At 68.7% G+C, this 114,085-nt stretch carries 105 protein-coding genes and 5 tRNA genes (2 of these 110 running past the window's edge); 71 read left to right on the top strand and 39 right to left on the bottom strand.

All coding sequences use genetic code 11. The features are described from left to right. The 3 genes in view from ACSQ18_RS07785 to ACSQ18_RS07775 are tightly spaced (at most 48 nt apart) and all read left to right on the top strand, a layout consistent with a single transcriptional unit that may run on beyond the window. Window positions 1–348: the 3' portion of a YifB family Mg chelatase-like AAA ATPase gene (locus ACSQ18_RS07785; RefSeq protein WP_436036597.1), read on the top strand. The gene continues 1,194 nt to the left of window position 1, outside the view; only the last 348 of its 1,542 coding nucleotides appear in the window; the start codon falls outside the window, past its left edge; its stop codon occupies window positions 346–348. Between the two features lie 44 nt (window positions 349–392). Next, a complete protein-coding gene (dprA, locus tag ACSQ18_RS07780) occupies window positions 393–1,538 on the top strand; it encodes a DNA-processing protein DprA (RefSeq protein ID WP_436036595.1) in 1,146 nt (381 codons plus the stop codon). A gap of 48 nt (window positions 1,539–1,586) precedes the next feature. After that, window positions 1,587–2,495, top strand: coding sequence for a tyrosine recombinase XerC (locus ACSQ18_RS07775; RefSeq protein ID WP_436036594.1), 909 nt, complete (start codon window positions 1,587–1,589; stop codon window positions 2,493–2,495). An 18-nt stretch (window positions 2,496–2,513) separates the two neighbouring features. Here the strand turns inward: ACSQ18_RS07775 and ACSQ18_RS07770 are convergent, their stop codons facing one another. Continuing rightward, window positions 2,514–3,053 (bottom strand): murein hydrolase activator EnvC family protein, encoded by a 540-nt coding sequence (locus tag ACSQ18_RS07770; RefSeq protein ID WP_436036593.1) that lies wholly within the window; start codon window positions 3,051–3,053, stop codon window positions 2,514–2,516. 267 nt (window positions 3,054–3,320) lie between these two features. Between ACSQ18_RS07770 and rpsB the strand changes: the two genes are divergently transcribed. The 9 genes from rpsB to ACSQ18_RS07725 all read left to right on the top strand — a co-directional run bounded on the left by rpsB (window position 3,321) and on the right by ACSQ18_RS07725 (window position 9,960). Further along, entirely contained in the window at window positions 3,321–4,229 is a 909-nt protein-coding gene (rpsB, locus tag ACSQ18_RS07765) for a 30S ribosomal protein S2 (RefSeq protein ID WP_436036592.1), read from the top strand. Window positions 4,230–4,326: 97 nt separating this feature from the next. Beyond that, the gene (tsf, locus tag ACSQ18_RS07760) at window positions 4,327–5,154 is read left to right on the top strand and encodes a translation elongation factor Ts (RefSeq protein WP_436036591.1); all 828 of its coding nucleotides are present in this window, start codon (window positions 4,327–4,329) and stop codon (window positions 5,152–5,154) included. An 86-nt stretch (window positions 5,155–5,240) separates the two neighbouring features. Continuing rightward, window positions 5,241–5,960, top strand: a complete 720-nt coding sequence (pyrH, locus tag ACSQ18_RS07755) for a UMP kinase (RefSeq protein WP_144807989.1) — start codon at window positions 5,241–5,243, stop codon at window positions 5,958–5,960. A gap of 55 nt (window positions 5,961–6,015) precedes the next feature. Beyond that, the gene (gene frr / locus ACSQ18_RS07750; RefSeq protein WP_144807988.1) at window positions 6,016–6,570 is read left to right on the top strand and encodes a ribosome recycling factor; all 555 of its coding nucleotides are present in this window, start codon (window positions 6,016–6,018) and stop codon (window positions 6,568–6,570) included. Window positions 6,571–6,577: 7 nt separating this feature from the next. Continuing rightward, complete coding sequence (locus ACSQ18_RS07745) at window positions 6,578–7,606, top strand: phosphatidate cytidylyltransferase (RefSeq protein ID WP_436036590.1); 1,029 nt, start codon at window positions 6,578–6,580, stop codon at window positions 7,604–7,606. Continuing rightward, complete coding sequence (locus tag ACSQ18_RS07740; RefSeq protein WP_436036589.1) at window positions 7,603–8,163, top strand: DivIVA domain-containing protein; 561 nt, start codon at window positions 7,603–7,605, stop codon at window positions 8,161–8,163. Before ACSQ18_RS07745 ends, ACSQ18_RS07740 begins: the two co-directional genes overlap by 4 nt. A 178-nt stretch (window positions 8,164–8,341) precedes the next feature. Next, window positions 8,342–8,950 carry a transglycosylase SLT domain-containing protein gene (locus tag ACSQ18_RS07735; protein WP_436036588.1) on the top strand — a complete coding sequence of 203 codons (609 nt, stop codon included), beginning with the start codon at window positions 8,342–8,344 and terminating at the stop codon, window positions 8,948–8,950. Window positions 8,951–8,954: 4 nt separating this feature from the next. Continuing rightward, window positions 8,955–9,245 (top strand): hypothetical protein, encoded by a 291-nt coding sequence (locus ACSQ18_RS07730; protein ID WP_436036587.1) that lies wholly within the window; start codon window positions 8,955–8,957, stop codon window positions 9,243–9,245. A gap of 1 nt (window position 9,246) precedes the next feature. After that, a complete protein-coding gene (locus tag ACSQ18_RS07725) occupies window positions 9,247–9,960 on the top strand; it encodes an alpha/beta hydrolase (RefSeq protein ID WP_436036586.1) in 714 nt (237 codons plus the stop codon). A 16-nt stretch (window positions 9,961–9,976) separates the two neighbouring features. Here ACSQ18_RS07725 and ACSQ18_RS07720 read toward each other — a convergent pair whose 3' ends face one another. Next, window positions 9,977–11,056, bottom strand: coding sequence for an AI-2E family transporter (locus ACSQ18_RS07720; RefSeq protein ID WP_144807983.1), 1,080 nt, complete (start codon window positions 11,054–11,056; stop codon window positions 9,977–9,979). Window positions 11,057–11,227: 171 nt separating this feature from the next. Between ACSQ18_RS07720 and ACSQ18_RS07715 the strand changes: the two genes are divergently transcribed. Together ACSQ18_RS07715 and ACSQ18_RS07710 are read left to right on the top strand one after the other, a co-directional pair. After that, window positions 11,228–13,024 carry a glycosyl transferase gene (locus ACSQ18_RS07715; protein ID WP_436036584.1) on the top strand — a complete coding sequence of 599 codons (1,797 nt, stop codon included), beginning with the start codon at window positions 11,228–11,230 and terminating at the stop codon, window positions 13,022–13,024. Further along, window positions 13,021–13,962 carry a tetratricopeptide repeat protein gene (locus ACSQ18_RS07710; RefSeq protein ID WP_436036583.1) on the top strand — a complete coding sequence of 314 codons (942 nt, stop codon included), beginning with the start codon at window positions 13,021–13,023 and terminating at the stop codon, window positions 13,960–13,962. The genes ACSQ18_RS07715 and ACSQ18_RS07710 overlap by 4 nt, the downstream gene beginning before the upstream one ends. Before the next feature lie 26 nt (window positions 13,963–13,988). Here the strand turns inward: ACSQ18_RS07710 and glgB are convergent, their stop codons facing one another. From glgB to glgX, 3 genes are read right to left on the bottom strand one after another with little or no spacing between them, the layout of a single operon-like run. Beyond that, a complete protein-coding gene (gene glgB / locus ACSQ18_RS07705; protein WP_436036582.1) occupies window positions 13,989–16,124 on the bottom strand; it encodes a 1,4-alpha-glucan branching protein GlgB in 2,136 nt (711 codons plus the stop codon). After that, entirely contained in the window at window positions 16,121–18,211 is a 2,091-nt protein-coding gene (locus ACSQ18_RS07700; RefSeq protein ID WP_436036581.1) for a maltotransferase domain-containing protein, read from the bottom strand. The genes glgB and ACSQ18_RS07700 overlap by 4 nt, the downstream gene beginning before the upstream one ends. Window positions 18,212–18,268: 57 nt before the next feature. After that, complete coding sequence (gene glgX / locus ACSQ18_RS07695; RefSeq protein ID WP_436036580.1) at window positions 18,269–20,344, bottom strand: glycogen debranching protein GlgX; 2,076 nt, start codon at window positions 20,342–20,344, stop codon at window positions 18,269–18,271. Between the two features lie 66 nt (window positions 20,345–20,410). Here glgX and ACSQ18_RS07690 point away from each other — a divergent pair, with 66 nt between their 5' ends. From ACSQ18_RS07690 to ligA, 3 genes are read left to right on the top strand one after another with little or no spacing between them, the layout of a single operon-like run. Beyond that, window positions 20,411–21,580, top strand: a complete 1,170-nt coding sequence (locus tag ACSQ18_RS07690) for a cysteine desulfurase family protein (protein WP_436036579.1) — start codon at window positions 20,411–20,413, stop codon at window positions 21,578–21,580. Window positions 21,581–21,635: 55 nt separating this feature from the next. Then, window positions 21,636–22,733: a tRNA 2-thiouridine(34) synthase MnmA gene (gene mnmA / locus ACSQ18_RS07685; RefSeq protein WP_436036578.1), complete on the top strand. Its 1,098-nt coding sequence runs from the start codon at window positions 21,636–21,638 to the stop codon at window positions 22,731–22,733. A 56-nt stretch (window positions 22,734–22,789) separates the two neighbouring features. Further along, the gene (gene ligA, locus ACSQ18_RS07680) at window positions 22,790–25,144 is read left to right on the top strand and encodes an NAD-dependent DNA ligase LigA (RefSeq protein WP_436036577.1); all 2,355 of its coding nucleotides are present in this window, start codon (window positions 22,790–22,792) and stop codon (window positions 25,142–25,144) included. Window positions 25,145–25,150: 6 nt separating this feature from the next. Here ligA and ACSQ18_RS07675 read toward each other — a convergent pair whose 3' ends face one another. Continuing rightward, the gene (locus tag ACSQ18_RS07675; RefSeq protein ID WP_436036576.1) at window positions 25,151–26,863 is read right to left on the bottom strand and encodes a long-chain-fatty-acid--CoA ligase; all 1,713 of its coding nucleotides are present in this window, start codon (window positions 26,861–26,863) and stop codon (window positions 25,151–25,153) included. 105 nt (window positions 26,864–26,968) lie between these two features. Here ACSQ18_RS07675 and gatC point away from each other — a divergent pair, with 105 nt between their 5' ends. From gatC to ACSQ18_RS07645, 6 genes are all read left to right on the top strand, one after another. Then, the gene (gatC, locus tag ACSQ18_RS07670; protein WP_436036575.1) at window positions 26,969–27,268 is read left to right on the top strand and encodes an Asp-tRNA(Asn)/Glu-tRNA(Gln) amidotransferase subunit GatC; all 300 of its coding nucleotides are present in this window, start codon (window positions 26,969–26,971) and stop codon (window positions 27,266–27,268) included. Further along, complete coding sequence (gene gatA / locus ACSQ18_RS07665; protein WP_436036574.1) at window positions 27,265–28,788, top strand: Asp-tRNA(Asn)/Glu-tRNA(Gln) amidotransferase subunit GatA; 1,524 nt, start codon at window positions 27,265–27,267, stop codon at window positions 28,786–28,788. The genes gatC and gatA overlap by 4 nt, the downstream gene beginning before the upstream one ends. Then, the gene (gene gatB / locus ACSQ18_RS07660) at window positions 28,788–30,317 is read left to right on the top strand and encodes an Asp-tRNA(Asn)/Glu-tRNA(Gln) amidotransferase subunit GatB (RefSeq protein ID WP_436036573.1); all 1,530 of its coding nucleotides are present in this window, start codon (window positions 28,788–28,790) and stop codon (window positions 30,315–30,317) included. The genes gatA and gatB overlap by 1 nt, the downstream gene beginning before the upstream one ends. Window positions 30,318–30,368: 51 nt before the next feature. Beyond that, the gene (gene dinB / locus ACSQ18_RS07655; RefSeq protein ID WP_436036572.1) at window positions 30,369–31,646 is read left to right on the top strand and encodes a DNA polymerase IV; all 1,278 of its coding nucleotides are present in this window, start codon (window positions 30,369–30,371) and stop codon (window positions 31,644–31,646) included. Window positions 31,647–31,709: 63 nt separating this feature from the next. After that, window positions 31,710–32,030: a hypothetical protein gene (locus ACSQ18_RS07650; protein ID WP_144807969.1), complete on the top strand. Its 321-nt coding sequence runs from the start codon at window positions 31,710–31,712 to the stop codon at window positions 32,028–32,030. After that, the gene (locus ACSQ18_RS07645; RefSeq protein WP_436036571.1) at window positions 32,014–32,655 is read left to right on the top strand and encodes a hypothetical protein; all 642 of its coding nucleotides are present in this window, start codon (window positions 32,014–32,016) and stop codon (window positions 32,653–32,655) included. Before ACSQ18_RS07650 ends, ACSQ18_RS07645 begins: the two co-directional genes overlap by 17 nt. Here the strand turns inward: ACSQ18_RS07645 and ACSQ18_RS07640 are convergent. The 6 genes from ACSQ18_RS07640 to ACSQ18_RS07615 form a co-directional block, all read right to left on the bottom strand. Then, entirely contained in the window at window positions 32,616–33,104 is a 489-nt protein-coding gene (locus ACSQ18_RS07640; protein ID WP_436036570.1) for a DUF2017 family protein, read from the bottom strand. The two genes, ACSQ18_RS07645 and ACSQ18_RS07640, sit on opposite strands and share 40 nt — an antisense overlap. Beyond that, window positions 33,101–33,385 carry an ATP-dependent Clp protease adapter ClpS gene (gene clpS, locus ACSQ18_RS07635; protein WP_436036569.1) on the bottom strand — a complete coding sequence of 95 codons (285 nt, stop codon included), beginning with the start codon at window positions 33,383–33,385 and terminating at the stop codon, window positions 33,101–33,103. The genes ACSQ18_RS07640 and clpS overlap by 4 nt, the downstream gene beginning before the upstream one ends. Next, window positions 33,382–33,732: a metallopeptidase family protein gene (locus ACSQ18_RS07630; protein WP_436036568.1), complete on the bottom strand. Its 351-nt coding sequence runs from the start codon at window positions 33,730–33,732 to the stop codon at window positions 33,382–33,384. The genes clpS and ACSQ18_RS07630 overlap by 4 nt, the downstream gene beginning before the upstream one ends. A gap of 25 nt (window positions 33,733–33,757) precedes the next feature. After that, window positions 33,758–33,833, bottom strand: a tRNA-His gene (locus ACSQ18_RS07625). 34 nt (window positions 33,834–33,867) lie between these two features. Continuing rightward, the gene (gene orn, locus ACSQ18_RS07620) at window positions 33,868–34,491 is read right to left on the bottom strand and encodes an oligoribonuclease (protein WP_436036566.1); all 624 of its coding nucleotides are present in this window, start codon (window positions 34,489–34,491) and stop codon (window positions 33,868–33,870) included. Between the two features lie 54 nt (window positions 34,492–34,545). Next, window positions 34,546–34,618: transfer RNA gene (locus tag ACSQ18_RS07615), tRNA-Arg, on the bottom strand. A gap of 103 nt (window positions 34,619–34,721) precedes the next feature. Here ACSQ18_RS07615 and ACSQ18_RS07610 point away from each other — a divergent pair. Then, on the top strand, window positions 34,722–34,934 hold the full coding sequence (locus ACSQ18_RS07610) for a methyltransferase (RefSeq protein WP_144807964.1): 213 nt from the start codon (window positions 34,722–34,724) through the stop codon (window positions 34,932–34,934). Between the two features lie 35 nt (window positions 34,935–34,969). Here the strand turns inward: ACSQ18_RS07610 and ACSQ18_RS07605 are convergent, their stop codons facing one another. Next, window positions 34,970–35,587, bottom strand: a complete 618-nt coding sequence (locus tag ACSQ18_RS07605) for a YczE/YyaS/YitT family protein (RefSeq protein WP_436036565.1) — start codon at window positions 35,585–35,587, stop codon at window positions 34,970–34,972. A gap of 61 nt (window positions 35,588–35,648) precedes the next feature. On the opposite strand from ACSQ18_RS07605, the gene ACSQ18_RS07600 reads away from it, so the two are divergent. After that, complete coding sequence (locus tag ACSQ18_RS07600; RefSeq protein WP_436036564.1) at window positions 35,649–37,067, top strand: PLP-dependent aminotransferase family protein; 1,419 nt, start codon at window positions 35,649–35,651, stop codon at window positions 37,065–37,067. Between the two features lie 7 nt (window positions 37,068–37,074). On the opposite strand, the gene ACSQ18_RS07595 is transcribed toward ACSQ18_RS07600, so the two are convergent. Further along, window positions 37,075–37,332 carry a hypothetical protein gene (locus tag ACSQ18_RS07595; protein WP_436036563.1) on the bottom strand — a complete coding sequence of 86 codons (258 nt, stop codon included), beginning with the start codon at window positions 37,330–37,332 and terminating at the stop codon, window positions 37,075–37,077. 186 nt (window positions 37,333–37,518) lie between these two features. Here ACSQ18_RS07595 and ACSQ18_RS07590 point away from each other — a divergent pair, with 186 nt between their 5' ends. The 4 genes from ACSQ18_RS07590 to ACSQ18_RS07575 all read left to right on the top strand — a co-directional run bounded on the left by ACSQ18_RS07590 (window position 37,519) and on the right by ACSQ18_RS07575 (window position 40,763). Beyond that, the gene (locus ACSQ18_RS07590; RefSeq protein WP_436036561.1) at window positions 37,519–37,995 is read left to right on the top strand and encodes a single-stranded DNA-binding protein; all 477 of its coding nucleotides are present in this window, start codon (window positions 37,519–37,521) and stop codon (window positions 37,993–37,995) included. A 193-nt stretch (window positions 37,996–38,188) separates the two neighbouring features. Further along, a complete protein-coding gene (locus ACSQ18_RS07585; RefSeq protein ID WP_436036560.1) occupies window positions 38,189–38,548 on the top strand; it encodes a DUF6993 domain-containing protein in 360 nt (119 codons plus the stop codon). Between the two features lie 24 nt (window positions 38,549–38,572). Continuing rightward, window positions 38,573–40,252, top strand: coding sequence for an energy-dependent translational throttle protein EttA (ettA, locus tag ACSQ18_RS07580; protein ID WP_436036559.1), 1,680 nt, complete (start codon window positions 38,573–38,575; stop codon window positions 40,250–40,252). A 1-nt stretch (window position 40,253) separates the two neighbouring features. Then, window positions 40,254–40,763 (top strand): acyl-CoA thioesterase, encoded by a 510-nt coding sequence (locus tag ACSQ18_RS07575; RefSeq protein ID WP_436038402.1) that lies wholly within the window; start codon window positions 40,254–40,256, stop codon window positions 40,761–40,763. A gap of 12 nt (window positions 40,764–40,775) precedes the next feature. Here the strand turns inward: ACSQ18_RS07575 and ACSQ18_RS07570 are convergent, their stop codons facing one another. Beyond that, entirely contained in the window at window positions 40,776–41,642 is an 867-nt protein-coding gene (locus ACSQ18_RS07570; protein WP_436038401.1) for an acyl-CoA thioesterase, read from the bottom strand. Window positions 41,643–41,692: 50 nt separating this feature from the next. Here ACSQ18_RS07570 and ACSQ18_RS07565 point away from each other — a divergent pair, with 50 nt between their 5' ends. After that, entirely contained in the window at window positions 41,693–42,367 is a 675-nt protein-coding gene (locus ACSQ18_RS07565) for a hypothetical protein (RefSeq protein ID WP_436036558.1), read from the top strand. A gap of 5 nt (window positions 42,368–42,372) precedes the next feature. Here ACSQ18_RS07565 and ACSQ18_RS07560 read toward each other — a convergent pair whose 3' ends face one another. The 10 genes from ACSQ18_RS07560 to ACSQ18_RS07515 form a co-directional block, all read right to left on the bottom strand. Beyond that, the gene (locus tag ACSQ18_RS07560) at window positions 42,373–44,046 is read right to left on the bottom strand and encodes an FAD-binding dehydrogenase (RefSeq protein WP_436036557.1); all 1,674 of its coding nucleotides are present in this window, start codon (window positions 44,044–44,046) and stop codon (window positions 42,373–42,375) included. Beyond that, window positions 44,043–44,513, bottom strand: coding sequence for a globin (locus tag ACSQ18_RS07555; protein ID WP_436036556.1), 471 nt, complete (start codon window positions 44,511–44,513; stop codon window positions 44,043–44,045). Before ACSQ18_RS07555 ends, ACSQ18_RS07560 begins: the two co-directional genes overlap by 4 nt. Then, entirely contained in the window at window positions 44,510–45,592 is a 1,083-nt protein-coding gene (locus ACSQ18_RS07550; RefSeq protein WP_436036554.1) for a mechanosensitive ion channel family protein, read from the bottom strand. Before ACSQ18_RS07550 ends, ACSQ18_RS07555 begins: the two co-directional genes overlap by 4 nt. Window positions 45,593–45,634: 42 nt before the next feature. Then, on the bottom strand, window positions 45,635–46,306 hold the full coding sequence (locus ACSQ18_RS07545; RefSeq protein ID WP_436036553.1) for a response regulator: 672 nt from the start codon (window positions 46,304–46,306) through the stop codon (window positions 45,635–45,637). Next, window positions 46,303–47,580, bottom strand: coding sequence for a sensor histidine kinase (locus tag ACSQ18_RS07540; protein ID WP_436036552.1), 1,278 nt, complete (start codon window positions 47,578–47,580; stop codon window positions 46,303–46,305). The genes ACSQ18_RS07545 and ACSQ18_RS07540 overlap by 4 nt, the downstream gene beginning before the upstream one ends. A gap of 10 nt (window positions 47,581–47,590) precedes the next feature. Continuing rightward, window positions 47,591–48,394 (bottom strand): ABC transporter permease, encoded by an 804-nt coding sequence (locus ACSQ18_RS07535; protein WP_436036551.1) that lies wholly within the window; start codon window positions 48,392–48,394, stop codon window positions 47,591–47,593. After that, window positions 48,391–49,320 (bottom strand): ABC transporter ATP-binding protein, encoded by a 930-nt coding sequence (locus ACSQ18_RS07530; protein WP_436036550.1) that lies wholly within the window; start codon window positions 49,318–49,320, stop codon window positions 48,391–48,393. Before ACSQ18_RS07530 ends, ACSQ18_RS07535 begins: the two co-directional genes overlap by 4 nt. A 106-nt stretch (window positions 49,321–49,426) precedes the next feature. Next, window positions 49,427–51,967 (bottom strand): aminopeptidase N, encoded by a 2,541-nt coding sequence (gene pepN / locus ACSQ18_RS07525; protein ID WP_436036549.1) that lies wholly within the window; start codon window positions 51,965–51,967, stop codon window positions 49,427–49,429. Between the two features lie 72 nt (window positions 51,968–52,039). Beyond that, a complete protein-coding gene (locus tag ACSQ18_RS07520; RefSeq protein ID WP_436036548.1) occupies window positions 52,040–53,704 on the bottom strand; it encodes a SulP family inorganic anion transporter in 1,665 nt (554 codons plus the stop codon). A 14-nt stretch (window positions 53,705–53,718) separates the two neighbouring features. Then, window positions 53,719–54,090: an ArsR/SmtB family transcription factor gene (locus ACSQ18_RS07515; RefSeq protein WP_144807949.1), complete on the bottom strand. Its 372-nt coding sequence runs from the start codon at window positions 54,088–54,090 to the stop codon at window positions 53,719–53,721. Between the two features lie 56 nt (window positions 54,091–54,146). Between ACSQ18_RS07515 and ACSQ18_RS07510 the strand changes: the two genes are divergently transcribed. Genes ACSQ18_RS07510 through ACSQ18_RS07495 form a run of 4 tightly spaced genes read left to right on the top strand, consistent with a single transcriptional unit; the run spans window position 54,147 to window position 57,822 of the window. Continuing rightward, complete coding sequence (locus ACSQ18_RS07510) at window positions 54,147–54,632, top strand: ribose-5-phosphate isomerase (RefSeq protein WP_144807948.1); 486 nt, start codon at window positions 54,147–54,149, stop codon at window positions 54,630–54,632. Continuing rightward, a complete protein-coding gene (locus tag ACSQ18_RS07505; RefSeq protein WP_436036547.1) occupies window positions 54,632–55,627 on the top strand; it encodes an Fpg/Nei family DNA glycosylase in 996 nt (331 codons plus the stop codon). The genes ACSQ18_RS07510 and ACSQ18_RS07505 overlap by 1 nt, the downstream gene beginning before the upstream one ends. A gap of 18 nt (window positions 55,628–55,645) precedes the next feature. Then, a complete protein-coding gene (locus ACSQ18_RS07500) occupies window positions 55,646–56,320 on the top strand; it encodes an FMN-binding negative transcriptional regulator (protein ID WP_436036546.1) in 675 nt (224 codons plus the stop codon). After that, window positions 56,317–57,822, top strand: a complete 1,506-nt coding sequence (locus ACSQ18_RS07495) for an amidohydrolase (RefSeq protein ID WP_436036544.1) — start codon at window positions 56,317–56,319, stop codon at window positions 57,820–57,822. Before ACSQ18_RS07500 ends, ACSQ18_RS07495 begins: the two co-directional genes overlap by 4 nt. A gap of 56 nt (window positions 57,823–57,878) precedes the next feature. On the opposite strand, the gene ACSQ18_RS07490 is transcribed toward ACSQ18_RS07495, so the two are convergent. After that, window positions 57,879–58,361, bottom strand: coding sequence for a Dps family protein (locus tag ACSQ18_RS07490; protein ID WP_436036543.1), 483 nt, complete (start codon window positions 58,359–58,361; stop codon window positions 57,879–57,881). Window positions 58,362–58,491: 130 nt separating this feature from the next. On the opposite strand from ACSQ18_RS07490, the gene ACSQ18_RS07485 reads away from it, so the two are divergent. After that, complete coding sequence (locus ACSQ18_RS07485) at window positions 58,492–59,037, top strand: gamma carbonic anhydrase family protein (protein WP_436036541.1); 546 nt, start codon at window positions 58,492–58,494, stop codon at window positions 59,035–59,037. Window positions 59,038–59,039: 2 nt separating this feature from the next. Here ACSQ18_RS07485 and ACSQ18_RS07480 read toward each other — a convergent pair. Continuing rightward, window positions 59,040–59,113: transfer RNA gene (locus tag ACSQ18_RS07480), tRNA-Gly, on the bottom strand. A 93-nt stretch (window positions 59,114–59,206) separates the two neighbouring features. Between ACSQ18_RS07480 and ACSQ18_RS07475 the strand changes: the two genes are divergently transcribed. From ACSQ18_RS07475 to ACSQ18_RS07450, 6 genes are all read left to right on the top strand, one after another. After that, window positions 59,207–59,283, top strand: a tRNA-Pro gene (locus ACSQ18_RS07475). Between the two features lie 75 nt (window positions 59,284–59,358). Then, window positions 59,359–60,849, top strand: a complete 1,491-nt coding sequence (tig, locus tag ACSQ18_RS07470) for a trigger factor (RefSeq protein WP_436036539.1) — start codon at window positions 59,359–59,361, stop codon at window positions 60,847–60,849. 157 nt (window positions 60,850–61,006) lie between these two features. Continuing rightward, on the top strand, window positions 61,007–61,591 hold the full coding sequence (locus tag ACSQ18_RS07465; RefSeq protein WP_436036538.1) for an ATP-dependent Clp protease proteolytic subunit: 585 nt from the start codon (window positions 61,007–61,009) through the stop codon (window positions 61,589–61,591). 18 nt (window positions 61,592–61,609) lie between these two features. Then, window positions 61,610–62,287 (top strand): ATP-dependent Clp protease proteolytic subunit, encoded by a 678-nt coding sequence (locus ACSQ18_RS07460; protein ID WP_436036536.1) that lies wholly within the window; start codon window positions 61,610–61,612, stop codon window positions 62,285–62,287. Window positions 62,288–62,443: 156 nt separating this feature from the next. Further along, the gene (gene clpX / locus ACSQ18_RS07455; protein ID WP_301040100.1) at window positions 62,444–63,712 is read left to right on the top strand and encodes an ATP-dependent Clp protease ATP-binding subunit ClpX; all 1,269 of its coding nucleotides are present in this window, start codon (window positions 62,444–62,446) and stop codon (window positions 63,710–63,712) included. 54 nt (window positions 63,713–63,766) lie between these two features. After that, window positions 63,767–64,333 carry a dihydrofolate reductase family protein gene (locus tag ACSQ18_RS07450; RefSeq protein ID WP_436036535.1) on the top strand — a complete coding sequence of 189 codons (567 nt, stop codon included), beginning with the start codon at window positions 63,767–63,769 and terminating at the stop codon, window positions 64,331–64,333. Here ACSQ18_RS07450 and ACSQ18_RS07445 read toward each other — a convergent pair. Then, window positions 64,322–66,376: a M3 family metallopeptidase gene (locus ACSQ18_RS07445; protein WP_436036534.1), complete on the bottom strand. Its 2,055-nt coding sequence runs from the start codon at window positions 66,374–66,376 to the stop codon at window positions 64,322–64,324. The genes ACSQ18_RS07450 and ACSQ18_RS07445 overlap by 12 nt on opposite strands. Window positions 66,377–66,467: 91 nt before the next feature. Between ACSQ18_RS07445 and ACSQ18_RS07440 the strand changes: the two genes are divergently transcribed. From ACSQ18_RS07440 to ACSQ18_RS07430, 3 genes are read left to right on the top strand one after another with little or no spacing between them, the layout of a single operon-like run. Then, on the top strand, window positions 66,468–67,085 hold the full coding sequence (locus ACSQ18_RS07440; RefSeq protein ID WP_436036533.1) for an ArsR/SmtB family transcription factor: 618 nt from the start codon (window positions 66,468–66,470) through the stop codon (window positions 67,083–67,085). Between the two features lie 2 nt (window positions 67,086–67,087). Then, complete coding sequence (locus ACSQ18_RS07435) at window positions 67,088–67,306, top strand: hypothetical protein (protein WP_436036532.1); 219 nt, start codon at window positions 67,088–67,090, stop codon at window positions 67,304–67,306. Next, window positions 67,303–68,622: an MFS transporter gene (locus tag ACSQ18_RS07430; RefSeq protein WP_436036531.1), complete on the top strand. Its 1,320-nt coding sequence runs from the start codon at window positions 67,303–67,305 to the stop codon at window positions 68,620–68,622. The genes ACSQ18_RS07435 and ACSQ18_RS07430 overlap by 4 nt, the downstream gene beginning before the upstream one ends. A gap of 45 nt (window positions 68,623–68,667) precedes the next feature. Here ACSQ18_RS07430 and ACSQ18_RS07425 read toward each other — a convergent pair whose 3' ends face one another. The 3 genes from ACSQ18_RS07425 to ACSQ18_RS07415 form a co-directional block, all read right to left on the bottom strand. Further along, a complete protein-coding gene (locus tag ACSQ18_RS07425) occupies window positions 68,668–68,916 on the bottom strand; it encodes a hypothetical protein (RefSeq protein ID WP_436036529.1) in 249 nt (82 codons plus the stop codon). Beyond that, a complete protein-coding gene (gene valS / locus ACSQ18_RS07420; RefSeq protein ID WP_436036528.1) occupies window positions 68,916–71,489 on the bottom strand; it encodes a valine--tRNA ligase in 2,574 nt (857 codons plus the stop codon). Before valS ends, ACSQ18_RS07425 begins: the two co-directional genes overlap by 1 nt. A gap of 94 nt (window positions 71,490–71,583) precedes the next feature. After that, window positions 71,584–72,240 carry a pentapeptide repeat-containing protein gene (locus ACSQ18_RS07415; RefSeq protein WP_436036527.1) on the bottom strand — a complete coding sequence of 219 codons (657 nt, stop codon included), beginning with the start codon at window positions 72,238–72,240 and terminating at the stop codon, window positions 71,584–71,586. Window positions 72,241–72,488: 248 nt separating this feature from the next. On the opposite strand from ACSQ18_RS07415, the gene ileS reads away from it, so the two are divergent. Genes ileS through ndk form a run of 4 tightly spaced genes read left to right on the top strand, consistent with a single transcriptional unit; the run spans window position 72,489 to window position 78,034 of the window. After that, window positions 72,489–75,887, top strand: a complete 3,399-nt coding sequence (ileS, locus tag ACSQ18_RS07410; protein WP_436036526.1) for an isoleucine--tRNA ligase — start codon at window positions 72,489–72,491, stop codon at window positions 75,885–75,887. Further along, complete coding sequence (locus tag ACSQ18_RS07405) at window positions 75,884–77,236, top strand: bifunctional folylpolyglutamate synthase/dihydrofolate synthase (RefSeq protein ID WP_436036525.1); 1,353 nt, start codon at window positions 75,884–75,886, stop codon at window positions 77,234–77,236. Before ileS ends, ACSQ18_RS07405 begins: the two co-directional genes overlap by 4 nt. Then, window positions 77,224–77,619 (top strand): DUF4233 domain-containing protein, encoded by a 396-nt coding sequence (locus ACSQ18_RS07400; RefSeq protein WP_436036524.1) that lies wholly within the window; start codon window positions 77,224–77,226, stop codon window positions 77,617–77,619. Before ACSQ18_RS07405 ends, ACSQ18_RS07400 begins: the two co-directional genes overlap by 13 nt. Before the next feature lies 1 nt (window position 77,620). Further along, entirely contained in the window at window positions 77,621–78,034 is a 414-nt protein-coding gene (gene ndk, locus ACSQ18_RS07395) for a nucleoside-diphosphate kinase (protein WP_436036523.1), read from the top strand. A 51-nt stretch (window positions 78,035–78,085) separates the two neighbouring features. Here the strand turns inward: ndk and ACSQ18_RS07390 are convergent, their stop codons facing one another. Continuing rightward, window positions 78,086–78,685 (bottom strand): vitamin K epoxide reductase family protein, encoded by a 600-nt coding sequence (locus ACSQ18_RS07390; protein ID WP_436036522.1) that lies wholly within the window; start codon window positions 78,683–78,685, stop codon window positions 78,086–78,088. Between the two features lie 292 nt (window positions 78,686–78,977). On the opposite strand from ACSQ18_RS07390, the gene ACSQ18_RS07385 reads away from it, so the two are divergent. Then, window positions 78,978–81,347 (top strand): Rne/Rng family ribonuclease, encoded by a 2,370-nt coding sequence (locus ACSQ18_RS07385; protein ID WP_436036521.1) that lies wholly within the window; start codon window positions 78,978–78,980, stop codon window positions 81,345–81,347. Window positions 81,348–81,359: 12 nt separating this feature from the next. On the opposite strand, the gene ACSQ18_RS07380 is transcribed toward ACSQ18_RS07385, so the two are convergent. Then, window positions 81,360–81,635, bottom strand: coding sequence for a DUF4031 domain-containing protein (locus ACSQ18_RS07380; protein ID WP_436036520.1), 276 nt, complete (start codon window positions 81,633–81,635; stop codon window positions 81,360–81,362). A gap of 210 nt (window positions 81,636–81,845) precedes the next feature. Here ACSQ18_RS07380 and rplU point away from each other — a divergent pair, with 210 nt between their 5' ends. The 12 genes from rplU (at window position 81,846) to ACSQ18_RS07320 (ending at window position 90,736) form a co-directional block, all read left to right on the top strand. After that, window positions 81,846–82,154, top strand: coding sequence for a 50S ribosomal protein L21 (gene rplU, locus ACSQ18_RS07375; protein WP_174236301.1), 309 nt, complete (start codon window positions 81,846–81,848; stop codon window positions 82,152–82,154). A gap of 18 nt (window positions 82,155–82,172) precedes the next feature. Continuing rightward, entirely contained in the window at window positions 82,173–82,430 is a 258-nt protein-coding gene (rpmA, locus tag ACSQ18_RS07370; RefSeq protein ID WP_144807925.1) for a 50S ribosomal protein L27, read from the top strand. A gap of 102 nt (window positions 82,431–82,532) precedes the next feature. Next, window positions 82,533–84,038, top strand: a complete 1,506-nt coding sequence (obgE, locus tag ACSQ18_RS07365) for a GTPase ObgE (RefSeq protein WP_436036519.1) — start codon at window positions 82,533–82,535, stop codon at window positions 84,036–84,038. Then, window positions 84,035–84,859, top strand: a complete 825-nt coding sequence (gene proB / locus ACSQ18_RS07360) for a glutamate 5-kinase (protein ID WP_436036518.1) — start codon at window positions 84,035–84,037, stop codon at window positions 84,857–84,859. The genes obgE and proB overlap by 4 nt, the downstream gene beginning before the upstream one ends. A 28-nt stretch (window positions 84,860–84,887) precedes the next feature. Further along, a complete protein-coding gene (locus tag ACSQ18_RS07355; RefSeq protein ID WP_436036517.1) occupies window positions 84,888–86,147 on the top strand; it encodes a glutamate-5-semialdehyde dehydrogenase in 1,260 nt (419 codons plus the stop codon). A gap of 43 nt (window positions 86,148–86,190) precedes the next feature. Continuing rightward, complete coding sequence (locus ACSQ18_RS07350; RefSeq protein ID WP_301040081.1) at window positions 86,191–86,418, top strand: hypothetical protein; 228 nt, start codon at window positions 86,191–86,193, stop codon at window positions 86,416–86,418. A gap of 9 nt (window positions 86,419–86,427) precedes the next feature. After that, complete coding sequence (gene nadD, locus ACSQ18_RS07345; protein WP_436036516.1) at window positions 86,428–87,024, top strand: nicotinate-nucleotide adenylyltransferase; 597 nt, start codon at window positions 86,428–86,430, stop codon at window positions 87,022–87,024. Continuing rightward, window positions 87,021–88,121, top strand: a complete 1,101-nt coding sequence (locus tag ACSQ18_RS07340; protein WP_436036515.1) for a hypothetical protein — start codon at window positions 87,021–87,023, stop codon at window positions 88,119–88,121. The genes nadD and ACSQ18_RS07340 overlap by 4 nt, the downstream gene beginning before the upstream one ends. Next, entirely contained in the window at window positions 88,118–88,495 is a 378-nt protein-coding gene (gene rsfS / locus ACSQ18_RS07335) for a ribosome silencing factor (protein WP_144807918.1), read from the top strand. The genes ACSQ18_RS07340 and rsfS overlap by 4 nt, the downstream gene beginning before the upstream one ends. Before the next feature lie 63 nt (window positions 88,496–88,558). Next, a tRNA-Ala gene (locus tag ACSQ18_RS07330) sits at window positions 88,559–88,634 on the top strand. A gap of 135 nt (window positions 88,635–88,769) precedes the next feature. Then, a complete protein-coding gene (locus ACSQ18_RS07325; RefSeq protein ID WP_436036513.1) occupies window positions 88,770–89,891 on the top strand; it encodes a DNA adenine methylase in 1,122 nt (373 codons plus the stop codon). Further along, complete coding sequence (locus tag ACSQ18_RS07320) at window positions 89,891–90,736, top strand: hypothetical protein (protein WP_436036511.1); 846 nt, start codon at window positions 89,891–89,893, stop codon at window positions 90,734–90,736. The genes ACSQ18_RS07325 and ACSQ18_RS07320 overlap by 1 nt, the downstream gene beginning before the upstream one ends. A gap of 34 nt (window positions 90,737–90,770) precedes the next feature. On the opposite strand, the gene ACSQ18_RS07315 is transcribed toward ACSQ18_RS07320, so the two are convergent. Genes ACSQ18_RS07315 through ACSQ18_RS07305 form a run of 3 tightly spaced genes read right to left on the bottom strand, consistent with a single transcriptional unit; the run spans window position 90,771 to window position 93,256 of the window. Beyond that, window positions 90,771–91,484, bottom strand: a complete 714-nt coding sequence (locus tag ACSQ18_RS07315) for an SOS response-associated peptidase (protein ID WP_436036509.1) — start codon at window positions 91,482–91,484, stop codon at window positions 90,771–90,773. A gap of 49 nt (window positions 91,485–91,533) precedes the next feature. Continuing rightward, window positions 91,534–92,568 carry an App1 family protein gene (locus ACSQ18_RS07310; protein WP_436036507.1) on the bottom strand — a complete coding sequence of 345 codons (1,035 nt, stop codon included), beginning with the start codon at window positions 92,566–92,568 and terminating at the stop codon, window positions 91,534–91,536. Between the two features lie 4 nt (window positions 92,569–92,572). Further along, window positions 92,573–93,256, bottom strand: coding sequence for a DedA family protein (locus ACSQ18_RS07305; protein ID WP_436036505.1), 684 nt, complete (start codon window positions 93,254–93,256; stop codon window positions 92,573–92,575). A 40-nt stretch (window positions 93,257–93,296) separates the two neighbouring features. Here ACSQ18_RS07305 and pabB point away from each other — a divergent pair, with 40 nt between their 5' ends. The 5 genes from pabB to holA all read left to right on the top strand — a co-directional run bounded on the left by pabB (window position 93,297) and on the right by holA (window position 101,346). Next, window positions 93,297–94,616 (top strand): aminodeoxychorismate synthase component I, encoded by a 1,320-nt coding sequence (gene pabB, locus ACSQ18_RS07300; protein ID WP_436036503.1) that lies wholly within the window; start codon window positions 93,297–93,299, stop codon window positions 94,614–94,616. 67 nt (window positions 94,617–94,683) lie between these two features. Continuing rightward, window positions 94,684–97,269 carry a leucine--tRNA ligase gene (leuS, locus tag ACSQ18_RS07295; RefSeq protein WP_436036501.1) on the top strand — a complete coding sequence of 862 codons (2,586 nt, stop codon included), beginning with the start codon at window positions 94,684–94,686 and terminating at the stop codon, window positions 97,267–97,269. 88 nt (window positions 97,270–97,357) lie between these two features. Next, window positions 97,358–97,990: a helix-hairpin-helix domain-containing protein gene (locus tag ACSQ18_RS07290; RefSeq protein WP_436036499.1), complete on the top strand. Its 633-nt coding sequence runs from the start codon at window positions 97,358–97,360 to the stop codon at window positions 97,988–97,990. A 2-nt stretch (window positions 97,991–97,992) separates the two neighbouring features. Then, complete coding sequence (locus ACSQ18_RS07285) at window positions 97,993–100,308, top strand: ComEC/Rec2 family competence protein (protein WP_436036497.1); 2,316 nt, start codon at window positions 97,993–97,995, stop codon at window positions 100,306–100,308. 9 nt (window positions 100,309–100,317) lie between these two features. Beyond that, a complete protein-coding gene (gene holA / locus ACSQ18_RS07280; RefSeq protein WP_436036495.1) occupies window positions 100,318–101,346 on the top strand; it encodes a DNA polymerase III subunit delta in 1,029 nt (342 codons plus the stop codon). Window positions 101,347–101,451: 105 nt separating this feature from the next. Here holA and rpsT read toward each other — a convergent pair whose 3' ends face one another. Continuing rightward, a complete protein-coding gene (gene rpsT, locus ACSQ18_RS07275; protein ID WP_144807907.1) occupies window positions 101,452–101,712 on the bottom strand; it encodes a 30S ribosomal protein S20 in 261 nt (86 codons plus the stop codon). 244 nt (window positions 101,713–101,956) lie between these two features. On the opposite strand from rpsT, the gene ACSQ18_RS07270 reads away from it, so the two are divergent. Together ACSQ18_RS07270 and ACSQ18_RS07265 are read left to right on the top strand one after the other, a co-directional pair. Further along, on the top strand, window positions 101,957–103,333 hold the full coding sequence (locus ACSQ18_RS07270; protein ID WP_436036493.1) for a GH1 family beta-glucosidase: 1,377 nt from the start codon (window positions 101,957–101,959) through the stop codon (window positions 103,331–103,333). Then, on the top strand, window positions 103,330–104,580 hold the full coding sequence (locus tag ACSQ18_RS07265; RefSeq protein WP_436036491.1) for an MFS transporter: 1,251 nt from the start codon (window positions 103,330–103,332) through the stop codon (window positions 104,578–104,580). Before ACSQ18_RS07270 ends, ACSQ18_RS07265 begins: the two co-directional genes overlap by 4 nt. Here the strand turns inward: ACSQ18_RS07265 and ACSQ18_RS07260 are convergent. Continuing rightward, window positions 104,569–105,306: an alpha/beta fold hydrolase gene (locus tag ACSQ18_RS07260; RefSeq protein WP_436036490.1), complete on the bottom strand. Its 738-nt coding sequence runs from the start codon at window positions 105,304–105,306 to the stop codon at window positions 104,569–104,571. The genes ACSQ18_RS07265 and ACSQ18_RS07260 overlap by 12 nt on opposite strands. A 94-nt stretch (window positions 105,307–105,400) precedes the next feature. Further along, a complete protein-coding gene (locus tag ACSQ18_RS07255) occupies window positions 105,401–110,134 on the bottom strand; it encodes an ExeM/NucH family extracellular endonuclease (RefSeq protein ID WP_436036489.1) in 4,734 nt (1,577 codons plus the stop codon). 235 nt (window positions 110,135–110,369) lie between these two features. Between ACSQ18_RS07255 and lepA the strand changes: the two genes are divergently transcribed. The 3 genes in view from lepA to hemW are tightly spaced (at most 29 nt apart) and all read left to right on the top strand, a layout consistent with a single transcriptional unit that may run on beyond the window. Continuing rightward, on the top strand, window positions 110,370–112,220 hold the full coding sequence (lepA, locus tag ACSQ18_RS07250; protein WP_144807903.1) for a translation elongation factor 4: 1,851 nt from the start codon (window positions 110,370–110,372) through the stop codon (window positions 112,218–112,220). A gap of 29 nt (window positions 112,221–112,249) precedes the next feature. Then, a complete protein-coding gene (locus ACSQ18_RS07245) occupies window positions 112,250–112,900 on the top strand; it encodes a DUF1990 family protein (RefSeq protein ID WP_436036487.1) in 651 nt (216 codons plus the stop codon). Next, window positions 112,900–114,085 carry the 5' portion of a radical SAM family heme chaperone HemW gene (gene hemW, locus ACSQ18_RS07240; RefSeq protein WP_436036485.1) on the top strand. The gene runs 32 nt beyond the window's last position, so the window shows 1,186 of its 1,218 coding nt (coding positions 1–1,186); it begins with the start codon at window positions 112,900–112,902; its stop codon lies off the right edge, out of view. Before ACSQ18_RS07245 ends, hemW begins: the two co-directional genes overlap by 1 nt.

The following is a 114,085-nucleotide window of genomic DNA, read 5'->3' as shown; positions in this document are numbered from 1 at the left end:
GTCGCTCACGCGCAGCTCTTCGCGGATGCCGCGACGGTCAGCACGGCCGCGGCGCGCGATCGCGTCCTCACCGCACGCGCACGGTCGACCCGCCGCCTGGCCGGCACACCGTGGCGCACGAACGCCCAGGTGAGTGGAGCATGGCTGCGCTCCGGTCCGGCCGCTCCGCACCCGGACGTGCGAAGACCCCTCGATGCGGCACTTCAGCGGGGCGCGCTCACCCTGCGTGGCTATGACCGGGTGCTCAGGGTCGCCTGGACGCTCGCGGACCTCGATGATCGCGACGTCCTCGGAGTGGAGGACATCGGGCGCGCATTGTTCTTGAAGAAGGGGGTGACGCAGGGGTGATCGATCTTTCCGATCGCGCGGTCGTTGAGAGAACGCGGGGGCTGGTGCGGGACGAGACGGCGGCGCACGAGCGCGCCGACGTCGATGCACGGATGATCTGGTCGGCTCTCACCGAGCCGGGCGACGCCGTTGCGGGCGCCCTCATCGCGTCGACAGGGCCTCGCCGAGCTCTGGAGGTGTTGGGATCGAGCGACGCCGCGCCGCAGGTCCGCGCGCACGCGGATGTCGACTCGCAGACAGCCGCGGCGAGTCTCGAGCGATGGCTGGCTCGTCAAGGCGACGCCGCCGCGGCCTCCGGGGCAGCTCGTCGAGCCCAGGTCCGGGTGCTCACGCCTGAGCAGGACTCCTGGCCGGAAGGGCTTCGCGATCTCGGTCCTCACTCTCCCCATTGCCTGTGGCTGCGCGGAGACTCCCGCGTCCTCCGCTCTGGTCGAGTCTCGGTCGCGTTGGTCGGCGCACGGGCCGCGACCGCGTACGGGCAGGACGTGGTGTCGCAGCTCGCGGCTGAACTGGCCGCTGACGGGGCCATCATCGTCTCAGGAGGCGCATACGGGATCGACGGCATGGCCCACAGGGCGGCTCTCGCGGTGGGTGGGGCGACCGTGGCGTGGTTGGCGGGCGGTGTGGATCGGCCCTATCCCGCCGGCAATCGTCAGCTGCTCGAGAGCATCGCGCAGCGAGGCGGTGCGGTCGTGGCCGAGGCGCCATGTGGATCGGCTCCGACGAAGTGGCGATTCCTTGCGCGCAACCGCCTTATCGCCGCATCCTCGGCGGCCACGGTCGTCGTGGAGGCAGGGTGGCGCAGCGGCTCCATCAACACGGCAGGACACGCCGCTGCGCTCGGGCGGCCGCTCGGCGCCGTGCCCGGACCGGTGACCAGCGCAGCGTCTGCCGGGTGTCATCGGCTCCTGCGCGAATATGCCGCGGAATGCGTGACGTCGGCGAGCGACGTTCGGGGGCTGTGGGGCGACGTCGGCCACCGCGACGAGGAGACATCCTCGTCGGAGGGGCGCACCGATGATACGACCCGCGTCCTCGATGCGCTCAGCAGTCGCGTCGAGCGCGATATCGGCGAGGTGGTTCGCCGATGCGGGATGAGTGCAGACCAGTGCGCCGCGGTGCTGGGACTGCTGGCGCTGGAGGGGCGTGCCGAGCGCGGCACACAGGGATGGCGCGCGGTCCGCCGCTGAGCCGGTGCGCCTGCGTGTGGGCGACCCAGCGCGCGGCATGCTGGGGGAATGGACTTCGCCGTGGCTGCTACTGCGTACACGCGGTACCTCGCCGACGTTCGACGACTGTCTCCGGCGACGGTGAAGGCCTATGAGTCCGACCTCCGTGACCTCCGCAAGGCATGCGATGTCCAGGAGTTGGCGGAGATCGACGTGGAACACCTGCGTGACTGGTTGTGGACCTCGGTGCAGCGTGGCGACGCGCGAGCGACGATCGCGCGGCGAACCGCCGCAGTCCGTGGGTTCTTCGCTTGGGCCGTCGAGTCCGAGCACCTGGACAGCGACCCGAGCCTGCGACTGAGTGCGCCCAAACGAGGCCGGTCGTTGCCGAAGGTCGCCACCGCGGCCACGATGGCCGATGTGCTCCAGCGCCTCCGCGACGCAGCCGAAGAGGGCGACCCGATCATCCTCCGCGACAGCGCGATTCTCGAACTCCTCTACGCGTCGGCGCTCCGCGTTTCCGAGCTCTGTGGCATCGATATCGACGATCTCGACATGCACCGACAGACGGTCCGCGTCCTCGGCAAGGGGAACAAGGAGCGCATCTCACCGTACGGCGCACCCGCACAGGCCGCGCTCGACGCCTACCTGGTCAGGGGCCGGCCCGCGCTGGCATCCCGAGCCGAAGACGCGGCGTCGGCCAGTGCCGTCTTCCTCGGCGCGCGCGGAGGTCGCATAGGCCCCCGGGCGGTTTACGACGTGGTCAGCCGCCGCATCGGGCCGGCGCTTGGCACTCTCACCGTCGGACCGCATGCGCTGCGGCACTCGGCGGCCACGCATCTCCTCGACGGCGGAGCCGACCTCCGAGCTGTTCAGGAGATTCTCGGCCATGCGAGCCTTGGGACCACCCAGATCTACACACACGTCTCCGCTGAGAAGCTCACAGCGAGCTACCGACTCGCGCACCCCCGCGCCTAACGAGCACGCAGCGGCGGGTCAACCCATGAGAGGAGGACGGGCCGCGCAGCAGGGGAGCAGCACTGCCCTTGGCAGGGCGCCCAGCAGGAGCGACGGATCCACGTACGCTCCGTTCAGGCGGATGCCGATGTGCACCTCACCATCGCGCGCGTGGCCCCCGTGCGCCACGATGGCGAAGGGCTCACCCACGGTGACCCGAGTGCCGGGCGTCAGCTCATCGATCGACACCGGTTCGAGCGAGACCAGGTAGCCGTCGCCACGATCGATGGTCACGACCCCCCGACCGGCGACGACACCGGCGAACACGATCACACCGGAGGTCGGCGCGTCGACGACGGCTCCGGAAGCCGCGGCGAGGTCGATCCCGCGATGTCCTGCACCATAAGGGCTTTCCGGCGGATCGAACGGGCGCGCCACCCGCACGGGCACGATGGGCCACGTCCACCCCGACTCGCTATCGACCCGCGCACCATCGACCGTCGCGGCGGCGTGGTCCGGCGACGGCAGAGGTGGGAGCACGAGGATCGCGAGGGCGAGGGACGCGAAGAAGCGATGCATGGACACACCCTCGTCGAGAGAGACGACGATGCGGCGCATCCGGACGTCGGCCGGGGACGAATCCCGCGCATAGCAGCGAGGGGAGGAGGCGCTGTGACTGATACACTTGCCCTGCACTCCGCATGTCGGAGTGACTACGCGTGCCCGCACATCGGCCCGCACACCCCAGGTCTCCACCGTTTCGACGGTCGAGCGGGTGTGCTCCGGGGCACCAGGCTCCGCGACCGTCCGGTCCGCGGGAACAACCGAAAGAACAGGAGTACGGCCATGGCCGTCGTCACCATCCGCCAGCTGCTCGACAGCGGCGTCCACTTCGGACACCAGACTCGTCGCTGGAACCCGAAAGTCAAGCGCTTCATCCTCACGGAGCGCTCCGGCATCCACATCATCGACCTGCAGCAGTCGCTGTCGTACATCGACAAGGCCTACGAGTTCGCGAAGGAGACGGTCGCGCACGGTGGCACCATCCTCTTCGTCGGCACCAAGAAGCAGGCGCAGGAAGTCATCGCCGAGCAGGCGACGCGTGTCGGCCAGCCCTACGTGAACCAGCGGTGGCTCGGTGGCCTCCTCACGAACTTCTCGACGGTCAGCAAGCGGCTCGCACGTATGAAGGAGCTCGAAGAGCTCGACTTCGAGAACCCCGCGGAGAGCGGATTCACGAAGAAGGAGCTCCTCCTCAAGAAGCGCGAGCTGGACAAGCTCCACAAGTCGCTCGGCGGTATCCGCAACCTCCAGAAGACGCCTTCGGCGATCTGGGTCGTCGACGCCAAGCGCGAGCACCTCGCGATCGACGAGGCCAAGAAGCTCGGCATCCCGGTGATCGGCATCCTCGACACCAACGCCGACCCCGACGAGTTCCAGTTCCCCATCCCGGGCAACGACGACGCGATCCGTTCGGTGGGTCTGCTCACCCGCATCATCGCCGACGCAGCCGCTGAGGGCCTCATTCAGCGTCACCAGCCCACCGAGGAGTCGGCCGACGCCGAGCCCCTCGCGGACTGGGAGCGCGAACTTCTCGAGCAGGGTGGCTCCACCGAGGCCCCCGCGGCTGAGGCCGCCGTCACCGAGGCGCCCACCGCCGAGGCCGCAGAGGCGCCCGCCGCCGAGGCAACCGACGCGCCTGCCGCCGACGCCCCAGAGGCGCCGGCCGAGGCGTCCGCCGAGACCGCCGAGTAATCCGCTTCCGATCGGTCCGGTGCCGGGTCCCGCGCCTGACACCGGGCCGATCAGCCTCAGATTTCGCACGACGACACACCACTAGGAGCCACCACACATGGCAAACTTCACCATCGCCGACATCAAGACGCTGCGCGAGCAGCTCGGCACGGGCATGGTCGACACGAAGAAGGCGCTCGAGGAAGCCGACGGCGACCTCGAGAAGGCTGTCGAGATCCTCCGTCTGAAGGGCGCGAAGGGCAACGCCAAGCGCGCCGACCGCTCGACCAGCGAGGGCCTCGTGGCCGCCGTCCAGCAGGGCGACACCGTCACGATCATCGAGCTCAACACCGAGACCGACTTCGTCGCGAAGAACGACCGCTTCCTCGCGCTGGCGGACAAGGTGCTCGCCGCTGCTGCCGCCGTCGGCGCCGACTCCGCTGAGGCGGCGCTGGCTGCCGATGCGGGCGGTCAGAGCGTTGCAGAGCTCATCTCCGACGAGGCCGCCATCATCGGCGAGAAGGTCGAGCTGCGCCGCGTTCGCACGCTGAGCGGCGACGCCTTCGAGATCTACCTGCACAAGACCAGCAAGGACCTGCCGCCGCAGATCGGCGTGGTCGTGGCTTACAGCGGAGACGACGCCGAGACCGCGCGCAGCATCGCGCAGCACATCTCGTTCGCCAACCCGACCTACCTCGCTCGCGAGGACGTCCCCGAGGACGAGGTCGAGAAGGAGCGTCAGATCGTCACCGAGATCTCGCGCAACGAGGGCAAGCCCGAAGCCGCGCTCCCGAAGATCGTCGAGGGTCGCGTCGGCGCGTTCTTCAAGCAGGTCGCCCTGCTCGACCAGGACTACGCGAAGGACAACAAGCAGTCCGTCGCCCAGGTCGCGAAGGCCGCCGGCATCACCATCACCGACTTCGCCCGCTTCAAGGTCGGCGCGTAAGTTCGAACAGGGGCCTGCATCACCACGATGCGGGCCCCTTTTCGATGCCCGCCGAACGATATCCTGCAACCGTCGAGAGGAACCCCGTGACCGATGAGACCACAGGACGCCGACGCGTCCTCCTGAAGCTGTCGGGGGAGGCCTTCGGTGGAGGCCAGCTCGGTGTCAATCCCGATGTCGTGAGTCAGATCGCCCGCGAGATCGCCGCGGCGGTCGACCGCGTCGAGATCTCGATCGTCGTCGGCGGCGGGAACTTCTTCCGCGGCGCGGAACTCAGCCAGCGCGGCATGGATCGCGGGCGCGCCGACTACATGGGCATGCTGGGCACGGTGATGAACGCGCTCGCACTCCAGGACTTCCTCGAGCAGGCGGGTGCCGCCACGCGCGTGCAGTCGGCGATCTCGATGACGCAGGTCGCCGAGCCCTACATCCCGCGCCGCGCCGAACGACACATGGAGAAGGGGCGCGTCGTCATCTTCGGCGCCGGCGCCGGGCTCCCGTACTTCTCCACCGACACGGTCGCCGCTCAGCGCGCTCTGGAGATCGGCGCCGACGAGGTGCTCGTTGCGAAGAACGGCGTGGACGGCGTCTACACGGCCGATCCGAAGACGTCCGCCGACGCTGTGAAGCTCGACCGCCTGACCTACAACGACGCACTGCAGCGCGGCCTGAAGGTCGTGGACTCGACCGCCTTCAGCCTGTGCATGGACAACGGCATCGACATGCGCGTGTTCGGGATGGAGCCCTCGGGGAACGTGACCCGGGCGCTGCTCGGAGAGCCGATCGGAACCCTCGTCACCGTCTGAGTCGCGCATTCCGTCCGCACTAGACTTGATCGACGCAACAACGAATGGAGTGACAGTGATCGCCGAAACACTGGCCGACACGTCCGCACGCATGGACCGGGCCGTCGAGGCGGCGAAGGACGACTTCGCCACCGTCCGCACCGGGCGTGCCAACCCCCAGCTGTTCCAGAAGATTCTCGTGGACTACTACGGTACGCCGACTCCGCTGGCCCAGCTCGCCTCACTGAACAACGTGGAGGCTCGCACGCTCGTCGTGACGCCCTACGACAAGTCTGCTCTCAAGGCGATCGAGCAGGCGATTCGCGACACCCCGAACCTCGGCGCCAACCCCACCAACGACGGCAACCTCGTGCGCGTCACGATGCCCGAGCTCACGGCCGAGCGCCGCAAGGAGTATGTCAAGCTCGTGCGTTCGAAGGGCGAGGATGCCAAGGTGCACCTGCGTGGCATCCGTCGCAAGTCCAAGGACGAGCTCGATGCGCTCAAGAGCGAGGTGGGTGAGGACGACCTCGCTCGCGCCGAGAAGGAGCTCGACGCGATCACGCGCGCGCACGTCGACGAGATCGACGAGGCGCTGAAGCGCAAAGAGGCCGAACTTCTCGAAGTCTGACAGACGGATGACCGACGAGCCGGCGGACGAACTCGGGGCGGATGACGCCTCACCGCTGACGCGCGCCGAAGCGAGGCGTGCGGCGCAGGACGAGAGTTCGGCCCTCCACTCCCATGTGCGCGCCGCGCGCTCCGAATTCGAACACCAGATCGTGAAGGCTCGTGCCGACTTCGAGCAGGTGAACGACCGGATCAACGCGCGCACCGGGCGCAATCTTCTTCTCGCGACCCTGATCGGCCTGGCGATCGGGGCAGCGGTTCTCGGATCGCTGCTCTGGGTCAAATGGCTGTTCCTCCTCTTCGCGATCCCGGTGTGCCTTCTCGGCGTCTTCGAGTTCTCGCGCGCGCTCCAGACCGCCGGGCGCCGTGTCGACCTGTGGCCCCAAGTCGCCATGGGCGCCGTCATCATGGTGGCGGGCTTCGCAGAGGGCCACTGGACCCACTGGGTGACGACCTTCGCGGCGGTCGCGTTCCTGATCGTGTGGCGGATGCTCGCGCAGATGTCGGCGCGAGACGGGCGCCGCTACGGAGACGTCGTCTCGGATGTCCTGGTCGCCGGGTTCATCCCGCTCTATGTGCCGTTCCTCGCCAGTCTCACCCTCGTCCTCCTGCGCCAAGACGGCGGGGAGTTCTGGCTGCTCGCGATGATCGTGGTGGTCGTCGTGGCAGACACCGGTGCGTATGCATCGGGGCTGGCCTTCGGCCGGCATCCGATGGCTCCGCGGATCAGTCCTAAGAAGACGTGGGAAGGATTCGCGGGAGCGGCCGTCGTCGCGATCGGGTCGGGTGTCGCGCTGGCGCTCCTTCTTCTGCACGTTCCGTGGTGGGCCGGAGTGCTGTTCGGCGTCGTCATTCTCGCGTCCGCCACGGTGGGCGATCTCGGCGAATCGATGATCAAGAGAGACCTGGGGATCAAAGATATGAGTTCATGGCTGCCGGGTCACGGCGGAGTCCTCGACCGACTCGATTCGATCCTGCCGTCGGCAGCGGCGGCGCTGGCGATGTCCTTCCTCCTCGCGCCCCTGGCGACCTCATGACCGCCGAGACTCCGGTGCTCCCCTTTCCTGTCGTGGCCGGCAAGGCGGAGGGATACGACATCGACCAGGTCGACGAGTTCCTCGCGGCTGCTCGGCGCGCGTTCGAGACCGACGACCCCACGGAGCTCAGTTCGGTGGACGTGCGTCGCACGGCGTTCCGCCTCGTCAAGCGCGGCTACCAGATCGCTGCCGTCGACGCGGCGATGGGGCGCATCGAGGATGCGTTTGCCGCTCGCGAGCGGGAGAACGCGCTTGCGCGAGAGGGGGCACGGGCGTGGGTCGGTTCGTCGCGGAAGCTCGCTCAAGAAGTCCTCGACCGGCTGAGTCGCCCCGCCCGCGAGCGGTTCCGGCGCGTCGGTGCGCTCCGCTGGGGGTACCGCATCGATGAAGTCGACGCCGTCGCGGATCGCATCGCGCGCTATCTCGAGTCGGGGGAGAGCCTCACGGTGGAGCAGGTGCGCACCGTTGCGTTCCGGATGCAGCGAGGCGGGTACGACGAGGTCCAGGTGGATGCCGTTCTCGATGCCGTGATCGAGGTCATGCTCGCCGTGGGCTGACGCTCGATGGCTCTTCGCATGGCGTGCGCCGAGTCCTCCGGGTAGAATCGACGGCACTGTGACTTCTGATGGCGAGCTGATCCCCGCGACACGGCGGTCTCTTGCGCACCGGTCCACGACCGTCGCGAGACCGAACCGCAGTTCGTCCGAGCCGCCGCAGTGGTCTCGTCGTCGACAAATGGTGTCGGTGTTCGCAGTGTTCGCGGCGACGGCGTTCGCGGCAGGCTACGTGCTTCCGCTCACCGCGGGATCGCCGCGCGCAGAGGCAGCGGAACTGGACCCCGTGTCGCTGTACGCGAGTTCCATCGCCGACGCTCAGGACTATGTCGCCGCATCGGGTGCCGAGGGCGACCTCGGGCGTGACGACCTGCGCTTCAGCGTCTATGTCAAGCCGACTCCGACACCTACTCCCACTCCGATCTCGAGCGGCTCGACATCGTCGTCGCGCTCGTCCGGTTGGGCACCGCCCTTCGTAACGCCGGATCCTGGCAGCGCACAGGCCATCGCGTACGAGATGGTGACCACGCGCGGATGGGGCGACGACGAGTTCGCCTGTCTCGTCGCGCTCTGGAAGAAGGAGTCGGGCTGGCGCGTCAACGCCTACAACAAGTCCAGCGGCGCCTACGGCATCCCGCAGGCCCTTCCGGGCACGAAGATGGCCAGTGCAGGCGCGGACTGGGAGACCAATCCGGCGACGCAGATCAGTTGGGGTCTCGGTTACATCAAGGGACGCTACGGGTCGCCGTGCGGCGCGTGGGATCACTCACAGCGCAAGGGCTGGTACTGACCGAATGCCACGGTCGAACCGCCGGCGCCGCGACGATGCCGGTTCTTCCGACGACGCGCTCGCGCGGCTGATGAGCGGATGGAAGCGCACGGAGTCACGGCGGGGCGTCGACTGGACCGTGCAGCCGGTGTCGGCAGCGCAGGCGCAGAAGACGTATGTCTGTCCCGGCTGCGGGCGGGACGTGACAGCGGGCACGGCCCACGTCGTGGTCTGGCGTGCCGACGGTATTTTGGGCGACGCGGCCGACCTGGCGGCGCGCAGACACTGGCACAGCGCCTGTTGGAGGGTCGGCTGACATGGAGATCAGAGGTCCGGTGCAGCTGCCCGCGCGCCGCGAGGACATCGAACTGCACACGCTGGACGGACTCACGCTCGTCGGTGAGCTCGCACTTCCCGAGTCGGTCCCGCCCGTCGCGACGCTCGTGACCCTGCATCCATTGCCTACTGCCGGCGGCTTCATGGACTCGCACGTGCTTCGCAAGGCCGCCGGGAGGCTGCCCGCGCTGGCGGACCTCGCCGTCCTGCGCTTCAACACGCGGGGCACGACATCACCTCGGGGTACGAGCGAGGGAGTTTTCGACGGCGGCGCGTCGGAGGCGTTCGACGTGGCGGCCGCGGTGGCGTTCGCGCGAGAGCGGAACCTGCCTCGTCCCTGGTTGGTCGGCTGGTCCTTCGGTACGGAGCTGGCACTGAAGTACGGGCGTGATCACGACGTCGAGGGCGTGATTCTCCTGTCGCCGCCGCTGCACCGAGCGACCGCCGACGACGTCGCCGCGTGGGCGGGCGACCACCGCCGCATGGTCATCCTCGTTCCCGAGTTCGATGACTACCTGCGGCCAGGGGAGGCGGCGGAGCGCTTCGCGTCGGTCCCGCACGCGACGGTGATCCCTGTCGAGGGAGGGAAGCACCTCTGGGTCGGGGAGAATCAGACCCGCCGGGTGCTGACGGAGATCGTCGCCGCAGTGAATCCGGACGCGCTCCCGCTGCCGATCGAGTGGCCCGACGCCTGACGCCGTCCGGCGCGCCTCACAGCTCGTTCTGACGCGGGATGACGACCTGTCGGTAGATGATCAGGATGCTCGCCGCCACCGGGATGGCGACGAGGGCTCCGAGCAGCTGACCCAGTGAGGCGCCGGCGAGAGCCGCGATCACGACGACGGCGCCGGGCACCGAGACCGCGCGGTTCATGATGCGAGGCGAGATGAAGTAGGCCTCTACCTGCATGTAGAAGACGTACCAGATCAGCGCCACGAGCGCCGTCAGCGGCGATCCCAGCCCGGGGATGAGACAGGTCAGCACGATGATGACCGAGCCGGTCAGCGTGCCGACGAGGGGGATCAGCGAGAAGAAGAACGCCACGACGGCCAGCACCGCAGCGAACGGGGCCTGGATGATCGTGAGGAAGATGGCGCTCAGCACGCCGTTGATCACCCCGAGGCTGACCTGCCCCATGACGTAGTAGCCGACGGACGCCGTGATCTGCTCCGACAGGTCGATGAATCGTGCGCGCTTTGACGCGGGCACCAACTGGTACACCGCGGCTTTCAGAGAAGGCGTGGATGCGGTGAAGTAGATCGTCAGGATGAGCACGATGATCGCCCCCGTGAAGCCGGCGATGATCGCGGCTCCGAAGGACACGAGGCTGGCGCCGACGGCGGATCCGACGTCGCCCAGATCGAGCGACTGGTACCAATCGGACAGGTAGTCGAAGACCTGATCGACGTTGAGAGCAGGGAAGACGCCGTGCAGCCATTCCTTCGAGGCGGTGATCGGATCCCACTCCTGGGCCACGGCGCTCGCAATGAGCTTCTGGATTTCGGTGATGAGCTGGCTGATCTGTCCCACGATGATCGGCACGACCATCAGGATGATGCCCGCGAACACGGCGAGCACGCCTGCGAACGTGATCAGCAGCGCGGCCCAGCGGGGGAGACCTCGACGCTCGAGCCACGAGACGAGCGGGTCGAGACCGAGCGCGAGGAAGAGCGCGGTGCCGACGTAAAGGAGCACTGTCGACAGTGTTTGCACGCTCGTGATGAGCAGGATGCCGACACCGACGCCGAGCGTCGCGATCAAGGCCGTCCGGAACGGGTGCTGGATCTTCACTGACTGGTCTCCGCCTCTGAGGTTGTCGTTCACGATACGCGGATGCCGCGTGCTGACGCGCGACCGCCACCCCCTCCCGGGCGACATTCAGGTCGTTTCGCTAGTCTGGAACGTCGATTGTGCACTCCGGCGGCCCGATACGCCGCGTGTCGTGCGGGAAGGTGACGTTTCGTGCGTTTTGTCTGGGCGGTGGCCGCCTTCGTGCTGGCTACGGTGATGATCGGTGCGGGCATCGCCCAGCGCACCGTGCTGCAGGGTCCGAAGTCGGAGACGCAGGCCATTCAGATCGACGAGTCCGTGCCTTATGTGCTCGTCGACGGCGGTGTCCTCAGCAGTCACAGCGGCGCGCAGACTCTCAGAGTCCAGGGCGACGGCACGATCTTCGCCGCCTACGGACGCACTGATGACATGCAAGCCTGGTTGGCGCGTTCGGACTACGTCCACGTGACGGAGTCGGGAGGCCGCGTGACCACGACGGCCGTCGCGCCCGCGCCCGTCGACGACGCCGATGCCGATGCCGCGGAGGCACCGACGACACCCGTAGGGTCGGACCTCTGGGTGGACGAGTTCCAGCAGGAGGACGTGCTCATCACGCCGCTGCAGCTCCCCGCGGACATGAGCGTCCTCGTGGCATCCGACGGCGTGGCCGCCGCCCCCGCCCAGATGTCCATCACCTGGCCGACGGGCGTCACCACCCCGTGGGCGGGACCGCTCATCGTCGGCGGCGGCATCATGCTCGCTATCGGAATCGTCCTCTACGTTCTGGGTGTCCGTCACGTGCGGCGCTCCCGAGGGCCTCGCCGTAAGGGCCTTCCGCTCACGCCCACCGAGCCCATCGATCTCGCCGAGGCGTCCTCCGAGAAGGGCGTGATCAGCGCGTCCCCCACGCGTCGACAGCTCTCCGGAGGGCGTCGCGCCTTCGTCGCACTGCCTGTCGCCCTCGTCTCTGCGCTGCTGGTGACGGGATGCTCGGCCGATTCGTGGCCGCAGTTCGCGCCCTCGGCGACACCGACGCCGTCGGCGACTGTCGTCGTTCCCGAGGGTCAGGACGACCCGCCTGCCGTGACGAAGGCCCAGGCGGAGCGCATCCTGGCGCGGATCGCCGAGCAGGTGGCGGCGGCGGACGAGAAGAACAGCGCGAAGGCCGCCGCCGAACGTCTCGAAGGTGCAGCGCTGGCGACGCGCACGACCAACTACACGCTGCGCAAGGAACTCAAGGACCTCGATCCGCTTCCCGCCATCCCGACCGCCAACCTCAAGATCCTTCTGCCGGAGGCCTTCGAGGGATGGCCGCGCACGTTCTTCGCTGTCGTCGAGGATGCCGACTCCGGCGTCGCGACCATCATGACGGTCACGCAGCGCGACGCGTGGTCCAACTACAAGCTCTCCTACATCGCCAACATGGTCGCAGACGCGAGCCTCAATGTCGCACCCGAGTACATCGGGGCCCCGAAGGTGCAGCCCGACTCGGCCTTCCTCGTGCTGGCGCCGCAGGATCTCGCGGCGGCCTACGCTGACGTGCTCGACAACGGCGCGGACAGTGAGTACGCGGCGCTGTTCGAAGAGGAGAGCGACAGCTTCCGCGCGTTGGTGGCGGATAATCGCGCGGATCGCGTCGCCCAGTTCAACAAGACGGGTTCGAAGACCGGCAAGATCGCGTTCGCGGCATCCGCCGGGAAGGCCGATCCGGTCGCGATGGCAACACTCGACAGCGGCGCAATCGTCGCGGTGCTCGTCAACGAAAGCGACTCGGTGACCCCCACGAACGACGACGCGGTCATCAAGGTTCCGGATGACAACAAGGTCGTGAAGGCACTGAGCGGCGTCAGCCAGTCGGCCACCGGCTTCACGACGACCTACGCCGACCAGCTGTTCTTCTTCGTGCCGTCGCAGAGCTCGACGGAGCGCATCCAGTTCCTGGGCTACTCGTCCGACATCCTCTCAGCCAAGGTGGTGAAGAAGAAGTGACCGATCCCACGCCGGGTGCCGTGCTGCGCGGAGCCGTCGATCTGTCCTCGCTCCGTTCCCGTCCCGCCGCCGCGTCGGCGCCCGCTGCGTCCGACGCTGCGGCAGCCGGTGCCGAGCCCTCGCTGGTGTTCGATGCCACCGACGAGACGTTCGGACAGGTGCTGGAGCTCTCCCGCAGCGTGCCGGTCGTCGTCGACCTGTGGGCGGAGTGGTGCGGACCGTGCAAGCAATTGAGCCCCATTCTCGAGAAGGTCGTCACCGAACTGGCGGGACGAGTCGTCTTGGCGAAGGTCGACGTCGACGCGAACCCGCAGTTGGCTCAGGGATTCCGGGCGCAGTCGATTCCGATGGTGGTCGCGCTGATCGCGGGTCAGCCGGTGCCGCTGTTCACGGGCGCCGTTCCCGAAGCTCAGGTTCGCGAGGTGTTCGGGCAGTTGCTGCAGTTGGCCGCCCAGCACGGTGTGACAGGGACCGTACCGGTGAGCGAACCGACCGATGACGCCGAGCAACCGCACGAACCCGAGCTCCCACCGCTCCATCAGGCCGCGTTCGATGCGATCGAGGCCGGCGATTACGCGAGCGCGATCTCCGCGTATGAGGCGGCGCTCGCGGAGAATCCGCGTGACGAAGACGCACGCGCCGGGCTCGGCCAGGTGCGCTTGCTCGCGCGGGTACAGGAAGCGGACCCGGGCGCGGTGCGCGCCGCGGCGGCGGCCTCTCCACTCGACGTGACGGCGCAGCTCGCCGTGGCCGATCTCGACATCGCCGGCGGACACGTCGACGACGCGTTCGACCGCCTCCTCGAGCTGTTCGCGCTCCTTCCCGGCGACGATCGCGCGCCGGTGCGGGAGCGCCTGCTCGAGCTCTTCGGGCTCGTCGGCGACGCGGACGGTCGTGTCATCCGTGCGCGCGGACGCCTCGCGAGCCTTCTGTTCTAACCGTCCAGCGCGCGTGTGCCGTGCTGTCAGGCTCTGTGCGAGAGCCAGAGCACACCGAGCGGCGGCAGGACCATCGTCGCGATGCGATTGCCGTTGGTGTGCACGGAACCCAGGTTCCCCACGCCAGAACCTCCGAATGCGTTCGCGTCCGAGTTGAGCACCTCTGTCCACTCACCGCTCTCGGGAAGCTCCAGGGGATAGTCGTAGACGGGTGCGCCGGAGAAGTTGCTCACCGCGACCACGGTGTTGCCGTGGTGGTCACGGCGTGCGAACGCGATGACGTTGGGGTTCCATGATGGCGCGCCGAGGCGTGCGAAGGCAGCCCCGTCGGAGTCGCGAGCCCACAAGGGCGACAGCGCAGCGTACTGGCGGTTGAGCACCCCGACGAAGTCGCGCAACTGCTGGTGAGCGGGCTGATCCAGCATCCACCAATCGAGTGAGCGCGCCTCCGACCATTCGGACATCTGCCCGAACTCCTGCCCCATGAACAGCAGCTGCTTACCCGGGTGCGCCCACATGTACGCCAGATACGCCCGCAGGTTGGCGAGCTTCTGCCAGTGGTCTCCCGGCATCCGGGTGAAGAGGGTGCCCTTGCCGTGCACGACCTCGTCGTGACTGATCGGCAGCACGAAGTTCTCGCTGAATGCGTACACGAACGAGAAAGACATCTCGCCCTCGTGGTGCGAGCGGTACATCGGGTCGCGCTTGATGTACTCCAGCGAGTCGTTCATCCACCCCATGTTCCACTTGAAGCCGAAGCCGAGGCCGCCCTGATCGGTCGGGGCCGTGACGCCCGGGAAGCTCGTCGACTCCTCGGCGATCATCGCGATGCCCGGGTACCGCTTGTACGCGGTCGCGTTGACCTCCTGGAGGAAGCGGATGGCTTCGAGGTTCTCGCGCCCGCCATGGACGTTGGGCTCCCACTCGCCGGCTTCGCGCGAGTAGTCGAGGTAGAGCATGGATGCCACGGCATCCACGCGCAGGCCGTCCACGTGGAACTCTTCGAACCAGAACAGGGCGTTCGCGACGAGGAAGTTTCGCACCTCGTTGCGCCCGTAGTCGAAGATGAGCGTGCCCCAGTCCTTGTGCTCGCCGCGGCGCGGATCCGGGTGCTCGTACAGGGGCCGCCCGTCGAATCGCGCGAGCGCGAACTCGTCCTTCGGGAAGTGTCCGGGGACCCAGTCCATGATCACGCCGATGCCGGCTTGATGCAGACGATCGATCAGGTACCGCAGGTCGTCGGGAGCGCCGAACCGGCTCGTCGCGGCGTAGTAGCCGCTGACCTGGTAGCCCCAGGAGCCCCCGAACGGATGCTCCGCGAGCGGTAGGAACTCGACGTGGGTGAAGCCGAGAGCGGTCACGTGCTCGATCAGCGGCTCCGCGGCGTCGCGGTACGAGAGGCCGGGACGCCACGAACCCAGATGGAGCTCGTACGTCGACATGGGCTGATCGAGCGGTGTCCGTGATGCCCGGCGGGCGAGCCACTCCTCGTCGCCCCACGTGTAGGAGCTCTCGGTGACCACGGATGCCGTCGCCGGCGGAACCTCCGCCCACTGGGCCATGGGGTCGGCCTTGAGGATCCACTGCCCGTCGGGGGTGAGGATTTCGTACTTGTAGGCCGTTCCGGTGCCGAGCCCGGGGACGAAGAGCTCCCAGACGCCGCTCGAACCGAGCGTGCGCATGGCGTGACCCTGCCCGTCCCAATCGTTGAATCCGCCGACGACGCGCACGGCTCGAGCATCGGGTGCCCACACGGCGAAGGAGACTCCTTCGACGCCGGTGAAGTGGCGCACGTGGGCGCCGAGCACGCGCCAGAGCTCCTCGTGACGCCCTTCCCGGATGAGATGGATGTCCACGTCGCCCAGCGTCGGCAGGTGCCGGTACGGGTCGTCCACGCGGTGGTCCGGGCCGCCGTCGTAGGTCGCGAGGAGTTCGTAGGCGCCCGGCTCTGCATCGGTCGCGCCTGCCCACACGCCGTGGCGCACGTGGCTGAGCGAGACGACGGCACCGGAGGAGGTGACGGCCGACACGGTGGACGCCATGGGACGCCGTGCGCGGATCACCCACTGGTCGCCCTCATGGTGCGCCCCGAGGACGTCGTGGGGAGCGTGGTACGACCCCGTGGCGACGGCATCGAGGACGGAGTCGGATGGCATGGTCATCGCGTGCCCTTCACGTGCAGGATGTGGACCGGCTCGGCGAACGCGTCGAGCCGGACGAAGTTGTCCTGGTTCCAGGTCCAGTGCGCTCCGGTGAGGAGGTCTTCGACCTCGAAGTCGTGTCCGCGGGGGATGCCGAAGACGCTGCTGTCGATGTGCACCATGGTCTGCCGCATCGAGTGCGGGTCGACATTGGCGACGACGATGATGGTGTCCGCGCCCCCGTCAGGAGAGACTCCGGCAGGCAAGTGCTTGGAGAAGACGAGCACGGCGTCGTCGTCACTCCAGTGGATCGACAACCCTCGCAGCTGCCGCAACGCCGGGTGGGCGCGCCGGATGGCGTTGAGCGCGGTCAGGAAGGGAGCGAGCGAATCGCCTGCGGCCTCGGCTGCCGCCCAGTCCCGGATCTTGTACTCGTACTTCTCGTTGTCGATGTTCTCTTCGGAACCGGGGCGTGCCACGTTCTCGTAGAGCTCGTAGCCCGCGTAGACGCCATAGCTGGCGCCGCCGGTCGCCGCGAGCGCCGCGCGGATGCGGTACGCGGGGCGTCCGCCGTACTGGAGGTACTCCGTGAGGATGTCGGGAGTGTTGACGAAGAGGTTCGGGCGCATGAAGTCGGCGGTCTCGTCGGAGATCCAGGTCAAGAACTCCTCGAGCTCTGCCTTCGTGTTGCGCCAGGTGAAGTACGAGTAGCTCTGCTGGAAGCCGCTGTAGGCAAGGGCCTTCAAAGGGGCGGGGCGTGTGAACGCCTCCGCGAGAAAGACGACGTCGGGGTGATCCGCGTTCACGGTCGCGATCAGCCACTCCCAGAACTGCAGCGGCTTCGTGTGGGGATTGTCGACACGGAAGATCTTGACGCCCTGCGCGATCCAGTGCCGCACGATCCGAAGCATCTCCGCGCGGATGCCGACCGGGTCGTTGTCGAAGTTCAGGGGGTAGATGTCCTGGTACTTCTTCGGCGGATTCTCCGCGTAAGCGATGGTGCCGTCGGGCAGCGTGGTGAACCACTCCGGGTGCTCTGTCACCCAGGGGTGGTCGGGGGCGGCCTGCAGGGCGAGGTCGATGGCCACTTCGAGACCTTCGGCTGCGGCGGCTCGGACGAACGCGCGGAAGTCGGCGAGGGTGCCGAGATCGGGATGCACCGCGTCATGCCCACCGGCGGCGGAACCGATGGCCCATGGTGAACCCGGGTCGGCGGGACCGGCCGTGAGGGTGTTGTTGGGACCCTTGCGGTTGAGAGTGCCGATCGGATGGATCGGCGGCAGGTAGAGCACGTCGAAGCCCATCGCGGCGACCGCGGGAAGCCGATTCTTCGCGCTGCGGAACGTACCGCTCTTGATGGTGCCGTCCTTCAGCCGGCGCGCGCCTTCGGACCGCGGGAAGAACTCGTACCATGCGCCCACACCGGCCCGCTCGCGCTCGACGCGCAGCTCGAGCCACTCTCCGATCGTCAGGAGCGATTGCAGCGGACGCGCGGCGAAGACCTGAGCCAAGAACGGATCCCGCACGATCGCGAGGGCCGCCTCGTCCTCTGAAGCGGCTCGGAGGGCCGCAGCGGCGTCGATGAGCGCGCGCCGCTCCGCCGCGGGGCGCGTCTTGTCTGCTGCGGCACGCTCGAACAGGAGCGCGCCGGACTCGCGCATGAGCGGACCGTCCACACCCGCCGCGATCTTGACGTCGGCCGCGTGCTCCCAGGTGGCGAAGTCGTCGCCGAACGCCTCGAAGCGGAACCGCCACATCCCCTGCTCGCGAGGGGCGACCAGCACTCGCCAGCGATCGAACCCGTCACCGAGCGGGCTGAGGCGATGCAGAGACTCGATCCCCGACGGTGAGACGAGCCGGAGATGGACGCCGATGATGTCATGCCCCTCGCGGAATGCGGTCACCTGGAACGGCACCGCCTCGCCCTCGAACGCGGACGCCGCGAACTGCCCTCCGGGGACGGTCGGCCGGGGGAGACCGAGGGGGATCCTCCCGTTGCGGGTGTCCGACGCGAAACCGTCGGCCTCCACCACCGGCTCCACGGTCGGTCGCAAGGGGATCTGTGCGGTGCTGCGCAGCGCTCCGGTCGTGTTCGTCGTCGTGGCCACGTGTCGAACCTACCGCCGTTGTCGGCGGCGGTACACCGTGCGCAGCGGCCGGTTGCGCTATTCGGCGCGGAAGAGCCGCATGCCTGCGTCGGCGAACGTGATGACGTCTCCGGGCACGTGGACCACCTCATCGTCCGACGGCCTCTCCTCGAGGCTCGACCACAGAGATACGTAGCGCTCGACGCCGTCGATGCGGGGGAGCGTGACGGCGATGGGCCGCTCCGCGCCGTGTACGACGAGGAGCGTGCGATTGGGAGCTTCGTGCTCGGGGGTGGACTGGGCGACGTATTGGAGCGTGCGGTGCGCGGGATCCGTCCACCGGTCGCCGGACATCGTCTCGCCGCGCTCGTCATACCAGTCGATCACCGAGGCGCTCGGGACTTCCCGCTCTTCGTGGGCGAAGCGGGCCGGGCGCAGCGCGGGGTTGTCGCGACGCAGCTGCAGCAGCCGGCCCACGTGCGCGGCGAGGTCCTGCTGCCAGGGCGCGTGCTCCCAGGACACCCAGGTGAGTGGCGAATCGTGGCAGTAGGCGTTGTTGTTGCCGCGCTGTGTGCGGCCGAACTCGTCACCCGCTGTGATCATCGGGACTCCGGCAGACAGCAGGAGCGTGCCGAGCAGGTTGCGCATCGCCTTGCGACGGCGCGCGAGGATGCCGTCGTCTTCGGTCGCCCCTTCCGCACCGTGGTTGAAGGAGCGGTTCATGTCGGCGCCGTCGCGCCCCTGCTCGCCGTTGCCCAGGTTGTGTTTGACGTCGTAGGAGACGAGGTCGCGCAGCGTGAAGCCGTCGTGCGCCGTGACGAAGTTGATCCCCGCGAGCGGTCCGCGCGCATGGGAGAACGTGTTGGACGAGCCCGCCAATCGTGTCGCGAACCCTCCGATGCCGACCGGAGCGGTCCCCGCGCGTCGGGCGTAGTCGATGTCGCTCAGCCAGAAGTTGCGGACGCGGTCGCGGTATCGATCGTTCCACTCCGCCCATCCCGGCGCGAAGTTGCCCGTCTGCCAGCCGCCCATGCCCACATCCCACGGCTCCGCGATCATCTTCACGCCGGCGAGCGCAGGGTCGTCGATGATAGCGCGCAGCAGGGGATGGTCAGGGTCGAAGGCATGGTCGGCGCCGCGCCCGAGCGTGGCGGCCAGGTCGAATCGGAAGCCGTCGACCTGCATCTCGCCGGCCCAGTAGCGCAGCGAATCAAGCACGAGACGGGCCGCGGCATCCGTCGAGGTGTTCACGGAGTTCCCGCATCCGGTCACGTCGATGTACGCGCCGTCGTCGTGCTGGCGGTAGTACGAGCGACCGTCGATGCCGCGCAGGCTGGAGCGCGGCCCGCCGATCTCGCCCTCCGACGTGTGGTTGTAGACGACGTCCAGGATGACCTCGATGCCCGACGCGTGGAGGCTGCGGACCATCTCCTTGAACTCGCGTACGACGGCGTCGGGTCCCGCGGAACGGCTTTCGGCGGTGGCGTAGTCGGCGTGAGGCGTGAAGAAGTTGAGGGTGTTGTAGCCCCAGTAGTTCGTGAGGCCGTGCTGGAGCAGGCGAGGTTCGCTCTCGAAGGCGTGAACCGGGAGCAGCTCGATCGACGTGACGCCCAGCGCCTGCAGGTGGGCGATCATTGCCGGATGTCCCAACCCTGCGTAGGTGCCGTGGAGGGCCGGCGGGATGGCAGGGTGACGTTTGGTCAGCCCCTTGAGATGGGCCTCGTAGATGACGGTGCGATCCCACGGAACGGCGGGCTTCGCCACCCCCTGCCAGTCGAAGGAGGAGTCGACGACGACTGACCGCCAGTCGCCGAGCCCGCCCGACACAAGTCCTCGGGTGTAGGGCTCGATCAGGAGGCTCTCCGGATTGAAGGTGTCACCCTGCCCGTGGGGGCCGTCGACGCGCAGCGCGTACCGCGCGCCCGGGGCGAGGGCGGGCGTGGTGACGTGCCACACATCGCCGCGGCCCCGCTCGAGAGGGATGGTGTCGATGATCCAGTCCAGGTCGGTCGCGTCAAAGAGCACGACCTCCATGGATGTCGCCTGAGCCGACCAGACGCGGAGGGTGCCGCCGTCTGTACCGAAGGTGACGCCGAGCCCGTCGAGGTCGGGTGACAGGAAGGAGGCGTCGAGGACGGCCGGCTCGGGAAGCATGCGATCTACAGTAGTAAGGCTGACGCGGGATCCTCTGCTGCAAGGGGCCGCACGGGAGGACACACGGTGACGTCGTACTTCGATCACGCGGCGACGACCCCGCTGCGGCCCGAGTCGCGGGATGCGTGGCTCGCCGCGTCCGAGGTGGTCGGCAACGCGTCGTCCGTGCATGGTGCCGGACAGGAGGCGCGACGCATCCTCGAGGAGGCTCGGGAGCGCGTCGCGGCCGTCCTGGGCTGCGATCCCATCGAGGTGGTCTTCACCTCCGGCGGGACGGAATCGATCAATCTCGCGATCAAGGGCGGCTGGTGGTCGCGACGGGAGGGCACCGTCGACATCGTGCTTCCCGACGGCGAGCATCACGCGACGATGGATGCCGTCGAGTGGCTCCAGACGGCGCAGGGCGCGGGCATCCGCACCGTGCCGCTGTCGGCCACCGGAGAGATCCCCGTGGAGGCGTTCACGCAGGCGCTTCCGGGCGCGGCGCTCGCGACCGCGCTCCTGGCCAACAACGAGATCGGCACCGTGTCGGACGGTCCCGGCCTGGCTGCGGCCGCGGCCGCGGCCGGCGTGCCGCTCCATCTCGATGCCGTCGGAGCGGCGGAGTCGGCAGACATCCGCTTCGCCGAGTGGCGCGGCGATGCGCGCGGAGCCGGCGGGCTCGCGACCCTCAGCATCTCGGGCCACAAGGTCGGCGCCCCGGTGGGCACGGGCGCGCTCGTGGTGTCTCGGCACGCGCGCCTCTCACCGCTCATTCACGGGGGAGGGCAGCAGCGCGGCCTCCGATCGGGCACTCAGGACGTCGCGGGCGCAGCGGCCCTCGCGGCCGCGCTGACCGCCACCGCTGCGGCGCGCGAGGACGAGACGATCCGTCTGTCCGCGCTACGGCGCGCCCTCGTCGACGGCATCCTCGCGGCCGTGCCGAGCGCAGAGCTGCTGGGCGACCCGGAGAGCAGGCTGCCGGGCAACGCGCATGTGCTGTTCCCCGGCGCGCGCGGCGAGACCCTGCTGTTCCTGCTCGACCAGCGGGGACTCTTCGTGTCCACGGGTTCGGCGTGCCAGGCAGGAGTAGCGGAGCCTTCTCACGTCGTGCGGGCCCTCGGCCGCGACGATGAGGCCGCGCGCTCCGTGCTCCGGTTCACGCTCGGGCGTACGTCGACGGAAGCAGATGTGGCCACGCTCGTCGAGGCGATTCCCGACGCCTATCGTCGCGCGTCGGCAGCCGCCTCCCGTTGAGCTGCACCTCACGCTGCTCGGGCCGGCCCGGTCTGTCGTTTCGTAGACTGGTGAGATGAGGATCCTGGCGGCCATGAGCGGCGGCGTCGATTCGGCCGTCGCCGCGGCCCGTGCCGTCGATGCCGGCCACGACGTGGTCGGCGTGCACCTGGCGCTCTCCCGAGCCGGCGGCACGCTGCGCACCGGAAGCCGGGGATGCTGCACCATCGAGGACGCGATGGACGCCCGCCGCGCCGCGGATCGCCTCGGCATCCCCTTCTACGTCTGGGACTTCTCCGAACGCTTTCGTGACGACGTCATCGAGGACTTCGTGTCGGAGTACCGCGCGGGACGCACTCCGAACCCGTGCATGCGCTGCAACGAGAAGATCAAGTTCGCCGCTCTCCTCGAGCGCGCCGTCGAGCTCGGATTCGATGCGGTCTGCACGGGACACTACGCGCTCCTGGCGGACGGTCCTGAGGGACGCGAGCTGCATCGCGCATCGGATGCCGCGAAGGACCAGTCGTACGTCCTGGGCGTCTTGACGGCGGATCAGCTCGCCCACACCTACTTCCCTCTCGGTGCGACGCCGACGAAGGCGCTCGTGCGTGCCGAGGCCGCCGAACGTGGACTCACGGTGGCTCAGAAGCCCGACAGCCACGACATCTGCTTCATCCCCGACGGCGATACCCGCGGCTGGTTGGCCGAGAGGGTGGGGACGGCCAGCGGCGAGGTGGTCGATCGCGGGGGCGCAGTGGTGGGCACCCACGAGGGCGCACACGCATTCACCGTGGGGCAGCGCCGAGGCCTCTCGCTCGGGGTGCCGGCACCCGATGGCAAGCCGCGCTTCGTCCTCGAAGTGCGTCCCGTCACCAACACGGTCGTCGTCGGCCCGAAGGAGGCCCTCGCGACGGCGGAGATTGCGGGCGTCCGCTACAGCTGGGCGGGAAACCCCCCGGCGTCGGATTCGTTCGCGTGCGACGTCCAGATCCGTGCCCATGCCGACCCGGTCCCGGCGCATGCCGTCATCGAGAACGGCGTCGTAACGGTTCGGCCCGAAGTCCCGTTCGAGGGTGTCGCGCCCGGCCAGACGGCCGTCCTGTACGCGGGAACCCGCGTCATCGGGCAGTTCACGATCGATCGGACCGTCTCAGCGGTGCCGGTCGATGCGTGAGTTCCGGAGCGTACAGGCCCGAGGCGCGTGTCGGTGGTCGCTCCTAGACTGACGGAGTGACGGACGCCCGAGACCTCTCCGACCTCAGCCTCGACGACGCGCGTGCGGAAGCGACGCGGCTGACCGATCTGATCGTCGACGCTCGCGAGGCCTACTACGGTCGAGATTCCGAGCTGGTCGACGACGCGACCTACGACGGGTGGATGCGCGCTCTCGAGGCGATCGAGCGCGTGCATCCCGAGGTGCAAGGTCAGGACTCGCCCACGTTGAGCGTGGGGGCCGCCGAGAATTCGCTCTTCGCGCCGGTCGAGCACGCCGAACGTATGCTCAGCCTCGACAACGTCTTCAGCGAGGCGGAGTTGCAGGATTGGTGCGTGAAGACGGAGGCCGCCGCCGGGCGATCCGTCCGGTGGCTGATCGAGTTGAAGATCGACGGCCTCGCGATCAATCTCCGCTATGAGCACGGCGTGCTCGTCTCCGCCGCGACGCGCGGCGACGGGCGTGTCGGTGAAGACGTCACCGCCAACGCCATCAAGGTCGCCGGAATCCCGCAGCGCCTCTCCGGCGCGGATCACCCTCCGTTGGTGGAGGTGCGGGGAGAGGTGTACATCCCCGTGGCGGCGTTCGAGAGTCTCAATGCCCTGCAGGCGGAGATGCGTGAGCGCGTGGTGAGCGAGACGCTCGCCAAGGGCGGCGACCTGGAGAAGGCCGAGCGCAGCGCCGCCCGTCGCTTCCCCGCGTTCGCCAATCCGCGCAACGCCGCGAGTGGAGGTCTTCGTCAGCAACTCGAGAAGAAGTCGGGTCTCGAGCGTGAGGCGGGCCAGGCGCGCGTCGACTCGCTGCGGCTGTTCGTGCACGGCATCGGTGCGTGGGCGCAACCCCCTGTGGATTCTCAGAGCGATGTCTACGCTCTGCTGGCCGACTGGGGTCTCCCGACGAGTCCCTACTTCCGCACTGCGGAGAACGTTGAGGGGGTGCAGGAGTTCGTCGCCCACTACGGACAGCACCGTCACGACGTGGAGCACGAGATCGACGGGGTCGTCGTGAAGGTCGATGAACTGGCTCTGCATGACGAACTCGGGGCGACCAGTCGGGCACCGCGCTGGGCGATCGCCTACAAATACCCTCCCGAGCAGGTCAACACGAAGCTGCTCGACATCGTCGTTTCGGTCGGGCGCACCGGTCGGGCCACGCCATTCGCCGTCATGGCGCCGGCGCGCGTGGCCGGCAGCGTCGTCCGTCAGGCCACCCTCCACAACCAAGACGTCGTGAAGGTCAAGGGCGTGCTCATCGGCGACACGGTCGTGCTCCGCAAGGCGGGAGACGTGATCCCGGAGGTACTCGGGCCCGTGGCTGAACTCCGGGACGGTACCGAACGAGCCTTCGTCATGCCCACGCACTGCCCCGAGTGCGGCGCCGAGCTCGCGCCCGCCAAAGAAGGTGACATCGACCTGCGCTGTCCGAACACGCGGACGTGTCCGGCGCAGGTGCGCGGGCGCGTCGAGCACATCGGCTCGCGCGGCGCCCTCGACATCGAAGTGCTCGGAGAGGTGACGGCCGCGGCACTCACCCAGCCGCAGGTGCCCGAGACCCCGCCGCTGGTCACCGAGGCCGGGCTGTTCGAACTCACCCTCGACCAGTTGGTGCCGATCGAAGTGATCGTGCGCGACGCCGAGACGGGGTTGCCCAAGGAGGATGCCGACGGCACCGTCAAGACCAGAAGGCCCTTCCAGCGCAACACCACGGCGGCGGAGCGGAAGGAGGGCATGGAAGGCCCTCAACCGTCATCGGCGGCCCGCAAGCTCCTCGAGGAACTCGAGAAGGCCAAGACGAAGGATCTGTGGCGGTTCCTCGTCGCGCTCAGCATCCGCCACGTCGGACCGGTGGCGGCGCGCGCGCTGGCCCAGTGGTTCGGATCGCTCGATGCGATCCGGGAGGCGAGCCGAGACGAGCTCGCCGCCGTCGACGGCGTCGGCGCGATCATCGCCGACTCCCTGATCGAGTGGTTCGACGTGGACTGGCACCGGGAGATCGTCGAGCGGTGGGCGACTGCGGGGGCGCAGCTCGCGATTCCGGGCCACGCGGGTCCCGGAGCCGCCGCGACCGCGGGAGGAGTACTCGACGGCGTCACGGTCGTCGCCACCGGCTCCCTCGATGGCTATACGCGGGAGGGTGCGCTCGAAGCCATCATGGCGGCGGGCGGGAAGGCTGCGTCAAGCGTCTCGAAGAAGACCGACTTCGTCGCGGCCGGTCCCGGCGCCGGTTCCAAGCTTGCGAAGGCCGAAGCGCTCGGGCTCCGGATCATCGACGCTGCGCAGTTCAAGGTTCTCGTCGAGCAGGGACCGGCAGCGCTCGACTCCGCCGCCTCGGAGGCCGTCGGCGACCATCTGGCGGCGTCGGAGAGCGACTGACCTCGATCAGTGTCCGTCCGGCTGCGACAGCCGGAGCAGCGACTCTTTGACCTGGCGTCGCAGCACCTTTCCGATGAGCGACTTCGGCAGCTCATCCACCACGAACACCCGCCGGGGCACCTTGTACGGCGTGAGCACGCCCCGGACGAACTCGCGGATGCCGTCGATGTCCGGCGAGGAGACGCCGGGCACCAGAACGACGGCCGCGACGACTTCCTCGCCCGAATGCTCGCTGGGGAGGCCGACCACAGCGGCATCCTCCACCTGCGGATGCTGGCGCAGCGCATTCTCGACCTCGGTCGGAGCCACGTTGAAGCCGCCCGTGATGATGAGCTCCTTGATGCGGTCGACGATGCGGACGAAGCCTGCCTCATCGATCGTCACGATGTCGCCCGTGCGGAACCAGTCATCGACGAACACCGCGTCGGTCTCCTCGGGCTTGCCGTAGTAGCCGGAGAACACTTGGGGTCCGCGGACGAGCAGCTCGCCACGATCGCCGGCGGGCACATCGCGGGTGGGATCGTCTGGATCGACGACTCGGCATTCTGTTCCCGGCAGCGGAAGACCGACGGTCCCGGGAACGCGGTGGTCGGCGACGGGATTCGCCATGAGCACGGGTGAGCACTCGGACAGTCCGTAGCCCTCGACGAGGTAGCCTCCGGTCTCCTTCTCGAACGGCACGACCAACTCGTGGGGCAGCGCCATCGCCCCGGAGATCGCCACCTCGGTGCCCTGCAGCGAGACGCCGGCCTCCTTGGCCGCCGCCAGCAGTCTCGACGCGATCGGTGGCACGAGCGGGAGGAACGTCGCCGGATGCTTGCGGGTGACGGCCAGCACCATGTCCGGATCGAAGCGGGGGAACAGCACCAGTCGTGCACCCATGGACATCGCGAAGGCGACGCACAGCGTGAGCCCGTATGCGTGGAACATCGGCAGGACCGCGTACACCACGCAACCCGGGCCGCGTCGGATCGACGGTACCCACGCGCGGGCCTGAGCCGCATTGGAGAGGAGGTTCCGGTGGGTGAGCATCGCCCCCTTCGGCGTCCCGGTCGTGCCACTCGTGTACTGGATGATCGCGAGATCGTCCGTCCCCGGAGAGGGATGCCCGGCGGGGAGGGGCGGCGTGCGGACGAGTCGATCCCACGGCACGGCACCCTTCACGCGGGAGGTCAGTGCTGCGCGCGACTCGCGCGCCCTGGCGACGGGCAGACGAAGAGCCAACCGCAGCGAGAGCGGCATCGCCTCGGTGATGTCGACGCTGACCAGATTCCGCACGGCGATGTCGGCGGGGAACTGCTGCACCGTTTCGACGGCCTTGCTCCACACGATCGCCGTCTTCGCACCGTGGTCCTCGAACTGCTTGCGCATCTCACGGGGGGTGTAGAGGGGGTTGTGCTCTACGGCGACGGCGCCAAGACGGAGGATGGCGTAGAACGCGATGATGTGTTGCGGGCAGTTGGGGAGCACGATCGCGACGGGGTCGCCCGCACCCACCCCCAGGGCTTTGAGCCCCGCGGCGGCCCGGTCGATCGCGTGCTGCAGTTCCCGATAGCTCGTGTCGCGACCGAAGAACTGGAGCGCGGTGGCATCCGGGTAGTCGCGTGCAGAGGCGGCGACGATGTCGACCAGCGATCCGGAGACGGGTGCGAGATCGTCCGGCACGCCCGGTGCGTAGCTGGCGATCCATGGTCGGGCTGGCTCATAAGCGGTCGTCACGCGCTCAGCCTACGGCTGCACCCGGGTGGACACACCCCGCCCGGGCCGGAGGTGGCGCGGGCCGGTAGGCACGGGTGCGCTGCGGGCCGCAACTAGACTGTCGTGGTGTCGGAAATCAGCCCAGATCTCGTGCGCCATCTCGGCGTACTCGCCCGCATCCAGCTGAGCGACGAGGAGGTGGACCGCCTTACCGGGCAGCTCGCCGTGATCGTCGACAACATCGCGAAGGTGTCGGAAGTCGCGACAGCGGACGTCCCCGCGACCAGCCACCCGATCCCGCTCGAGAACGTGTACCGCCCCGATACGGAGGGCGACATGCTCACCCTCGACCAGGTGCTGCAGAATGCGCCGGACTCCGCCGATGGACGCTTCCGCGTCACCGCGATCCTGGGGGAGGAGCAGTGAGCGACGACCTGACCCGACTGACTGCCGCCGATCTTGCCGCCCGCCTCGCGACGGGCGAGGTCTCGAGCGTCGAGGCGACACGCGCCCACCTGGAGCGGATCGCCGCTGTCGACGCCGACGTGCACGCGTTCCTTCACGTCAACGCCCACGCGCTCGACGCGGCCGCCGACGTCGATCGCCGCCGTGCGGCGGGGGAGCAGCTGGGCGAGCTCGCCGGCGTTCCGCTCGCGGTGAAGGACGTCCTCGTGACGACCGACATGCCGTCCACGAGCGGCTCCCGCATTCTCGAGGGATACATGTCGCCGTACGATGCGACCGTGGTCGCGCGCTCGCGCGCCGCCGGCCTCGTCCCGCTCGGCAAGACCAACATGGACGAGTTCGCCATGGGTTCCTCCACGGAGCACTCGGCCTACGGCCCGACGCGGAACCCGTGGGACCTCGACCGCATCCCGGGCGGGTCGGGCGGTGGGTCTGCGGCCGCCGTCGCCGCATTCGAGGCGCCGCTCGCGCTGGGATCGGACACGGGCGGCTCGATCCGCCAGCCGGCGCACGTCACCGGCACGGTCGGGCTCAAGCCGACCTACGGCGGTGTGAGCCGCTTCGGGGCGATCGCCCTGGCATCCAGCCTCGATCAGGTCGGTCCGGTGTCGCGTACGGTGCTGGACTCCGCTCTGCTGCACGATGTGATCGGTGGCCATGACCCGCATGACTCGACGTCACTCGCGGAGAGCTGGCCGTCGTTCGCCGCTGCGGCTCGCGAAGGCGCGTCGGGTGAGGTCCTGAGGGGTCTCCGTGTCGGCGTCATCAGCGAGCTCCCCGATTCCGGCTTCCAGACGGGTGTGTCCTCGTCGTTCCGCGCCGCGCTCGCCCTGCTGGAGGCGCACGGCGCCGAGATCGTAGAGATCAGCGCGCCGCACTTCGAGTACGGCGTCGCCGCCTATTACCTCATCCTCCCGGCGGAGGCGTCGAGCAACCTCGCGAAGTTCGACTCGGTGCGCTTCGGCATGCGTGTCGATGTTCCGGGCGGCACCGTCGAAGACGTCATGGCCGTCACCCGCGACGCGGGGTTCGGCGACGAGGTGAAGCGCCGGATCATCCTGGGCACCTACGCCCTGTCGGCTGGCTATTACGACGCGTACTACGGCAGCGCGCAGAAGGTGCGCACCCTGATCCAGCGCGACTTCGACGCGGCATTCGGGAAGGTCGACGTCATCGCGACACCCTCCGCACCCACGACGGCCTTCCGCCTCGGGGAGAAGATCGACGACCCGCTGCAGATGTACCTCAACGACGTGACGACCATCCCCGCCAACCTGGCAGGGGTCCCGGGGATCTCCCTGCCGTCGGGTCTGTCGGAAGAGGACAGCCTGCCGGTCGGCATCCAGTTCCTCGCTCCCGCGCGCGAGGACGCTCGCTTGTATCGCGTCGGTGCGGCCCTCGAGGCTCTGCTGGTCGATAAGTGGGGCGGACCGCTCCTGGACAGGGCCCCCGCCCTCGGCACGGAAGGAGGGGCGCGCTGATGGCGAAGGCTGCCCTGATGGACTTCGAAGAGGCACTCGAGCGCTACGAACCCGTGCTCGGATTCGAAGTGCACGTCGAGCTCAACACCGCGACGAAGATGTTCTCGTCCGCCGGAAACCCGGCCCATCCCGCGCATCACGACGCGGCCCCGAACACGTTGGTCGCGCCCGTCGACATGGGCCTGCCCGGCTCGCTGCCGGTCGTGAACGAAACGGCTGTGCGCTACTCCATTAGTCTCGGGCTGGCGTTGGGCTGCTCGATCGCACCGTCGAGTCGTTTCGCGCGGAAGAACTACTTCTACCCGGATCTCGGGAAGAACTATCAGATCTCGCAGTACGACGAGCCGATCGCGTTCGAAGGATCCGTCGAGATCGAATTGTCCGACGGAACGCGGGTCGAGGTTCCCATCGAGCGTGCCCACATGGAGGAGGATGCCGGCAAGCTCACCCACGTCGGTGGTGCCACGGGGCGCATCCAGGGCGCCGAGTACTCCCTCGTCGACTACAACCGCGCGGGCGTGCCGCTCGTCGAGATCGTCACCAAGCCCATCTTCGGCGCGGACCGTCGGGCGCCGGAAGTCGCGAAGGCCTACGTGGCGGCGATCCGCGACATCGTGCTGTCGCTCGGAATTTCCGAAGCGCGCATGGAACGCGGCAACCTCCGTTGCGATGCGAACGTGTCGCTACGGCCGCGTGTGGCCGAGGGGGAGCCGCTTCCTCCGCTGGGCACCCGCACGGAGACCAAGAACGTCAACTCCATGCGCTCCGTCGAACGGGCGGTGCGCTACGAGATCCAGCGTCAGGCGGCCATCCTCGCGGCCGGTGGGTCGATCGTGCAGGAAACCCGGCACTGGCACGAGGACACCGGCACTACTTCGCCCGGTCGACCCAAGTCGGATGCCGACGACTACCGCTACTTCCCGGAGCCGGATCTGCTCCCCGTGGCCCCGTCGGACGAGCTGATCGCCGAACTGCGTGCGGCGCTCCCCGAGGCTCCCGCCGCGCGGCGCCGTCGACTGAAGGCCGAGTGGGGATTCACCGACCTCGAGTTCCAGGACGTCGCGAACGGCGGCCTGCTCGCAGAAGTCGCCGCGACCGTCGAGGCGGGGGCCAGCCCGGCCGCAGCCCGCAAGTGGTGGACCGGCGAGGTCTCCCGCATCGCGAACAGCCGAGGGGTCGAGGCCACTTCTCTGATCGCGCCGTCCGACGTCGCCGCTCTGCAGCACCTCGTCGACGACGGCACGCTGACGGACAAGCTGGCACGTCAGGTCCTCGAAGGCGTCATCGATGGAGAGGGATCGCCGCAGACGGTGGTCGATGCGCGGGGCCTGGCGGTCGTCTCCGACGACGGTGCCCTCATCGCGGCGATCGATGAGGCCCTCGCCGCACAGCCGGACGTCCTCGCGAAGATTCGTGACGGCAAGGTGCAGGCAGCGGGTGCGGTCATCGGTGCGGTCATGAAGGCCATGCGCGGTCAGGCGGATGCCGCCCGCGTGCGCGAACTGGTGCTGGAGCGCGCGGCACAGTGAGTTCTGGCGCGGGCCGGGGCCGATGTCCCCGGTCTGCGCGAGAATGAGGTCATGGGACGCGGCGACGGATCAGGGCGCATCGTCTCCGCACCCGGCGCGGACGACTCCGGCACCCGGATACTCCACGTCGACATGGATGCGTTCTATGCATCCGTGGAGGTGCTCGACGATCCTTCGCTGAAGGGGAAGCCGATCATCGTCGGCGGTGTCGAAGGTCGCGGTGTGGTGGCGAGCGCATCGTATGAGGCGCGGCGTTTCGGCGTCCGCGCGGCGATGTCGGTGGCTCAGGCACTTCGGCTCTGCCCGACCGCGAGCGTTGTCGTCCCGCACTTCGAGCGGTACTCCGCCCTGTCGCGTGAGGTCATGGGGATCTTCCACGAGATCACGCCTCTCGTCGAGCCGCTGTCCATCGACGAGGCCTTCTTGGACGTCGGGGGTGCAAGACGCCTGTGGGGCAGCCCGGGACACATCGCGGTGATGCTGCGCGAACGGGTCTTGGCGAAGACCGGTCTCACCTGCAGTATCGGGGTCGCGTCCACCAAGCACGTCGCGAAGATCGCCTCCACGCTCAGCAAACCTGATGGACTTCTCATCGTGCCGCACGACGACACGCAGCGCTTCCTCGCCGCTCGTCCGGTTCGCGCTCTCTGGGGCGTGGGGCCGAAGGCTGCCGAATCGCTGGAGAACCGCGGCATCCGTTGGGTGGCCGATGTGATCGCGGCCCCGCGTCCGGTGCTGGATCGGGCCCTGGGACAAGCCATGGGAGAGCGGGTCTGGCAGCTGGCGCACGGGATCGACCCACGCGAGGTGGAGACCGTGCACGTCGAGAAGAGCGTCGGGCATGAGGAGACCTTTCTCGAGGACGTCACAGACCCCGCGATACTGAGGACGGAGCTTCGCCGACTGTCCGACCGAGTCGCAGCACGGCTCCGGAACGGTGGCTGGGAGGCCCGCACGATCGCCGTGAAGGTGCGATACGCGGACTTCACGACGGTTTCCCGCTCCGTGACCCCCTCCGAGGCGACCAACGTCGGACAGCGCATCGGGGAGATCGCGATCGGGCTGTTAGACGATCTCTCCGTCGATCAGCCGGTGCGCCTCATCGGCGTGCGCGGCGAGAAGCTGCGATCGAGCGGCGACGGCGGACTTGCGCTGTGGGACGACGACGCGGATTGGCGTGCCGTCGACGAGGCACTCGACGGCGCGCGCGCCCGGTTCGGTCGCGCTGTGGTGACGCGCGCCAGCGTCCTCGGCCCTCGACGCGACGTCAACGCACTTCCCACCAACCCTCGCCTGCCCGCGGATACCGGCAGCGACGTCGACGACTGAGCCGTCGCGCGCAGAAGCGCAACCCCCTGAGCGCTCGCGGCACGCGAGGGCTACGGTGGAGGCATGCCCAACCTCGCACTGGAACTCGGCAAGCAGGCCGCAACACTCGGCGTCACGAGCGTGTACGGCGAACAACAAGACGTCGACGGCATCCGGCTGATCCCCGTCGCATTGTCCTGGTCCGGCTTCGGTGCCGGCGAAGACACGCAGGGCAACGGGGGAGGCGGAGGCGGTGGTGTCGCGGTTCCCCTCGGCGCGTACGTGCGGAAGGGGGACGATCTGAGGTTCGAGCCCAACCTGGTGTCACTCGCCGCGATCGGCATCCCTCTGCTGTGGGTCGCCGGGCGAGCGCTGAGCCGCGTCATCCGTGCGCTCAAGCGCTGACAGCGATCCCAGCGAGGCGCTGAGCGCCGCAGCGGACACGATCGTTCACGCAGCACGGCATCACACGCGGCCGGTGGTGCTGATCGACGGACGTTCGGGGGCGGGCAAGACCACCCTGGCGCGGCTGGTCGGCATGCACCTGGATGCCACGGTCGTCGCCCTGGATGCCATCTACCCGGGGTGGGATGGGCTCGCCGAGGGCGTGGATCGGGCGCGTCGCGGCGTGCTCGAGCCACTCTCGCGAGGCGAGTCCGGCACGTGGCAGCGCTGGGACTGGCACCGCAGCGTCGAGGGAGGACGCGAGCGCGTTCCCGGTGATCGCGCTCTGGTGTTGGAGGGCGCCGGCATCCTCACTCCCGCGACCGCGCAGCTGAGTGACGTCCGCGTGTGGGTAGAAGCCCCTGCGGAGCTCAGAAGGCAGAGGGCGCTGCGGCGCGACGGAGACACCTACCGTCCCCACTGGGATCGATGGGCGCGTCAGGAAGAACAGCATGTTCGCGACCACGAGCCCATGTCGCTCGCGACGTTCGTCGTCACCGTGAATGGGTCCGCCCGAGAAGCCTCGACCCACGCGGTGACCGCTCGTCAGTCATCGAGTGCGCGCACGAGTCCATCGAGTCGGTAGCCCAACCAGTCGTAGATCCCGAAACGCGGATCGTCGTCAGCGTGGTCGTCCTCATCGCGGATGCCGAGTCGCGCTGCCATGACGAGTCGAAGGGATGCCAGCGTCCGCAACCAGGCGGCCGCCTGCGTCTCGTCCATGGCGACGGTATGCGTACGCTCCAGCTCAGCCGGTTCGAGGTCGGAAACGGCGACCCGGCGGCCGTCGATCTCGAGGGTGCCGGCAACGATGCGGCAGTCCGCGCGCCGACGCGCGAGCAGGTCGCCTTCGGTGAGGGAACGGAACTCTTCGGCGGCCTCGGGGTCATCGCGATACGCGTCCGGCACGAGGCGCGCGATGGCCGGATCGTCGGTCGAACCCGCCGCAAGCAGATCGTCGAACTGCGCGAGGAGCTCCGCCAGGTGTGCCGCCTCGAGGGCGGTGATCTCCCAGACGACGATGCGCTCGCTCATCGCTCTCCCTTCCTGACCGTGGCCCACAGGCCGTAGTCGTGCATCGCCTGGACGTGCAACTCCATCTGCTCGCGCGCCCCCTCCGCGACGACAGCGTGGCCGCGATGATGGACGGCGAGCATCAGCTGCTCGGCGCGATCCGCCGAGTAGCCGAAGTATTCGCGGAAGACACGCGCCACGTAAGACATCAAGTTGACCGGGTCGTTCCAGACGACGGTCTGCCACGGAGGAGCCAGGCTCGTATCGCTGAGTTCTTCGACGACCTCGAGGGGGAGCGTCATGCCCACCCCAGCTCGTGCAGCCGCTCGTCGTCGATTCCGTAGAAGTGCGCGATCTCGTGGACCAAGGTCGTGTGCACCTCGTCGCGCAGCGCTCCGAGATCATCGCAGGCATCGAGGTGTGCGAGCCGATACACGATGATGCGATCGGGGAGTTCCCCCATTCCGTAGCGGTCGCGGTCGGTGAGGGCGAGGCCGTCGTACAGTCCGAACAGATCGAGCGAGCCGTCTTCGGGGAGGTCCTCGACGACGAAGACGACGTTGTCGAGCCCGCTCAGCATCTCGTCGGGAAGGCGGCCCAACTCATCGGACACGAGAGCCTCGAACGCCTCGGCATCCATCTCGATCATCGCCACGCCTCACGGGAGATGTACATGGGGTGAGTAACGGGACTTGAACCCGCGACCCCCTGGACCACAACCAGGTGCTCTACCAACTGAGCTATACCCACCATGCGCCCGCATGCGGGCAACCACACGATTGTATTACAGCCCGGAGGCGTACGACGACACGGTGGCGGCGGACAGTTCGCGCGCCACGTCGCTCGTCGGGCCGGGCTCCGGAACGAACACCGCCTCGCGATAGTAGGCGAGCTCGCGAATCGACTCGCGAATGTCCGCCAGCGCCCGATGTCCGCCGTCTTTCGTCGGCGCCTGGAAGTAGGCGCGGGGGTACCACCGACGCGACAACTCCTTGATGCTCGACACGTCGACGTTGCGGTAGTGCAGCCAGCGATCGACGCGCGGCATGTACCGTGCGAGGAACATGCGGTCGGTGCCGATCGTGTTCCCGGCCAACGGCGCCTTGCCCTCCGGCACGAAGCGCTGGATGTACTCGAGGGACTGGAACTCAGCCTCTGCGACGCTCACGCCATGAGGGATCTCCTCGAGGAGTCCCGACGTCCGATGCATCTGCGTGACGAACTCGTTCATGTGATCGAGTGCTGACGCGTCCGGCTTGATGACCACCTGGAACCCCGGATCGAGGATGCGCAGCTCATAGTCGGTCACGATGATGGCGATCTCCACCAACTGGTCGGCTGCCAGGTCGAGCCCGGTCATCTCGCAGTCGATCCACACGAGACGGTCGTTCTCCGCTGCAGCCACCATGGGCCCATCCTAACGACGGGATGCGACTTCGAAGCCGCTGGCAGCCTGGGGTTGTCCCTCCAGGAGGATTCGAACCCCCGACCTGGCGGGTAGAAACCGCTCGCTCTATCCACTGAGCTATGGAGGGAAGTGGGACCTCTCTACCGTACCGTTCACACGCGGTTCGAACCCCACCCATGGCGCAGCCCTCGCTACCGGCGTAGCGTACGAGGCGTCGAAAGGAGTGCGTGATGACGACCATTGCGACATCGACCCTCTGGCTCGCGTACGGCGCCGACGGCCAGGTCGTCGGCAGCATTCGCCGGGCGGACGGTGAGTACACCGTGACGATCGCGGGCGCGTCCTCGTCGGTGGGGACCTACCCCTCGATGGACATCGCGAAGAGCGCCCTTCACGGACACCTGCCTCCCGGCTCCGATTGGCCGCGCTTCCGAGAGCACTGATCGGCCGTAGCCCGTGCACGGGCTGCCGAGACGCGTCAGACGGTTGCGTCCGAGGGTTGCACGACGGGTGCGACGACCGGTGGACGCCGATCGAACCAGGGCAGGGTCACGTGCACTGCCGGGCCGATCAGTACCGCGAAGAGCACGGTCCCCAGGCCGACCGTGCCCCCGAGCAGCCACCCGGCCACCAGGACGGTGGATTCGACGCCGAGCCTCGCGGCCCAGATCGGCCAGCCGAAGCGTGCGTTGAGTCCGGTCATCAGGCCGTCGCGGGGGCCCGGGCCGAAGCGCGCCCCGATATATAGGCCCGACGCCAGCGCGACGATGGCGACACCTCCCAGGAAGACGAGCAACTGCGCGACGAAGCCCTCCGGCGCGGGAAGGAGATCGATCGCGAACTGCATGGCCGTGCCGACGAGGAGGATGTTGGCGATCGTGCCCACGCCGGGCCGCTGACGAAGCGGGATCCACGCCAGGAGCACGAGGAAGCCCACGATGTTCGCGACCCAGCCGATGCCGATGCCGGTCTGACGAGAGATCCCCTGCGCGAACACCGTCCACGGGTCGAGGCCGATGCCCGCTTCGACCATGACGGCGCACCCGACGCCGAAGAGGACGAGGCCGAAGAGAAGCTGCACGGATCGAAGCACCATGAGGACATCCAATCGCACAATTGGACCTTGCGTCGCAGTCCAATTGCTCTATCGTGGCCCCATGGACTCGCGGATCACAGCGCGCACCCTCGCGCATGCCCTGGGCGGTTGGCGCACGCGCGAGCCGGCCTACGAGGCGCTGGCAGACGGCATCCGCCTGCTGTGCCTCGACAATCGGCTCGCGCCGCGCACGGCTCTGCCGGCTGAGCGCGAACTGGCCGGCGCGCTCGGAGTGAGCCGCACGACCGTCGCCGCCGCCTATCGCAGTCTTCGCGAGTCCGCCCATATCCAGAGCGTTCGCGGTTCCGGGAGCGTCACGCTCCCGCTGGGCGGACGTGCTCACGGGCGAGGGCACGTCGGCGCGGACGAGATCGATCTGACGCAGGCAAGTCCCGCAGCGTGGCCGGGACTCGCGGGAGTGATGAGCGACGTCGCACAGGATGCCGCGGCTCTCGTGGCACGGGCCGGCTACGACATCATCGGGTCCGCGGAGCTTCGTGCGGCGATCGCGGACCGCTACAAGGCCCGCGGCATCCCGACCTCCCCCGACGAGATCCTGGTGACGACCGGAGCGCAGAGCGCCATACACCTGCTGTCCGAGGCGCTGGTGCGACGAGGCGACAGAGCTGCCATCGAGACGCCGACGTACCCGCATGCGGCCGAAGCGCTCCGCGCCGCTGGCGCGCGTCTGGTGAGCATCCCCGTCCACGTCGATGACGGGTGGGACCTCGATCGTGCGGCTCAGGCGCTCTCCCGAACCCGCCCCGCCCTCGCCTACCTCATGCCTCAGTTCCACAATCCGACGGGTCGCACGATGACGCCGACGGAACGGGCATCCATCACTCGCGCGGCAATGGTCGCAGGGACGACCCTCGTCATCGACGAGACGACCGCTGAGCTCGCCATCGAACCGCAGCCCGTCGACCCTCCGACATGGGAGTCGGCCTCGGTGATACGGGTCGGATCGCTCGGCAAGACCGTCTGGGGAGGGCTCCGGATCGGATGGATCCGCGCTGGCCGTGACCGCGTGCGTGAGCTCGCCGCTCTTCGCCCGCCGCGCGAGCTCGGTACTCCGGAGTTCGAACAGGCAGTGGCGACGCGACTCCTTCCTCGGATGCCGGAGATCTTGGCCCAACGCTCGCTCCTCCTGCGTGCCGGACGCGATGCACTGGTGGACGCGCTGCGCGAGCGTCTGCCGGAGTGGCGCGTGCCTGCGGCTGCCGGGGGAGTGTGCGTATGGCTGGAACTGGACGCTCCGCTCAGCTCTGGGCTGGTGATAGCGGCCCGCACACACGGCGTGCATCTGTCGGCGGGCCCGCGCTTCTCTCCCGAGGGCGGACACGAACGGCAGCTCCGCATACCGTTCACGGCACCGCCGGATCAGCTGCGCCGCGCCGTCGACGTTATCGCCGAGGTATGGCCGGTCGTGCGCGCAGCCGCCCCCACCATGGCGACGGCACCGGTCGGAGCCGTCGTGTGACTTTCCCTCACCGCGACCATCGCAGGCACTGGACAGCCTCCTCAGGGCTCCAGAAGGCACCCACCTCGACGAACCTTCGCGCCCGCACGGAGAATCGCAAGGCGACATAGCGCCAGCCGTTTCCGGCGTCGTCTGACCGGATGTGCCCGATGATGCGGCCGTCGTGCGACGTCGCGCGCCACAGTCGCGCTGTGGCACGAATCAATCGGACACCGCCGATGGTCGCGGGAATCTGGTCGGCCGTTGCGGCGGCGATCGCGCTCATGTCAATTCTCCTTTCGCGCGGAATCGAACATAGCTTCGACCACGGACACCCACGCCGAGTTCGGCTTCTCCCCAAGGGCCCGATCCGCCGGTGAGTCCACAGTGCGCCACCGCATGCCCTCCTGACGGAGTCCCGGGTGCAAATCTGATCGCGTCGGGATGGGCCCGAAAGAACAGGAGATCGAGAATGAGCGATCACATCACAGTGGTAGGGACCGTCGTCAACGATCCGGAGCGGCGTCAGACGAGCGCGGGGGTGCCGATCATCAACTTCCGTCTGGCGAGCAACGTCCGCCGTCGTGACGAAGCGACGGGGACGTGGGTCGACGGTCACACCAATTGGTACGCGGTCTCCGCCTACCGCGGGCTGGCCGAACACGCGCTCGAATCGGTGCGCAAGGGGCACCGCGTGATCGTCTCGGGCTCCTTCAAGCTCCGGGAGTGGGAAGCCAACGGCAGGCAGGGGGTCGCCGCCGAGATCGACGCGGTCTCTCTCGGCCATGACCTGTTGTGGGGCACGACGGTCTACCGGCGTTCGGCGGAGTCGTCGCCCGCCGGGCCGAACGCCGGCGCGTCGACGGCAGGGGAAGCCGGGCCGGCAGTCCATGCCGATCTGTCAGAGTCATGGGCGCCGGTGCCGGGGGAGGAGGCGACGCCGTACTGAGGCGGGCAGTGACGCGTCCTAGACTCGGTTCGTGCATCGCCACCCGAAGTCCGCGCACCGGAAGTCGCGTCAGCCCGCTCACCGAGGCATGCTCGTCGCGTGTGGTGTTCTGGCCGTGGCGGTGACGACGGGGTGCGCGCCCACCGCACCGAATGCGTCGACGACTGCTTCAGCCACCCAGACAGCGAGCGCGGTGACGCCGACTCCCTCACCCACGGGCCCCGCACTCGTTCCTGACGGCGACGCGAGCGACAACCTGCCGCTCTTCACCGAAGTCATGGATGCCGTGTGGGACACCGATGACCGCGTGAAGGGACGCGCGTACGTCGATGCGTTGGTCGAGGCCGGCTTCGACAAGCGCGACATGGAGGTGACGCGAGACGAGACGTCGGTCGGGCTTCCTTCCGACAGCATCCAGTTCTCGGTGCGGTGGGACGACGAGTGCATCGTGGGCCAGGTCGGCCCGTCCACGAAGCGTCCCACCGCGGTCGTGCTGCCGACGCTGCCGACGGGCGCGTGCCTGGTAGGGGAGACGCGGCCCATCGACTGGTGACACGCACCGTAGACTTGGTTCGTTATGGCTGAGTACATCTACTCCATGGTCCGTGCCCGCAAGGCGGTCGGCGAGAAGCTCATTCTCGACGACGTCACGATGGCTTTCCTCCCCGGCGCGAAGATCGGGATGGTCGGCCCGAACGGTGCCGGCAAGTCGACGATCCTCAAGATCATGGCCGGCCTGGATCAACCGTCCAATGGCGAGGCGAAGCTCTCGCCGGGCTTCAGCGTGGGCATCCTCATGCAGGAGCCCGAGCTCGACGAGTCCAAGACGGTCCTGGAGAACATCCAGGACGGCATCGCCATCAAAGCCAAGGTCGATCGTTTCAACGAGATCTCCGGCCTGATGAGCGACCCCGACGCCGACTTCGACACGCTTCTGGCCGAGATGGGGACGCTGCAGGAGGAGATCGACGCGGCTGACGCGTGGGACCTCGACTCGCAGCTCGAACAGGCCATGGATGCCTTGCGCACCCCGCCCGCCGACGCCGCCATCGCACCGCTGTCGGGTGGTGAGAAGCGTCGTGTTGCGTTGGCGAAGCTCCTCCTGCAGAAGCCCGACCTCCTCCTGCTGGACGAGCCCACGAACCACCTGGATGCCGAAAGCGTGCTCTGGCTGGAACAGCACCTCACCTCGTACAAGGGCGCCGTCATCGCGATCACCCACGATCGGTACTTCCTCGACAACGTCGCAGAGTGGATCGCCGAGGTCGACCGCGGCCGCCTCATCGGCTACGAGGGCAACTACTCCACCTACCTGGAGAAGAAGGCCGAGCGACTCGACATCCAGGGCAAGAAGGACGCCAAGCTCGCCAAGCGACTGAAGGACGAGCTCGAATGGGTGCGTTCCAGCGCCAAGGGGCGTCAGACCAAGTCGAAGGCCCGACTGGCTCGGTATGAAGAAATGGCAGCGGAGGCGGAGCGCACGCGCAAGCTCGACTTCGAGGAGATTCAGATCCCGGCGGGTCCGCGGCTCGGAAGCGTCGTCATCGAGGCGAAGAACCTGTCGAAGTCGTTCGGCGACCGCAGTCTCATCGACGGCCTCAGCTTCAGCCTTCCCCCGAACGGCATCGTCGGCGTCATCGGTCCGAACGGTGTCGGCAAGACCACGCTCTTCAAGACCATCGTCGGGCTCGAGCCGCTCGACGGCGGTGACCTGAAGGTCGGCGAGACCGTCAAGATCAGCTACGTCGACCAGAGCCGCTCCAACATCGACCCGCAGAAGACGCTGTGGGAGGTCGTCTCCGACGGCCTGGACATCATCACCGTCGGCAAGACGGAGATCCCCTCCCGTGCGTACGTGTCGAAGTTCGGCTTCAAGGGCCCTGACCAGCAGAAGAAGGCCGGTGTCCTGTCCGGAGGTGAGCGCAACCGTTTGAACCTCGCGCTCACCCTCAAGGAGGGCGGCAACCTGCTCCTTCTCGACGAGCCCACGAACGACCTCGACGTCGAGACGCTGGGCTCACTGGAGAACGCTCTGCTGGAGTTCCCCGGCTGCGCCGTCGTCATCACCCACGACCGGTGGTTCCTCGACCGGATCGCGACGCACATCCTCGCCTACGAGGGCACCGACGCGAATCCCGACAAGTGGTACTGGTTCGAGGGCAACTTCGAGGCCTATGAGGCGAACAAGGTGGAGCGCCTCGGCGCCGAGGCCGCTGCCCCGCACCGGTCGACGCACCGCAAGCTGACGCGTGACTGACATGCCGCACGTTCCGGAGGTCGGCGGCAACACCGCCAACCTCCGGCTTCACGTCCCGATCCACCTCCGCTGGGGCGACCTCGACGCGTTCAATCACGTGAACAACACGTCGATGCTGAAGCTCCTCGAAGAGGCGCGCGTGCGCGTGTTCTGGGTGCCCGAGTCGGGTGACACGGCCCCGAGCACGGCGGTCATCGAGAGCGGCATCGCCGCGGGCGTCCTGACGCTCATCGCCCGGCAAGAGATCGAGTATCTCGCCCCCGTGCCCTACCGTCGCGAGCCGCTGGACATCCAGATGTGGTTCGGCAAGATCGGCGGATCGAGCATCGAGGTCTGCTACGAGGTCTACAGCCCGGCAACGGACACGCCTCAGACGCTGTACGCCCGGGCGACGTCGGTCGTCGTGATGGTCGATGCCCGCACGGGTCGCCCGCAGCGCCTCACTGACACCATGCGAGAGGCATGGTCGCCCTATCTCGGAGACCCGCTCATCTACGGTCACCGACGCTGAGCGGTCACCGCATCACGGCACGCGCACCATGATCTCCTGTGCGACCGAGGCGACGAGCTCACCGTCCCTGGTGAAGAGCCGCCCCGTCGACAGTCCTCGCCCGCCGCGCGCACTCGGGGACTCCTGCACGTAGAGGAGCCAGTCGTCGGCTCGCGCGGGTCGGTGCCACCACATCGCATGGTCGAGGCTGGCGACCTTGAGTCCCTGACGCGCCCACGTCACCCCATGAGCGCGCAACACCGGCTCCTGAATCGTCAGATCGCTCAAGTATGCGAGCACCGCGCGGTGCAGCGCGGGGTCATCGGGAAGCGATCGCCGCGCCCGCATCCACACCGCCTGCCGCGGCTCCGCGTCCGGCAGTCCCACTCCATAGAGGTCGCCGCTGACGTGCAGCACCTCGATAGGGCTCTCGTCGAGAAGCCTCCGGCTCATCGGCTGAACGGTGGAGGCCGGCCGTGCCCTTGCCACCTCCTCGGGCGAAGGGATGCCGTCCGGCATCCGCTCCTGATGCTCGAGCCCCGGATCCTCCCGCTCGAAGGAGGCGATCATCGAGAAGATCGGCACGCCCTCCTGGAACGCCTGCGTTCGACGTGTGGAGAACGAACGCCCGTCGTGAATGCGGTCGACGGAGAAGGTGAGACCCTGCGTCGCGTCGCCCGGGCGCAGAAAGTAGCCGTGCATCGAGTGCGGGACGCGATCGTCGTCGGTCGTCCGGTCGGCCGCGACGATGGCTTGCGCGAGCACCTGACCGCCGAAGATCCGGCCGCTCGGCATGGGATGCGATGTCCCCGTGAAGATGTCTTCTGTGGTGCGAGCCGCGCTCGACGCCAGATCGAGCACCGCCAGCATCGCGTCGACAGGATCGAACTCGCTCGCCATCTCATCTCCGATCCGGCGCTCCGACGGCACCCGTTGGTAGTTTAGGGCGGGTGTCATCCCGTCTCCTGTTCGCCGATCCCTTCGCGGCATCCGACGCCCTCACCTTCGCGCAACGGGCGGCGCGACTCGGGGATGGGCTCGTGCGGCTCCGTGCCGACAACGGCGTCATCGGCGTGACGTCGGCGCCGCTGGCGCCCGAGTCTCTGCTGGACGAGACCCCCACGATCCTCGGCATGCGATTCCTGTCGGTCGACCCGGAACTCGTGTGCGACCTCGTCGTGGAGGCGGCGAGCCTGACGGTCGACGGCGCATCTACGACGTCGCTGGTGCTGCCCGACACTGCTCGTTCCGCGCCGTGGGCGGGAATCTCGCCGCCCCGCGGCGGTTGGGAGATCGCCGATGAGATCACCGCCGCGACGCTCGCCGCCCGGGCGCAGCACGGCATCGCGGAGGTGGCGGAGTCGATGCCTGCGGAGCCTGGGGCCGACGTGGTGCGAGCGGTGCGGGCTCGCGTGTGGGGCCGTAGCGACGACGATCTCGCGGGCCTACCCCTGGGGGTCGCGTTCGCGGCCTTCTCGTTGGGGTTCATCGCGGGCGAGGAGACCGCCACGATCCGCCGCAGCGGCCCCTGGACGCGCCTGAGCCTGTCCCGCGGTCACGTGCTGACCCGCAGCACCGTCCGCGCAGGACTCACCGCGGTGCGCGCGACCGGCGCCGCGGACTGACGGCCTCAGCCCGCGGCCGCGGCACGACCGGCGATCCGCCCCGAGAAGAGGCAACCGCCGAGGAACGTGCCCTCGAGCGCCCGGTAGCCGTGCACGCCGCCCCCACCGAAGCCGGCCGCCTCTCCTGCCGCGTAGAGCCCCGGTACAGGGGATCCTTCACTGTCGAGAGCGCGTGCAGAGAGATCGGTCATCATTCCGCCGAGGGACTTGCGCGTGACCACGTGCAGTTTGACGGCGATGAGCGGGCCGGCCGACGGGTCGAGCAGCCGGTGCGGCGACGCGGTGCGAATGAGCCGATCCCCGCGGAACGCTCTCGCAGATCGCAGCATCGCGATCTGCGCATCCTTCGTGAAGTCGTTCGCCATCTCCCGATCGCGCGCGACCACCTCTTCGCGCACTCGATCACCGTCGAGGACGTCGCCCCCGGGCAGCGCTCGCATCCCGTCCACCAGTTCATCGAGCGTGCGCTTCACGACGAAGTCCGCACCGTGGTCGAGGAAGGCCTGCACCGGCCCCGATGCGCCCTTGCCGAGGCGTGACTTCAGCAGCAGGCGGACGTCCTTGTCGGTCAAGTCCGGGTTCTGCTCGCTGCCCGAGAGGGTGAACTCCTTCTCGACGATCGACTGCGAGAGCACGAACCACGAGTGGTCGTGACCGGTAGCCCGCAGATGCGCGAGGGTGCCGAGGGTGTCGAAACCGGGGAAGAGCGGCACGGGAAGCCGCCGGCCGGTGGCATCGAGCCACAGCGAGGACGGGCCAGGGAGGATCCGGATGCCGTGAGAGGGCCAGATCGAGTTCCAGTTCTGAATGCCTTCGACGTAGTGCCACATCCGGTCGCCGTTGATGAGCCGCGCTCCGGCCGCTTTCGCCACGGGCTGCATCGATCCGTCGACGTACGCGGGCACGCCGGCGAGCATCGTCGCAGGCGGCGTACCGAGACGTTCGGGCCACTGGGAGCGGACGAGCTCATGGTTCCCGCCGATCCCACCCGACGCGACGATCGTCGCGGACGCGTCGATCTCGAACGATCCGACGACATCGCGAGCGGAGCGCACACCGCGAGGTGCCCCGGAGGGCGCGAGCACGTCGCCGCTCGCTCCGACGACGGTGCCGTCCGTGGTCGTCAGCGCAGTCACCCGGTGCCGCGGCAGCACGACGAGCCGTCCCGCCGACTCTGCCTCCTCCACGGCTGCTTGGAAGGGAGCGACGACACCTGGACCCGTACCCCACGTGACATGGAACCTCGGCACGGAGTTTCCGGGCCCCGTGGCGGTGTAGCCGCCGCGCTCCGCCCAACCGACGACGGGGAAGAATCCCACGCCCCGCTGACGCAGCCAGGACCGCTTCTCCCCGTGTGCGAACTCGAGGTAGGCCTCCGCCCAGCGACGCGGCCACGCGTCCTCGTCCCGGTCGAACCCGGCCGTGCCGAACCAGTCCTGGCGTGCGAGGTCGAGAGAGTCGCTGATGCCCACTCGCCGCTGTTCCGGAGAGTCGACGAAGAAGAGGCCACCGAACGACCAGAAGGCCTGACCGCCGAGGTTGGTCCTCGGTTCCTGATCGACGATGACGACCCGCCGACCGGCGCCGACCGCCTCGGCGGCCGCGACGAGTCCGGCAAGGCCCCAACCGATCACGAGGACATCGGTCGAGTGGCGTGTGGACGCGGCAGCAGCGGTCATGACGACTCCTTCGTCGTATCCGGATGGACGGGGAGAGAACCTGCCGGCCGGTCGCCCTGGGCAGGCCCGATCCCCGTCGGCTCGAAAGTGTTCACCATGGCGAACGCGGCCCGCTGGAGGTAGTCCCACAGGGTCGCCTCATGCAATGGGGGAAGGTTCAGCTGGTCGACCGCGGTCCGCATGTGGGCCAGCCAGCGGTCCCGCGCGTCGGGGTTCACATGGAACGGCATGTGGCGCATCCGAAGTCGAGGGTGACCCCGACGCTCGCTGTAGGTCGTCGGTCCGCCCCAGTACTGCTCCAGGAACAGCGTCAGCCGCTCCGCCGCAGGGCGCAAGTCCTCTTCCGGATACATGGGAGCCAGTACCTCGTCGTCGGCGACACCTCGGTAGAAGGCGTCGACGAGCCGCACGAAGGTGTCGTGTCCGCCCACTTCCTCGTAGAAGCTGAGGCGTGCGTCGTCACTCATGCGGACGGATCCTTCGTCTCGTCCGCCTGCGGTACGGCATCCGTCGTGCCCTTCCGCTTGGGCCGCCACACCGGCTTGGCATCGGGCGCGGCCACCGGCGTGGGCTTGGTCTTGGGCGGGTTCGCGCCACGCACGCGCTGCGCGCCCTCCAAGCCGGAGAGGGTGATGGAGTTCAGCTGCGGAAGCGTGATCCCCATGTCGTCCATCGCGCGCTTGAGCCGCATGCGCAGTTCACGGGCGACATCGTCCTTCGCGTTGGCGCGCGTCTTCATCACGAGACGGATGACGAGAGCATCGCCCGACACGGACTCCAACCCCCAGACCTCGGGCTGCTCGATGACACGGGTACGCCACTTCGGATCTTTCGCGAGTCCCTTAGCCGAGTCGAGCATCGCCTTCTCGACGTCCTCGATCACGGCATTGGCCGGCACAGCGAGATCGATGATCACGCGCGACCACCCCTGGGACATGTTCCCGATCCGCGTGATCTCGCCGTTCCTCACGTACCAGAGGGTGCCGTTGACGTCGCGGACATGCGTGATCCGCACGCTCACGTACTCGACGATCCCGGTCGCCAGGCCGAGGTCCACGACATCGCCGATTCCGATCTGATCCTCCGCGACGATGAAGATTCCGTTGAGGACGTCCTTCACGATGTTCTGCGCGCCGAAGCCGAGGCCCGCGCCGATAGCGGCGGACAGGAGGGCGAACGAACCGAGGATGTTCTCGTTGATCACCTGGACGGACAGGAACAGCGCGATGATGACCAGTGTCACGTTCACGATGTTCTGCAGGATCGTCCCGAGCGTGCGCGTGCGCTGGACCAGGCGCACCTGTGCGAGCGGGGATGCCTCGATGGCTCGCGTGTCATCGACGTTGGCCTTCGACTTCGCCCCGGCGACGATCCGCTTCACGACCCGCCGGATGACGAGGCGGAGGATCCACGCCAGCAGGAGGGCGCCGACGATGATCGCCGCGATCCCCAAGGCCCGCAGCCCGATGTCGGCGGCTATGCGGCCGAGGTCTGCCCAGATCCCGGAAGTGGTCGCCGTGCCCGGGTCGGTGGAATCGAGTCTCATCGCCACGATCCTAGCCAGGGCCCGCTTCGAGGACGATGAGGATCACCCGTTCTCGCCCGGCCGCGCCGCCTGCGCCCACTGATGGGCAAGGATCACGGCATGGATGCGGTCTCGCGCCTCGAGCTTGGCGAGCACGCGTCCGACGTGGGTCTTGACGGTCGACTCGCCCAGGAACAGTTCACGCGCGATCTCCGCGTTGGTGAGTCCGCGCGCGATCCCGTCGAAGACGTCACGTTCGCGTTCGGTGAGGACGACGTCGGGATCGGGTCCCGTCGGGGGAGCGGATGCCGGGCCGAGGCGCTCGATGACTCTCCTCGTCACTCGCGGCGCCAAGACCGCGTCGCCGCGATGAACCGCGCGCACGGCGCCCACGAGCTCCGCCCGCTGCGCGTCCTTCAACAGGAAGCCGCTCGCGCCGGCGTCGAGCGCGCCGAACGCGTACTCGTCGAGGTCGAAGGTCGTGAGCACCAGGACTCGGGTCTGTGGCAGTTCCGCGAGGATGCGCTCGGTGGCACGGATGCCGTCGAGCCGCGGCATCCGGACGTCCATCAGCACCACGTCGGGGCGGAGCAGGCGCGCTTCGGCGACGGCGCTCTCACCATCGCCCGCCTCTCCCACGACGACGAGGTCCGGTTCGCTCTCCAGGACGAGCCGGAAGCCGACGCGAATCAACTCCTGGTCGTCGACGAGAAGGATGCGCACGGGTTCGCTCATGGTTGGGGCTGTCCTTTCGCTGTCTCAGGCACCGTCGGATCCTCGGCGAGGGGGAGGGAGGCGCGAAGGCGCCAGAGAGCTCCTTCGGGGCCGACAGTGAGCTGTCCACCGGCGAGTTCGACGCGCTCGCGCAGTCCTCGAAGGCCGAATCCGCCGGGACGCGCCGCGGCGGTCACCCCGTCGTTGCGCACCTCCACGTCGACCGACTCGACGCCGACGGCGACGGTCACCGAGATCGTCGAGGCCGCCGGGGCGTGCCGCATCGCGTTGGTCACACCCTCCTGTACCACGCGGCCGACGGCGAGGCGCGTCGTGCGCGGCAGATCGTGAAGGGGTGCGCCCAGCGTCGTGATCTTCGACGTCACGGGGAATCCCGCGGCACGAGCCGCGTCGATCGCAGCGCTCGCGGCATCCTCATCCGGGGGCAGGAGCGGCGCCTCGGGGTCTGACTCGTCCCGCAGAACACCCAGCATCCCCCGCATCTCCTGGAGAGCGGCACGGGCCGTCTGCGAGGCCTGGAGCGTCGCTTGGCGTGCGCGTTCGGGGTCGGCGGTCGCGCCTGCGCCCTCGGTCAAGGCGACGATCACCGTCAACGAGTGCGAGACGATGTCGTGCATCTCGCGGGCGATCCGGGCACGTTCCGCGGCGGCAGCGATCTGACCCTGCTGATCGCGCTCGCGAAGCAGCTGACGGGAGCGATCGATGATCGCTTCGACATACCGCTTGCGATTGCCCACGTTCACGCCGACGAGTGTCCCGATCAGCGCCAGCGCGGCCTCGCCGATCACCGTGCTGACCGCGATCGGAAACTCGATCGTCGACGTCAGCACGAGCATCCCCGCCACGGCCGAGAGCGACCCGATGCCCAAGCCGAGACCCAGCCATGCCGCGCGCGACGATCGGTAGACCGCCAGCGAGTAACTGGTCACCAGCGGGAGCACTGACCCCACGGGCACCGGAGCGAACAGGAAGGCGATCGCCAGGACGTAGGAGGCGACGAAGACGGAGAGCGTCCACGTCCGCCGGCGGAGGAGCAGGGCCGAGCACACGGCGGTCAAGACGAGCAGGGGGACCGCGGTCGGGTGGAGCGGCCCGGTGCCGTCGGGGCCGCGGAAGGTCGTCGGCGGCGTGAGCGTCAGGAGGAGACACAGGAGGGCGATGGCGACGTCGGCCAGGACGGGGTGCCGCGACCAGAAGCGTCGGACGACCCCGGGCAGACGCGGCAGCCGCAGGTCGTCCTCCGGGGGAGGCGCATTGCGGCTGCGCGTCGACACGGCTCCGACTCTACGCGTCACGCGTGCGCAGGACCGCCCAGGCGCCGATGAGTGCCGCCGCGGCCCAGCCCAGGAGGGCGAGGAGGGCGGGCACCGTGTCCTCCGCACCCACCGACGTGAGAGTCTGTGAGGCGTTCGTCGGCAGGTACCGGCCGAGGTCCATGACCCACGCCCATCCCTCGCCGAACATCGAGAAGAGGCTGACGACGATCGGGGCGACGAACAGCACACCTACGGTGGCGGCGATCGCTCCCGCGCCGCTGCGGATGATGAAGCCGAATCCGACGCCGAGGAGAGCGAAGACCATCATCGACAGAACCGCGTACCCCACGGGGATCAGGGAAGACTCCGCATCGGTCCAGTCGATCGGCGTCGCCAGCAGCGGTGCCGTCGACACAGAAGCGATCGCGAAGATGAGGGCGGACGAGACGGCCATGAAGGCCGCCATGACCAGGGCCTTGGCTGCGAGCACGATGCCGCGGCGGGGGACGGCCGTGAGGGTCGAGCGGATCATCCCCGTCGAGTACTCCCCGGTCACCACGATCGCGCCCAGGATGCCCGCCACGAGCATCGTGAACTGCAGCGGTGCGACCACGGCCATGACGGGCGGGAAGCCGGGACCGAAGTCGGCCGACGCGGCCGCCATGAGCAGCGAGATGCCGACCGACAGCGCGGCAGCGACCGCGATCGACCACCAGGTCGAACGGAGGGAGACGAGTTTGATGGCCTCGCTCGACACGACACGAAGGAAGCTCAGGCGGGCAGCGGGCGCCTGCGCGGCGGCTCGCTGTTCGACGGGGGCGGTGAGAGTCATGACAGCTCCTGAGGAGAAGTGGTGCGGTACTCGACGGCGTCGCCCGTCAGGGCGAGGTAGGCGTCTTCGAGGGAACCGCTGGTGGGAGTGAGCTCGTGGAGAGGGATGCCGGCAGCGGCGGCGGCATCGCCGATGGACGGCGCGGAGACACCCTCGATGTGGAGGACGCCCTCTCCGCTGCTGGTGACGGTGACGCCGGCGCCGCCCTGTCGAGACAGCACGTCGGCGAGTTCGCTCGCACGCGGAGTGCGGACGAGCACGGTCGTTGCCGTCCACGCCGATACGAGCTCGGCCAGAGGCGCGTCGGCGAGCACCCGACCACGGCCCAGCACGATGACATGGTCGGCCGTCAGAGACATCTCGCTCATGAGGTGGCTCGACAGGAGTACCGTGCGGCCCTGAGATGCCTGGTAGCGCACGAACTGCCGCACCCAGCGCACCCCTTCCGGGTCGAGTCCGTTCACCGGCTCGTCGAGGATCAGCGTCTGCGGATCGCCCAGCAGCGCGGCGGCGATACCGAGGCGCTGCCCCATACCGAGGGAGAACTTGCCCGCTCGTCGTCCGGCGACAGAGGCGATGCCGGTGAGGTCGATCACTTCATCGACGCGCGAGCGCGGAAGTCCGTGGGTGGCGGCGATCGCGCGCAGGTGCGCGCGCGCACTCCGACCGGTGTGCACGGCCTTGGCGTCGAGCAGCACGCCGACCTCGGTCAGCGGAGCGCGCGACTCCCGGTACGGACGTCCGTTGACCGTGACCGCACCGGCCGTCGGCCGGTCCAATCCGACGATCATCCGCATGGTGGTCGATTTTCCGGCGCCGTTCGGGCCCAGGAAGCCGGTGACTTTGCCCGGCTGGACGGTGAAGGAGACGTCGGACACGGCCGTGTTGTCTCCGAACCTCTTCGTGAGGCGCTCTGCAACGATCATGCTTCGACGCTACGGAACCCGGGCCATCCCGCACATCCGCCGGGAGTACCGCAACGCGCAGAGGGCATCCCCCCGAAGGAGGATGCCCTCTGCGTCGACGGTGGACCTACTGGCTGTCGCGCTCCTGCACCGACAGCGCGCGCTCCACGCCCGCCAGGTTCTCGTGAACGAGGCGACGCAGCGCCGGCGGAGCGTCGCGGTGCTCGTCGAGCCAGCGCCGGGTGGCGTCACGCAGTTCGCGATTGGCGAGCGGCGCAGGATAGAGCCCCGTGATGAGGTAGTTGGCGATCTGGTAGGTGCGACTCTCCCAGATCGGCAGCAGCATCGAGAAGTAGTCGTCGACGAACGCGGACAGAGCCTCGACGCCGGCAGGGTGGACGAAGCCGAGCGCAGCGGAGCGGACGACGGTGTTCGGCAGATCCGGCGAATCGACGAGCGAGGCCCATGCCTCCCGCTTCGCGTCGACGGTCGGAAGCGCAGCCCGCGCTTGAGCGGCGAACTCGCCACCCTTCGCGGTGTTATCCGCCTCGAGCGCGCGATCGATCTCGGCCGCATCCACGGCGCCTCCTGCGGCGAGACCCACCAGGAGAGCCCACGACAGGTCGGCGTCGATCTCGAGACCCTCCAGCACCGTCTCGCCGTCGCGGAGGGAGCGCACCTGCGCCGTCTGGGCAGGCGTCGCCGCGGCCGACGCGAACGCCGTGACGAACTGGAGCTGACTGTCGCTTCCGGCCTCGGCATCCTGAGCCAGCTGCCACAGCGCGTCGGCGACCTTCACACGGGTCTGCGTCCTCCGGTCCGGCGCGACGTAGGCGTTGGCCGCCAGCTGCAGCTGGGCGAGCGTCGTGCGCATGGTGGTCGACTCGGTCTCCGCGCCGATGTTGCGCAGCAGGTCGACGTAATCGGATGCCGAGGCCTCGGCATCCCTCGTCTGATCCCACGCGGCACCCCACACGAGCGAGCGTGCGAGGGGGTCGCTGATCTTGCCGAGGTGCGCGATCGCCGTACTCAGCGACGTGTCGTCGAGGCGGATCTTCGCGTAGGCGAGATCTTCGTCGTTGAGCAGCACGAGGTCGGGGCGACGCAGACCCACCAGGTCGGAGACCTCGGTGAGGTCGCCGTCGACGTCGACCTCGACGTGGTGCGTGCGCACGAGAGCGTCGCCGTCGAGCGAGTAGAAGCCGACACCCAGGCGGTGCGGTCGGATGGTGGAGTAGTCCGCCGGCGCCGTCTGCACGACTGCGAAGCGGGTGATCGTGCCGGTCCCGTCGGTCTTGATCTCGGGCGAGAGGGTGTTCACTCCCGCCGTCTCCAGCCACTTCTTCGACCACGTCGTCAGCTCGCGACCGCTCGTCGTCTCGAGCTCCCGCAGGAGGTCGGACAGCTCGGTGTTGCCCCAGGCGTGCTTCTGGAAGTACGCGGCGACGCCCGCGAAGAACTCCTCGATGCCGACCCACGCCGCGAGCTGCTTGAGCACCGAGCCGCCCTTGGCGTAAGTGATGCCGTCGAAGTTCACCTGCACGTCTTCGAGGTCGTTGATCTCCGCGACGACGGGATGCGTGGAGGGGAGCTGGTCCTGGCGGTAGGCCCAGGACTTCTCCATCGCGTTAAAGGTGGTCCATGCCTCGGTCCACTCCGTCGCCTCGGCCGTGGCGATCGTGGAGGCCCACTCGGCGAACGACTCGTTCAGCCAGAGGTCGTTCCACCACTTCATGGTGACGAGGTCGCCGAACCACATGTGCGCGAGCTCGTGGAGGATCGTCACGACGCGACGCTCCTTGACCGCGTCGGTCACCTTGCTCCGGAACACGTAGGTCTCGGTGAAGGTCACCGCGCCGGCGTTCTCCATCGCGCCGGCGTTGAACTCCGGCACGAAGAGCTGGTCGTACTTCGCGAACGGGTAGGGGAACTGGAACTTCTCCTCGAAGTACGCGAATCCCTGACGCGTCTTGTCGAAGATGTAGTCGGCGTCGAGGTGGTGCCAGAGGCTCTTGCGGCCGTACACGCCGAGCGGGATGACCCGGCCGGAGGCGCTCGTCAGCTCGGAGAAGGTCGCCTCGTAGGGACCCGCGACCAGCGCCGTGATGTACGACGAGATGCGGGGCGTCGGCTCGAAGCTCCACGTCGCCGTGCCGTCACCGGCATCCACCGGCTCGGGCGTGGGGGAGTTGGAGACCACCTTCCATGCGGCGGGTGCCGTCACCGTGAACTGGAAGGTCGCCTTGAGGTCGGGCTGCTCGAAGACGGCGAACACGCGACGCGAGTCGGGCACCTCGAACTGCGAGTAGAGATAGACCTCGCCGTCGACGGGGTCGACGAAGCGGTGAAGGCCTTCGCCCGTGTTCGTGTACAGGCAGTCCGCGTCGACGATCAGCTCGTTGTCGGCCGCGAGACCGTCGAGCGGGATGCGGGCGTCGGCGAACGCGGACGCGTCGATCGAGCGGCCGTTGAGGGTGATCTCGTGCACCGAGCGGGCGATCAGGTCGATGAACGTCGAGGCTCCCGGGGTGGCCGAGAAGCGGACGACGGTGCGCGAGCGGAACACCTCCGGTCCGGTCGTCAGGTCGAGGGCCACCTCGTACGAGGCGGTGTCGACGAGGGCGCGGCGCTCCTGCGCCTCGCTGCGGGTGAGATTCTCTCCAGGCACGTACGTGTCTCCCAAGGGTCAGGGTGGATGCCGCGGGCAGGCGCTGCTGGCGCCGGCGGCAACTCGACCAGCCTACGCGGAGGCCGCCTCTCGACGCACATGGCTGCGGGCGTGCTCGATCGCGTCGGGCAGCGTGACGAACAGGTGACGATGGTCGCGCAACGAGGCGAGCACGCCCACCGTGCGGAACAGGTCTTCATGCCGAGGCTGCACCCCCTTGATCAGCACGGTCACCCCGCGACGCTCCAAGAGCTGGACGATGTCGCCGAGGATGCGGGCGCCCGTGGCGTCGACGACCTCGAGCTGGCTCATCCGGAGGATCACGACCGACACATCCCGCACCGCCGCCATCTCTTCCCGCACCCGGTCGGCGGCTGCGAACAGCAACGGGCCGTCGAACCGCATCACCGCGATCCGCTCATCACCGGGCACCGCATCGCCGTCGAGCTCCTCTCGATGGACTCCGGAGGCGCGAGACATGCTGCGAATCGCCACCACGCCCGCCAGGACGACGCCGATGACGACCGCCACGATGAGGTCGAAGGCGACCGTGATGGTCGCCGTCACGACGAAAGCGATCGCATCCGAGCGTGTGGAGGACATGATGGCGCGGACGGTGCCGACGTGCACCATGCGGACGGCGGTCACCATCAGCACTCCGGCCAGCGCCGCGAGGGGGATGCGGCCTACTGGACCCGAGGCGAGCAGCACGATGATCAACAGCACCACCGAGTGGAACGCGGCGGCGACGCGGGTGCGTCCTCCCGACCGCACGTTCAGCGCCGTCCGCGCGATGGCGCCGGTCGCCGGCATCCCTCCGAAGATCGCCGAGCCGACCGATGCGAGGCCCTGTCCGAGGAGCTCACGGTCGGGGTCGTACGCGCCGGTGTCGGCCATCGAAGCGGCGACGCGGGCCGAGAGCAACGACTCGATGGCGGCCAGTGCGGCGACGGTCACCGCCGGGAGGAGCAGTGCCGGGACGAGCGAGGGATCGATCCGCGGGAGGGCAGGCACGGGAAGGGAACCGGGGAGGCTCCCGATCACCGCGAGCGGTGTCGTCACCACCGACGCCGCCGCGGTGACGGCGACGATGGCGATCAGAGACCCCGGGACGGCGGGATGGATGCGGGGTGCGATCCACATCAGGGACGCGACGATGAGCGCGACCCCGGCGGCCCAGGGCAGATAGCGGATGTCGACGGCGGCAAGCGCCTGAACCGCGGCGACGATCGCGTTCGCGCTGTGCGCATCCGCCGGTAGGCGAGTCGCGGAGACGAGGCTCGGCACCTGCTGGAAGAAGATGATGACGGCGATACCGAGAGTGAAGCCCTCGATCACGGGCCAGGGGATGACGGCGACGACGCGTCCGAGTCGGAGCAGGCCCGCGGCGGCCACGATCGCGCCGGCGAGGAGTGTGACGACGAGCACCGCGCTCGGCCCATTCGTCGCGACGATCGGGAGGAGCACCACGGCCATCGCGCCCGTGGGGCCGGAGACCTGAACGGGGGAGCCGCCGAACACGGCAGCGATGATCCCGGCGATGATCGCCGTGACCAGTCCCGCCTCGGCGCTCAGTCCCGCACTCGCCCCGAATCCGAGCGCCAGGGGCAACGCGACGATGCCGACGGTCAGGCCGGACAGGAGATCACGGCGCCACGTGGTCCGGATGCCGGCGTAGTCGTGGCGCGACGGCAGGAGGGTTCGGGCATGCGCGATCGCACGCGTGCTGCGACTCACGGATGCTCCGTCGCTCACGCGGAGGACCGATCGCCGATGACCGGGAGCGTGCGGGCGTCGGCCAGGAGCGCGCGCTCGTCGGAGAGGACGCCGATCAGCAACTCGCGTGCCGTGGCCAGCAGACGAGCCACTGCCGGATCGGCCAGGCGGTAGTAGACATGGCGGGCACGGCGCTCACTGAGCACCAGACGGTGCCGGCGGAGGACGGCGAGGTGCTGAGAGAGATGAGACGGCTCCAGTCCCGTCTCTTCTTGGAGGAACGCGACGGTGACCTCGGGTTGCGCGGCCAGCAATTCGAGCACGCGGATGCGGAAGGGATGCGCGAGGCCCTTGAAGAGGTTGGCTTTCACCTCGTACAGCGGGCGCTGACGGGAGGATAGTGACATGATGGAACCATCATATGACGGAGGGCGCGTCGTGCTTCGCTCCTAGGATGGAGGTCATGCGCATCCACATCGCCACCGATCACGCGGGCCTCGAGTTCTCGACGCAGCTGCAGCACCATCTCGCGGCGCAGGGCCACGACGTCGTCGATCACGGCCCGGTGGAGTATGACCCGCTCGACGACTACCCGGCGTTCTGCATTCGTGCCGCTCAGGCCGTCGTGCGCGATCAGGCAGCGGGAGTGGAGACGCTCGGGGTCGTCTTCGGCGGCTCGGGCAATGGCGAGCAGATCGCAGCGAACAAGGTGCGTGGGGTGCGTGCCGCGCTGGTCTGGAACCTCGCGACGGCGGAGCTGGCGCGGGAGCACAACGACGCGAACGTCATCGCGATCGGTGCTCGGCAGCACACGTTCGACGAGGCGGTGTCCTTCATCGACCGCTTCATCGCCACGCCGTTCTCGGGCGAGGAGCGGCATGCGCGGCGCATCGCGCAGCTCGCGGCCTACGAGACGGACGGCACGCTCGCACCGGACCCGCGCGCCTGATGCCCGAAGGCCACTCCGTCCATCGCATCGCTCGCCAGTTCGACCGCAACGTCGTGGGAAAGCGCGTAGCGGCATCCAGTCCGCAGGGGCGCTTCGCCGAGGGCGCTGCCGTGATCGACGGGCGCACGGCATCCCGCGTCCGGGCGGTCGGCAAGCAGATGTTCCTGGAGTTCGACGACGACCTGTGGCTGCGTGTGCACCTGGGCATGTACGGGGCGTGGGACTTCGCCGGCGAGATCCTCGTCGACCCCACGATCGCCTCGGCGAACGGGCGCATGGGACAGACGAATCAGCGCGGTACCGAACTGGAAACGGTGCTCGACGCGGCGGGCGAGAACTCGCTCAGCTCCATCGGCGCGCCGCGGCGCGCGCGCGTGCACGTGCGGATGAGCGAACAGACCACCGGGTTGGGCGACGAGGACGCCCCGTGGCCCCCGCCCGTCGTCGGGCAGGTGCGCTTGCGTCTGCTCACCGACGTGACGAGCGCCGACCTGCGCGGGCCGACGGCGTGCGAGCTGCAGACGCCCGACGAGGTGCAGGCCACGATCGCGAAGCTCGGTCCCGACCCGCTCGTGGACGACGTCGATGAGGGCGAGCAGCGCTTCGTGGAGGTCGTTCGACGCAAGCCCACGCCGATCGGTCTGCTCCTCATGGACCAGTCGGTGGTCAGCGGCATCGGCAACGTCTACCGTGCCGAGCTGCTGTTCCGAGCACGTCTGAACCCGCACACGCCCGGACGGGATGTCGCGGAGCACACGGTGCGGTCGCTGTGGCGGGATTGGGTGCGTCTCCTTTCGATCGGGGTCGAGACCGGCCAGATGATGACGATGGACGATCTCGACCCGGAGGCGTATCGCCGCGCGATGGCCCATCGCGACGACCGGCACTGGGTGTACCACCGCGCGGGCCTGCCGTGCCGGGTGTGCGGAACGGCGGTCGTGCTCGAGGAGATGAGCGCCCGCAAGCTCTACTGGTGCCCCTCGTGCCAGCGCTGAAGAACACGTGAGGATGCCATGAGACAAAATCCCAGTTTTGCGATGACCGACATCGTCGAGCTTCGACGCATCATCGCGGAGCACCCCTGGGTTACGCTCGTGAGCGACACGCCGGACGGTCTCGTCGCCTCGCACTACGCGGTGCTGCTGGACGAAGGCGCCGACGACCTCACGATCGTCGGCCATGTCGGCAAGCCCGACGACCTCATCCACGGACTGGGAGAGCGCGAGCTCCTCGTGGTCGTCCAGGGGCCGCACGGGTACATCTCGCCCGGCTGGTACCCGCCCGGTCCGAACGTGCCGACGTGGAACTTCGTATCCGTCCACCTCGCCGGGGTGCCCGAGATCCTCAGCACGGAGGAGAACCTCGCTGTACTCGAGCTGCTGGTGGCGCGGTTCGAGTCGGCGATGCCCGGCCCGCGCCTGATGTGGGAGCCTCCCAACGACGAGGACTTCGTTCGTCGCCTGGAGCGCGGCACCGTCGGGTTCCGCCTGCGCCCCACCCGCGTCACCGCCAAACGCAAGCTGAGCCAGAACCGACCCGACGAGGTCGTGGACACGATCATCGCGCAACTCGAAGACGGCGCCGGCCCCTACGCCGACCCTCGACTGCCCGGCGAGATGCGCCGAGCGCACGACGCGCTGCGGCAAGCGCGGTCCGCACAGGCGGAGAAGGGGGAGGCGACGCGATGACGCACGATCGACTCTTCGCGGGCGAACACGCCGACGTCATCACCGACGTGCACCTCACGGGCGCGGATCGACTGGACCCCTTCGGCGCCGACCCCGTCGACGTGCACCTGCGCGACGGACGGATCGTCGACATCGCTCCCGCCGGTGCGCTGCCCCGCACGGGGGCCATGCTCGACGGGCAGGGCGGCTGGCTCATCCCGGGACTCTGGGACCATCACGTCCACACCGTCCAGTGGGCGCTCGTCGCCCAGCGGCAACCTCTCGGTGAAGCGGAGTCGGCGGCGCATGCGGCACGCCTGATGGCATCCGCCGACGTCCTCGGCGACGGACGACGCGTCGGTACGGGGTTCCGTGATGCCCTGTGGCCGGATGCCATGACGCTCGGCGTGCTCGATGCCGCGACGGGCGAGGTGCCCACCTACCTCATCAACGCCGACGTGCACAGCGTCTGGCTGAACTCGGCCGCCCTCCGCCGCGAGGGATTCGAGGCGGCGGACGGCGTGCTGCGCGAGGAGCCCGCCTTCGAGATCTCGCGACGCCTGAACGCGGCCGACCCCGCGGTGGGCGACGCGCTCGTCGCCCGCTCCCTGGGGGAGGCGGCCTCGCGGGGCATCGTCGGGGTCGTCGACCTCGACATGGCGTGGAACGCCGAAGCGTGGGCTCGTCGCCTCGAGACGGGATTCGATACGACTCGCGTCTCGTTCGGCGTGTATCCCGCGTTGCTCGACCGCGCGATCTCCGAGGGCCTCGAGACCGGCGATGCGCTCGACCCTGCTGGACTCGTGCGCATGGGGCCGTTCAAGGTGATCACCGACGGTTCGCTCGGCACCCGCACGGCAGCATGCTCCCACGCCTATCCCGGCGATCCCCACAATCACGGTCTGCTCACGGTTCCACCCGACGAGCTTCAGGAGCTCATGATGCGCGCGACCGGCGCCGGGCTCGCGTGCGCCGTACACGCCATCGGCGACCTTGCCAATACCTACGCGCTCGACGCCTTTGCGGCCACCGGCGCCCGCGGCACGGTCGAACACGCGCAGCTCGTCGCGCACGCCGACGTCACGCGCTTCGCCCGTCTCGGGGTCGGCGCGAGTGTGCAGCCCGAGCATGCGATCGACGATCGCGACATGACCGACACGATCTGGGCCGACCAGACCGCCGTGCCGTACCCGTTGCGCGCCCTCGCCGACGCGGGGGCAAATCTCCTCTTCGGCTCCGACGCGCCGGTGTCTCCGCTGGACCCCTGGGCGGCGATGGCCGCCGCCGTGCACCGCACCCGCGACGGACGGCCGGCGTGGCGACCCGACCAGGGCGTCGACGCTGCGACAGCGCTTGCGGCATCCACCGCGGGGGGATCGCACACCGGCAGCGCCCTCCACCCCGGGTCGCTCGCGGACCTGGCCGTGGTGGACCGAGACCCGCTCACCGCCGACGAGACGGGGATGCGCGCCACCCGAGTATCGGCGACGCTCCTCGCGGGGCGTCTCACACACCGCGCCTGACAGCACGACGGCCCCGGGTGCTCAGTGAGCGCGTCGGGGCCGTCGTGTCTCGAGACTTACTCGGCGATGTGCGCGAACAGGAACCAGCGGTCCTTGTCCAGGCCCGCCTTGATCCCGATCGCGACGTCCTGGCTCGTGAGGTCGGTCTCGTCGAGGCCGTCGATCGCTGCCTGAACGTCGGCGAGCACGGCATCCATGTCGGCGATGACGGCGCGGATCTCGTCCTGCCACTGTGCGAAGCCGGCCGGCACCGCGGTCGTCGTCTTCTCGGCGACGGTCGATACCCGCGCGTCGATCGGCAGGCCGAGCGCCACGATCCGTTCGGCCGCGAGGTCGGCGGAGGCCTGCGCGTTCGCGACGAGGGTGTCGAGGAGTTCGTGGATGGCGATGAAGTTGCTGCCGCGCACGTTCCAGTGCGCCTGCTTGCCATTGACGGCGAGGGCCTGCAGGCCGAGCACGACGGGGCTCAGCAGCTGAGCGGTGCTCGTAGCGGCCTCGGTGCCGGCGATCGTTGCGGGAATGGTCTGCGTCTTGGTCATGATTCTCTTCGCCTCCGTAAGTGCAGGGTTCAGCCCTGTGCTGAGTGAAACGCTACTCACCGTGAGGCATTCCGCAAGGAAGAGAAGGCTCCGCTTACCGCGCGTCTCAGGGGTGTGTAGGGTCGCTGGCATGATCGCCGCCGACGCCACCGTCCTCACCGTTGCCGGGAAGGCACCGTCGCTTTCAGACAGCTCATTCGTCGCGTCGGGGGCGCGCATCGTCGGGGACGTCGCGCTCGGCGAGGGCGCGAGCGTCTGGTACAACGCGGTCCTTCGCGGCGACAGCGCCTCGATCACGGTGGGGGAGGGCAGCAACCTGCAGGACAACGTGTCGGTGCACGTGGACGCCGATCACCCCGTCGTCATCGGACGCGACGTGTCGGTCGGGCACAACGCGGTCGTGCACGGGTGCGTCATCGGTGACGGGTCGCTGATCGGCATGGGAAGCGTCGTGCTGTCGGGAGCGCGCATCGGCAGCGGATGCCTCGTCGCGGGCGGAGCAGTGGTGCTCGAAGGCGCCGTGATCCCGGACGGTTCGCTCGTGGCGGGCGTGCCGGCCGCCGTGAGACGGCAGCTCACCGCGGAGGAACGCGACGGCATCCTGCGCAACGCGCTGATCTACCGGGAGCACTCCCGCACGCACGCCGAAGCGGCGGGCGCGGAGCGCGAGAGGTGAGGTGGAGGGGATGACGGGAATCGAACCCGCACCATCAGTTTGGAAGACTGAGGCTCTACCATTGAGCTACATCCCCGAGGCCGTGTGACGGCGCCTCGAAAGAGTGTACAGGGCGATGTCGGCTAGACTTGCCACCGGTCGTTTTCGACGCACGTGCATGTGCGCGACCCGGGGCGTAGCTCAGCTTGGTAGAGCGCCCGCTTTGGGAGCGGGAGGCCGCAGGTTCAAATCCTGTCGCCCCGACCACGGCCCGAACAGACCCAGAACCAGACCACACACGGATGCGCACGCGCGCGTCCGGACTTGAGGAGAACAACAGGCATGGTCACGAGCACCGTCGAGAAGCTCAGCCCGACGCGGGTGAAGCTGCACATCACGGTCACCCCGGATGAGCTGAAGCCCAGCATCGCGCACGCTTACGAGCACATCGCTCAGGACGTCCAGATCCCCGGCTTCCGCAAGGGCAAGGTCCCCGCGCCGATCATCGACCAGCGCGTCGGTCGCGGTGCGGTCATCGAGCACGCCGTCAGCGAAGGCCTCGACGGCTTCTACCGCGAGGCCGTCGCCGCCAACGAGGTGCGCACGGTGGGCCGCCCGTCGGCCGAGGTCATCGACTGGCCGAGCGACAAGGACTTCTCGGGCGACCTCAAGGTCGAGGTCGAGGTCGACGTCCGCCCCGAGTTCGACCTTCCCGCCCTCGACGGCATCACGCTCGAGGTCGACGCCGTCGAGACCGATGACGCCGCCGTGGAGGCCGAGCTCGATCGCCTGCGCGGTCGTTTCGGCACCCTCGTGACCGTCGACCGTCCCGCCGCCACCGGCGACTTCGTCGAGCTCGACCTCGTCGCCACCATCGACGGCAACCAGATCGATCGCGCCGAGGGCGTGTCGTACGAGGTGGGCTCGGGCGAGCTCCTCGAGGGCATCGACGAGGCCGTCGAGTCGCTCACCGCGGGTGAGGAGACCACGTTCCGCTCGAAGCTCGTGGGCGGCGACCACGCCGGCCAGGAGGCCGAGGTCGCCGTGACGGTGAAGTCGGTCAAGGAGCGCGAGCTCGCCGAGGCCGACGACGACTTCGCGCAGATCGCCAGCGAGTTCGACACCATCGCCGAACTGCGCGAGAGCATCGCCGGCCGCCTCTCCGAGCAGTCCGTCTACGTGCAGGGCGCCGCTGCGCGCGACAAGCTCGTCGACGCGCTGATCGAGAAGGTCGACATCCCCGTTCCGGCACAGCTCGTCGAGGACGAGGTGCACCAGCACCTCGAGGGCGAAGGCCGACTCGAGGACGACGTGCACCGCGCCGAGGTCACCGAGGCCAGCCAGAAGCAGTTCCGCACGCAGATGATCCTCGACAAGCTGGCCGAGTCCAGCGACGTCCAGGTCTCGCAGGAGGAACTGACCCAGTACCTCATCCAGTCCGCTGCGCAGTACGGCATGGCTCCGCAGGAGTTCGTCGACGCACTGCAGCAGAACGGTCAGCTGCCGCTCATGGTCGGCGAGGTCGCCCGCAACAAGGCCCTCGCGATCGCCCTCGGCAAGGTCAAGGTCGTCGACACCAACGGCAAGGCGGTCGACCTGACCGGCTTCGTCGCGACGGACGACGACGCCGACGCTGAGGGCGACGCGCCCGCAGCGGACGCCGAGGCCGAGAAGCCGGCCAAGAAGCCCGCAGCCAAGAAGGCTCCCGCGAAGAAGCCCGCCGCCAAGAAGGCTGCCGAGAAGTCGTCGGACGACGCGGATGCCGCGGCCGAGAAGCCCGCGAAGAAGGCTCCCGCGAAGAAGGCTCCGGCCAAGAAGGCCGACGCCGAGTAAACGCCGCACACGAGGGGGTCGGATGCCGTGGCATCCGGCCCCCTCGTCGTCGTTGCGGCCAGAGGCACGCACTATGCCGACGGCGAACACGGGCGGGTCGGTGCGTGGGCCTGGGTAGATTCATTGACGAACGGACCACCCGGAATCAGGAGCATTCATGGCTGAACCACTTGTCGCGACGAGCGTCTTCGACAGGCTGTTGAGAGACCGCATCATCTGGCTCGGGTCGGAGGTGCGCGATGAGAACGCCAACGAGATCTGCGCCAAGATCCTCCTCCTCGCGGCCGAAGACAGCGAAAAGGACATCTACCTCTACATCAACTCGCCGGGCGGATCGATCACCGCGGGCATGGCGATCTACGACACGATGCAGTTCGTCCCGAACGACATCGTGACCGTCGGCATCGGCATGGCGGCCTCGATGGGTCAGCTGCTGCTCACGGCCGGCACGAAGGGCAAGCGCTACATCACCCCCAACGCGCGTGTGCTGCTCCACCAGCCTCACGGCGGCTTCGGCGGCACCTCCAGCGACATCCAGACGCAGGCGCAGCTCATCCTCGACATGAAGCGTCGCCTCGCCGAGATCACCGCGGCGCAGACGGGCAAGTCGGTCGAGCAGGTCAACGCCGACGGCGACCGCGACCGCTGGTTCACCGCCGAGGAAGCTCTCGAGTACGGCTTCGTCGACCACATCCGCGAGTCCGCAGCCGATGTCATCGGCGGCGGCGGCACCGACAACTGACCCGGAGGACACCCGAGAATGAACGCACCCACCTTCGGCATGCCCGCCCACTCGACCTCCGGCGTGCAGCTGCCCGGCAGCCGCTACATCCTGCCGCAGTTCGAGGAGCGGACCGCCTACGGCTACAAGCGCCAGGACCCCTACAACAAGCTGTTCGAGGACCGCGTGATCTTCCTGGGCGTCCAGGTCGATGACGCCTCCGCGGACGACGTCATGGCGCAGCTGCTCGTGCTGGAGTCGCAGGATCCCGACCGCGACATCATCATGTACATCAACTCGCCCGGTGGCTCGTTCACCGCGATGACCGCGATCTACGACACGATGCAGTACGTCTCGCCCGAGATCCAGACGGTCGTTCTGGGGCAGGCGGCATCTGCGGCATCCGTGCTGCTGGCCGCCGGCGCCCCGGGCAAGCGCCTCGCGCTGCCCAACGCTCGCATCCTCATGCACCAGCCCGCCGTCGGCGAGGCCGGGCACGGCCAGGCGTCGGACATCGAGATCCAGGCGGCGGAGATCCTGCGCATGCGCACCTGGCTCGAGGAGACCATGGCACGCCACACGAAGAAGACCCAGGCCGAGGTCAACAAGGACATCGACCGCGACAAGATCCTCTCGGCCGCCGAAGCCCTCGACTACGGCATCGTCGATCAGGTGCTGACGTCGCGCAAGCGCACGCCCGCCGCGATCACGGCCTGATCACCAGAGGTCTGAACGATGAGAGCCCCGGCCCGGTGCCGGGGCTCTCATCGGTTGAGACGGACCGACACAGTGCGAGCGAAATCCGCCGGGTTGTCGGTCGCAGAGGTTAGGCTCGAAGCGCGGTTTCTGTGAGATCCCTGGAGGAGGAGCGCCATGGCACGCATCGGTGAGAGCGCCGACCTGTTCAAGTGCTCCTTCTGCGGCAAGAGCCAGAAGCAGGTGCAGCAGCTCATCGCTGGTCCCGGCGTCTATATCTGCGACGAGTGCGTAGAGCTCTGCAACGAGATCATCGAAGAGCGCATGGCCGAGTCCGGAGACGGTGCGGTCGCAGACTTCGATCTTCCTAAGCCGCGCGAGATCTTCTCCTTCCTCGAGGAGTACGTCGTCGGACAAGATCCGGCAAAGCGCGCACTCGCGGTGGCCGTTTACAACCACTACAAGCGCGTGCGCGCTCACTCGACGCTCCAGCCGGCCGAGCAGCGTGCCGACGAGGTCGAGATCGCCAAGAGCAACATCTTGCTCCTGGGCCCGACCGGCTGCGGAAAGACCTACCTCGCACAGACGCTCGCGAAGCGTCTCAACGTGCCGTTCGCCGTGGCCGACGCCACCGCCCTCACCGAGGCAGGCTACGTCGGCGAAGACGTCGAGAACATCCTGCTGAAGCTCCTGCAGGCGGCCGACTTCGACGTCAAGCGCGCCGAGACCGGCATCATCTACATCGACGAGGTCGACAAGATCGCGCGCAAGGCCGAGAACCCGTCGATCACGCGCGACGTATCGGGCGAGGGCGTGCAGCAGGCGCTCCTCAAGATCCTCGAGGGCACCGTGGCATCCGTGCCCCCGCAGGGAGGCCGCAAGCACCCGCACCAGGAGTTCATTCAGATCGACACGACGAATGTCCTGTTCATCGTGGCGGGGGCGTTCGCCGGTCTCGAAGACATCATCTCCTCCCGCGTGGGCAAGCACGGCGTCGGTTTCGGCGCTCCGCTGCACGAGAAGGGGAAGGACCTCGACCTCTTCAGCGAAGTGCTGCCCGAGGACCTCCACAAGTTCGGCCTGATCCCTGAGTTCATCGGCCGTCTCCCCGTCGTGACGAACGTCTCGCCGCTCGACCAGACTGCGCTCATCGAGATCCTCACCGGGCCGAAGAACGCGTTCGTCAAGCAGTATCAGCGGATGTTCCAGCTCGACGGCGTCGAGCTGGAGTTCGAGGACGAGGCGCTTCGAGCGATCGCCGACCTCGCGGTCGCCCGCAAGACGGGTGCACGCGGGCTTCGCGCCATCCTCGAAGACGTCCTCGGCCCGATCATGTTCGAGATCCCCTCGGCGGAGGACGTCGACAAGGTGATCGTCACACGGGCGGCTGTCACCGAGGGTGCCGCCCCCACCTTCGTGCTGCGGCAGAAGCGCAAGAGCGCCTGAGCCTTCCCCACCGCTCGGAAGGGCGTGTCAGAGCCTCGTCATAACGTCGGGTGCATGACGCGGATTCTCTTCGACACGGCGACCTCTCTGAACGGCTGGATAGCCGACGAGAACAACTCCCTCTCCTGGTTGTTCGCGGTCGAGGGCGGCACCACGCCCGACGCCGAGGTGCTCCCGACCAACGCGGGTGTGCTCGTGGAGGGCTCGACGACGTACGAGTGGGTGCTGGCCGAGGCGGATGCCCTGGCGCATCCCGAGAAATGGCAGGAGTTCCACGGCGATCGGCCCACCTTCGTCTTCACGACGCGTGAGCTGCCCGTGCCCGACGGCGCGGATGTCCGATTCGTCTCGGGCTCCGTCGCCGATGCACTCCCCGGCATACGCGCCGCCGCGGGTGACACCGATATCTGGGTCGTCGGCGGGGGTGATCTCGCAGGCCAGTTCCTCGACGCCGGGGCACTCGACGAGATCGCCGTGTCTGTGGCACCCGTGCTCCTCACCGGGGGAGCGCCGCTCCTGCCACGCCGCTGCGAGTCCGACCGCCTTCGCCTGGTCTCAGCGAAAGCGGTCGGACAGTTCGCACGGTTGGTCTACGAGGTCGACAACGCCTCAGCCGTCTAGTCCCCGTCGCTTCAGCAGGGGCTCGATTGCGGCATCGCGACCACGGAAGTCGCGGTACGCCTCCAGCGGGTCCTTCGATCCGCCCACGCCCAGCAGACGCTCGCGGAAGCGATCGCCGTTCTCGCGTGTGAGCCCGCCGTTCTCGCGGAACCACTCCACGGTGTCTGCGTCGAGGACCTCGCTCCAGATGTACGAGTAGTAGCCGGCGCTGTACCCGCCCGAGAAGACGTGCGCGAAGTAGGTCGACGAGTAGCGCGTGGGCACGACGGGATTGTCGAGCCCGATCTCGGCCAGGGCGCGCGCCTCGAAATCGGCGACGTCCTCGATCGATGCGGCATCCTCGACGCTCAGCGAGTGCCACGCCTGGTCGATCCACGCTGCCGCGAGGTACTCGCTCGTCGAGAAGCCCTGATTGAACGTCTCGGATGCCAGCAGCTTCTCGACGACGTCGGCGGGCAGCGGCTCGTCGGTGTCGATGTGGCGGGCGTAGGAGGTGAGGATCTCCGGCCAGTAGATCCACATCTCGTTGACCTGGCTCGGGAACTCCACGAAGTCGCGGTGGACGTTCGTGCCGGCGAAGTGCGGGTACGTGACGGTTGCGAAGAGGCCGTGCAGCGCGTGACCGAACTCGTGGAACAGGGTCGTCACCTCGTCGAGTGTCAGAAGCGTGGGCTGTCCGGGCGCAGGCTTGGGGACGTTGAGGTTATTGACCACGACCGGCTGCGTCCCGCGCAACCTCGACTGGGAGACGATCGAGTTCATCCACGCCCCGCCGCGCTTGGTATCTCGCGTGTAGAGGTCCAGCACGAAGAGACCCAGCTCACTGCCGTCCTCGTTGCGTACCTCGAAGACGCGAGCATCGGGGTGATACGCCGGGAGATCGGCGCGCTCGGTGAACGTGATGCCGTAGAGCAACGTCGCGGCACGGAACACCCCGTCGACGAGCACCCGCTCCGCCTCGAACCAGGGGCGCAGTGCGGTGCGATCGAGGTCGTACTCGGCCTGACGGACGCGCTCGGTGTAGAACGCCCAGTCGTGCGCGGCCACGGGGAACGGCGACGGTCCGGCATCCACGATCGCCTGGAGGGCGGCTTGCTCGCGGCGCGCGTTCGCGGCAGCCGGCGCGGCGAGACGGCGGAGCAAGTCGTGCACCGCTTCGGGGGAGCCGGCGGTCTCGTCGCTCGTGATGTACGCCGCATGACTGGCGTGCCCCAGGAGCGCGGCACGCTCGGCGCGGAGCGCGACGATCTCCCGGAGGACCTCCGAGTTGTCGTTCTCGTTGCCTCGCGAGGCACGGGCCCGCGACGCCTCCAGCAGGCGCCGACGGCTGTCCCGCTGGGTGAGGCTCGAGAGATACGGGTGTCCGGTGAACAGCGTCAAAGTGACGACGAAGCGTCCGGGCAGTCCGCGGTCGGCCGCGTTCTGGGCGGCGGCGGAGAGCTCGCCCGCTGTGAGCCCCGCGAGCTCCTCCTCGCTGTCGAAGACGACGGCGAGGTCGTTGCTGTCGGCGAGCAGGTTCTTCTCGAAGGTCGTGCTGAGGATCGACAGTCGCTGGTTGAGCGCCGTCAGGCGAGCCTTCTGCTCGTCATCCAGCGCGGCACCCGCGTGCGTCATCTCACGGTAGTGACGCTCGAGCAGGTAGTGCTCCTCGTCGGTGAGGTCGAGTTCGCTCCGCTGTTCGTAGAGCGTCTTGATGCGCCAGTACAGCTGGCCGTCCAGCTGGATTGCATCCTGGTGCGCCGACATCAGGGGCGCCAACTCCTCGTCGATCTCCTGGATCTCGGGAGTCGCGTCGGCAGACGACACCGTGTAGAAGGCGCGTGCAACGTGACCGAGCAGCTCGCCGGCGCTCTCGAGCGCGAGGAGGGTGTTCTCGAACGTCGGCATCGAGCGCACACGCGTGATCCGCGCGATCTCGTCCGCGTGCTCGGCGAAGGCCTGGCGGAAGGCGGGCAGATAGTGCTCGGGACGGATCTCGCGGTAGTCGGGGAGACCGTAGGGGAGGCGGGTAGGGGTCAGCAACGGATTCTGCTCGCGGGTCATCGGTCCAGCGTACGACCCCGACGGCGTCTTACAAAGAAGTCATTGCAAAGAAGCTCTTGCAAACTTGCTTCTGCAAAGCTATCTTTGCATCATGACCGAGCGAGAAGAGCCGACCCACCCGGCAGACGCGTCGCCCCACCACGACGTTCGGATGCTCGACGCGAGCGCGCTCAAGGCGCTCGCACACCCACTGCGCGTTCGGATCTACGACATCCTGTCGCAGTACGGACCGCAGACGGCGAGCTCCCTGGCAGAGATGACGGGGGAGTCGTCGGGCGCTACCAGCTACCATCTGCGCGCGCTCGCTAAGCACGACCTCATTCGCGAGGTGGACGAACGAGGCACGGCGCGCGAGCGCTGGTGGGAGCGCCCTCGCGGTGGCATCTCGTTCACCAATCCCGAGGCGATGAAGACGCCGTCGGGAAAGGCGGCGACGCAAGCGGTCATGACCGAGTTCCTCACCCGCCGTCACCAGCAACTCATGCGCTACCTCTCCGAAGCGATCCTCGACCCCGATGGTCACTCGGACGAGGCCGCGATCTCCACCGCCACCGCCCGGATGACGATCGAGCAGACCACCGAGCTCATCTCCGGCATCCAGGAGCTGATCGATGCCGCGGTCGACAAGTACCGCGATCAGACCGGCGAAGGCGTACGCCCCGTCAGCATTCGCACCGACATCTTCCCGCTTCCCGAAGAAGGACACTGACCATGACCGCGATACCCGCGCCCCTGTGTCTCCCGGCATCCGGCCGGCTTGCTCCCACACCCCTCGAACGCAGCATCCTGCGTCTCTCTCGCGCACTCGAGGTCGCCACGCTGCAGCGCATTCAGCGCCGCGCACTCACCTCGACTCCGCCGGCCACGCATGCCGTGGACGAGCGGCAGACCGCGCTCGCGCTCGGCTCTCTCGGAATCCTGCCGCGGTGACCACGGTCGAAGCGCGCACGCGCCTGGGTCGTGACTTCGGCAAACTGTGGACGGCCGCTGCGTTCAGCAATCTGGCGGACGGCCTCGGCCGGACGGCGGTTCCCCTGGCCGCCACGACGCTCACCCGTGACCCGCTGCTGATCTCCGTCATCGGCGCGCTGGCCTTCCTCCCTTGGCTCGTCTTCGGATTGCCCGCGGGCATGATCGTGGACCGCTTCGACCGGCGGTTCATCATGGCTGCCGCCAATGCTCTGCGCGGAGCGGTCGCCGTCTGGCTGGCGCTCCTCGCCGTCTCCGGCTCCCTCTCGTTGTGGGCGCTGTTCGTCGGGACGCTCGTGTTCGGCCTCGGCGAGACGCTGTTCGACAACGCGACCAACGCTGTGATCCCCGGCGTGGTGCGCCGAGAACAGCTCGACCGCGCCAACGGATGGATGCAGGCCGCGCAGATCACGATCGACAGCTTCATCGCGACGCCGATCGCCGGCGTGCTCTTCGCGCTGTCCGTCGGCGTGCCGTTGTGGGCGGGCAGCGCGGCGTATCTCATCCCCATCGTGCTCGCCGTCCTCCTCCCGGTATCGGCAGCGCGTCCGCTGCGGCGACCCGCTGACGACGCGGGTACAGAACCCGTACTGCAGGCGGGTGTCGCCGGCGACATCGCTGCCGGTGTGGTCGGCGAACCCGTCACCGACACCGTCCCCGCGCCGCGGGTGCGCACGCGGGAGGCGCTCGCGTACCTCTGGCGGCACCGCTACCTGCGGACGATGGTCGTCTTCACCTCGATCATCGGCTCGTCCCTGTCGTTCGCCCAGGCCGTGATCATCCTCTTCTTCCTCGACACGATGGGGGTGTCGGTGGCGGCGATCGGGTTCGTCACCGCCGGCATCGGTGTCGGCGCCCTCGCGGGGTCGCTCTTGGCGCCGCGTCTGGTCGCTCGCTTCGGGCGTGGACGCGTCATGTTCGGCGCGATCTTCACCGGCGGCGCCACCCTCGTACTCACGGGCCTGGCACCGGAAGCCTGGACCGCGGTCGGTGCGTTCGCGCTCTCCGCGGGGGCGGTGTCCGTCTGGAACGTGCCGTGGGGGAGTCTGCGTCAGCAGATCGTGCCCGGTGAGATCTTCGGCCGCGTCCTCGGCGTCATCCGCACGCTCACCTGGGGACTGTTTCCCGTCGCCACCCTGCTCGGCGGGTGGGTCGGGCGCACGGATCTCCGCCTGCCCTTCTGGATCGGCGGCGGCGTGATCGTGGTCGTCGCGGTGATCGCGCTGCCGCTGCTCATCGGCGGAACTCGACGGGCAGGGGCGGAGACACCCGCCTGACCGCCCTGCTGCCCCGGGTGCTTCCTTGAGGGGCGACGGGCCGGATCAGCCGAACTCGTCCTCGGAGTCGTGGAGCACGGTCACACTGCCGTCGGCCCGAAGTTCGACCAGGATGCCGGTGTCCAGCTCGGCGAGGGGCCGTCCTTCGAGAAACGTCAACGTCCAGCGTGGCCGCGGCTGGCCGAGCAGGTCGACCGGCAGTGCCCGGTCGACCTCGCCGATCTGCGCGTGAAGCACCGCCGGCACGGCCGACGGGATCGGATCGCCGCTGGTCCAACGGGTGCCGAGTTGCATCACGACTCCTGCGGGGCGAGCACGATGTCGGCCACCGCCAGCTCGTCGGCCACGGCGTAGGTGACCGCGCCGATCCGTCCGACCGCCTTGAGGTCGCCCTCCGCCGCCGCAACGGCGTCGAGCGCCGCCTGAGGCCCCGAGATCGTGAGCGTCTCGACGGCGGTCTTCTGCGACGCCTTCGCCTCGGTCTTGGCTCGCCGGACCGCGATGAGAGTCTCGCCGACGCGGCGGAGCACCATCGGGTCGCCCTCGATGCCCAGCGGTTCAGGCCACGACGCGGTGTGCACGGATCCCTCCTCGAACCACGACCAGGCCTCCTCGGCGGCGAACGCGAGCACGGGAGCCAGGAGCCGCAGGAGCGCCGACAACGCGGTGCGCAACGCCAGTGCGGCGGATGCCTGGCCGGTGTCGGCCTGGTTGTAGGCGCGCTCCTTGACGAGTTCCAGATAGTCATCGCAGAACGTCCAGAAGAACGCCTCGGTGATCTCGAGCGCGCGGGCGTGATCGTACGCTTCGAACGCCGTCGTCGCGTCGCGGATCACCTGGTCGAGGGTCGCCAGCATCGACGCGTCGAGGTCGTGCGTGATCGTCGCGCCCGTCGGAACCGGGAAGGACAGCACGAACTTGGCGGCGTTGAGCACCTTGATCGCCAGCCGGCGTCCGATCTTCACCTGGGTCGGGTTCTGGGGATCGAAGGCGGCGTCGGCACCGAGCCGGCTCGACGCCGACCAGTACCTCACGGCATCCGTGCCGTGCCCCGCCAGGATGTCGGCGGGAGTGACGACGTTGCCCTTGGACTTGGACATCTTCTTGCGGTCGGGGTCGACGATGAACCCGGAGATCGAGGCGTCGCTCCACGGGGCACGGCCGTCTTCGAGCGCGCTGCGCAGCATCGTCGAGAAGAGCCAGGTACGGATGATGTCCTGACCCTGGGGGCGCACGTCGAAGGGCGCGACGAGGTTCCACAGCTCGGGATCGCGCTCCCAGCCGCCGGCGAGCTGGGGCGTCAGCGACGACGTCGCCCACGTGTCGAAGATGTCGCGCTCTCCCTCGAAGCCGCCCGGAACGCCGCGCTGCGACTCGTCGTAGCCGGCGGGGGCGTCGATCGTCGGGTCGACCGGTAGCTGCCCGAGATCGGGAGTGATGACGCGGTCGTAGTCGCGCTCACCGTTCTCGTCGAGGCCGTACCACACGGGGATCGGCACGCCGAAGAAGCGCTGCCGGGAGACGAGCCAGTCGCCCGTGAGTCCGTTGGTCCAGTTCTCGAACCGCACGCGCATGAAGTCGGGATGCCACGACATCTCCTGCCCGAGCGCGATCAGCCGTTCACGCAGCTGCTCGTCGCGCGCACCGTTGCGGATGTACCACTGCCGCGTCGACACGATCTCGAGGGGCCGGTCGCCCTTCTCATAGAACTTGACAGGGTGGGTGAAGGGCTTCGGCTCGCCGACGAGGTCGCCGGACTCCTGAAGCAGCTCGACGATGCGCTTCTTCGCGCTGAAGACGGTCTTGCCGGCCAGCTCGGCGTAGGCCGCGCGTGCCTCCTCGGTGACGATCACATCGGGAGCCTCGGCGAGCACTCGGCCGTCCTTACCGAGGATCGTGCGGTTGGGAAGGTCGAGTTCACGCCACCAGATGATGTCGGTCACGTCGCCGAAGGTGCAGATCATCGCGATGCCCGAGCCCTTGTCCTTCTGGGCGAGCGGATGGGCGAGCACCGGGACTTCGACGTCGAACAGCGGCGTCCGCACCGTCGATCCGAAGAACGGCTGGTATCGCTCGTCGTCGGGGTGCGCGACGAGGGCGACACACGCGGGGAGAAGTTCCGGACGCGTCGTCTCGATGTGGATGTCACCCGATCCGTCGGACTTGTGGAACGCGACACGGTGGTAGGCAGCGGGCTGCTCGCGATCCTCGAGCTCCGCCTGCGCGATCGCCGAGCGGAAGTCGATGTCCCACAGGGTGGGCGCCAGCGACTGGTACGCCTCGCCGCGCTCGACGTTGCGGAGGAACGCGAGCTGGCTCGTGCGAATCGTGTCGTCCGAGATCGTGCGGTACGTCTGCGTCCAGTCGACGCTCAGGCCGAGCTGACGGAACAGCGCCTCGAAGTGCTTCTCGTCCTCCTCGGTGAGGCTCTCGCACAGCTCGATGAAGTTGCGGCGGCTGATCGGAACCTGATCCGCCGCGCGGCTCGACTTGTTGTCGCCGCCCTGGAACGGGGGAGTGAAACCGGGGTCATAGGGGAGCGAGGGGTCGCATCGCACGCCGTAGTAGTTCTGCACGCGCCGCTCGGTCGGGAGCCCGTTGTCGTCCCACCCCATCGGGTAGAACACCGTCTTGCCCCGCATACGCTCGAAGCGCACCTTGATGTCGGTGTGGGTGTAGCTGAACACGTGGCCGATGTGAAGACTGCCGGATGCCGTCGGCGGCGGAGTGTCGACGGAGTAGACGCCGTCGCGACCCGCGCGTGATGCGGCGGCGCGATCGAACAGGTACGTACCCTGGGCCGACCACGCGGCATCCCACTTCTGCTCGAGGCCTTCCAATGCGGGCTTGTCGGGAATGTGCGCCACGGGAGTCTCCTCGATCGGTATGGGCGGCACTGTGTGAGCGTGCCTGAATGTGGGTGCGGCACGAGTCTACCGGCGACACCCGACCGCCTCGCGATCAGTCGCGGATCTTCACTCCGAGGGCATCCGCGAAGGCTGTCCCGTGCGTTTCGCACTGGCGCGCGGTCAACGTCGCGCCGCGCAGCGCAGAGGGATCGGTGATGGAGAGCACCTCCAGTCCACGGAGGTCGAGATCGACCGCCCGCAGGCCACGGGTGTCCATCTCGTCCGCGCGACAGTCCTCGAAAGCGACGCGCTCGGCGCGCGCCTCCGGCAGGTCGATCGTGCCGAAACGGCATCCCACGAAGCGCACGTGTGCCAGGTGGGCAGAGGGCGACCCCAGATAGTCGATGCGGATGCCGCGGAAGGTCACGCCGTCCAGTTCGGCGCGCTGGAGATCGACCGTGCCCAGCCGCCCGCCGTCGATCTCGACGTTGCGCCAGCGCGCATCGCGACCGACGACGACGGTCACCCGCGCATCGGCGATCCGGCTGTCGACGATCCGCGCACCGGTCAGATCGAGTCGGTCGAGCGTCGGCGCCTCCCACAGGGTCTCGACCAGCTCTGCGTGCGATGCGTCGACTTCGCCGTCCAACCCGTCGATACGCGCTGCGTGCACCTCGCCCCGTGGGACGAGCCGTGTCACCGGTTCGAGCATCGGCGGGAGATCGGGCGTGCTGTCGCGGGGCGGAGCGGGATCGTCGCGGCGGGCCATCCGGCGACTCTACCCCCGCGTATGATGGGGGGATCAGCACCGATCCGGCCATCACCGGGGAGCTCTCGGAAGAACGTCGTCACCACGCGCACGCAGGGGACGGCCAGTAGAACCGGGCGGGTCAGGCCCGTCACAGCCGCAGTGAGAGAGGTCGCCGTCGCACCGACGGTGGCAACGCGGGGTGGTACCGCGGCTCCTCCGTCCGGGGAGTCGTCCTCGCAGGACGCATCGCAACCTGCTGGAGTGACATGAGCTACCCCCTCGGATCCGACGGATCCCCCGCGACCGAGCCCGTCGTGCCGAGCCCCCGGTTCCCGCAGATCGAGGACGACGTGCTGCGGTTCTGGGAGCGCGACGACACGTTCCGCGCCTCGATCGCGCAGCGCGAAGGCGCACCCGAGTGGGTCTTCTACGACGGGCCGCCGTTCGCCAACGGTCTCCCGCACTACGGTCACTTGCTCACCGGATACGCGAAGGACCTCTTTCCGCGGTTCCAGACCATGCGCGGACACAAGGTCGACCGCGTGTTCGGCTGGGACACGCACGGACTTCCCGCGGAGCTCGAGGCGATGAAGCAGCTCGGCATCACCGAGAAGAGCGAAATCGAGGAGATGGGCATCGCGGCGTTCAACGCCAAGGCGAAGTCCTCGGTGCTCGAGTACACGCGCGAGTGGGAGGACTACGTCACGCGGCAGGCGCGCTGGGTCGACTTCGAGCGCGGCTACAAGACCCTCGACACGGGGTTCATGGAGTCCGTGCTGTGGGCGTTCAAGGAGCTGTGGGATAAAGGGCTCGCCCACGAGGGCCACCGCGTGCTGCCCTACTGCTGGCGCGACGAAACCCCGCTCTCGAACCACGAACTGCGCATGGACGACGACGTCTACAAGATGCGTCAGGACCCGTCCGTGACGGTCACGTTCCCCCTCGTCGGCGCGAAGGCGGAGACGCTCGGCCTCACGGGCGTCCGCGCGCTCGCGTGGACCACCACGCCCTGGACGCTGCCGACCAACCTCGCGCTGGCGGTGGGGCCCGAGATCACGTACGTCGTGGTCCCCGGAGGCTCCGCGGGAGCGGCCGACATCCGCCCCGGTGACGAGTCGGTCGAAGCGGCCGCCCACCGCTACCTTCTCGCGGCAGAGCTGCTCCCCGGATACGCGAAGGACCTCGGCTACGCCTCGGCGGAGGAGGCACAGGGGGCCGTCGAGCAGACCGTTCTCGGCGCCGACCTCGCCGACGTCCAGTACGACCGGCTCTTCGACTACTACGCCGATGCCGACACCTGGGGCACGGAGCGCGCGTGGCGCATCCTCGTGGACGACTACGTGACCACCAGCGACGGCACGGGCATCGTCCATCAGGCACCCGCCTACGGTGAGGACGACCAGCGGATCACGGAGGCTGCCGGCATCCCTCTCATCATGAGCCTCGACGACGGGGGCCGGTTCCTTCCGCAGGTCGCCGACGTGGCGGGCGAGCTGTGGATGGATGCCAACCGGCCGCTCATCCGTCTGCTGCGCGCCGAGGGCCGCCTCCTGCGCGAGGCGTCGTACGAGCACTCCTACCCGCACTGCTGGCGCTGCCGGAACCCTCTCATCTACAAGGCCGTCTCGAGCTGGTTCGTGCGCGTCACCGCGATCAAGGAACGGCTTCTCGAGCTCAACGAGCAGATCACGTGGGCTCCGGAGAACGTCAAGCACGGACAGTTCGGAAAGTGGCTCGAAGGCGCGCGCGACTGGTCGATCAGTCGCAACCGCTTCTGGGGCTCCCCGATCCCCGTGTGGAAGAGCGACGACCCCGAATATCCGCGCGTCGACGTGTACGGCTCTCTGGCCGATCTCGAACGCGACTTCGGCCGGCTACCGGTGAACGAGGCGGGCGACGTCGACCTGCACCGTCCCTACATCGACGACCTCACGCGCCCGAACCCCGACGATCCGACCGGGCGCAGCACGATGCGACGCATCGAGGACGTGTTCGACGTGTGGTTCGACTCGGGCTCGATGCCGTACGCGCAGGTGCACTACCCGTTCGAGAACCGCGAGTGGTTCGATTCGCACGCCCCCGCCGACTTCATCGTCGAGTACATCGGCCAGACGCGGGGCTGGTTCTACGTCATGCACGTCTTGTCCGGTGCGCTGTTCGACCGTCCCGCGTTCTCGGGCGTCGCCTGCCACGGCATCGTGCTCGGCAGCGACGGACAGAAGATGTCCAAGTCGCTGCGGAACTACCCCGACGTCAGCGAGGTCTTCGACCGCGACGGCTCCGACGCGATGCGCTGGTTCCTCATGAGTTCGTCGGTGCTGCGCGGGGGCAACCTGGTGGTGACGGAGGAGGGCATCCGCGCAGGAGTTCGTGAATTCCTCCTGCCGGTGTGGAACGCCTGGTACTTCTTCGCGACGTACGCCAACGCCGCGCACGGGGGAGCCGCGGCCGGCGGCGGGTACGCCGCACGTTGGCGCACGGACTCCACCCACGTGCTCGACCGTCACATCCTCGCCCTCACCGGCGACCTCGTCCGTGACGTCGCCGCCGACCTCGACGCGCTCGACTCCACGATGGCGGCCGCCAAGCTCCGCGACTTCGCGGAGGTGCTCACCAACTGGTACATCCGCCGCTCGCGGGACCGCTTCTGGGTGGGGGTCGACCCCGAGGATCCGACGAGCACCGAGGCGTTCGACACGCTGTACACCGTGCTGGAGACCCTCACGCGGGTGGCCGCCCCGCTCATCCCGCTCGTGTCCGAGCGAATCTGGCAGGGCCTCACCGGCGGTCGCAGCGTTCACCTGCAGGACTGGCCGGATGCCGCGGCGTTCGCACCGGCATCCGACATCCGCGACGCGATGGATGCCGTGCGCGAGGTCTCCTCTGTGGCCAACGCTCTGCGCAAGCGCGAGGGCAAGCGCGTGCGCCTGCCGCTGGCCTCGCTCACCGTCGCCGTGGCCGGGGCAGCCGATCTCGCCCAGTTCGAGGAGATCGTGCGCGACGAGCTCAACGTCAAGGCGGTCGAGCTGATCGAGCTGACGGAGGGTCTCGCGGAGCGTTACGGGATCAGTCAGCGCCTCGCGGTGAACGCCCGGGCCGCGGGTCCCCGCCTCGGCAAGCAGGTGCAGCACGTCATCGCCGGTGCACGCGCGGGCGTCTGGACGCAGGAGGGCGACGTCGTGGTCGTCGACGGCATCGCACTCGAGCCGGGCGAGTACGACCTCACCCTGGAGGCCGGCGGCGTTGCGGAAGGCACGGCGATCGCGCTACTCGGAGGCGGCGGCTTCGTCCTGCTGGACACCGTCACGACCCCCGAACTGGAGGCCGAAGGGCTCGCGCGCGACATGATCCGCGCCGTCCAGGACACACGCAAGGCTGCGGGCTTCGACGTGAGCGACCGGATCCGCCTCCAACTTCTGTTCGCGTCTGCGGAGGACGCCAGAGCGGTGGCGGCGGCGTTCGACCTGGCGGGCGTCGCGGCTGAGACACTCGCCGTCGACTACGCGGTGGTCGACCCCGACGGCCGTGCGCTGGTGGGCGAGGGATCGGTCATCGCCTCGGCGAGCACGATCGACGCGGAACACGTCGCGACCGTTGCCGCGGGAACATACGCCAACACCGGGGTCGTGACGGTCGCCGTCACCCGGATCGGAGAGAACGCATGAGCGATCGCCACCGCGCAGACGCCGTCTACACGGCGCTGCTGAGCCGCCAGGGAGAGCAGTGGGTGCAGCCGCGCGTGGAGCGCACCCGGCGCGTTCTCGAACTGCTCGACGACCCGCAGCGCACCTACCGCGTCGTCCACGTGACCGGCACGAACGGCAAGACGTCGACGAGCCGGATCATCGAGAGCGTCGTCCGCGCCCACGGCCTGCGCACCGGGCTGTTCACGAGTCCGCACCTCGAGCGGTTCACGGAACGGATCATGGTCGACGGGGAACCGATCGCCGACGCCGCGGTAGCCGAGGCCTGGGACGAGATCGCCCCGTTCGTCGACCTCGTCGACGCCGAGCTCGCCGCCACCGGCGACGCACCGCTCACCTTCTTCGAACTGCTGACGGTGCTCGCGTTCGTCGCGTTCGCCGACGCTCCCGTCGACGTCGCGGTCGTCGAGGTGGGGATGGGCGGGGCGTGGGATTCGACCAACACCGCCGACGGAGACGTCGCTGTCTTCGCTCCGATCGACATCGACCACGCCGACCGTCTCGGCGAGACGATCGCAGAGATCGCCGCGGTGAAGGCGGGGATCATCAAGGGCGGAGCCGCCGCCGTGTCCGCACGGCAGGTGCCTGCGGCCGTGGCGCCGCTTCAGGCTGCGGCGCGTGCCGCGGAGGCGACCCTCGCCTTCGAGGGCACCGATTTCACGCTGGAGGACCAGCGCCTGGCGGTCGGCGGCCAGCAGCTCACGGTCCGCGGTCTCGCGGGCCGGTACGAGGACCTGTACCTGCCGCTCTACGGTGCCCACCAGGGCGCGAATGCAGCCCTCGCTATCGCGGCGGTCGAGTCGCTGATCGGCGGCGGCAGCCAGCCGCTCGCCCTCGACGTGCTGACGGACGGGCTGGCCCAGGTGACCTCGCCCGGTCGACTCCAGCTCATCGGGGTCGCTCCCACGGTCCTGGTCGACGCGGCTCACAACCCGCACGGCGCGCGCTCCCTCGTGGCGGCGCTCCGCGACTCGTTCGACTTCGACGAGTGGGGCCTCGTGCTCGGGGTCTTCGCGGACAAGGATGCCGTCGGCATCGCCCGGGAACTCGTCCCTGCCGCCGCCCATGTCTTCGCGACCGCACCCGACTCCGACCGCGCGGCCGACCCCGAGCGGATCGCCGATCTCGTGGAGGAGGCGGAGGTCCCCGTGACCGTCCATCCGGCCCTCGCAGACGCTGCGGAGGCGGCGCGAGAGTGGGCGTCCGCATCGGACCGCCGCGCCGTGGTGATCGCGGGAAGCGTTGTGCTCGCCGGAGAGGCGCTGCAGCTCGCAGCCGAAGAGGACTGGAAAGACGGATGGCAGCGGTGACCCGCCCGCGCCGCGCGCGGGGAGCCCGGGAATCGCTCGCGTCGGTCGTGCTCGGCTTCGAGTCGATCGTCGTGTTCCTGGGAGGGCTCGTCGTGTACGGCCTGGGCGCCCTGCCCGACTCGATCCCCGACGCCTGGGGTATCGCCGCCGGCAGCATCCTCGCGGTCGTCATGATCCTCACGGTGGGAGTGCTCCGGCATCCCTGGGGGATCGGCCTGGGCTGGGCCCTGCAGCTGGTCGTGGCGCTCGGAGCGATCCTGGTGCCGGCCCTCGGCATCGTCGCCCTGGTTTTCGGGGGGATGTACGCGTATGCGACGATCAAGGGCGGCGAACTCGACCGACGCAACGCCGCTCGAGCCGCCGACGCCACGAACGGAGATTGACATGCCCACTGAAGAGACCCTCGTCCTCATCAAGCCCGACGGCGTGGCTCGCGGCCTCACCGGAGCGATCCTCGCGCGCATCGAGCAGAAGGGGTACGCGCTGGTCGACATCCGCCTCGTCGAGCCCGACCGCGACACCCTCGAGCGGCACTATGCCGAGCACGCCGGCAAGCCCTTCTACGAGCCGCTGGTGGAGTTCATGCTCTCCGGGCCGTCCGTCGCCATCCGCCTCGCCGGCAATCGCGTCATCGAAGGCTTTCGCTCGCTCGCGGGCACGACCGATCCCACCACCGCTGCCCCCGGCACGATCCGCGGCGATTTCGGCCGCGATTGGGGTGCGAAGGTGCAGCAGAACCTGGTGCACGGCAGCGACAGCGTCGACTCGGCCACCCGCGAACTCGCCATCTGGTTCTGACCGGGCGACGTCCCGGGGCGCCCGACCGGACGTGGTCGACCGCGCCCTGGACTAAAGGGTGCCGATCCAGTCGAGGCGCAGCTGCGCGATGAGCGCGACCGCCGCGTAGCTCACGACCGCCAGGAGCGGCAGCCATCCCATGACGGCGCCGGCCACTTCGCGCAGGCGCGTCGGAATCGGCACGATGCCCGATCGCAGCAGGTGCAGGGTCACCGCGTAGAACGTCGGGATCGTCACGATCCACGTGACCATGCACCACGGGCAGAGCGTGCCCAGCACGAAGATGCTCTGCGTGATGAGCCACACGACGAAGCAGAAGGCGAACGCGATCCCGGCCCAGAAGCACCACCAGAACCACCGGGCCATGCGCGATCCGGCGAGGATCGCCGCGCCCACCACGATCGGCGCGACCCAGCCCGTCAGCCCCAGGAGGGGGTTGGGGAACCCGAAGACCGAACCCTGCGCGGAGGCGAGGTTGGCACCGCACTGGACGATCACGCTGAAGTCGCAGGATGCCGAGGAACCCGGGTTCTGCAGCAGGTGGAACTTCTCCACCGTCAGCGCGAACGCCGCGATCCAGCCGATGACGCCGGCGACGATCAGCCAGATCGCGAGACCGGTGGGACGGGTGTGGGTGAGACGGCTCGGCATCCGGCGATTATCCCACCCGCGGCTTTGCGTGAGGTCCGCCTGCGCCCCGCCGACACGCGCCGTCCGCGGGCGGGATCGCGGATCCGTCCGAGATGGTGCGATAATGACTCTCGATGCACCCGCGGCCGCGCCGCGACGGCATCACAGAGACTTCGGGCGATGAACGCCCTTCGCAGCGCGAGCCTTGCGCCCGCTGCAGACCGAGTGAGTTCGCGGCCCGGCCTTCACGGAGCGGCGCCGCCAGATTTTCGCCGGACGGCGCGCGGAGCCGTCGGCTAGGAGTAAGCCAGTGATGGCCGATGAGCACAACGACACCCAGACTCCCGAACCGACGGATGCCGTCGACGCGCTGACGTCCGATACCCCGGCCGTCGACGAGTCCACCGCGCCGGCTGAGGCCGACCCCGCCACGGAGACGGTCGAGACCGCGGACGAGCCTGCGGCCACGCCGGCATCCGAAACGGATGCGTCCGAGGCCGAGGCGCCTGCTGCGCCCGAGGCGGAGGCGCCCGCCGGTCCGGAGCCCGAGTCCGAGCGCCAGGTGCCCGCCGCAGATGCCGACGTCCCCGCTGACGGCGCACCGGCGACCGAGGCCGCTCAGCCGGACGCACCGGCAGCGTCAGGGGCGGTCACGGCCGTCTCTCTGGGACTGCTGCCCGAGGTGTTCGTGTCGGAGGTCTCCACCGCTCTCCATTTCTACGCGCCCGAGATCATCCCGCTCCCGGCTCTCCCTGGTTCCGACCGCGACGACCGCGACGACCGCGACGGCGAGGCGGAGGGCTCGTCGAGCTCACGTCGCCGCAATCGCCGTCGGGGTGGTTCCGGCGGGGGAGCGGAGAGCGACGAGAGTGCACCCGCCGCTCCGCGCCGTCGGGCGGTCGAACTCATCACCGAACCGCAGCGCATCAAGGGGTCCACGCGCCTCGAAGCGAAGAAGCAGCGCCGCCGTGACGGCCGGGAGGCCGGGCGCCGTCGCGCTGTCGTGACGGAGGCCGAGTTCCTCGCCCGCCGCGAGGCCGTCGACCGCGTGATGATCGTCCGCTCCAAGAACGGTCGCATCCAGATCGCCGTGCTCGAAGACAACGTGCTCGTCGAGCACTACGTCGCGCGCAACCAGGACGCCTCGCTCATCGGCAACGTCTACCTCGGTCGCGTACAGAACGTGCTTCCCAGCATGGAAGCCGCCTTCGTCGACATCGGCCGGGGCCGCAATGCCGTGCTCTACTCCGGCGAGGTGGACTGGGATGCCGTCGAGACCGGCAACCAGCCCCGTCGCATCGAGCTCGCACTGAAGTCGGGCGACAAGGTGCTCGTCCAGGTGACGAAGGACCCGGTCGGCCACAAGGGCGCGCGCCTCACGAGCCAGATCTCGCTGCCGGGCCGCTACCTGGTCTACGTCCCGGGCGGTGCGATGAACGGCATCTCCCGCAAGCTGCCCGACACCGAGCGCTCTCGCCTGAAGAAGATCCTCAAGGAGGTGCTTCCGGAGTCCAGCGGCGTCATCGTGCGCACGGCCGCCGAAGGCGCCACGGAGGAGCAGCTGACGCGCGACGTCCAGCGACTCACGGCGCAGTGGGAGCACATCAGCACCCAGGCCGGCACCGGCTCCGCGCCGTCGCTGCTGCACTCCGAGCCCGATCTCCTCGTCAAGATCGTCCGAGACGTCTTCAACGAGGACTTCTCGCGGATGCTCATTCAGGGTGAAGACGCGCATCACACCATCTCGGCCTACCTCACCGGTGTGGCGCCCGACCTGCTGGAGCGCATCGAGAAGTACGAGGACGAGCAGGACCCCTTCGACGCGTTCCGCGTGACGGAGCAGATCGAGAAGGCGCTCGACCGCAAGGTGTGGCTGCCGTCGGGCGGCTCACTCGTCATCGACCGCACGGAGGCCATGACGGTCGTCGACGTCAACACCGGCAAGTTCGTGGGTTCCGGCGGAAACCTCGAGGAGACCGTCACCAAGAACAACCTCGAGGCCGCAGAGGAGATCGTCCGCCAGCTGCGTCTGCGCGACATCGGCGGCATCATCGTCGTCGACTTCATCGACATGGTGCTGGAGTCCAACCGCGACCTCGTGCTGCGCCGCCTCGTCGAGTGCCTGAGTCGCGACCGCACGAAGCACCAGGTCGCCGAGGTCACGTCGCTCGGCCTCGTGCAGATGACGCGCAAGAAGCTCGGCCTCGGCCTCCTCGAGACGTTCAGCGAAGCGTGCGAGGTCTGCGCCGGCCGCGGCGTCATCGTGCACCACGACCCCGTCGTGAAGCACCGTGCCCCGCAGCAGCAGAACGGGTCTTCGCGCCGTGGCCGCGGATCGTCGTCCAACGGCGGAGGCGGAGCGGCTCCCCAGGGCGGCGGCACGCACGTCATCACCGAGGGGGCCAAGTCGGCTCTCGCCCAGATCGCGGCCTCCACGATCCACCCGGTCGATGTCGTGCCGGCAGTCGAGCTCGAGTCGGCTGAGACGCAGCCCCCCGCGGAGCGCCCCAAGAAGGCGCGCAAGAAGCGTGCGGAGTCGCCGAAGACCGAGAAGGACATGCTCCTGGACTCGGTTCTCAACGCGCTTCCGGAGCCGAAGGCGCCCGGCCAGGGACGTGCGCGCCGACGGGTGACGACGGCGGCCCTCACCGGCACGCCGGTGTCGGCGACCCCCGAGGACTGACAGCGGGCGGGGTCAGTCCCGCGCGCGGCGTTCCTTCGCGGTCACGCGAAGGCCGGAGGCGATCAGCCGCCGGACCAGCTCATGTCCGCTGACCGCCTCGGCCCCACCCGCCACGAGCCGAGGAATGGCGTCCTCCGGGACGTCGTAGTGGTCGAGATCGAAGGCGCGAGCAGGGATGCCGTGGGCCGCGGCGAACCGGTGGAGCTCATCCAGATCGGAGTCGCTCACGAGGTGGGCCCACAGGCGACCATGAGCCGGCCAGCGGGCGTCGTCGACGAGAACAGTCATCGACTGGCATCCTACGGCGACACGCCTCGGCCCGCTTTTGCCCATCTCCGCCCCATCCGGTAAAGTAGAACTTCGGTGCGCCCGCGTCGCAGGCCTATGGCGATGCTTCGGAGAGACTCAACAGCCCCCTGTCGAGGCCCCGCACCAAGACTTCCCAGTCTCACAAAGACAATCGGAGCCGTGCGCTCCAACAGAAGAAACAGGTGTGAAGTGGTTTACGCAGTTGTGCGCGCCGGTGGCCGTCAGGAAAAGGTCGAGGTCGGCACGATCGTCGTCCTCGACCGCCAGCAGGCCAAGGTCGGCGACAAGCTCGAGCTCCCCGCGGTGCTGCTCGTCGACGGCGACGCCGTCACGACCGACGCCGACAAGCTCGCGAAGGTCACCGTGACCGCCGAAGTCCTCGGCGAGGAGCGCGGCCCGAAGATCATCATCCAGAAGTTCAAGAACAAGACCGGCTACAAGAAGCGCCAGGGACACCGTCAGGATCTCACGCGCGTCAAGATCACCGGCATCAAGTAAGCCAGGGAGACGCTTCAGATGGCACACAAAAAGGGCGCAAGCTCCACTCGTAACGGTCGTGACTCCAACGCTCAGCGACTGGGCGTGAAGCGCTTCGGCGGCCAGACCGTCAGCGCCGGCGAGATCCTCGTCCGCCAGCGTGGCACCCACTTCCACCCCGGCGCACTCGTCGGCCGTGGCGGCGACGACACGCTGTTCGCTCTGGCTGCCGGCTCGGTCGAGTTCGGCAAGAAGGGCGGCCGCAAGGTCGTCAACATCGTCCCGGTCGCGGAGTAATCCCGACCGACGCGGGCGTCGACGACTCCGGTCGTCACACAATCCCATGACGAGGGGCGGGCTTCGGCTCGCCCCTCGCCTGTTTTTCTGAGGAGTTCCGACATGGTCACGTTCGTCGACCGGGTGACGCTGCATCTGCGCGCCGGCAAAGGCGGTAACGGCTGCGTGTCGGTCCGCCGCGAGAAGTTCAAGCCCCTCGCCGGGCCCGATGGCGGCAACGGCGGGCACGGCGGCGACGTCGTGCTGGTCGCCGACCCGCAGGTGACCACGCTCCTGTCGTACCACCATTCACCGCATCGCTCCGCCGGCAACGGCGGCTTCGGGATGGGCGATCACCGCTCCGGCGCCGCCGGCGAGCACGTCGAGCTGACCGTTCCGGTCGGCACGGTCGTCAAGGACGTCGACGGGGAGGTGCTGGCCGACCTGGTCGTTCCGGGCACGCGTTTCGTCGTCGCTCAGGGCGGTCAGGGCGGTCTCGGCAACGCCGCTCTCGCGTCGCCCAAGCGCAAGGCGCCGGGGTTCGCCCTGCTGGGCACCCCGGGTTGGGAAGGCGACGTCCAGCTCGAGCTCAAGACGGTGGCCGACGTGGCCCTCGTCGGGTTCCCCTCGGCGGGCAAGTCGAGTCTCATCGCCGCGATCTCCGCCGCCCGACCCAAGATCGCGGAATACCCGTTCACCACGCTTCACCCCAACCTGGGCGTCGTACAGGCCGGCGAAGCGCGCTTCACCGTTGCCGACGTGCCCGGGCTGATCGAGGGTGCGAGCGAGGGGAAGGGGCTGGGTCTGGAGTTCCTTCGCCACGTCGAGCGCTGCACCGCGCTCGTGCACGTGCTCGACTGCGCCACGCTGGAGCCGGGACGCGACCCCCTCAGCGATCTCGACGTCATCCTCGAGGAACTCGGCAACTACCCGGTTCCGGAGGGCCAGTTGCCGCTCCTCGAACGTCCCCAGTTGATCGCGCTCAACAAGGTCGACGTTCCCGAGGCCCGCGATCTCGCCGACCTCGTCCGCCCCGATCTCGAAGCCCGTGGCTACCGCGTGTTCGAGATCTCTACCGTGAGCCACGACGGCCTGCGGGCACTCACTTTCGCCCTCGGCGACATCGTCACGACGCATCGCGCCGCCCAGGCAGCCGTCGTCGTCCCCGAGCGCGTCGTCATCCGTCCGCACGGAGCGGAAAAGGACTTCACTGTTCGCGTCGAAGGCGGGACGTACGGCAATGTCTACCGGATCCTCGGCACCAAGCCGGTCCGCTGGGTGCAGCAGACCGACTTCCAGAACGAGGAGGCCGTCGGCTTCCTCGCCGACCGCCTGGAGAAGCTCGGCGTCGAGGACGAGCTGTACCGCGCCGGGGCCGTCGCGGGCTCGACGGTCGTCATCGGCGAAGGCGACGGCATCGTGTTCGACTGGCATCCGTCGCTGTCGTCTCCTGCGGAGCTCATGACGGCGCCGCGCGGCACCGACCCGCGACTCGACCTCAACCCGCGCCGTACGACCTCTCAGCGTCGCGAGCGCTACCACGAGCGGATGGATGCCAAGGCCGAGGCGCGTGCCGAGCTCGAAGCCGAACGGCTGGGAGGTCGCTCGTACGACGAGGATCCCGAGTGACCCTGCGGGAGCGCGCCGATCTGCTCGGCGCGCGACGCGTCGTGGTGAAGGTCGGATCGTCGTCGATCAGCGGGGAGAACGCGCACAAGATCGAACCGATCGTCGAAGCCCTCGCTGCCGCGCACGCGCGCGGCACGGAAGTCGTGCTGGTGTCGTCGGGAGCCATCGCGACGGGGATGCCGTACCTCGCGCTCGATGAGCGCCCGAGCGACCTGGCGACGCAACAGGCGGCCGCCGCCGTCGGTCAGAACGTTCTGATCTACCGATACCAAGACGCGCTCCGTCCGTTCTCCATCGTCGCGGGCCAAGTTCTCCTCACCGCGGGCGACCTGGAGAATGCCACCCACCGTTCCAACGCCCGGCGCGCCATGGAGCGTCTGCTCAGCCTCCGGATCCTCCCGATCGTCAACGAGAACGACACCGTGGCGACCCACGAGATCCGCTTCGGCGACAACGATCGGCTGGCGGCACTGGTGGCTCAGCTCATCGGCGCCGACGCCCTCGTCCTGCTGAGCGACATCGCCTCCCTCTACACGCGTCCGCCCAGCGAACCCGGGGCGCGCCCCATCGAGCGGGTCGAACCCGATGACGACCTCTCCACCTACGAGTTCGGCTCCGTCGTCGTCAACAGCGTGGGCACCGGTGGCGCGGCCACGAAGGCCTCCGCCGCACGCCTCGCGTCCGCCGCGGGAATCGGCGTGCTCGTGACGAGCGCCGATCTGGTCGCAGAGGCCCTCACGGGCGCGTCCGTGGGCACGTGGTTCCTGCCTCATCCCGACGCCGTGCCGACGGTGGGCACGACTCCCGTGCCCACCGTCTGACGACCCCCCGCCTCGGTAGACTGTGCTGATGACCATGATCGCCACGACGGCCGAGGAACGCCTGCTGCGGGCAAAGGACGCCGCGCGCCAGATCGGCCTTCTCGACGACGCCCGCAAAGCTGCGGTGCTGTCCTCGATCGCCACGTCGATCTCGGCCCACCGCGACGCCATCCTCGCCGCGAACGCGGAGGATGTCCAACGCGGCAAGGAGAGCGGCCTCTCGGCCGGTCTGATCGATCGCCTCAGCCTCGATGACGAACGGATCGCCGCGCTGGCCGACGCGGTGCGCGCCGTCGCCGACCTGCCCGACCCCGTCGGCCGCATCCTCGATGAGCGCACGCTGGCCAACGGCGTCACGCTCCAGAAGGTCTCGGTCCCGTTCGGCGTCGTCGGCTCCATCTACGAAGCCCGCCCCAACGTCACCGTCGACATCGCGGCACTGGCGCTGCGTTCGGGCAATGCGGTGGTGCTCCGCGGCGGCACGGCCGCACAGGCATCCAACGCCGCCCTCGTCACCGCCATGCGCGATGCGCTGGCCGACGAAGGCATCGATCCGGAAGCGATCCAGACGGTCGACGACTTCGGGCGCGAGGGGGCGCGCGCGCTCATGAACGCGCGCGGCGTCGTGGACGTGCTCGTCCCGCGGGGGAGCGCGGAGCTCATCGAGACCGTCGTCACGCAGTCGACCGTCCCCGTCATCGAGACGGGCGCCGGGGTCGTGCACATCGTGCTCGACTCGAGCGCCCCGCTGGAGTGGGCACGCGACATCGTCGTGAACGCGAAGGTCCAGCGTCCGAGCGTCTGCAACTCCGTGGAGACGCTGCTGGTGATCGCCGATGCTGCCGAACGGCTCCTGCCGGACGTGGCATCCGCTCTGCGCTCACACGGCGTCACCGTCCACGGTGACGAGCGAGCGCGTGCGATCGTTCCGGACGTCGTTCCGACGACCGACGCGGACTGGGCGACCGAGCACATGAGTCTCGACATCTCGGTCCGAGTGGTCGACGACCTCGACGAGGCGCTCGCGCACATCCGCCGGTACTCGACGCACCACACCGAGTCGATCGTCACGACCGACGAGGGCAACGCCGAACGGTTCCTCGCGGAAGTCGACTCCGCCGTCGTCATGGCCAATGCCTCGACGCGGTTCACCGACGGCGGCGAGTTCGGGTTCGGGGCGGAGGTCGGTATCTCGACGCAGAAGCTCCACGCGCGCGGGCCGATGGGCCTTCCCGAACTGACGAGCACGAAGTGGCTCGCTCGCGGCGCCGGGCAGATCCGCGCATGACCGCCTAAACTGTACCTGCGCACCCGCAACCGAACGGAGCCCCATGATCCTCTCGACGATCGCCTCTCTCGCCGCCCAAGAGGCCGAACACCACGGCAACGTCCAGGCCGAGACGTTCGTGTTCGGGGTGATCGCGTTCGTGGTGTTCTTGGCGCTCGGTCTCGTGACGGTCTCCTACCGCAACGTGGCGAACCGCCACGCGCACAAGGCGGAGGCCTACGCGAAGACCCACGGCAGCGACCTCGCCCAGGCGGGACACGGCCACCACTAGGCCGCCGTGATGGCAACGGCACGCGCTCCGCGTATCGGGGTGATGGGTGGGACGTTCGATCCCATCCATCATGGGCACCTGGTAGCGGCCAGCGAGGTGGCCGAGTCGTTCGATCTCGACGAGGTCCTCTTCGTTCCCACGGGACGGCCGTGGCAGAAGGAAGACGTCACCGAGAGCGAACACCGCTATCTCATGACGGTCATCGCGACAGCCTCCAACCCTCGGTTCACGGTGAGTCGCGTCGACATCGATCGAGCAGGGCCGACCTACACGATCGACACCCTCCGCGACCTGAAGAAGCAGAGGCCAGACGCCGACCTGTTCTTCATCACGGGTGCCGACGCGATCGCACAGATCCTCGGATGGCGCGACCACGACGAGTTGTGGGACCTGGCTCATTTCGTCGCCGTATCTCGCCCGGGGCACGAACTTCGAACCGATGGGCTCCCCAGCGAGGACGTGAGTCAGCTGCAGATTCCCGCCCTGTCGATCTCCTCCACCGACTGCCGCCAGCGCGTACGACGAGGCCACCCGGTGTGGTACCTCGTCCCGGATGGCGTGGTCCAATACATTGCGAAGCATCACCTCTACCGGAGTCAGGCATGAGCACACCCGAAGAGCCGCCTCAGCTCACGCGCAGACAGCTGCGCGAGCTGCGCAACACCGCAGCCACCCCGATCGTCACCGACGTCCCGACGTCTGACGCGCCGCCCCCCGTACCGCTCCCGCGCGAGGCCGAGCCCGTGGACCTCCCTGCCCCTCCGGTCGCGATCCCCGAGGAGCCCGAAGAGGAGTCACCGGATCGCCAGCCGTCGTCTGTCACCGCGGCGTCGCCGTCGCGGACGCTGACCCGGCGAGAGGTACGTCAGCGCGAGCGCCTGCGCACGGCATCCGTGCCGGTGATCACCTCGGAGATCCTGGCGGCGACCGAAGCCGAGAGGCGCGCGCTCGAGGAAGAGGCCGCTTCCGCCGGCACCCGTGACGCTCCGTCGTCCGAAGAAGCACCCGAGGATGCGCCCGCTTCCGAGGAGCTCGTGAGCACCGCGGACGCTTCTGACGACATTGTTGACGCGGTTGTCGTCGAGCCCGTCGACGAGCCGCTCGCCACTGCAGAGGGCGAAGCTGCCGAGCCCGCCGAGGGCGTGACAGAGCCCTCGGAGCCGCCGAGCAACGCCACCGACGCAGACGAGTCGGACCGACGGGTGATCGCCGAGGAGTTGGGATCCGACATCCTCCGCGGCCACGCCGCCGACGTCGAGGTCCCTGCGTCGTTCGACCAGCTCCTCACGCGCGGGAGCGCGAGCACCGGCGCGCTGTCGATGCCGAACGCGCTGATCCTCTCGCAGACACCCGAAGGTGCCGGATTCACGTCGCCCGTCGCCGCGACCGGTGAGGTGCTCATCACGGGCACCTTCGCCCTGCCCGATCACTACGGCTCGACAGGCTCGGTGCCCGGCCACTCCGACGGCAAGGATGTCGACGCGGTCCTCATCGACGGTGAGCTCCCGCCGGCATCGTCACCCACCCCAATCGCCGCGAGCGCCGCCATCAGCACGATCAAGAGCGCGGAGGACATCATCCGGCCGCCCGCTCCAGAGAAGGGGAGCCGTCTCACCTGGGCGCTGATCGTGGTCGTGGGCGTCCTGGCGGTCGCCGTCGGCGGGGTCCTTTTCGTTGCCATCACCTCAGGAGTCTTCTCATGACACTCGCCGACAGTTCGATCGAACTGGTTCAGATCGCCGCGGCCGCCGCAGATGCGAAGGGTGGCGAGGACTTCGTCGCATTCGACGTCTCCGAGCCGCTTCCGCTCGTAGATGCCTTCCTGCTGGTGACCGGCTCCAGCGAGCGCAACGTGGCCGCCATCGCCGACGCGATCGAAGACCGTCTGCTGGAGGCAGGTGTCAAGCGCCTCCGCCGCGAAGGTCGCTCCGAGGCGCGCTGGGTACTCCTCGACTTCGGCGACCTCGTGGTGCATGTCTTCCACGAGGAGGAACGCGCTTTCTACGGACTGGAACGACTGTGGAAGGACTGCCCGATCGTGCCTGTCCAGCTGCCGACCGCCGCCGCGTCGGAGTGACCCGCGTTCGTTGCACGCTCTCCGATGTAGTAAGCTAATCGAGTTGCCGCGAGCGGCGACGATGGGCCTGTGGCGCAGCTGGTAGCGCACCTGCATGGCATGCAGGGGGTCAGGGGTTCGAGTCCCCTCAGGTCCACCATGATCCCCGGTTCGCCGGGGATTTTGTGTTTGCGGCGGCGTATTGCGGCGTTCCGTCGCGCACGGGGGTGAGCGATGTCCTGTCTCGCCGCGCGGCGGATATGTCGATGTCGGCGCCTGCTGGCACACTGTCACAGTGTCCCCGCAATCCTCGTCCGCCGCTGACGAGGAGACCGTCGCCACGCGGCCCGCACGGGCCGCAGCGCCCGCTCGCCGCACCATGACCACGACCGACGTGCTGGCGCGCGCGCAGCGCTACCCCCGCATGCGCTACATGGGGTCGAAGTATCTGCTCCTTCCCCATCTGGAGCGCGCGTTCGCCGAGGTCGGAGGCACGACGGCCGTCGACGCGTTCTCCGGCTCGGGCGTCGTCAGCTATCTGCTGAAGGCGCAGGGCTTCTCCGTCACGGCGAACGATTTCATGAGCTTCGCCACGACCGTCGCGCGAGCCACGACCGAGAACTCGCATGTGCGGCTCGATCTCGACACCGTCGAGCGGATCTGCGGTCCCGCCGCCGACGACCGCGACTTCATCCGGCGTACGTTCGGTGGCATCTTCTTCGATGAGGACGACCTCGCCTTCCTCGACTCCGCGTGGTCGCACATCGAGACACTCGAGGGTCACCTGCGCGATCTCGCCCTCGCAGCGCTCATCCTGTCTGCCGCGCGCAAGCAACCTCGCGGCGTGTTCAGCTACGCCGGCACCCGCTATGCCGACGGGAGGCGCGATCTGCAGCTCACGATGGCCGAGCACTTCCGAGAGCGCGTAGCGGAGTACAACGCGACCGTGTTCGACCGCGGCACCGTGCATCGCGTGGTCACCGGTGATGTCTTCGCGCTCGATGTCGCTGCTCCGGACGTCGTCTACCTCGATCCGCCGTATGCGCCACCGGCCGACGACACCGACTACATGAAGCGGTACCACTTTCTCGAAGGTCTCAGCGTGTACTGGCGGGGAGTCGAGATCATGCCCCACACCAAGACGCAGAAGATCGCGAAGCGCTACACGCCCTTCGCCTACAAGCGCTCCATCGAAGATGCGCTGACCCGCACGTTCGACCAGTTCGCCGACGCCGGCGCCATCGTCATGAGCTACGGGTCCAACGCACTCCCCGGACCGGAACGCATCGTGGAACTGCTGAGGCGGGTGAAGCCGCGTGTCGACGTCCAGGAGATCGATCACCGTTACAGCTTCGGCACGCACGCCGCAGCCACGCGCCGCTCCGCGTCGGAATTCCTGTTCATCGGGCGGGACTGATGGCTGCCGCACTCCCGTTCGCCGCGTATCTGGAGTCGTTGGGGCAACTGACACCGCACGCCGACCCGACCGCCGTCACCTCCGAGACGCAGACGATCGCCGACGCCTTCGCGTCTCTGGCCGGCATACCCGACGACGCGCTCGACGCGGCCGCACTCTCCGAGTGGGTGCAGCGGCATCCGACCTGGGTCCCCGTCCTGGGGCTCGCGGTCGGCCTCAGCCAGGAGCGATTGAAGAACGTTCTCAGAGATCGTTTCGGCTCCAGCGGCTGGACCACGCTGGCACGCACGCGGAGCGCCTTGCTGGTCGACTGGTTTCAGACCGAGTTCGACCTGCTCGGCGTCCTGGGGGCACAGCGCCACCGCACCTACGACTTCGGCGACATCCTCATCGCGCGAGCGGGCACTCGCGCCACCGCTGCTCGAGCGGGCGTGTCCGGGCGTCGGGTGGAGGACGAGATCGAAGCGATCGCCCGCGACCTGTCACTGCCCTACCGCACCCGCACGCGATTCACGGGGCGAAACGGTCTGACAGCTCCCTGCGACCTTGTCGTGCCCGACGACAGCGACGCGCAGATCGTCGTCGCAGCGAAAGGGTTCGACAGCACGGGGTCGAAACTCACCGACGCGGTGCGAGAGATCCAGGAGATGGCGGCGATACGCAAGCCGAATCAGTTCGTGCTCGCCGTCATCGACGGGATCGGGTGGAAGTCGCGTGTCGCCGACCTCCGGCGCATCCACGGGTTGTGGGAGTCCGGCGAGATCGACGGCATGTACACGCTGGCGACGCTGAGCGCTTTCCGCGACGACCTCTCGCACGCCGCGCGCCTGCGCGGCTTCCTCTAACGGCCCTGATCTCCCTCCAGGCTGCCGAGCAGTCTCAAGGCTCGAGTGGATCGATCAACGACGGGTCGTTGTTCCGCACATTCCCCACGGCACTTCCGACGGCGTGGTGCGCCATCGTCTCTGCCAGGAGCGGGGCGGCATCGATCGCCGCGTCGAGCACGTCTCCGACGTTCTCGGTTGTCGGGTCGAGCCACGCGTCAGCGTGATCGGCATCGAGGAACAACGGCATCCTGTCGTGAATCGAACCGAGATCGCCGACGGCATCCCTCGTCATGATCGTGAAGCTCAACATCCACCTCGCCGGATCATCGTCGGCCTTCGAGGGATCGCGCCACCATTCGTAGAGACCCGCGAACAGCAGCGGTGATCCGTCGCCCGGATGGATGTAGTGAGGGGTCTTCACCCCCTGGTCGGTGTGCCACTCGTAGTACCCGGATGCCGGGACGACAGCGCGGCGTTTGATGAGAGCCTGCCGGAACATCGGCTTGTCCTCGACCTCTTCCGCTCGAGCGTTGAACGCGCGGGGCCCGATCGACGGATCCTTCGCCCACGCGGGTACGAGCCCCCACCGTGCCGCTTCGAGGCGACGGGTGGGCGGCTCGGTCTTCGCGGAGTCGAGGACGATCGCAGCGCGGTCGGTCGGCGCGACGTTGAAGGACGGCTGAGGGAGATCGTCTCCGACCACGTCGACGCGGAGTACGCCCACGAGTTCCGAACCGACCTGGGCAACGACGAACCGACCACACATGCGCTCAGCCTAAGCCCGGCCTCCGACGTCGATCGGACGCCCCGGCGTGTCAGGACTCGACGACGACGCCCACCGCAGCGAGACGCTCCAGCAGCTCCGCACCGTCGGGTCCCGTGACCCAGGGGACACCGGCCGCTGAATGGTCGTTGACGGCGGTGCGTCCGCCCGCGAGGACCGCCTCTGCGGTCGACAGCTGCCGGATCGCGACAGCTTCGACGTGTCCCGGGGACTCGCTCGTGAAGGCCGTGTACAACTCGTCGTCGTGCTGACCGTCATCGCCGATCAGCATCCAGCGCACGTCGGGGAACTCGCGCGCAAGGCGTCGCAGGTTCTCGCTCTTGTGGTCCTTCCCGCTGCGGAACCAGCGGTCGTGGGTCGGGCCCCAGTCGGTCAGGAGCAGCGCTCCCGACGGGAAAAGGTGCCGACGCATGAACCTGACGAGCGTCGGGGCGACGTTCCACGCGCCGGTGGACAGGTAGATGATGGGCGCGCCGGCATGATCGCGGACGAGCCTCTCCAGGAGCACCGCCATGCCGGGCACGGGCTGCCTCGCGTGCTCGTCGAGCACGAAGGAGTTCCACGCGGCCACGAACGGGCGGGGGAGCGCGGTCACCATGACCGTGTCGTCCACGTCGCAGACGATGCCGAAGCGCACGTCCGATCCCACGACGAACACCTTCGTCTCCACGGGCTCGCTGCCCTCGACCGACATCGTCAACGTCTGCCACCCCGACGCGAGCGAGGCCGGGAGCACCGTGTCGATCACGCCACCCCTGTCGGCGACGACCTCGTGACGCACCCCGTCGACCGTCACGATCACCTGCGCATAGCCGATGGGAACCGACGCGAAGCTGCGCCACCCGCGCACACTCGCGTACTCACCGCCGCGCCGGGGCTTGAGGGGCGGGACGATGAGCACGCGGCCGAGCACGCGCACCCAGTCCGACCCGCCGTAGCCCGGATAGGCGGCGACGGTGGGAACCTGTCCGCGCCCACGCGCGCGACGCTCACGCCACGAGTGGAATCGGTACTCGAGTCTCGCGAGCCACAGGACCTTCGGCCGGGGGGACGGATCGGCAGACATCGATTCAGTCTTTCACGTCGCCGTCGACGTCGTCGGACGCCATCTCGTCTTCGAGGCGCAGATGCCGAGCCTCCCGCGCGACGATGACGCGCTTGGCGACATAGATGAGGAGAAGGAACACGACGATCACGGCGACGAACAGGTACCCGGCGTAGTGCAGCCGATCGGCCAGTTCTCGGTACGTCCCCGCAGCCGCGGCCGCCACCGAGACGTACACGATGGCCCACAGGGCGCACGCCGGGGCCGTCCAGGCCAGAAAGCGCCGGTAGGCGAACCCGCTCATGCCCACGGTGAGCGGCACGAGCGAGTGAAGTACGGGAAGAAAGCGGGAGATGAAGATCGCCGGCCCGCCGCGGCGACGGAGATACAGCTCTGCGCGCGTCCAGTTCTCTTCCCCGAGCCGCATGCCGAGACGCGAGAAGCGAATGCGCGGCCCGAGCCATCGTCCGAGCCAGAATCCGATGCTCTCGCCCACCAGCGCACCGACGATCACCACGGCGATGAGCGCACCCGCCTCCCACGGCGATGCGACGGCCGTTCCCGCGACGATCACGATGGAATCACCGGGCACGACCAGACCGATCAGCACGCTCGTCTCGAGCATGATCGCGACGCCGGCCAAGATCGTCCTCACGACGGGGTCGACGCTCTGCACGGCGTCGAGCAACCATGTGAGGAACTCGTTCACCGTCCCAGCCTACGTCCCCACCGCCGTCTAGCCTGGGAACGTGATCGACGCCCTCTCGTCCCGCGAGCTGCCCGCCTGGACAGAGCCCGAGCGCCTCTTCTTGGCGGGCCCGGCACGCGACGAGAACTGCTTCTGGCTGGACGCCGGTGAGGACGCAGTGGACGGGTGGAGCTGGGTCGGGACCGGGGCGCCGACGGGCGGGCCGGCTCACGACCTCGATGTGACCCGCGCGCTCACGCCCGCGGACGCGGGCGGGCCGTTCCGCGGCGGATGGGTAGGGTGGCTCGGCTACGACGATGCTGCTGCATCCGCCGGCGCGCCCGCGAGCATGGAGGACGGCGTCGCGCACACCGCCGGGCTTCTCGTCACGCGCTTCGTGGCCTTCGAGCACGCGACGCGACGCGTGTGGGCCTGGGCTCCGCACGGAGACCTGGACGAGTTCGTCGCAGAGGTCGCCCGCTGGCAGGATCACGACATCTCGGCTCCAGTCGAGGTCGGTGCCGGTCCGTCGCCCGCCGTCGCACACCACGCGCGCGCACGGCACGATCCCGCGGAGTATGCCGCGCTCATCGAGCGCTGTCGCGACGCCATCCGCGACGGAGACGCCTACCAGCTGTGCCTGACGACCAGGTTCGACGTCTCGGCATCCGTCGATCCCGTCGCCGCCTTCCTCCGCCTACGCGCGGCCACACCCTCGCACCACGGCGGGCTCGTGCGCGTCGGCCCCCATGCCCTGGTCAGCGCCAGCCCGGAGCGCTTCCTCGAGATCGGCGACGGCGTCGTCCGCACACGGCCCATCAAGGGGACCCGACCCCGTGGTGCCGACCCCGTCAGCGATCACGCCCTCGCTGCAGATCTGGCGGGCAGCGTCAAAGAGCGCGCGGAGAACGTGATGATCGTGGATCTCATGCGCAACGACCTCCAGCGTGTGTGCGACCCGGGCACCGTCGCCGTCGAACGTCTGTTGGAGGTCGAGACGTATGCCGCGGTCCATCAGCTGGTGAGCACGGTGGCGGGGTGTCTGCGCCCCGGATCGACCTTCTCGGACGTCCTGGGGGCCGTCTTTCCCGCCGGAAGCATGACCGGCGCTCCGAAGCTCGCGGCCATGCGCATCCTGCACTCCTTGGAGAATGCCCCCCGCGGCGTGTTCGCCGGGTGCTTCGGCTGGGTCGGCACCGACGGACGAGCCGACCTCGCCATGGTCATCCGCTCGATCGTCATCCATCCCCACGGGGCCTACGTCGGCGCGGGTGGAGGAATCACCTGGCGTTCCGTTCCCGCCGACGAAGTCGCCGAGGTGGCGGTCAAGGCACGAGGCCCCCTGGCGGCGGCGGGCGCGCTCCTGCCCGCAGGCTGGTGACCTGGTCGGTCCGCTAATCTGGAAGGACGCCTGCGCGCGTTCCCGAACTCTCCACGATTGGTGCTCCGTGTCCTCGACGTCTTCCGCTACCCCCGCCGCCCACACGGAGGGCAGCGGGTTCGACCCGTACGAGATCCAGACGAAGTGGCAGCGCCGGTGGACCGAGGCCGACCCTTTCCGCGCCGGCGGCGAGGACGACACCCGTCCGCGTAAGTATGTGCTCGGCATGTTCCCCTATCCGTCCGGCGACATGCACATGGGCCACGCGGAGAACTACGCCTACGTCGACTCGGTGGCACGCTTCTGGCGTCACCGCGGATACAACGTGCTCAATCCCATCGGGTGGGATTCCTTCGGCCTCCCCGCCGAGAACGCCGCCATCCAGCGTGGCGCCGACCCGCGCGAGTGGACATACTCCAACATCGCGCAGCAGCGGGCTAGTCTCCAGCGATTCGGAACGTCGTACGACTGGAGCCGGGTGCTGCACACGAGCGACCCCGACTACTACCACTGGAATCAGTGGCTCTTCCAGAAGCTCTACGAGCGTGGTCTCGCGTACCGCAAGGAGAGCCCGGTCAACTGGTGTCCCCACGACCAGACCGTGCTCGCGAACGAGCAGGTCGTTGACGGGCGCTGCGAGCGCTGCGGCCACGAGGTGGTCAAGAAGAAGCTCACGCAGTGGTACTTCAAAATCACCGAGTACGCCGATCGCCTCCTGGACGATCTGAACCAGCTCGAGGGCTTCTGGCCGTCGAAGGTCATCCGGATGCAGCGCAACTGGATCGGACGTTCGGTGGGCGCCGACATCGACTTCGAGATCGAGGGCCGCGCTGAGAAGGTCACGGTCTTCTCGACGCGACCCGACACCCTGCACGGGGCGACCTTTTTCGTCGTCGCGCCCGAGAGCGATCTGGCCGCCGAGCTCGCCGCCGGTTCGACCGCGGAGGTCCGAATGCGGTTCCAGGACTACCTGGAGCAGGTCGGCAAGGCCAGCGAGATCGAGCGTCAGTCGACGGATCGGCCGAAGACGGGCGTCTTCCTCGACCGCTTCGCCATCAACCCGATCAACGGCGAGCGTCTGCCGATCTGGGCTGCTGATTACGTCCTCGCCGATTACGGTCACGGCGCGGTGATGGCTGTGCCGGCGCACGATCAGCGCGACCTCGACTTCGCCCGCGCGTTCGATCTGCCGGTGAAGGTCGTCGTCGACACCACTGCACCGGTCACGGGCGCGATCACAGTGATCGAGGTCGACGATGACGGTGTGCCGATCGATCCGGCGGGGGAGTCGCTGGACTCGCTCGACCCCGCGGTGACCGGCACGGCGCTGACGGGTGAGGGACGCCTGATCAACTCGGGGTCGCTGAACGGACTGAGCAAGCGCAACGCGATCGCCCGTGTCATCGAGCAGCTCGAAGCGTCGGGATCGGGGCGAGCATCGAAGTCGTACCGGCTGCGCGACTGGCTGATCTCCCGGCAGCGGTTCTGGGGAACGCCCATCCCGATGATCCACACCGAGGACGGACGGATCGTTCCGGTGCCCGAAGACCAGCTGCCACTTACGCTCCCGGATGCACATGGTCTGGACCTCGCACCGAAGGGCACCTCGCCGCTGGGCGGCGCCACCGAGTGGATCGAGACCGTCGACCCGGAGACCGGCGCACCGGCCCGCCGCGACGCCGACACGATGGACACGTTCGTCGACAGCTCCTGGTACTTCCTGCGCTTCCTCGCGCCGGGCGACGCGACACAGGCGTTCTCCTCGCGGGAGGCGGACAAGTGGGCCCCAGTCGACTCGTACATCGGCGGCGTCGAGCACGCGATCCTCCACCTGCTCTACGCACGCTTCATCACGAAGGTGCTTTTCGACATGGGTCTGATCGGGTTCACCGAACCCTTCACGACTCTCATCAACCAGGGCATGGTCCTTCTGGACGGCTCCAAGATGTCCAAAAGCAAGGGCAATCTCGTCGAGTTCGCTTCGAGCATGGTCGACCCGGGCGCGGATGCCGTGCGGGTCGCGATCGCCTTCGCAGGCCCCGTCGAGGACGACATCAACTGGGAGGACGTCTCCACGACGGGAGCGCAGAAGTTCCTCGCGCGTGCCTGGCGCGTGGCGAAGGACGTCACGAGCGACCGCGACGTCGTCTGGGCCGAGGGTGACGCATCACTGCGACGCGTGACGCATCGTCTTCTCGCCGATGCCCCAGGGCTGGTCGAACAGACCAAGTTCAACGTCGTCGTCGCGCGCTTGATGGAGCTCGTCAACGCCACGCGCAAGACGATTGACACCGGCGCAGGCCCGGCCGACCCCGCTGTGCGCGAGGCGGCCGAGGCGACCGCGATGATCCTCGACCTCTTCGCGCCGCACACGGCGGAGGAGATGTGGGAGATCCTCGGTTATGAGCCCTTCGTGGGTCTCGTGACCTGGCGACAGGCCGACCCGACGCTTCTCGTCGAGGAATCCGTCACCGCGGTGGTGCAGATCGACGGCAAGGTTCGCGGCACGCTCACCGTTCCGGCACGCATTTCCGCCGACGAACTCGAGCAGCGCGCGCGAGACGATGAGAAGGTGCGCCGTTCGCTCGGCGACCGCACGATCGTTCGCGCGGTGGTGCGCGCGCCGAAGGTGGTCAGCTTCACCACCGCGTAGCCTTCTCCCCGGCCGTCGGTCGGCATGAGTCCTCCACGGGAGGGCGCGAACTTCGCCCACCGACGGCGGCATCTTGCACGCTGGACCGGTGACTGCAGATCCCTCTCCGCGTTCGCGTCTCCGCTGGGGCGCTGCCATCGTGCTGGTCGTCGTGGCACTCGCGATCACCGTCGTCACGGGAATCGTCCGCACGATGGCGAGCCCTGTCGAGTCGGTCGCGAGCGTCGCGGTGACTCCCGCGGCAGTGGCGACAGCCAGCCCGGCCGCCGAACTGTACGTACACGTTCACGGGCAGGTCGCGCGACCCGGGATCTACCGCCTCTCCCCGGATGCACGCGTGATCGATGTGATCACCGCCGCGGGCGGGCTCACCCGCAAGGCTGAACCCTCCGGTATCAATCTCGCGCGCCCCCTCACCGATGGCGAACAGGTACGGGTGCCCGCGCGGGGGGAGGAGGCGTCAACGCTGTCAGAGGGGAGCACCGGTGTCCCACCGGCATCGAGTGCGGACGCCGGGGCGGCGCCCGGTGAGCTCGTTGATCTCAACACGGCCGACGGTCCCACCTTGGAGACGCTGCCGCGCATCGGCCCGGCGCTGGCTCAGCGCATCCTCGAGTGGCGCGAGCAGAATGGCCGCTTCTCGAGTGTGGACGACTTGCTCGCTGTAGCCGGGATCGGCGACAAGATGCTCGACGCGCTCCGCGAACTGGTCACGGTGTGAGCGTGCGCGCACGCGACCTGCGGCTGGTGCCCATCGTCCTCACGGTCTGGGTGGCGGCGGCAGTCGCCATCGTGGTTCCTGACGCCTCGGGGCCTCTGTCCGTGGGGTTCATCGCGCTTTCCCTCGCCGGAGCGCTCATGCTCGCGCTCCGTCGCTTTCCTCTCGCGGCGGTGTCCGTGTGCGCGCTGGCGGTCGCTGCGGCCGTTCTCGCGGGCACCACTGCTGCCCAGGTCGCCTACTCCCAACCTGGCCGAGCGGCTGTGAGCGCGCTGCCGATCGACGGCGGGCGCGCCCTGTCGTGGGAAGTGCGTGTGGTCGGCAAAGTCGAGCGGTCGGCGCACGGTGTGCGATTCGACGCCGTGAGTTCGCAGGTCACGGTGGGCGGCACCGTCATGCGCGCCTCGGCACCACTGATCGTGCGCGCCGCGGAGATTCCCTCCGGGATCGACGTCGGTGCCGCCGTCTACGTTCGCGGCACCGCGCTTCGCGCCGACGCGGGCGCGCGCGCAGTGCTCATCGTCCACGCTTCCGAGGTCGTGGTGCGCTCCCGACCCGAGGGGGTCCTCGCCGTCGTGGCCTCTCTTCGGCGCGGCTTACACGAGGCCGTGTCGGGATTGCCTCAGCCTGCAGCAGGGCTGATCGCCGGGTTGGCCGTCGGTGACACGAGTGGGGTGACCGCGGAACTCGATGAGGCGATGAAGCGAGCGTCGCTGTCGCACCTGACGGCCGTCTCCGGTGCCAACTGCGCACTCGTCGTGGGACTCAGCGTCGCTGTCGGTGCCGCACTGGGGCTGCGTCGCCGAGCTCGGCTCGCGCTCGGCGCCGGCGTGCTCCTGGCATTCGTCGTGCTCGTCACGCCAGAACCGAGCGTCGTTCGCGCGGCGGCAATGGCGCTCATCGCCATGCTCGCGCTGGTGCACGGTCGTGCGGGGACGGGGATTGCCGTCTTGGGGATGGCGGTCATCGTGCTTCTCATCCTCGACCCGTGGCTCGCGCTCTCCGCCGGCTTCGTACTCTCGACCGTCGCCACGGCTGCGCTCCTGCTCCTCGCAGGTCCGCTTGCCGACGGGATGTCGCGCTGGATGCCGTCGCCGCTCGCACTCGTCATCGCGGTGCCGCTCTCGGCTCAGCTGGCATGCGGACCGGTCCTCGTGCTGCTCGATCCGACCGTGCCCGTCTACGGCGTCCTCGCCAATCTCATCGCCGGACCGGCCGCCCCGGTCGCCACCGTCATCGGCCTCCTCGCCTGTCTCACCACTCCCATCCCGGTGCTCGCCCACGGGTTCGCGACCCTCGCCTGGTTGCCTGCCGCCTGGATCGCCGAGACCGCTGCCGTCATCGCCCGGTTGCCGTGGGCGACGGCGCCGTGGCTGGGTGGTCTCACCGGAGCAGGCGCACTGACCCTCGTCGGTGCGACGATCGTGGTCGCCGTTCACCCTGCCGCTCGCGGTCGGCCGCGGCTGCGTGCCGGCGCGGTGCTCGCTGTCGCGGGTCTCGCCGGCGCGGGGATCGCCGGGGGACCCGCGCTGACATGGCTCGAACGCGAGCGAGTTCCGCACGACTGGGCCATCGTCGCGTGCGACGTCGGGCAGGGCGACGCCGTTCTCATCAGGTCGGCGCAGAGAATCGCCTTGGTCGACACCGGACCCGACCCCGCACCGCTGCGGCAGTGTCTCGAGCTCTTCGGTGTCCAACGAATCGATCTGCTCGTGCTGACGCACTTCGACCTCGACCACCGCGGGGGCGTGCCCGCCGTCGCGGGGAGGGTCGGCCACGTGATCCATGGTCCGGTGCCGGATGCCGCGGGCGCGCAGTCTCTGCACACACTCGAACGCGGCGGCGCACGCCTCACGGAGGTGAGCGAGGGAGTGGTGGGCACGCTGGGCGATGCCCGCTGGCGCGTGCTCTGGCCACCTCCCCTCGGAGCGACGTCCACGGCCTTCACCGGCAACGACGCGAGTGTGATTCTCGAGATCAGCGGCGGTGGGGTGCCGCGGACTCTCCTGCTGGGAGACCTGTCCGCGTCTCCGCAGATCCCGCTCGCGTCGCGGCTGGCCGGCGCCTATGACGTCGTCAAAGTCGCCCACCACGGCAGCGCCGACCAGTACCCACGAATCTACGAGGTCGTGGGTGCACGCCTGGCTCTGCTCACGGTCGGTGAGAACACCTATGGTCATCCCCGGAAGGAGACTCTCGACATCCTCGCCGACACGGGCACACGCGTCGCCCGCACCGACCACTCCGGCGCGATCGCGGTGTGGATGGAAGCCGGAGACCTCCGCCTCTGGCGTCAGCGCAGCGTCGGCGGCGCTGAGTAGGCTGGACGCATGGCAGCTCGCAGACCGGCATCCCGCACCGCGTCGGCCATCCCGCAACTGTCGTGGCGCTCGCCACAGCCCGCGCCGATCGTGCTCGTCTCCGGACCCGAGGAGGTGTGCGCGGAACGGGCGATCGCCGGCGTACGGGACTACCTGCGTGCGGAGGACGAGAGCCTCGAGGTCAACGACGTCCGCGCCGACGATTACGCGTCCGGCACTCTTCTCGCCGTCACTTCTCCCTCTCTGTTCGGCGAGCCCCGACTCGTGCGGGTGTCGGGGGTCGAGAAGTGCTCCGACGTCTTCCTCGCCGAAGCGCTCGCCTACCTCGACGCCCCCCAAGACGGCGCGACGGTGATCCTTCGCCACACCGGCGCCAGCGTACGCGGGAAGAAGCTCCTCGATGCGATCCGTGCCGGTTCCGGCGGCGGGGTGGAGATTGCCTGCACCGCCGTCAAGCGCGACTCCGACCGATTCGATTTCGCTGCGGGCGAGTTCCAGGCGGCGCAGAAGCGCATCGCTCCGCCGGCGCTTCGTGCGCTCGTGAGCGCGTTCGCCGACGACCTCACCGAACTCGCCGCAGCCTGTCAGCAGCTGATCTCCGACGTTCCCGGTGACATTTCGGTGGAGACGGTGGAGCGGTACTACGGGGGGCGCGTCGAAACGTCCGCCTTCACGGTCGCCGACACCGCGATCGCCGGGCGCTACGGCGACGCGCTGGTCGCTCTGCGGCACGCGCTGGCCAGTGGCGCCGACCCCGTGCCCCTCGTCGCCGCGATCGCGTCGAAGCTGCGGACGATGGCGCGGGTCGCCGGTTCGCGCGAACCGGCCGCTGCCCTCGCCGCTCGTCTCGGCATGAAGGACTGGCAGGTCGATCGTGCCCGGCGTGATCTCAGCGGGTGGAACGAGGGCTCGTTGAGTATCGCCATTCAGGCAGCGGCGCGAGCCGACGCCGAGGTGAAGGGCGCGTCCCGCGACCCGGTGTTCGCGGTGGAGAGACTGGTCACGGTCATCGCCACGCGCGCTCCGTTCGGAGGCTGAACCGTCCGCCCGCATTCTCCGGAGCGGGGGAGCGGGCGCTCGGGGAAACTGACGAAGGCCCGTCCCCTGAGGGAACGGGCCTTCGTCAGTTGAGACGGCTCAGAGTCAGAGCGCAGCGACCTGCTTCGCGATGGCCGACTTGCGGTTCGCGGCCTGGTTCTCGTGGATGACGCCCTTGCTCACGGCCTTGTCGAGCTTCTTCGTCGCCGTCGCGAGAGCCTTCTCAGCGGCGGCCTTGTCGCCCGCGGCGATCGCTTCGCGGGTGCGACGCACCTCGGTCTTCAGCTGGCTCTTGACGGCCTTGTTGCGCTCACGCGCCTTCTCGTTGGTCTTGTTGCGCTTGATCTGCGACTTGATGTTCGCCACGTTCGAGGGCTCTTTCGTTCGGAGTGTTCGTTGGATGTGCCGAGTGACAAGAGAGGGCTGCCGCACGGCGGTCGTGTGAGGGAGAAGCCCACACGCAAGCCAAAAGCCGAGTCTACCAGGTTTCGTCGTGCGACCCGCGCCGACACCGAGCGGCATTTCATGCTGTGCAGGAGTCTCCGGGTGCGGCATGATCGGGTCAACCGGACCCGACCGGCTCGACGATGCGCTCGACGAAGGAGATGCCGTGGCATCCGATCCTCTCACGCTCGACCCCGCGCCCTCCCTGCGACGGCTCACCCTGCTGCGGCCGCCGTTCCGCTGGTCTGCAGCTACGGCGGCCTTCCAGATCGAGGGCGCTCGTAGCGCGGACGGACGCGGACGCAGCATCTGGGACGACTTCGTGGACACACCCGGCGCGGTGAAGGACGGGTCGACGGCCGAGCCCGGGCCTGACAGCTGGCGTCGGTCAGCCGAAGACGTCGCGCTCTTGGACAGGCTGGGCGTCGATCGGTATCGATTCTCGGTGTCGTGGACCCGCGTGCAGCCGGGTGGGCGTGGAGGCGCGAACAGAGCCGCGTTGGACACCTACTCGCGGCTGGTCGACGAGCTGCTCGGGGCGGGGGTCACACCGTTCCCGACCCTGTATCACTGGGACCTTCCCAGCGAGTTGGAGACGGAGGGAGGGTGGCTGCAGCGAGAAACCGCCTTCCGCTTCGCAGACTTCGCCGCGCTCGTGATAGAAGCGCTCGGCGACCGCGTGCGGCACTGGTACACCATCAACGAACCGGTCTCGACCACGCTCCAGGGCTATGCGATCGGCGAACTCGCGCCCGCACGGCAGCTGCTCTTCGACGCTCTGCCGACCGTGCACCACCAGCTCCTGGCGCACGGTCTGGCCCAGCAGATCGTGCGTGACGCGGATGCCGGTCAGGTCGGGATCGTGAACAATCACACGCACGTATCCGCCGCCACGGCCTCTCCGGAGGATCAGGCCGCTGCCGCCGCGTACGACGCCCTCCACAATCATCTCTTCGCCGACCCCCTCTTCTTCGGGGAATACCCCGATCTCGGTGCCCTGGGCATCCCGGAACAACCGGTGCACGACGGCGACCTCGCGCTCATCTCCGAACCCAGCGACTTCTACGGCGTCAACTTCTACAACCCGACAGTGGTGGGCGCGGCCTTGCCCGAAGCCCCGATTCCGTTCTCCCTCCAGCCCGTCCCGGGCGCCGACGTCACCGGCTTCGGCTGGCCGATCGTCCCCGCCGCGCTGACCGAGGTGTTGCTCGGTCTCCGCTCCCGCTACGGTGACGCGTTGCCGCCGGTGATCGTCGGCGAGAACGGTGCATCCTTCTCCGAGCCTTCTCGCTCCGCCGGGCGTATCGAAGACACCGAACGCATCGCGTATCTCGCCGCGCACATCGAGGCGATCGCCGACGCCAACGAAAGGGGAGCGGACGTGCGGGAGTACACCGTGTGGTCACTGCTCGACAACTTCGAATGGGCGGAGGGATTCTCCCAGCGGTTCGGGCTCGTGCACGTGGACCACGAGACCTCGCAGCGCACGCCGAAAGCCTCCTACGAGTGGTACCGCGCCCTGATCGAGGAGGCCCGAGCATGACGCCGCCGCGCGTCGGCCGGCAGTGGTTCGCGCTGTTCACCGTCGCCTGGCTCGCGCTGTGGACCGTGCAGCTGACGCCGCTGCAGCTCCTCATCCCGCTGCAGTTGAACACACCCGACGACGCCGCCGGCTGGATCTCGGGAGTGGTGTCGTCGGGACTGGTCCTCGCGGTGGGGGGCATCGCCGCCGTCGTCGCCGGACCTGTCGCCGGTGGACTGTCCGACCGTACGCGAGGCGCGCGGGGGCGACGTCGACCGTGGGCCGTGGCGGGAGTCGCACTCGCCACGCTCTCCCTCGTCTGCCTGGCCGGAGCGAGCGGTCCGTGGCTGGTCGGCGCTGCGTGGATCGGTGTGTCGGTGGGCACGGCCGTCGCGGCCTCCGCCTTCACGGCGCTCATCGCCGATCAGCTCAGCGCGCAGCGCGGCGCGGCGTCGGCGGCCATCGCCTCCTCGCAAGCCGTCGGGATCGTGCTCGGAGTCGGGGCGATCGTCCTCCTCGGCCTGGGCACGCTCGGGGGATACCTCGTCCTCGCGGGCTTCCTCGCGGTCGCGGGTCTGAGCGCGGCGCTCATTCTTCCCGACCCGCCGGCCCCTTCGGCGTCCGAGGCCGCACGTGTGCCCCGCGGATTCGCCGAACGGACAGCCGCGCTTCGCGACCACGACTTCGCCTGGTTGCTCACGGGCCGCCTCGTCGTGAACATCGGCAACGCGTTGGGTACCGGTCTGCTGCTGTTCTTCCTCTTGTACGGAGTGGGGCAGTCGCCGGAGGCGGCCGAGGAGCAGCTTCTCCTGCTCATCGTCGTCTACACGGTCTTCGTCGTGGCCGCGTCCGTGCTGTCCGGGCGACTTTCGGACAGGTCCGGCCGGAGGATCGGCTGGGTGGTCGGTGCCGCGATGGTGCAGGCCGTGGCATCCCTTCTCCTGGCCGTCACTCCGTCGTTGGAGGTGGCCTTCGTCTCCGCTGCTCTTCTGGGAATGGGGTACGGCGCGTACATGTCGGTCGGCCTGGCTCTCGCGACCGACCTCTTGCCGTTCCCCGACGATCACGCCCGCGACCTCGGATTCGTGAACGTCGCGGCGAGCCTCGGGCAACTTCTCGGGCCGCTCATCGGTGCGGGACTCGTCGCCCTCGTCGGCGGTTTCTGGCTCCTCTTCGCGGTGGGTGCGGTCCTCTCCGCGCTCGGCGGTCTCGCGACGCTCCGCATCCGCGCGGGCGCCCCAACCCGGGGTCGAGCCTCAGCCGGCTGATTCGGCCGCGGCGACGTCGACGCTCGCGACGGCCAGGCCGAGGAGAGCGTTGAAGACGCGAGGTCGCATCGCGGTGACCAGATGGCTCGTTCGCGGGACGACGATCAGTTCCGCTCCCGGGACGAGCCCGACGAAGAGACGCTCGTTCGCACGCAGCTGGTCGTACTGCCCGTTGATGAACCAGGTCGGCACATCGATCCGGCCGAGCGCGGCGAGCAGATCCAGCACCGAGAGGCTCCGTAGCGCGACATCCTGCGCGTCGTACGCGTAGCCGCCGGCGCCGAAATCCAGGCGAGTCTCGGAGGGCAGCGTGCGATCGAGCACCCAGTCCGCGATGCCCTGGCCGCGGCGAGGAAGGCGGTCGAAGCCTCGCGCCAGCGCGCGGTAGGTGGCGAGGCCGACGCCGCGGGGAAGGGCCGTGCACGACGCCGCGATGAAGGCGTCGATGGGCGGCTTGTCCTCGCGACCCGCGTAGGCGAGAGAGAGGAGTCCTCCCATGGAGTGTCCGACGAGCACCACCCGGCCGCGCTCAGCGGCCCCGCGGACCGCGTGGTCGATGGTTGCGAACGCCTCGTCGAGGGTGAACTCCTCGGACATGCGTGTGCCGTGTCCGGGCAGGTCGACAGCGGTGGCGGGGATGCCGCGTTCGTTCAGATGAGCGACTTGCGAGCGCCACATGGTGGCGGAGGTACGAATGCCGTGCACCATCACCACGTGCGTCACCATCTGTCCAGCCTACGATTCGTCACACGTCGAACGGGCTCGCGACGCCGTGTCGCGAGCCCGCTCGATTCGGATTGCCTCCGGCGGGAGGACGGGGTCAGAACACCACCCTCACACGCACCGCCTTGCTCGCGGAGCCACTGGAGACGGTCGGATCGGCCGGCACGAAGACGGCCGTGTACTGGTGAGTGCCACGGCTCAGCTTGCCGAGCGTGTAGGCGGCGAAGCCCCGTCGGACAGGAACCGTGGCGACCACCTCAGTGCCCTCACGGAACTCCACCACACCCTCCGGCGAGCCTTCCTCCTGGTCGACGTACGCGACGAGCGTCGTCGGCAGGAGCCGGTTGATGTGCACGGGGAGGAGTGCGACCAGTTGCGTCGTCGTCGCCTGGGGCTCGACGGCCGCTTCGACCTCGAGGGCGACCCGCACCACGGTGCCCGAGTCCGGCGCGGTGAGGGTGATCACCGTGAGGCCGGCGGGGAGGTCGGCGGGGAGAGCGACCGACACGGATGCCGCACCCGCCGTCACCGGAACCTCACCGAGCTCGGTGTCACCGATGGACACGGCGAGCGACGTGTTCTCCGGAGCGCCCCGGCTGGTCATGTTGATGCCGCTGACCTGGAAGGTGACGGTGTCACCGGCGGTCGCGGTCGCCGGGGCTCCGGAGACCTGCACGGCGTGCTTGGCGAAGTCGGGCGCCAGAGGCGAGCCGTCGGCGATGTAGTCCATCCACGCCTCGTAGTCGAGGAGGCCGGTGTCCACGTAGTCCGACCCCTCGGTGAAGGCGCGGAAGTTGTCGCCTCCCGTCGCCAGGAACGAGAAGGTGCCGACGCGGTACTCTGCGGCGGGATCGAGCGGCTGACCGTCGACCGTGACCGAGGTGACGCGCGACCCTTCTGGAAGCGTCGCGTCGTACGTGTACGACACGTTGTCCGACAGCCCCAGCTGGAGATACGGCCGCTGAGGGACATTGCCCTGCGCGTCGCGTTGCCACTGCTGCTCCAGCAGCGTCGTGAACTGCTCACCGGTCAGGGTGACGAGGGCGAGAGTGTTGTTGAACGGCAGCACGGCATTGGCTTGCGAGAACGAGACCGTGCCGTCGGCCAGCCCCGGGATCGCCGTTGCGCCGAACTCGGCCTGCGTGTCCCACAGGTCGGCGCGCAGGCCACCCGGGTTCGTGACACCGATCTGCGCGCCCTGGGGGAGCGTGGAGAGCGAGTCGCGCAGCATGTTGGCAACCGTGTTGCCGAGCGCCGACTCCGAGGCCCGGTCATCGCGGGAACCGCCCGTCCAGACGCCGCCCACGAACGATCCACCGGCGTAGGCGGTCGTGATATCGCCCGACACCTCTCCGATCGCCGTGTTGCCCACCTCGGCGGCCGCCGCACGAGCGGCCTGGACGATGCGATCCACCTCCGCAACGCGCGGATAGGCGGCGATGAGGTCGGCGGCGGGCGTCGTCGTCCGGGGCACGATCCGCTCGGTGTGGGCGGTCACGTCGCCGCCGTCGATCGAGAGCACGATCTCTCCGATGTTGCCTCCGTAGGAGCCCGTCTGCACGACGGGGCGGGTGCGATCGGTGCCGGGGATCGGCGCCGACCATGCGTACTCCTTGTGGGTGTGGCCGGTGAAGAGCGCGTCGACCTCGGGGGAGGTGTCGTTCACCAGAGCGGCGAAGGGACCGCCCGCGGCGAGCTCTTGCTCGAACGTGGCACCGTCCGGGGTTCCCGCGCCGGCACCCTCGTGGTAGAGCGCGATGATCACGTCGGCCTCACCGTTGGCGTCGTCTCCGTCGCTCAGTTGCGCAGCGACGCGGTTGACGGCGGCGACGGGGTCGCCGAACTCCAGATCGGTGATCCCGGCCGGCGACACGAGCGACGGCGTCTCTTCCGTCACCGCGCCGATGATGCCGACCGTCACACCGTCCTCCTCCCGCAGGGCGTACTCGGGGAGCGCGGGGGTCTGCGTTCCGGCGAGGTAGACGTTGGCGCCCAGCTGCGGGTAGTCCGACGCGTCGGTGACACGCCCCTCCAGATCGGCGAAACCGCGGTCGAACTCGTGGTTGCCGACGGCCGTCGCCTCCAGACCGAGCGCGTTGAGCACGTCGATCGTGGGCTTGTCCTGCGCGACGGAGGAGGCGAACAGCGATGCGCCGATGTTGTCTCCCGCCGACAGGAACAGCGTAGGTCCGTCTGCGGCATCCCTCAGCTGTTCCACGGTGCCGGCGAACGCCACCGTATTGGCGTCGATGCGTCCGTGGAAGTCGTTGATGCCGAGCAGGGTCAGCTCGACGGGAGCGGCCTCGGCCGACAGCCCCACGAGCACCGGGTCGTGGTCGCTCGAGCGGTACACGTCGTTCGCGAAGAACTCGGTGCCGTGCGAGCGGAATCGGCTGTACTCGAGGGCGACGGACTCGCCGGAGTTGATGTTCCAGATGTCGGCACCCGTGGCACGCGCCAGGGCGGCGTCGTTGAGGAGAACGTGGTCGAGCGAGCCCGACAGTCCGGAGAAGCTGTACGAGGACGAGTCGACCTCGAAGTGCTGCTCTACGTCGGTGTAACCCGCTGCGTACAGCACCTGCAGTGGGTCTTCCTGCCCGTACGAGTTGAAGTCGCCCGCGAGGGCCACGGCCGCCACGTCGCCTTGGATCTCTTCGATCCAGTCGCGCAGCGCCGTCGCCTGGCGTACGCGCGACTCGTTCGACGAGCCCTGGCCGTCTCCGGCGTCCGCGTCGCCCGGCCACGGACCTGCCGAACCCTTCGACTTGAAGTGGTTGACGACGAAGAGGAGCTCGTCGCCGCCGGCGGCGGGAGCGAACACCTGTCCGAGCGGCTCGCGCGCGTTTCCGAAGGCCTCGCCGTCGGCGCTCTGGTCGCCCAGCGCGCGCGCGGACCCGACCGTGCTCACGGCATCCGGCTGGTAGATGATCGCGTTGGTGATGACGTCCTGCTCGGATGCCGGGGGCAACTCGTCCGAGGACGGGACGAAGGCCCAGCGGTCCTCGCCCGCCGCGGCGTTCAGAGCGGCCACGAGCGTCGCGGTCGCCTCGTCGGTCTCTTCGCCGAGGGCCGCCGAGTTCTCGATCTCCATGAGACCGACGACATCGGCATCGAGCGCGTTGATGGCGGCGACGAGCTTGGCCTGCTGGCGAGCAAGGTCGTCGGCGTCCCACGCTCCGCGCTGGTCGCAGCCCTCGCGGACGGTGACGCCGTCGCCGAAGCGATCGGTGTACGCGACGCACGAGGCCGACTCCGTACCGAGGGTCGTGAAGTAGTTCAGAACGTTGAACGACGCGACGGAGATGTCGCCGCCGACCTCGTCCGGAGCGGACGTGCGCGGGTTGTCGAACACGACACCGTCGGTACCCGTCCCGTCCGCGGCAAGCGGAGCCGACGGGTTCAGCTTCCACGTGTTGTTGCGGTAGTCGACGATCACGGGGTCGGTGAACGTCACCGATGCGCCGACGACGATCGGTTCGGCCAACGAGACGTAGGCGGGGGTGAGACCGCTGTTGGCCGCGGAGAGGAAGTTGGTGCTCGCTCCGTCATCGAGCGCGACGGCGCGTGCGGCGTTGTCGGCGGCCACGTCGGCTGCCTCGGCGCTGCCCGGCCGCGCCACGTCGGTGGGCTGACGCAGCGGCGCGTCGCCTGCGGCCAGTCCCACTTCGCCGTACTGGTTGGTGGCGTAGGTGTTGCTGACCGTGAACGAGCCCTGGGGAGCGACGAGCATCGACTCGAGCGTCTCCCGCTGCGCGTTCGTCGTGGGCCAGGCCACGGTCGCAGGCACGGGAGCCTCGGCATCGGCGATGACCGTGGCGGCGCCGGCACGGACCGTGATCTCGGTGAGACCGTTCCACTCGGAGACGACGCCGGTGACCTCGACCGTGTCGCCGAGGGCGACCTCGCCCACGGCGCCCGGCGCATAGACGAAGACGGCATCCGACGCGGCGTGGGTGTCGAGGTCGATGTCACCGCCGGTGCCGGCGGTCTGGATCACATAGCCGTCGAACCCACCGGTCGGGTAGTGGGCCGTCACGACTCCGGTCGTCGTCACGGTGGCGCCGGCCAGCGGCGAGGCGTCACCCGTGCCCTGGATGTCCGCGATCGCGACCATCTCCGGGTCTTCCGTCGGCGTCGGCGTGGGCGTCGGCGTCGGGGTGGGGGTCGGGCCGCCGTCGTCCGCGCCTGCGGGCGTCGGCACGCCGGCCGTGAAGTCAGCCGCGTTGTCGGCCGTGTTGGCGTCGTCGCCGTTGCGCGAGATGCTCGTCGCGTTCGTGGTCGCCGGCGCTGCGGCGGCACCCGCGAAGTGCGTCGCTCCGCCCCAGCCGACGAAGTCGACAACCTGCGCGAGGTCGACCAGTCCCGTCGCGCCGGAGAGGGCCGCGGTTCCCGCCACGAGGGCGACCTTGCCCTGCGTGCCGCTGAGGGCGATGGCGCCGTCGACATCCGCTTCGAACCCGGGGAGCGTACGGTCGGAGCCGTAGGCCTGGCCGATCAGCAACCGTTCACCGGCGGGTACGGAGACGCCGTCCAGTGCCGTCACCTGCCACGTGGCGCCGGTCGCCGAGGCGTACTGGAGGCTCCAGCCGTCGAGGTCGATCTCGGCATCCGTGACGTTTGCCAACTCCACGAAGTCGCGGTTGTACGCGCCGCCGTTGTTGCCGCCGCCGCCGTACACCTCGGCGATCACGATCGGCGCTTCCGCCGACACGACGGCGCCCGCCGCGGTCGGCAGTGCTACCAGGCCGGCGACCGCGAGGGCTGCGGCCGTGGAACCGGCCAGCCAGCGCGTGCGCGGACGCAGGGGCGAACGGAACTCTGCTGTGTGCATGTCGTCGTCTCCGAGGCGGTCCGCGCGCGGCAGGGAGGATCGCGCAGGCTTCGGCCGCCAGATTGAGCATCCTGTGGGCACGCGGAGTTCGACAAGTGTCAAATCGGTTAACTCTTTCTCATGGGCTGATGCGCTGGCGTGTTCGGCGGATCGTCGGGTATTGTCCGCGCGGGCGCAGGTCTGCCCCGGCGATCGGACGGCAGCGCCACGCGGCCCCCGGTAGACTTCACGGGACATGTCACCGCGCGCCTTCACGCCTCTCGAGCCTGCCTCCACGCCGCCCGAGTTCATCCGCAACTTCTGCATCATCGCCCACATCGACCACGGCAAGTCCACGTTGGCCGACCGCATGCTGCAGATCACCGGCGTGGTCTCGGATCGCGACATGCGCGCGCAGTACCTCGACCGGATGGACATCGAGCGTGAGCGCGGCATCACGATCAAGTCGCAGGCCGTGCGGATGCCGTGGGCCACCGCCGACGGCACGTTCGCCCTCAACATGATCGACACCCCCGGACACGTCGACTTCACGTACGAGGTCTCACGTTCGCTCGCCGCGTGCGAAGGGGCGATCCTCCTCGTCGACGCCGCCCAGGGGATCGAGGCGCAGACGCTCGCGAACCTCTACCTGGCGCTGGAGAACGACCTCCACATCATCCCCGTGCTCAACAAGATCGACCTTCCCGCCGCCGATCCGGAGAAGTACGCCGCGGAACTCGCGAACCTCATCGGCGGCCGCCCGGAGGACGTCCTCCGCGTGAGCGGGAAGACAGGTCTCGGCGTCGAAGAGCTGCTCGATCGCATCGTCGAGGGCATTCCGGCGCCCACCGGAGACGCGTCGGCGCCGGCGCGCGCGATGATCTTCGACTCTGTCTACGACTCGTACCGCGGCGTCGTCACCTACGTCCGGATGATCGACGGCAAGCTCGAACCGCGCGAGCGCATCCAGATGATGTCGACGAAGGCCACCCACGATCTGCTGGAGATCGGTGTGTCCAGCCCGGAGCCGGTTCCCACCAAGGGCCTCGGCGTAGGGGAGGTGGGCTACCTCATCACCGGCGTGAAGGACGTGCGTCAGTCCAAGGTCGGCGACACGATCACCCATCACCGCAAGCCCGCCACCACGGCGCTTCCTGGCTACACCGACCCGAAGCCCATGGTGTTCAGCGGTATCTATCCGATCGACGGCAGCGACTACGCCGACCTGCGCGAAGCCCTCGACAAGCTCAAGCTCTCCGACGCGTCCCTCCAGTACGAACCGGAGACCTCCGTGGCCCTCGGGTTCGGTTTCCGCTGCGGCTTCCTCGGTCTCCTCCACCTCGAGATCATCACCGAGCGTCTGTCCCGCGAATTCGGGTTGGACCTCATCACGACGGCACCGTCTGTCACGTACGAAGTCATGACCGACACCGGTGAGACGGTGACGGTCACGAACCCGAGCGAGTACCCCGACGGACGGGTCGCCGAGGTCTCCGAACCTGTCGTGAAGGTCGGCATCCTGCTGCCGAAGGACTACGTGGGAACCGTCATGGAGCTGTGCCAGACGCGCCGTGGGACGCTCCTGGGAATGGACTACCTCAGCGAGGACCGCGTCGAACTGCGCTACAACATGCCGCTCGGCGAGATCGTCTTCGACTTCTTCGATCAGCTCAAGTCCAAGACGCAGGGATACGCGAGCCTGGACTACGAACCGGCCGGTTCGCAGACGGCCGACCTCGTGAAGGTCGACATCCTGCTGCAGGGCGAGAAGGTCGACGCGTTCAGTTCGATCGTCCACCGCGACAAGGCCTACGCCTACGGCACGCTGATGACGGAGCGGCTGCGCAAGCTGATCCCACGCCAGCAGTTCGAGGTGCCGATCCAGGCTGCGATCGGCGCGCGGATCATCGCCCGCGAGAACATCCGGGCCATCCGCAAGGACGTCCTCGCCAAGTGCTACGGCGGCGACATCACGCGCAAGCGCAAGCTCCTCGAGAAGCAGAAGGAGGGCAAGAAGCGCATGAAGATGGTCGGCCGCGTCGAGGTCCCCCAGGAGGCGTTCATCGCTGCGCTGTCGGGCGACGTCGAGGGCAAAGACAAGAAGTAGCCCCCAAGAGGCGAAGGTAGGCTGTTCGCATGCGCCGTGGAAGCTTCCAAGACGGGACGGTGGACTACGCCGCCGTCGGGGCCACGCAGGCCGCCGACCTCATGGGGTATCCGCCCGAGCGGAGTCTCCCCGCGGAGGCTTCGTGGCGCATCGGAAGCGGCGAGGCACGTTTCGAGACCTCGGCGGACACGCTCCTGTCGTGGGCGGCGCTGCGGGGAGCGGGACTCACCGTCTCGGATGTCCGACCGGCATCCGGACCGATGTACTCGGGAGTGAGCTTCGACGCCGAGGGCACGCCGCTCGCGCCCAGCAGGCTCGAGGCCGACCAGCGTTTCGACGCCGACGGTACCCCGTATGTCGGCGCCGGGACGACCGTCCGCGTGCACGGGCGCGTGAAGGGACACCGCGCCGACGCCCAGCTGCGCGTCATCTACGTGATCGAGGAGCCTCGCCGCGTCGGCTTCGGACTCGGCACCGTCAGCGGCTCGGTCGTGAGCGGCGAGGAGTCGTTCGTGTTGGAGTGGACGGATGCCGATGAGGTGTGGTTCACCGTCCGCGCCTTCGACCGTCCGGTGAAGACGTTGTACCGCATGCTGCCGGCCCTGGTGAAGCGTCGCCGACGCGAGTTGTTCCAGGGCTACCTGCGGGCGTTGTCGCCGTTGTACACGACGCCCGCCTGATGGGCGCTGCGCTGCCTCTGGGCGACCCCGCGCCCGCCGACGGGTCACTCCCGTCCGATGTGAGCATCTCGCCGGAGACGCCGTTCGGTGTGTACCTGCACGTGCCCTTCTGCCGGGTGCGCTGCGGCTACTGCGACTTCAACACCTACACGGCGACCGAGCTGCGCGGTGCCCGGCAGGACGCGTACGCCGACGAGGTGCTGCGGGAGATCGCCCTCTCGGCGGACGTCCTCCGCGCACGAGGCCCCCTCCGCCCGGCGGCGACGGTGTTCTTCGGCGGCGGCACCCCCACGCTCCTTCCGGGCGACGACCTGGCTCGGATGCTCGACGGCATCCGCACCGCGTTCGCGCTCACGGAGGATGCGGAGGTCACCGTGGAGGCCAACCCCGACACGGTGACGCCGCTGCTGGCGGGGCGACTCAAGGATGCCGGCGTGACGCGCCTGTCGATCGGCATGCAGTCCGCCGTGCCGCACGTGTTGGCGGCGCTCGACCGCACCCACGACCCGGCGGGCGTCGCCACGGCCGTCGACGCCGCTCGGAGCGCGGGCCTGGCGGTGAGCCTCGACCTCATCTACGGGGCACCGGGGGAGAGCCTCGACGACTGGCGGCGTTCGCTCGAGACCGCGGTGGCGCTCGACCCCGATCACATCTCCGCGTACGCCCTCATCATCGAGGACGGCACGAAGCTCGAACGACAGATCCGCAGAGGCGAGGTGGCCGCGCCCGACGACGACCTGCAAGCGGACATGTACGAGCTCGCCGACGAGCTGCTCGGCGGCGCGGGCTACGCCTGGTACGAAGTGTCCAACTGGGCGAAGGCGCCGGGGCAGCGGTCCCGGCACAACCTCGCCTATTGGCAGGGACACGACTGGTGGGGGTACGGCCCGGGCGCCCACAGCCACATCGACGGCTTGCGGTGGTGGAACGTCAAGCACCCCGCCGCCTATGCGCAGCGTGTGTCATCCGGTGCCTCGCCGGCGGCCGGTCGAGAGCGCCCCGATGCGGCGGCTCGGCGGCTCGAGAGCGTGCTGCTGCGATCGCGCATCTCCGACGGGCTCGCCGTCTCCGACGTCACCGGCGAGGGCCGGCGCGCCGTGGCATCCCTCATCGCCGACGGTCTCATCGACGGTGCCGCTGCCGTGCGCGGTCGCGTCGTCCTCACGCTGAGGGGGCGGCTTCTCG

The organism is Microbacterium sp. LjRoot45 (assembly GCF_964253325.1).
In the GTDB taxonomy this organism is placed as follows: domain Bacteria; phylum Actinomycetota; class Actinomycetes; order Actinomycetales; family Microbacteriaceae; genus Microbacterium.
The sequence above is the reverse complement of the archived record's forward strand: the minus strand, read 5'-3'. Positions and strand labels throughout refer to the sequence as shown.

Coding starts and splice junctions, on each gene's coding strand:
- ileS (WP_436036526.1), top strand. CDS start 72,489: ATGAGCTACCCCCTCGGATCCGACGGATCCCCCGCGACCGAGCCCGTC.
- ACSQ18_RS07545 (WP_436036553.1), bottom strand. CDS start 46,306: ATGAGCGAACCCGTGCGCATCCTTCTCGTCGACGACCAGGAGTTGATT.
- ACSQ18_RS07405 (WP_436036525.1), top strand. CDS start 75,884: ATGAGCGATCGCCACCGCGCAGACGCCGTCTACACGGCGCTGCTGAGC.
- ACSQ18_RS07400 (WP_436036524.1), top strand. CDS start 77,224: ATGGCAGCGGTGACCCGCCCGCGCCGCGCGCGGGGAGCCCGGGAATCG.
- ACSQ18_RS07605 (WP_436036565.1), bottom strand. CDS start 35,587: ATGGTGCTTCGATCCGTGCAGCTTCTCTTCGGCCTCGTCCTCTTCGGC.
- ACSQ18_RS07575 (WP_436038402.1), top strand. CDS start 40,254: ATGCCGCACGTTCCGGAGGTCGGCGGCAACACCGCCAACCTCCGGCTT.
- tig (WP_436036539.1), top strand. CDS start 59,359: ATGGTCACGAGCACCGTCGAGAAGCTCAGCCCGACGCGGGTGAAGCTG.
- ACSQ18_RS07595 (WP_436036563.1), bottom strand. CDS start 37,332: ATGAGCGCGATCGCCGCCGCAACGGCCGACCAGATTCCCGCGACCATC.
- ACSQ18_RS07485 (WP_436036541.1), top strand. CDS start 58,492: ATGATCGCCGCCGACGCCACCGTCCTCACCGTTGCCGGGAAGGCACCG.
- ACSQ18_RS07435 (WP_436036532.1), top strand. CDS start 67,088: ATGACCGCGATACCCGCGCCCCTGTGTCTCCCGGCATCCGGCCGGCTT.
- mnmA (WP_436036578.1), top strand. CDS start 21,636: ATGAGGATCCTGGCGGCCATGAGCGGCGGCGTCGATTCGGCCGTCGCC.
- ACSQ18_RS07265 (WP_436036491.1), top strand. CDS start 103,330: ATGACGCCGCCGCGCGTCGGCCGGCAGTGGTTCGCGCTGTTCACCGTC.
- ACSQ18_RS07500 (WP_436036546.1), top strand. CDS start 55,646: ATGAGACAAAATCCCAGTTTTGCGATGACCGACATCGTCGAGCTTCGA.
- ACSQ18_RS07310 (WP_436036507.1), bottom strand. CDS start 92,568: ATGTCTGCCGATCCGTCCCCCCGGCCGAAGGTCCTGTGGCTCGCGAGA.
- ACSQ18_RS07355 (WP_436036517.1), top strand. CDS start 84,888: ATGACCATGATCGCCACGACGGCCGAGGAACGCCTGCTGCGGGCAAAG.
- ACSQ18_RS07745 (WP_436036590.1), top strand. CDS start 6,578: ATGACCGACGAGCCGGCGGACGAACTCGGGGCGGATGACGCCTCACCG.
- ACSQ18_RS07425 (WP_436036529.1), bottom strand. CDS start 68,916: ATGCAACTCGGCACCCGTTGGACCAGCGGCGATCCGATCCCGTCGGCC.
- ACSQ18_RS07510 (WP_144807948.1), top strand. CDS start 54,147: ATGCGCATCCACATCGCCACCGATCACGCGGGCCTCGAGTTCTCGACG.
- ACSQ18_RS07535 (WP_436036551.1), bottom strand. CDS start 48,394: ATGACTCTCACCGCCCCCGTCGAACAGCGAGCCGCCGCGCAGGCGCCC.
- ACSQ18_RS07610 (WP_144807964.1), top strand. CDS start 34,722: ATGACGACCATTGCGACATCGACCCTCTGGCTCGCGTACGGCGCCGAC.
- ACSQ18_RS07260 (WP_436036490.1), bottom strand. CDS start 105,306: ATGGTGACGCACGTGGTGATGGTGCACGGCATTCGTACCTCCGCCACC.
- rsfS (WP_144807918.1), top strand. CDS start 88,118: ATGACACTCGCCGACAGTTCGATCGAACTGGTTCAGATCGCCGCGGCC.
- holA (WP_436036495.1), top strand. CDS start 100,318: ATGGCAGCTCGCAGACCGGCATCCCGCACCGCGTCGGCCATCCCGCAA.
- ACSQ18_RS07445 (WP_436036534.1), bottom strand. CDS start 66,376: ATGACCCGCGAGCAGAATCCGTTGCTGACCCCTACCCGCCTCCCCTAC.
- ACSQ18_RS07775 (WP_436036594.1), top strand. CDS start 1,587: ATGGACTTCGCCGTGGCTGCTACTGCGTACACGCGGTACCTCGCCGAC.
- clpS (WP_436036569.1), bottom strand. CDS start 33,385: ATGACGCTCCCCCTCGAGGTCGTCGAAGAACTCAGCGATACGAGCCTG.
- ACSQ18_RS07730 (WP_436036587.1), top strand. CDS start 8,955: ATGCCACGGTCGAACCGCCGGCGCCGCGACGATGCCGGTTCTTCCGAC.
- ACSQ18_RS07340 (WP_436036515.1), top strand. CDS start 87,021: ATGAGCACACCCGAAGAGCCGCCTCAGCTCACGCGCAGACAGCTGCGC.
- ACSQ18_RS07530 (WP_436036550.1), bottom strand. CDS start 49,320: ATGATCGTTGCAGAGCGCCTCACGAAGAGGTTCGGAGACAACACGGCC.
- ACSQ18_RS07560 (WP_436036557.1), bottom strand. CDS start 44,046: ATGACCGCTGCTGCCGCGTCCACACGCCACTCGACCGATGTCCTCGTG.
- ACSQ18_RS07255 (WP_436036489.1), bottom strand. CDS start 110,134: ATGCACACAGCAGAGTTCCGTTCGCCCCTGCGTCCGCGCACGCGCTGG.
- ACSQ18_RS07385 (WP_436036521.1), top strand. CDS start 78,978: ATGGCCGATGAGCACAACGACACCCAGACTCCCGAACCGACGGATGCC.
- ACSQ18_RS07440 (WP_436036533.1), top strand. CDS start 66,468: ATGACCGAGCGAGAAGAGCCGACCCACCCGGCAGACGCGTCGCCCCAC.
- ACSQ18_RS07415 (WP_436036527.1), bottom strand. CDS start 72,240: ATGGCCCGCCGCGACGATCCCGCTCCGCCCCGCGACAGCACGCCCGAT.
- ACSQ18_RS07735 (WP_436036588.1), top strand. CDS start 8,342: ATGGTGTCGGTGTTCGCAGTGTTCGCGGCGACGGCGTTCGCGGCAGGC.
- ettA (WP_436036559.1), top strand. CDS start 38,573: ATGGCTGAGTACATCTACTCCATGGTCCGTGCCCGCAAGGCGGTCGGC.
- rpsB (WP_436036592.1), top strand. CDS start 3,321: ATGGCCGTCGTCACCATCCGCCAGCTGCTCGACAGCGGCGTCCACTTC.
- dinB (WP_436036572.1), top strand. CDS start 30,369: ATGGGACGCGGCGACGGATCAGGGCGCATCGTCTCCGCACCCGGCGCG.
- ACSQ18_RS07495 (WP_436036544.1), top strand. CDS start 56,317: ATGACGCACGATCGACTCTTCGCGGGCGAACACGCCGACGTCATCACC.
- orn (WP_436036566.1), bottom strand. CDS start 34,491: ATGGTGGCTGCAGCGGAGAACGACCGTCTCGTGTGGATCGACTGCGAG.
- ACSQ18_RS07465 (WP_436036538.1), top strand. CDS start 61,007: ATGGCTGAACCACTTGTCGCGACGAGCGTCTTCGACAGGCTGTTGAGA.
- ACSQ18_RS07630 (WP_436036568.1), bottom strand. CDS start 33,732: ATGATCGAGATGGATGCCGAGGCGTTCGAGGCTCTCGTGTCCGATGAG.
- ACSQ18_RS07515 (WP_144807949.1), bottom strand. CDS start 54,090: ATGTCACTATCCTCCCGTCAGCGCCCGCTGTACGAGGTGAAAGCCAAC.
- ndk (WP_436036523.1), top strand. CDS start 77,621: ATGCCCACTGAAGAGACCCTCGTCCTCATCAAGCCCGACGGCGTGGCT.
- gatB (WP_436036573.1), top strand. CDS start 28,788: ATGGCGAAGGCTGCCCTGATGGACTTCGAAGAGGCACTCGAGCGCTAC.
- ACSQ18_RS07770 (WP_436036593.1), bottom strand. CDS start 3,053: ATGCATCGCTTCTTCGCGTCCCTCGCCCTCGCGATCCTCGTGCTCCCA.
- clpX (WP_301040100.1), top strand. CDS start 62,444: ATGGCACGCATCGGTGAGAGCGCCGACCTGTTCAAGTGCTCCTTCTGC.
- obgE (WP_436036519.1), top strand. CDS start 82,533: ATGGTCACGTTCGTCGACCGGGTGACGCTGCATCTGCGCGCCGGCAAA.
- ACSQ18_RS07570 (WP_436038401.1), bottom strand. CDS start 41,642: ATGGCGAGCGAGTTCGATCCTGTCGACGCGATGCTGGCGGTGCTCGAT.
- ACSQ18_RS07450 (WP_436036535.1), top strand. CDS start 63,767: ATGACGCGGATTCTCTTCGACACGGCGACCTCTCTGAACGGCTGGATA.
- ACSQ18_RS07320 (WP_436036511.1), top strand. CDS start 89,891: ATGGCTGCCGCACTCCCGTTCGCCGCGTATCTGGAGTCGTTGGGGCAA.
- rpmA (WP_144807925.1), top strand. CDS start 82,173: ATGGCACACAAAAAGGGCGCAAGCTCCACTCGTAACGGTCGTGACTCC.
- tsf (WP_436036591.1), top strand. CDS start 4,327: ATGGCAAACTTCACCATCGCCGACATCAAGACGCTGCGCGAGCAGCTC.
- ACSQ18_RS07600 (WP_436036564.1), top strand. CDS start 35,649: ATGGACTCGCGGATCACAGCGCGCACCCTCGCGCATGCCCTGGGCGGT.
- ACSQ18_RS07640 (WP_436036570.1), bottom strand. CDS start 33,104: ATGAGCGAGCGCATCGTCGTCTGGGAGATCACCGCCCTCGAGGCGGCA.
- lepA (WP_144807903.1), top strand. CDS start 110,370: ATGTCACCGCGCGCCTTCACGCCTCTCGAGCCTGCCTCCACGCCGCCC.
- ACSQ18_RS07245 (WP_436036487.1), top strand. CDS start 112,250: ATGCGCCGTGGAAGCTTCCAAGACGGGACGGTGGACTACGCCGCCGTC.
- nadD (WP_436036516.1), top strand. CDS start 86,428: ATGGCAACGGCACGCGCTCCGCGTATCGGGGTGATGGGTGGGACGTTC.
- ACSQ18_RS07555 (WP_436036556.1), bottom strand. CDS start 44,513: ATGAGTGACGACGCACGCCTCAGCTTCTACGAGGAAGTGGGCGGACAC.
- ACSQ18_RS07380 (WP_436036520.1), bottom strand. CDS start 81,635: ATGACTGTTCTCGTCGACGACGCCCGCTGGCCGGCTCATGGTCGCCTG.
- ACSQ18_RS07590 (WP_436036561.1), top strand. CDS start 37,519: ATGAGCGATCACATCACAGTGGTAGGGACCGTCGTCAACGATCCGGAG.
- ACSQ18_RS07390 (WP_436036522.1), bottom strand. CDS start 78,685: ATGCCGAGCCGTCTCACCCACACCCGTCCCACCGGTCTCGCGATCTGG.
- ACSQ18_RS07490 (WP_436036543.1), bottom strand. CDS start 58,361: ATGACCAAGACGCAGACCATTCCCGCAACGATCGCCGGCACCGAGGCC.
- ACSQ18_RS07350 (WP_301040081.1), top strand. CDS start 86,191: ATGATCCTCTCGACGATCGCCTCTCTCGCCGCCCAAGAGGCCGAACAC.
- glgB (WP_436036582.1), bottom strand. CDS start 16,124: ATGACCATGCCATCCGACTCCGTCCTCGATGCCGTCGCCACGGGGTCG.
- ACSQ18_RS07505 (WP_436036547.1), top strand. CDS start 54,632: ATGCCCGAAGGCCACTCCGTCCATCGCATCGCTCGCCAGTTCGACCGC.
- ACSQ18_RS07315 (WP_436036509.1), bottom strand. CDS start 91,484: ATGTGTGGTCGGTTCGTCGTTGCCCAGGTCGGTTCGGAACTCGTGGGC.
- ACSQ18_RS07550 (WP_436036554.1), bottom strand. CDS start 45,592: ATGAGACTCGATTCCACCGACCCGGGCACGGCGACCACTTCCGGGATC.
- ACSQ18_RS07650 (WP_144807969.1), top strand. CDS start 31,710: ATGCCCAACCTCGCACTGGAACTCGGCAAGCAGGCCGCAACACTCGGC.
- ACSQ18_RS07460 (WP_436036536.1), top strand. CDS start 61,610: ATGAACGCACCCACCTTCGGCATGCCCGCCCACTCGACCTCCGGCGTG.
- glgX (WP_436036580.1), bottom strand. CDS start 20,344: ATGCTTCCCGAGCCGGCCGTCCTCGACGCCTCCTTCCTGTCACCCGAC.
- ACSQ18_RS07725 (WP_436036586.1), top strand. CDS start 9,247: ATGGAGATCAGAGGTCCGGTGCAGCTGCCCGCGCGCCGCGAGGACATC.
- ACSQ18_RS07740 (WP_436036589.1), top strand. CDS start 7,603: ATGACCGCCGAGACTCCGGTGCTCCCCTTTCCTGTCGTGGCCGGCAAG.